104 protein-coding genes and 1 pseudogene (2 of these 105 cut by a window edge) are annotated in these 115343 nt (G+C 65.0%); 61 read left to right on the forward strand and 44 right to left on the reverse strand.

The features are described 5' to 3' along the window. Together J3A72_RS13520 and J3A72_RS13525 are read left to right on the forward strand one after the other, a co-directional pair. Positions 1 to 772 carry the final stretch of a CusA/CzcA family heavy metal efflux RND transporter gene (locus J3A72_RS13520; protein WP_049402758.1) on the forward strand. The gene continues 2420 nt to the left of window position 1, outside the view, so 772 of the gene's 3192 nt are visible here — the last part of the coding sequence; its start codon lies off the left edge, out of view; the stop codon is at positions 770 to 772. Continuing rightward, positions 769 to 1044: a hypothetical protein gene (locus tag J3A72_RS13525; protein WP_019184735.1), complete on the forward strand. Its 276-nt coding sequence runs from the start codon at positions 769 to 771 to the stop codon at positions 1042 to 1044. Before J3A72_RS13520 ends, J3A72_RS13525 begins: the two co-directional genes overlap by 4 nt. 15 nt (positions 1045 to 1059) lie before the next feature. On the opposite strand, the gene J3A72_RS13530 is transcribed toward J3A72_RS13525, so the two are convergent. Together J3A72_RS13530 and J3A72_RS13535 are read right to left on the reverse strand one after the other, a co-directional pair. After that, positions 1060 to 2157: a UvrD-helicase domain-containing protein gene (locus tag J3A72_RS13530; RefSeq protein ID WP_043033512.1), complete on the reverse strand. Its 1098-nt coding sequence runs from the start codon at positions 2155 to 2157 to the stop codon at positions 1060 to 1062. Continuing rightward, positions 2135 to 3715 (reverse strand): AAA family ATPase, encoded by a 1581-nt coding sequence (locus tag J3A72_RS13535; protein WP_026070029.1) that lies wholly within the window; start codon positions 3713 to 3715, stop codon positions 2135 to 2137. The genes J3A72_RS13530 and J3A72_RS13535 overlap by 23 nt, the downstream gene beginning before the upstream one ends. A gap of 274 nt (positions 3716 to 3989) precedes the next feature. Here J3A72_RS13535 and J3A72_RS13540 point away from each other — a divergent pair, with 274 nt between their 5' ends. Further along, complete coding sequence (locus J3A72_RS13540; RefSeq protein WP_021201903.1) at positions 3990 to 5042, forward strand: DNA-binding protein; 1053 nt, start codon at positions 3990 to 3992, stop codon at positions 5040 to 5042. Between the two features lie 20 nt (positions 5043 to 5062). Here the strand turns inward: J3A72_RS13540 and J3A72_RS13545 are convergent, their stop codons facing one another. Then, on the reverse strand, positions 5063 to 5821 hold the full coding sequence (locus J3A72_RS13545) for a hypothetical protein (protein WP_223224790.1): 759 nt from the start codon (positions 5819 to 5821) through the stop codon (positions 5063 to 5065). Between the two features lie 128 nt (positions 5822 to 5949). On the opposite strand from J3A72_RS13545, the gene J3A72_RS13550 reads away from it, so the two are divergent. From J3A72_RS13550 to J3A72_RS13610, 13 genes are all read left to right on the forward strand, one after another. Next, positions 5950 to 6300, forward strand: a complete 351-nt coding sequence (locus J3A72_RS13550; RefSeq protein ID WP_043033515.1) for a helix-turn-helix transcriptional regulator — start codon at positions 5950 to 5952, stop codon at positions 6298 to 6300. A gap of 174 nt (positions 6301 to 6474) precedes the next feature. Continuing rightward, positions 6475 to 6894 (forward strand): transcriptional regulator CopL, encoded by a 420-nt coding sequence (gene copL / locus J3A72_RS13555; protein ID WP_012480218.1) that lies wholly within the window; start codon positions 6475 to 6477, stop codon positions 6892 to 6894. Positions 6895 to 7007: 113 nt separating this feature from the next. Next, the gene (locus J3A72_RS13560) at positions 7008 to 8876 is read left to right on the forward strand and encodes a copper resistance system multicopper oxidase (protein WP_012480217.1); all 1869 of its coding nucleotides are present in this window, start codon (positions 7008 to 7010) and stop codon (positions 8874 to 8876) included. Continuing rightward, a complete protein-coding gene (locus J3A72_RS13565) occupies positions 8873 to 10141 on the forward strand; it encodes a copper-binding protein CopB (RefSeq protein ID WP_005413421.1) in 1269 nt (422 codons plus the stop codon). Before J3A72_RS13560 ends, J3A72_RS13565 begins: the two co-directional genes overlap by 4 nt. A 12-nt stretch (positions 10142 to 10153) precedes the next feature. Further along, on the forward strand, positions 10154 to 10837 hold the full coding sequence (locus J3A72_RS13570) for a cytochrome c (RefSeq protein WP_230374551.1): 684 nt from the start codon (positions 10154 to 10156) through the stop codon (positions 10835 to 10837). 69 nt (positions 10838 to 10906) lie between these two features. Further along, positions 10907 to 11452, forward strand: a complete 546-nt coding sequence (locus J3A72_RS13575) for a nuclear transport factor 2 family protein (protein ID WP_223224792.1) — start codon at positions 10907 to 10909, stop codon at positions 11450 to 11452. A 173-nt stretch (positions 11453 to 11625) separates the two neighbouring features. Continuing rightward, complete coding sequence (locus J3A72_RS13580) at positions 11626 to 11991, forward strand: DUF411 domain-containing protein (protein ID WP_019184727.1); 366 nt, start codon at positions 11626 to 11628, stop codon at positions 11989 to 11991. 70 nt (positions 11992 to 12061) lie between these two features. Beyond that, entirely contained in the window at positions 12062 to 12412 is a 351-nt protein-coding gene (locus J3A72_RS13585; RefSeq protein ID WP_012480213.1) for a four-helix bundle copper-binding protein, read from the forward strand. Positions 12413 to 12590: 178 nt separating this feature from the next. Further along, positions 12591 to 12974 carry a copper homeostasis periplasmic binding protein CopC gene (copC, locus tag J3A72_RS13590; protein WP_005413416.1) on the forward strand — a complete coding sequence of 128 codons (384 nt, stop codon included), beginning with the start codon at positions 12591 to 12593 and terminating at the stop codon, positions 12972 to 12974. A 10-nt stretch (positions 12975 to 12984) separates the two neighbouring features. Beyond that, positions 12985 to 13914 (forward strand): copper homeostasis membrane protein CopD, encoded by a 930-nt coding sequence (gene copD / locus J3A72_RS13595; protein WP_017354978.1) that lies wholly within the window; start codon positions 12985 to 12987, stop codon positions 13912 to 13914. Between the two features lie 61 nt (positions 13915 to 13975). Next, the gene (locus tag J3A72_RS13600; protein ID WP_219625521.1) at positions 13976 to 16297 is read left to right on the forward strand and encodes a copper-translocating P-type ATPase; all 2322 of its coding nucleotides are present in this window, start codon (positions 13976 to 13978) and stop codon (positions 16295 to 16297) included. Between the two features lie 28 nt (positions 16298 to 16325). Beyond that, positions 16326 to 16601: a hypothetical protein gene (locus J3A72_RS13605; RefSeq protein ID WP_005413412.1), complete on the forward strand. Its 276-nt coding sequence runs from the start codon at positions 16326 to 16328 to the stop codon at positions 16599 to 16601. A 74-nt stretch (positions 16602 to 16675) separates the two neighbouring features. Continuing rightward, on the forward strand, positions 16676 to 17227 hold the full coding sequence (locus J3A72_RS13610; protein ID WP_031269107.1) for a DUF305 domain-containing protein: 552 nt from the start codon (positions 16676 to 16678) through the stop codon (positions 17225 to 17227). 29 nt (positions 17228 to 17256) lie between these two features. Here J3A72_RS13610 and J3A72_RS13615 read toward each other — a convergent pair whose 3' ends face one another. After that, positions 17257 to 17445: an arginase family protein gene (locus J3A72_RS13615; RefSeq protein WP_187756563.1), complete on the reverse strand. Its 189-nt coding sequence runs from the start codon at positions 17443 to 17445 to the stop codon at positions 17257 to 17259. Positions 17446 to 17533: 88 nt separating this feature from the next. Between J3A72_RS13615 and J3A72_RS13620 the strand changes: the two genes are divergently transcribed. Both J3A72_RS13620 and J3A72_RS13625 read left to right on the forward strand, forming a co-directional pair. Further along, positions 17534 to 17821: a TonB-dependent receptor gene (locus J3A72_RS13620; RefSeq protein WP_005413409.1), complete on the forward strand. Its 288-nt coding sequence runs from the start codon at positions 17534 to 17536 to the stop codon at positions 17819 to 17821. A 26-nt stretch (positions 17822 to 17847) separates the two neighbouring features. After that, entirely contained in the window at positions 17848 to 18678 is an 831-nt protein-coding gene (locus J3A72_RS13625) for a DUF4198 domain-containing protein (RefSeq protein ID WP_005413408.1), read from the forward strand. Between the two features lie 104 nt (positions 18679 to 18782). On the opposite strand, the gene J3A72_RS13630 is transcribed toward J3A72_RS13625, so the two are convergent. The 5 genes from J3A72_RS13630 to J3A72_RS13650 form a co-directional block, all read right to left on the reverse strand. After that, complete coding sequence (locus J3A72_RS13630) at positions 18783 to 21923, reverse strand: CusA/CzcA family heavy metal efflux RND transporter (protein ID WP_209572029.1); 3141 nt, start codon at positions 21921 to 21923, stop codon at positions 18783 to 18785. Beyond that, complete coding sequence (locus J3A72_RS23070) at positions 21920 to 23434, reverse strand: efflux RND transporter periplasmic adaptor subunit (RefSeq protein ID WP_005413406.1); 1515 nt, start codon at positions 23432 to 23434, stop codon at positions 21920 to 21922. The genes J3A72_RS13630 and J3A72_RS23070 overlap by 4 nt, the downstream gene beginning before the upstream one ends. Next, entirely contained in the window at positions 23431 to 24735 is a 1305-nt protein-coding gene (locus J3A72_RS13640; RefSeq protein ID WP_170935783.1) for a TolC family protein, read from the reverse strand. Before J3A72_RS13640 ends, J3A72_RS23070 begins: the two co-directional genes overlap by 4 nt. A 73-nt stretch (positions 24736 to 24808) precedes the next feature. Next, positions 24809 to 25204 carry a hypothetical protein gene (locus tag J3A72_RS13645; RefSeq protein WP_005413404.1) on the reverse strand — a complete coding sequence of 132 codons (396 nt, stop codon included), beginning with the start codon at positions 25202 to 25204 and terminating at the stop codon, positions 24809 to 24811. A gap of 137 nt (positions 25205 to 25341) precedes the next feature. Beyond that, positions 25342 to 25605 carry a cation transporter gene (locus J3A72_RS13650; RefSeq protein ID WP_021201833.1) on the reverse strand — a complete coding sequence of 88 codons (264 nt, stop codon included), beginning with the start codon at positions 25603 to 25605 and terminating at the stop codon, positions 25342 to 25344. A 294-nt stretch (positions 25606 to 25899) separates the two neighbouring features. Here J3A72_RS13650 and J3A72_RS13655 point away from each other — a divergent pair, with 294 nt between their 5' ends. From J3A72_RS13655 to J3A72_RS13675, 5 genes are all read left to right on the forward strand, one after another. After that, positions 25900 to 26193 (forward strand): BPSL0761 family protein, encoded by a 294-nt coding sequence (locus J3A72_RS13655; protein WP_223224794.1) that lies wholly within the window; start codon positions 25900 to 25902, stop codon positions 26191 to 26193. A gap of 2 nt (positions 26194 to 26195) precedes the next feature. Then, positions 26196 to 27137 (forward strand): SseB family protein, encoded by a 942-nt coding sequence (locus tag J3A72_RS13660; RefSeq protein WP_049401588.1) that lies wholly within the window; start codon positions 26196 to 26198, stop codon positions 27135 to 27137. A gap of 175 nt (positions 27138 to 27312) precedes the next feature. After that, positions 27313 to 27942 carry a hypothetical protein gene (locus tag J3A72_RS13665; RefSeq protein ID WP_136191796.1) on the forward strand — a complete coding sequence of 210 codons (630 nt, stop codon included), beginning with the start codon at positions 27313 to 27315 and terminating at the stop codon, positions 27940 to 27942. 88 nt (positions 27943 to 28030) lie between these two features. After that, positions 28031 to 28462, forward strand: coding sequence for an NIF family HAD-type phosphatase (locus J3A72_RS13670; protein ID WP_031269101.1), 432 nt, complete (start codon positions 28031 to 28033; stop codon positions 28460 to 28462). A 1269-nt stretch (positions 28463 to 29731) separates the two neighbouring features. Then, the gene (locus J3A72_RS13675; RefSeq protein ID WP_021201830.1) at positions 29732 to 30190 is read left to right on the forward strand and encodes a cyclin-dependent kinase inhibitor 3 family protein; all 459 of its coding nucleotides are present in this window, start codon (positions 29732 to 29734) and stop codon (positions 30188 to 30190) included. A gap of 554 nt (positions 30191 to 30744) precedes the next feature. Here the strand turns inward: J3A72_RS13675 and J3A72_RS23075 are convergent. Together J3A72_RS23075 and J3A72_RS13685 are read right to left on the reverse strand one after the other, a co-directional pair. Next, positions 30745 to 31179, reverse strand: a complete 435-nt coding sequence (locus J3A72_RS23075; protein WP_223224795.1) for a helix-turn-helix transcriptional regulator — start codon at positions 31177 to 31179, stop codon at positions 30745 to 30747. Between the two features lie 1206 nt (positions 31180 to 32385). Next, positions 32386 to 32646 carry a hypothetical protein gene (locus tag J3A72_RS13685; protein ID WP_049401600.1) on the reverse strand — a complete coding sequence of 87 codons (261 nt, stop codon included), beginning with the start codon at positions 32644 to 32646 and terminating at the stop codon, positions 32386 to 32388. A gap of 61 nt (positions 32647 to 32707) precedes the next feature. On the opposite strand from J3A72_RS13685, the gene J3A72_RS13690 reads away from it, so the two are divergent. Next, complete coding sequence (locus tag J3A72_RS13690) at positions 32708 to 32908, forward strand: hypothetical protein (protein WP_032966765.1); 201 nt, start codon at positions 32708 to 32710, stop codon at positions 32906 to 32908. Here the strand turns inward: J3A72_RS13690 and J3A72_RS13695 are convergent. The 8 genes from J3A72_RS13695 to merT form a co-directional block, all read right to left on the reverse strand. Next, positions 32905 to 35871 (reverse strand): Tn3-like element TnAs1 family transposase, encoded by a 2967-nt coding sequence (locus J3A72_RS13695; RefSeq protein ID WP_005413400.1) that lies wholly within the window; start codon positions 35869 to 35871, stop codon positions 32905 to 32907. The two genes, J3A72_RS13690 and J3A72_RS13695, sit on opposite strands and share 4 nt — an antisense overlap. Before the next feature lie 3 nt (positions 35872 to 35874). Next, positions 35875 to 36435: a recombinase family protein gene (locus J3A72_RS13700; RefSeq protein ID WP_010921730.1), complete on the reverse strand. Its 561-nt coding sequence runs from the start codon at positions 36433 to 36435 to the stop codon at positions 35875 to 35877. Positions 36436 to 36610: 175 nt separating this feature from the next. Next, entirely contained in the window at positions 36611 to 37600 is a 990-nt protein-coding gene (locus J3A72_RS23085) for a DUF3330 domain-containing protein (RefSeq protein ID WP_003132006.1), read from the reverse strand. Continuing rightward, positions 37597 to 37833 (reverse strand): broad-spectrum mercury transporter MerE, encoded by a 237-nt coding sequence (gene merE, locus J3A72_RS13710; protein ID WP_003132004.1) that lies wholly within the window; start codon positions 37831 to 37833, stop codon positions 37597 to 37599. Before merE ends, J3A72_RS23085 begins: the two co-directional genes overlap by 4 nt. Further along, positions 37830 to 38195, reverse strand: coding sequence for a mercury resistance co-regulator MerD (merD, locus tag J3A72_RS13715; RefSeq protein ID WP_000995360.1), 366 nt, complete (start codon positions 38193 to 38195; stop codon positions 37830 to 37832). Before merD ends, merE begins: the two co-directional genes overlap by 4 nt. 17 nt (positions 38196 to 38212) lie before the next feature. Continuing rightward, positions 38213 to 39898: a mercury(II) reductase gene (gene merA / locus J3A72_RS13720; protein ID WP_064238529.1), complete on the reverse strand. Its 1686-nt coding sequence runs from the start codon at positions 39896 to 39898 to the stop codon at positions 38213 to 38215. Between the two features lie 71 nt (positions 39899 to 39969). After that, entirely contained in the window at positions 39970 to 40245 is a 276-nt protein-coding gene (gene merP, locus J3A72_RS13725) for a mercury resistance system periplasmic binding protein MerP (RefSeq protein ID WP_003131987.1), read from the reverse strand. Positions 40246 to 40257: 12 nt separating this feature from the next. Then, on the reverse strand, positions 40258 to 40608 hold the full coding sequence (gene merT / locus J3A72_RS13730; RefSeq protein WP_003131974.1) for a mercuric ion transporter MerT: 351 nt from the start codon (positions 40606 to 40608) through the stop codon (positions 40258 to 40260). A 71-nt stretch (positions 40609 to 40679) separates the two neighbouring features. Here merT and merR point away from each other — a divergent pair, with 71 nt between their 5' ends. Then, positions 40680 to 41114, forward strand: a complete 435-nt coding sequence (merR, locus tag J3A72_RS13735) for an Hg(II)-responsive transcriptional regulator (RefSeq protein WP_005413387.1) — start codon at positions 40680 to 40682, stop codon at positions 41112 to 41114. A 2453-nt stretch (positions 41115 to 43567) separates the two neighbouring features. Beyond that, positions 43568 to 44344, forward strand: a complete 777-nt coding sequence (locus J3A72_RS13740; protein WP_032966761.1) for a hypothetical protein — start codon at positions 43568 to 43570, stop codon at positions 44342 to 44344. Positions 44345 to 44920: 576 nt separating this feature from the next. Here the strand turns inward: J3A72_RS13740 and J3A72_RS23245 are convergent. Next, positions 44921 to 45103 (reverse strand): annotated as a pseudogene (locus J3A72_RS23245) (hypothetical protein); the annotation flags it as partial. A gap of 446 nt (positions 45104 to 45549) precedes the next feature. Between J3A72_RS23245 and J3A72_RS13745 the strand changes: the two are divergent. Next, positions 45550 to 46668 carry a sensor histidine kinase gene (locus tag J3A72_RS13745; RefSeq protein ID WP_075075962.1) on the forward strand — a complete coding sequence of 373 codons (1119 nt, stop codon included), beginning with the start codon at positions 45550 to 45552 and terminating at the stop codon, positions 46666 to 46668. 22 nt (positions 46669 to 46690) lie between these two features. On the opposite strand, the gene J3A72_RS13750 is transcribed toward J3A72_RS13745, so the two are convergent. Next, the gene (locus J3A72_RS13750; protein ID WP_075075963.1) at positions 46691 to 47170 is read right to left on the reverse strand and encodes a GNAT family N-acetyltransferase; all 480 of its coding nucleotides are present in this window, start codon (positions 47168 to 47170) and stop codon (positions 46691 to 46693) included. Between the two features lie 133 nt (positions 47171 to 47303). Between J3A72_RS13750 and J3A72_RS13755 the strand changes: the two genes are divergently transcribed. Next, a complete protein-coding gene (locus J3A72_RS13755) occupies positions 47304 to 49499 on the forward strand; it encodes a hypothetical protein (protein WP_075075964.1) in 2196 nt (731 codons plus the stop codon). A gap of 71 nt (positions 49500 to 49570) precedes the next feature. Continuing rightward, complete coding sequence (locus tag J3A72_RS13760) at positions 49571 to 50056, forward strand: TspO/MBR family protein (protein ID WP_075075965.1); 486 nt, start codon at positions 49571 to 49573, stop codon at positions 50054 to 50056. A gap of 16 nt (positions 50057 to 50072) precedes the next feature. On the opposite strand, the gene J3A72_RS13765 is transcribed toward J3A72_RS13760, so the two are convergent. Then, the gene (locus J3A72_RS13765; RefSeq protein ID WP_014647137.1) at positions 50073 to 50366 is read right to left on the reverse strand and encodes a hypothetical protein; all 294 of its coding nucleotides are present in this window, start codon (positions 50364 to 50366) and stop codon (positions 50073 to 50075) included. 263 nt (positions 50367 to 50629) lie between these two features. Between J3A72_RS13765 and J3A72_RS13770 the strand changes: the two genes are divergently transcribed. From J3A72_RS13770 to J3A72_RS13780, 3 genes are read left to right on the forward strand one after another with little or no spacing between them, the layout of a single operon-like run. Continuing rightward, complete coding sequence (locus J3A72_RS13770) at positions 50630 to 52867, forward strand: ATP-binding protein (protein WP_075075966.1); 2238 nt, start codon at positions 50630 to 50632, stop codon at positions 52865 to 52867. After that, positions 52864 to 53331 (forward strand): response regulator, encoded by a 468-nt coding sequence (locus J3A72_RS13775; protein WP_049467664.1) that lies wholly within the window; start codon positions 52864 to 52866, stop codon positions 53329 to 53331. Before J3A72_RS13770 ends, J3A72_RS13775 begins: the two co-directional genes overlap by 4 nt. After that, complete coding sequence (locus J3A72_RS13780; RefSeq protein WP_075075967.1) at positions 53324 to 55723, forward strand: hybrid sensor histidine kinase/response regulator; 2400 nt, start codon at positions 53324 to 53326, stop codon at positions 55721 to 55723. Before J3A72_RS13775 ends, J3A72_RS13780 begins: the two co-directional genes overlap by 8 nt. A gap of 2 nt (positions 55724 to 55725) precedes the next feature. Here J3A72_RS13780 and J3A72_RS13785 read toward each other — a convergent pair whose 3' ends face one another. From J3A72_RS13785 to J3A72_RS13795, 3 genes are read right to left on the reverse strand one after another with little or no spacing between them, the layout of a single operon-like run. Continuing rightward, positions 55726 to 56418, reverse strand: a complete 693-nt coding sequence (locus J3A72_RS13785; protein WP_032961090.1) for an oxidoreductase — start codon at positions 56416 to 56418, stop codon at positions 55726 to 55728. A gap of 13 nt (positions 56419 to 56431) precedes the next feature. Further along, on the reverse strand, positions 56432 to 57106 hold the full coding sequence (locus tag J3A72_RS13790; protein WP_075075968.1) for a ChrR family anti-sigma-E factor: 675 nt from the start codon (positions 57104 to 57106) through the stop codon (positions 56432 to 56434). Further along, positions 57103 to 57726: a sigma-70 family RNA polymerase sigma factor gene (locus J3A72_RS13795; protein ID WP_014647131.1), complete on the reverse strand. Its 624-nt coding sequence runs from the start codon at positions 57724 to 57726 to the stop codon at positions 57103 to 57105. Before J3A72_RS13795 ends, J3A72_RS13790 begins: the two co-directional genes overlap by 4 nt. Before the next feature lie 134 nt (positions 57727 to 57860). Here J3A72_RS13795 and J3A72_RS13800 point away from each other — a divergent pair, with 134 nt between their 5' ends. From J3A72_RS13800 to J3A72_RS13855, 12 genes are all read left to right on the forward strand, one after another. Further along, on the forward strand, positions 57861 to 58628 hold the full coding sequence (locus tag J3A72_RS13800; RefSeq protein WP_075075969.1) for a hypothetical protein: 768 nt from the start codon (positions 57861 to 57863) through the stop codon (positions 58626 to 58628). A gap of 81 nt (positions 58629 to 58709) precedes the next feature. Continuing rightward, positions 58710 to 59660 (forward strand): acyl-CoA desaturase, encoded by a 951-nt coding sequence (locus J3A72_RS13805; protein WP_075075970.1) that lies wholly within the window; start codon positions 58710 to 58712, stop codon positions 59658 to 59660. A gap of 1 nt (position 59661) precedes the next feature. Then, positions 59662 to 60939, forward strand: coding sequence for an FAD-dependent oxidoreductase (locus J3A72_RS13810; RefSeq protein ID WP_049439856.1), 1278 nt, complete (start codon positions 59662 to 59664; stop codon positions 60937 to 60939). Next, the gene (locus J3A72_RS13815; protein WP_014647127.1) at positions 60936 to 61703 is read left to right on the forward strand and encodes a DUF1365 domain-containing protein; all 768 of its coding nucleotides are present in this window, start codon (positions 60936 to 60938) and stop codon (positions 61701 to 61703) included. Before J3A72_RS13810 ends, J3A72_RS13815 begins: the two co-directional genes overlap by 4 nt. After that, positions 61700 to 62959, forward strand: a complete 1260-nt coding sequence (locus J3A72_RS13820; RefSeq protein ID WP_041863424.1) for a cyclopropane-fatty-acyl-phospholipid synthase family protein — start codon at positions 61700 to 61702, stop codon at positions 62957 to 62959. Before J3A72_RS13815 ends, J3A72_RS13820 begins: the two co-directional genes overlap by 4 nt. A 1-nt stretch (position 62960) precedes the next feature. Then, on the forward strand, positions 62961 to 63506 hold the full coding sequence (locus J3A72_RS13825; protein ID WP_075075971.1) for a DUF2878 domain-containing protein: 546 nt from the start codon (positions 62961 to 62963) through the stop codon (positions 63504 to 63506). Then, positions 63503 to 64288 (forward strand): DUF1295 domain-containing protein, encoded by a 786-nt coding sequence (locus J3A72_RS13830; RefSeq protein WP_075075972.1) that lies wholly within the window; start codon positions 63503 to 63505, stop codon positions 64286 to 64288. The genes J3A72_RS13825 and J3A72_RS13830 overlap by 4 nt, the downstream gene beginning before the upstream one ends. Next, entirely contained in the window at positions 64285 to 65358 is a 1074-nt protein-coding gene (locus J3A72_RS13835) for a class I SAM-dependent methyltransferase (protein ID WP_075075973.1), read from the forward strand. Before J3A72_RS13830 ends, J3A72_RS13835 begins: the two co-directional genes overlap by 4 nt. Positions 65359 to 65366: 8 nt before the next feature. Continuing rightward, on the forward strand, positions 65367 to 65900 hold the full coding sequence (locus J3A72_RS13840; RefSeq protein ID WP_049420343.1) for a lipocalin family protein: 534 nt from the start codon (positions 65367 to 65369) through the stop codon (positions 65898 to 65900). A gap of 88 nt (positions 65901 to 65988) precedes the next feature. Continuing rightward, positions 65989 to 69678, forward strand: coding sequence for an AAA domain-containing protein (locus tag J3A72_RS13845; protein ID WP_140222802.1), 3690 nt, complete (start codon positions 65989 to 65991; stop codon positions 69676 to 69678). Positions 69679 to 69915: 237 nt separating this feature from the next. Beyond that, positions 69916 to 70566, forward strand: coding sequence for a response regulator transcription factor (locus J3A72_RS13850; protein ID WP_230374552.1), 651 nt, complete (start codon positions 69916 to 69918; stop codon positions 70564 to 70566). Beyond that, a complete protein-coding gene (locus J3A72_RS13855) occupies positions 70563 to 72890 on the forward strand; it encodes an ATP-binding protein (protein ID WP_080469268.1) in 2328 nt (775 codons plus the stop codon). Before J3A72_RS13850 ends, J3A72_RS13855 begins: the two co-directional genes overlap by 4 nt. Here the strand turns inward: J3A72_RS13855 and J3A72_RS13860 are convergent, their stop codons facing one another. Further along, the gene (locus tag J3A72_RS13860) at positions 72891 to 73646 is read right to left on the reverse strand and encodes a SapC family protein (RefSeq protein WP_032961063.1); all 756 of its coding nucleotides are present in this window, start codon (positions 73644 to 73646) and stop codon (positions 72891 to 72893) included. Positions 73647 to 73756: 110 nt separating this feature from the next. Continuing rightward, positions 73757 to 74029, reverse strand: a complete 273-nt coding sequence (locus J3A72_RS13865; protein ID WP_005409616.1) for a hypothetical protein — start codon at positions 74027 to 74029, stop codon at positions 73757 to 73759. A gap of 381 nt (positions 74030 to 74410) precedes the next feature. Here J3A72_RS13865 and J3A72_RS13870 point away from each other — a divergent pair, with 381 nt between their 5' ends. Further along, positions 74411 to 75391 (forward strand): IS5 family transposase, encoded by a 981-nt coding sequence (locus J3A72_RS13870; protein WP_075076136.1) that lies wholly within the window; start codon positions 74411 to 74413, stop codon positions 75389 to 75391. A gap of 89 nt (positions 75392 to 75480) precedes the next feature. Here J3A72_RS13870 and fusA read toward each other — a convergent pair whose 3' ends face one another. The 7 genes from fusA to J3A72_RS13905 all read right to left on the reverse strand — a co-directional run bounded on the left by fusA (position 75481) and on the right by J3A72_RS13905 (position 84153). Further along, positions 75481 to 77481, reverse strand: a complete 2001-nt coding sequence (gene fusA / locus J3A72_RS13875; RefSeq protein ID WP_209572031.1) for an elongation factor G — start codon at positions 77479 to 77481, stop codon at positions 75481 to 75483. Positions 77482 to 77916: 435 nt separating this feature from the next. After that, on the reverse strand, positions 77917 to 78666 hold the full coding sequence (locus J3A72_RS13880) for a hypothetical protein (protein ID WP_075075975.1): 750 nt from the start codon (positions 78664 to 78666) through the stop codon (positions 77917 to 77919). A 63-nt stretch (positions 78667 to 78729) separates the two neighbouring features. Next, positions 78730 to 79491, reverse strand: a complete 762-nt coding sequence (locus J3A72_RS13885) for a heme ABC transporter ATP-binding protein (protein ID WP_075075976.1) — start codon at positions 79489 to 79491, stop codon at positions 78730 to 78732. Further along, positions 79488 to 80531 carry an iron ABC transporter permease gene (locus J3A72_RS13890; RefSeq protein ID WP_046430486.1) on the reverse strand — a complete coding sequence of 348 codons (1044 nt, stop codon included), beginning with the start codon at positions 80529 to 80531 and terminating at the stop codon, positions 79488 to 79490. Before J3A72_RS13890 ends, J3A72_RS13885 begins: the two co-directional genes overlap by 4 nt. Next, on the reverse strand, positions 80528 to 81574 hold the full coding sequence (locus tag J3A72_RS13895; RefSeq protein WP_075075977.1) for an ABC transporter substrate-binding protein: 1047 nt from the start codon (positions 81572 to 81574) through the stop codon (positions 80528 to 80530). The genes J3A72_RS13890 and J3A72_RS13895 overlap by 4 nt, the downstream gene beginning before the upstream one ends. A gap of 51 nt (positions 81575 to 81625) precedes the next feature. Further along, positions 81626 to 83002, reverse strand: a complete 1377-nt coding sequence (locus tag J3A72_RS13900) for an ATP-binding protein (RefSeq protein WP_209572033.1) — start codon at positions 83000 to 83002, stop codon at positions 81626 to 81628. Positions 83003 to 83124: 122 nt separating this feature from the next. Continuing rightward, on the reverse strand, positions 83125 to 84153 hold the full coding sequence (locus tag J3A72_RS13905; protein ID WP_075075978.1) for an alpha/beta hydrolase-fold protein: 1029 nt from the start codon (positions 84151 to 84153) through the stop codon (positions 83125 to 83127). Positions 84154 to 84434: 281 nt separating this feature from the next. On the opposite strand from J3A72_RS13905, the gene J3A72_RS13910 reads away from it, so the two are divergent. After that, entirely contained in the window at positions 84435 to 84809 is a 375-nt protein-coding gene (locus tag J3A72_RS13910) for a hypothetical protein (protein WP_014647092.1), read from the forward strand. A gap of 74 nt (positions 84810 to 84883) precedes the next feature. Here J3A72_RS13910 and J3A72_RS13915 read toward each other — a convergent pair whose 3' ends face one another. The 5 genes from J3A72_RS13915 to J3A72_RS13935 all read right to left on the reverse strand — a co-directional run bounded on the left by J3A72_RS13915 (position 84884) and on the right by J3A72_RS13935 (position 92377). Beyond that, positions 84884 to 85255 carry a DUF805 domain-containing protein gene (locus J3A72_RS13915; RefSeq protein ID WP_014647091.1) on the reverse strand — a complete coding sequence of 124 codons (372 nt, stop codon included), beginning with the start codon at positions 85253 to 85255 and terminating at the stop codon, positions 84884 to 84886. 261 nt (positions 85256 to 85516) lie between these two features. Then, positions 85517 to 86878 (reverse strand): replication-associated recombination protein A, encoded by a 1362-nt coding sequence (locus J3A72_RS13920; protein WP_209572036.1) that lies wholly within the window; start codon positions 86876 to 86878, stop codon positions 85517 to 85519. A 405-nt stretch (positions 86879 to 87283) separates the two neighbouring features. Then, the gene (gene lolA, locus J3A72_RS13925; RefSeq protein WP_005413289.1) at positions 87284 to 87922 is read right to left on the reverse strand and encodes an outer membrane lipoprotein chaperone LolA; all 639 of its coding nucleotides are present in this window, start codon (positions 87920 to 87922) and stop codon (positions 87284 to 87286) included. Between the two features lie 111 nt (positions 87923 to 88033). Beyond that, a complete protein-coding gene (locus tag J3A72_RS13930; RefSeq protein WP_014647089.1) occupies positions 88034 to 89977 on the reverse strand; it encodes a DUF3857 domain-containing protein in 1944 nt (647 codons plus the stop codon). A gap of 39 nt (positions 89978 to 90016) precedes the next feature. Beyond that, on the reverse strand, positions 90017 to 92377 hold the full coding sequence (locus J3A72_RS13935; RefSeq protein ID WP_209572037.1) for a DNA translocase FtsK: 2361 nt from the start codon (positions 92375 to 92377) through the stop codon (positions 90017 to 90019). 233 nt (positions 92378 to 92610) lie between these two features. Here J3A72_RS13935 and trxB point away from each other — a divergent pair, with 233 nt between their 5' ends. After that, positions 92611 to 93582, forward strand: a complete 972-nt coding sequence (trxB, locus tag J3A72_RS13940) for a thioredoxin-disulfide reductase (protein ID WP_140222803.1) — start codon at positions 92611 to 92613, stop codon at positions 93580 to 93582. A gap of 78 nt (positions 93583 to 93660) precedes the next feature. On the opposite strand, the gene J3A72_RS13945 is transcribed toward trxB, so the two are convergent. Beyond that, entirely contained in the window at positions 93661 to 95223 is a 1563-nt protein-coding gene (locus J3A72_RS13945) for an N-acetylmuramoyl-L-alanine amidase (RefSeq protein ID WP_209572039.1), read from the reverse strand. A 191-nt stretch (positions 95224 to 95414) separates the two neighbouring features. Here J3A72_RS13945 and J3A72_RS13950 point away from each other — a divergent pair, with 191 nt between their 5' ends. From J3A72_RS13950 to J3A72_RS13965, 4 genes are all read left to right on the forward strand, one after another. Next, positions 95415 to 96539 carry a GNAT family N-acetyltransferase gene (locus tag J3A72_RS13950; RefSeq protein WP_140222805.1) on the forward strand — a complete coding sequence of 375 codons (1125 nt, stop codon included), beginning with the start codon at positions 95415 to 95417 and terminating at the stop codon, positions 96537 to 96539. A 65-nt stretch (positions 96540 to 96604) separates the two neighbouring features. Next, entirely contained in the window at positions 96605 to 97345 is a 741-nt protein-coding gene (gene aat / locus J3A72_RS13955; protein WP_014647084.1) for a leucyl/phenylalanyl-tRNA--protein transferase, read from the forward strand. 86 nt (positions 97346 to 97431) lie between these two features. Further along, positions 97432 to 97650, forward strand: coding sequence for a translation initiation factor IF-1 (gene infA, locus J3A72_RS13960; RefSeq protein WP_005409596.1), 219 nt, complete (start codon positions 97432 to 97434; stop codon positions 97648 to 97650). Positions 97651 to 97853: 203 nt separating this feature from the next. Beyond that, entirely contained in the window at positions 97854 to 98234 is a 381-nt protein-coding gene (locus J3A72_RS13965; RefSeq protein ID WP_140222806.1) for a hypothetical protein, read from the forward strand. 72 nt (positions 98235 to 98306) lie between these two features. On the opposite strand, the gene clpA is transcribed toward J3A72_RS13965, so the two are convergent. Beyond that, on the reverse strand, positions 98307 to 100592 hold the full coding sequence (clpA, locus tag J3A72_RS13970; protein WP_140222807.1) for an ATP-dependent Clp protease ATP-binding subunit ClpA: 2286 nt from the start codon (positions 100590 to 100592) through the stop codon (positions 98307 to 98309). Between the two features lie 138 nt (positions 100593 to 100730). On the opposite strand from clpA, the gene J3A72_RS13975 reads away from it, so the two are divergent. Then, positions 100731 to 101543 carry an APH(6) family putative aminoglycoside O-phosphotransferase gene (locus J3A72_RS13975; protein WP_140222808.1) on the forward strand — a complete coding sequence of 271 codons (813 nt, stop codon included), beginning with the start codon at positions 100731 to 100733 and terminating at the stop codon, positions 101541 to 101543. Positions 101544 to 101703: 160 nt separating this feature from the next. Here the strand turns inward: J3A72_RS13975 and clpS are convergent, their stop codons facing one another. Beyond that, positions 101704 to 102030, reverse strand: a complete 327-nt coding sequence (gene clpS, locus J3A72_RS13980) for an ATP-dependent Clp protease adapter ClpS (protein WP_006444529.1) — start codon at positions 102028 to 102030, stop codon at positions 101704 to 101706. A 112-nt stretch (positions 102031 to 102142) separates the two neighbouring features. Between clpS and J3A72_RS13985 the strand changes: the two genes are divergently transcribed. The 7 genes from J3A72_RS13985 to J3A72_RS14015 all read left to right on the forward strand — a co-directional run bounded on the left by J3A72_RS13985 (position 102143) and on the right by J3A72_RS14015 (position 107126). After that, positions 102143 to 102616 carry a hypothetical protein gene (locus J3A72_RS13985; RefSeq protein ID WP_014647079.1) on the forward strand — a complete coding sequence of 158 codons (474 nt, stop codon included), beginning with the start codon at positions 102143 to 102145 and terminating at the stop codon, positions 102614 to 102616. 1 nt (position 102617) lies between these two features. Next, positions 102618 to 103079, forward strand: a complete 462-nt coding sequence (locus J3A72_RS13990) for an NUDIX hydrolase (RefSeq protein WP_014647078.1) — start codon at positions 102618 to 102620, stop codon at positions 103077 to 103079. Then, complete coding sequence (mnmA, locus tag J3A72_RS13995; RefSeq protein ID WP_032961890.1) at positions 103076 to 104218, forward strand: tRNA 2-thiouridine(34) synthase MnmA; 1143 nt, start codon at positions 103076 to 103078, stop codon at positions 104216 to 104218. The genes J3A72_RS13990 and mnmA overlap by 4 nt, the downstream gene beginning before the upstream one ends. Then, complete coding sequence (gene hflD, locus J3A72_RS14000; RefSeq protein ID WP_032961893.1) at positions 104215 to 104829, forward strand: high frequency lysogenization protein HflD; 615 nt, start codon at positions 104215 to 104217, stop codon at positions 104827 to 104829. The genes mnmA and hflD overlap by 4 nt, the downstream gene beginning before the upstream one ends. Positions 104830 to 105047: 218 nt before the next feature. Further along, positions 105048 to 106238: a methyl-accepting chemotaxis protein gene (locus J3A72_RS14005; protein WP_014647075.1), complete on the forward strand. Its 1191-nt coding sequence runs from the start codon at positions 105048 to 105050 to the stop codon at positions 106236 to 106238. Between the two features lie 98 nt (positions 106239 to 106336). Next, positions 106337 to 106552, forward strand: a complete 216-nt coding sequence (locus J3A72_RS14010) for a hypothetical protein (RefSeq protein ID WP_014647074.1) — start codon at positions 106337 to 106339, stop codon at positions 106550 to 106552. Positions 106553 to 106619: 67 nt separating this feature from the next. Further along, entirely contained in the window at positions 106620 to 107126 is a 507-nt protein-coding gene (locus J3A72_RS14015) for a hypothetical protein (RefSeq protein WP_140222809.1), read from the forward strand. Between the two features lie 124 nt (positions 107127 to 107250). On the opposite strand, the gene J3A72_RS14020 is transcribed toward J3A72_RS14015, so the two are convergent. Beyond that, positions 107251 to 110010 carry a GGDEF domain-containing phosphodiesterase gene (locus J3A72_RS14020; RefSeq protein ID WP_209572041.1) on the reverse strand — a complete coding sequence of 920 codons (2760 nt, stop codon included), beginning with the start codon at positions 110008 to 110010 and terminating at the stop codon, positions 107251 to 107253. A gap of 130 nt (positions 110011 to 110140) precedes the next feature. On the opposite strand from J3A72_RS14020, the gene J3A72_RS14025 reads away from it, so the two are divergent. Next, on the forward strand, positions 110141 to 112243 hold the full coding sequence (locus tag J3A72_RS14025) for a PAS domain-containing sensor histidine kinase (protein ID WP_032961901.1): 2103 nt from the start codon (positions 110141 to 110143) through the stop codon (positions 112241 to 112243). A 4-nt stretch (positions 112244 to 112247) separates the two neighbouring features. Further along, complete coding sequence (locus J3A72_RS14030; protein ID WP_140222811.1) at positions 112248 to 114020, forward strand: EAL domain-containing protein; 1773 nt, start codon at positions 112248 to 112250, stop codon at positions 114018 to 114020. A gap of 502 nt (positions 114021 to 114522) precedes the next feature. Here the strand turns inward: J3A72_RS14030 and J3A72_RS14035 are convergent. Beyond that, a protein-coding gene (locus tag J3A72_RS14035; RefSeq protein ID WP_014647069.1) for an ATP-binding protein crosses the window boundary here: on the reverse strand, positions 114523 to 115343 show its 3' portion. It continues 400 nt past the right edge of the window; the window shows 821 of its 1221 coding nt (coding positions 401-1221); its start codon lies beyond the right edge, outside the window — the gene reads right to left on this strand; its stop codon occupies positions 114523 to 114525.

Genomic DNA, 115343 nt, shown 5'->3' on the forward strand with positions numbered 1-115343 from the left:
CGGCGCCAATGGGGGGCCTCGCACGGTGCCGCTGCGGGAAGTGGCGAAGATCCAGGTAGAGCGCGGGCCCAATCAGATCAACCGCGAGAACGGCAAGCGCCGCGTGGTGATCACCGCCAACGTGCGCGAGCGCGATCTGGGCGGGTTCGTCGGCGAGTTGCGCACACGCATCGGCCAGGATGTCGCGCTTCCAGAGGGCTACTGGATCGATTACGGCGGCACCTTCGAGCAGCTGATCTCGGCCACCCAACGCCTGGGCGTGGTCGTTCCGGTGACACTGGCGTTGATCTTCGCTCTGCTATTCATGGCCTTCGGCTCGGCCAAGGATGCGGCCATTGTGTTCAGTGGCGTGCCGCTGGCGCTGACCGGCGGTGTGCTGGCACTGGCTCTGCGCGGGATTCCGTTGTCGATCTCTGCCGGCGTGGGCTTCATCGCGCTGTCGGGCGTGGCCGTACTCAACGGGCTGGTCATGATCGCCTTCATCCGCCGTCTGCGCGAACAGGGCGATCCGCTAGACGACGCTGTGCGCGACGGCGCCCTTGGACGCCTGCGACCGGTGTTGATGACCGCCCTGGTAGCCTCGCTGGGCTTCCTACCCATGGCCTTGAATGTCGGTGCTGGCTCGGAAGTGCAGCGGCCGCTGGCCACTGTCGTCATCGGCGGCATCGTCTCATCCACCGCATTGACCTTGTTGGTGCTGCCGGTGCTCTATCGTTGGCTGCATCGCGACCGAGCTCCCCGCGCCGGTAGCACTGCTTTGGAGTCCCCATGAACGAGCTCAACCTGGAACAGGTCCGTGCGGCGATGTTTACCGACCCGGGCGTGAAAGCGGTGGACGACCTGCGCCTGGTCGCCGGTGAGCATGGCCGTGCGATCGCGGCCACCATCACGGTCGCGGCGCCCTCGGTCGACCTGGACCTGGTGCATGCTGTGATTGCCCAGGTCCTGGCCGATCAATTCGGCATCGATCAGATCATGCTGTGTTTCAACGACCCGGGCCCGGTACCGCCGCCGCCCACCGCGGCGCCGTTAAAGAAGATGTGATCGCAGCCCCTGGCTCTATGCGTCTGCGCTGGCAGGCGCATAGAGCTGATGACCCGGCAACGCGCACGCGCCGGCATACACAAAGGCCACGCTTTGCCGCGCCCGGGTGAAGGCCACGTAGTATTTCGGCGGCGCGGTGATACGCGCTGCATCGGCCGTGCGCAGGTACTGCGTCAACGGCCCGTTCGGAAAGATGAGGACCCGACTGTAGGTGCGGCCCTTGCACTGCCCAAAGTTCACCGCCGGCAGTCCGTCGCACGCCTGCCGCCGGTCATGCCGGAGCACGGTGGGGGCGAACTCCTGCATGTACGCGGCCACATCCCCTGGAGCGACGAGGTAGATGCCATCGTGTCCGGTGACCTCGCCATTGCCTGATTGGGTCCGCGGCATCTGCGGATAGAGCGTGTCAGCCATATCGCACAGGGCCTGGACGCAGCGCAGACTGGTGAGGCGGTGATCCAGCCGGCATAAGCCGTCGGCCTCCCAAATCTGAAACAGCGCTGCCAGATTCGGACCACGGTATTGGCTGTACCTTTGCGCATAGTTGGTCGCATACGTGGCTTGGCGCGTATCGCCTACCAACGTGATGGCAATCTCGCTCTTCAACAGCCGTTCGACCAGATCCAGATCAAAGCCGGCCAGATCCTGGACTTCGTCGATGTAGAGCTCGTCGTACATCGCCGCCAATCGCGCCACGACCTGGCCTTGGGTCAGCTCATCGCAGCGCACAGCGAAATCGGCCGCTCGGTCCGAATACATCCGGTTGCCCGCCAGGTAGTGGCGCGCCACCTGGGTGCGTGGGGCGCGGTTGTTGGTGACACCTTCTACGAACAGGATGGTCTCGATGCGAGGCTCAGGGCAAAGCGCAGCCTGGTACGGGCGAATGCACTGGCGCAGCAGAAAGCCATACCAGCTGTGCAAGGTGACATGCGCGGGGACCGCGCCTGCGTGGGCCTCAAACGAGCGCCGGATCTCTTCCAGGTTTTCCAGCGTGTAGGTGACAATCGCGATGCGGCGCTCAGGTCGCTCCAAGGCCTGCCGGACCAGCAACGTGGTCTTGCCCGAGCCGGCTGCCGAGAGCAGGACCCGGTTAGGTGATGGCACGCTGGACATAGTCCGGGAACCTGATCGAGTGCGGGCTATTGAAAATCGCCAAGGCCGTATCGGTCTTATGGCCCTTCATGTACTTGAGCAGCGCCACCTCATCGGCAAAGGCCTTGCCCAGCACGGTATTGAGTTCGGCCAGCGAGTTGGCTTTGATCAGCTGCTCTTCCAGCGAAGGGGCGCTCTCGTCGGAATCGTAATAGATCGCGTTGATGTGCTCGGCATAGCGCTCTTGCACAACTGCGATATCACCGTCGTTGTCGGTGATCACCTTGGCCTGAATCCTCAGTCGATCGGCAATCTGCAAGAAGCGTTTGAATGCCAACGACTTGACCGAAATGATGTCTACGCCGTGAGCCATCGGCGCCACGCCGTGATGGTCACTGTAGGCACGCTGCACGATCAGTTCGTCGGAAGGGCCTTCCACCAGGATCGCCTGCTTGGCCAGGATCAACCGCAGCGTGTCGTGGCCCGGCAGCTTCATGAAATAGTCGTGGGTATCGCTGGGCAGCTGGTCCAGCTTCATCTGGCCTTGCGCGCTGAACAGGATCACGTTGTCCACGCCCAGCTTGTTCAACACGAAGCTGCTGTGGGTGGCGATGATCACCTGCTGGGCGGTGGAGAGGGCCGCAATCTTGTCGATCAGCTGGGTCATGCTGGAATAGGACAGATGGTTCTCCGGCTCCTCGATCAGCAGCACGTGAGCCGCGCCGGCCGCGTGCATCGCCAGCTTCATCTTCACCGCGCTTTGCTCGCCCTTGCCGGCCTGGGTGAACGGGAGCTCATCCAGGTAGGGTGACAGGCTGGTTTCCCACGTTGAGCGCGGCGATGTGTCCACGCCTACCGTCAATGCCCTGTGGCTGATGTCCCCGGTGTGCTCGGTCAAGTAGGCATTGATCGCTGCCACATCCGCTTCTTCGGAAAAGCTCTGCCGCATGCGGCGGAAGCTCAGCGACAGCGAGACGCGCTGCGCAGGCGTCAGTGCCTGCTCGATGATGCCGGCGATATAGCGATCGGCACCGGACAAGGTCTTGATGCCGTGCGTGTCGATGATGGTCGAGTCGAACGGAATACTACGGGCGGTGACGCCATTGTTGGCGAAGGAGTACCAGCGCACCGTGTAGTACTCCACCGGCAGGCTGACCGCGCCCTGGTGCTGCTGCAGGTAGGCGTTGAACTCCTCGCGGTAGTCGTCGTTGAGCTCGACCAGCAGCCGGATGCCGGCGGTATCCAGACGCAGGGAGTTGTTGGTGCCGCGTAACGACGCCAGCGCGGCGTCGGCGCCCAGATAGGCTTCGATGGAGATCCGTGGCGGCGAGGCCGGCGTGCCCGTGGCAAGCGCTCCCAAGTACTCCTGCACCGTGGGCTGGTGGAACAGGTAGGGCGTGAGCTCGTAGGCAAGATTGCGCCCATGCAGCTGGCCGGTGACCACCGCGTGGATGGCCTCCAGCAGGGTGGATTTACCGACCTCGTTGTCGCCCACCACCAGGTTCATGTGGGCATTGAGGGGCAGGTCCAGATGGCGAAACGACTTGAAGTTGTCGATGACGATACGTTCGATCGGCATGCACAGTCCTATGATGGCCAACGGGCTCGGTGGCGGAGCCTGCCTGCACCCTGGCTGGCCTCCTTTCCGCTCTGGGCCATACTACCCAGCGATCGCCGGCCCTGGGCGGTTTCGTACTGCTTGGGACGCCGGGAAGGGTCAGAATCCGCCTTACGCGGGATAATTCAATATTATCCCGTATAACTATTTTCGCCGACGAGCGGTCGTCTACCTGCTTTAATAGTATGTAATTACATGGTATGTAATACATTACGAAATAAAGTGAGGTGGCACGATGGCGCGCGCAGGACTCTATAAGAGTGACGTCCAGAAGGCGCGCGACGCGCTGCTGGCCCAACGCAAGAAGCCGTCAGTCGACGCGGTGCGAGTGGCCTTGGGCAACACGGGCTCCAAGACCACGATCCACCGCTACTTGCGTGAACTGGAAGGAGAGGAAGGCGGCGGTCCGGCGAGGACGGTAGCCGTTAGTGATGCTTTGCAGGACTTGGTTGCGCGCTTGGCCTCGCGGCTCCAGGAGGAAGCAGAGGCCATCCTCACCCAGGAGCGTGAGCGCCATCAGGCTGAGCTCCACAGTCGGCAACAGGCGCTTTCCGGTGCCCAAGAGGAGGCTGCCGCCTTGAGCAGTCGGCTGCAGCGCACCGAAGCAAGCCTGCACCAAGAGCAAGCTGCTCACGCCCTCCTTCAACAGAATCTAGGTGACAGGATCGCGGAAATCGCCCAGTTGAACGAGCGCATCGCTGGCATGACGGTGCGGCTGGCTGATCATGAGGCGCATACGCGTTCTCTGGAGGACAAGCATGCCCATGCCCGGGAAGCGCTTGAGCACTACCGCACTTCAACCAAAGAGCAGCGTGAGCAAGAGCTTCGCCGTCACGAGCATCAGGTCCAAGAGCTGCAAGTAGCCTTACGTCAGGCCAATGAAGCCTTGGGCGCGAAGAATCAGGAGCTGTTGGTGCTGAACCGCGACAATGGTCAATGGCTGGAGCGCCACGGGCGGATTGAGCGTGAGCTTGCCCAGCTACGACAGGCCCACGAAGGCCAACACAGCGAGGTCGTGGCGTTGCGCCAGACCGCGACGGACTATTTGGCACTGCAGGAGCGCTGGAAGACTGACGCCAAGACCTTGGATACCATGCGCAACGAGCTAGCTCAAGTTCAAGACACCCTTGCGCGGGAGCGTGAGCGCCGCGAGAGCGCTGAAGCCGATGCGTTGCGTGCCAATGCACGTCTTGAAGCGCTAGAGCCTCTACTGAATCAACTGACGCCAGCACAAAATGCGGTGAAGAAAACTCGGCGCGGCCATGCGCAAGATGGGGGAGCCGACTGACGAGGCTGCTCGTTTGTCTGCTAGCGGCTGGGGTGGCGCTCACCTGTCCAGTACGCCCATTCCATAGGGACGACCCAATCTACAAACAGTTTGGCTACTGAGGACTCCGGTGCCAAATGATAGGGCTTGAACATGCCTTGCTCGGGCGAACTGGTCATCAGGTAGCGCAGGCGCTTCTGGACCTCCTGAAAGATGGCTTCCCGCACATGGGCGCTGTCGTGCACGCCAAGACGCATCGCCACCGAGGCACCTTGGCGTACCGCCGCCCAGCAGCAGTAACGCCACCGCGCGATCGGCAAGCCCCGCGGTCCGGATTGAAAGACGAACCCCACATCACGTGCCCAGCCTGGGTCGAAGTGATGTTTGAGCAATTGCTGCTCCAGAAACTGCTCGGTCTCCCAGAGTGCAAGTTCATCCCACAGCTCCAGTTTCGCGTCCGCCAAGTCTACATCGTGTGCCATATCGCCGAGTTGGTCTTCCAGCACCGGGAGCAGGTGCCTGCGCTCGTGGGTAGACCAGGCGAAAGCCCATTGCAGATCTTCGATGGGCGTGACCTCGGCATCGGGGCGGATCTGCCATCGATCCGCTGGCCAGGGAACTTGGATCAAGGCCAAGTCTCGCAGCGTGTCCAGCACCAGCAAGGTGGAGCGGCGTGTGGGCGCCACCGGTAGGCGTCGTAGCTGCGCGGCTAACAGTGCGGCTAGGAAAAGGGTGCCACGAAGGCCCAACTCCTCGATGCTGGCGACCCCAGATGGCGTCATTGACGAGGTTCCGGGCATGCGGTTTCCGGGGATGAGGGAGCGGCGTGGCTCCTGGGGGGGGGGGGGGGGCGGCGCTACCGGTGTCGCCGGTTGCCTCAAAGCTAAGAATATCTTAGTATGCAAGGCTGGGTACATCCGCCATCCTTATGGGGTCTCCATGGGGTGCGCGCGTGACTTTGTCCGTCGACTCAACACCGACCTTCGCTCGACGCCTCAAACAAGCCCGCCTGCACACGGGTTTGTCGCAGAAGGAGTTGGGCATCCGGGCCGGTCTGGATCCTCACGTGGCCAGCCCCCGAATCAACCAGTACGAGCGTGGCAAGCACGAGCCCATGCTGGAGATTGCTGAGCGGTTGGCCCAAGCGTTGGGGATCCCCGCCGCCTTCCTTTACACCGACGATGATCTGCTGGCCAAGTTGCTCCTGCGCTGGGGCTCGCTAAGCAAGCAGCAGAAGCGCGAGTTGGTGAAGCTGATCGAGGCCACGCCCGAGAAGTAAACCGAACAAGCGCTCGCCCTATGGGCAACTCTTCGCCTCAACCCGCCCTTTGGGCGCTTCTGGAGGGAGCTGCAGTGTCCGCGGCTAGTGCGACTGACAAGTCGCGACATCTCAGGCTTACTTGAGATTTTGTTCACGACCGATACACACGCGCCTTGTCTAAAGTGATATACCATGTCGCCCGTGTCAGCCTCCTCACTTCTACTGCGACTGTTCCTGATCGCCATGCTCGTGCTTAACGGCGCGTGGTCGGCGTTTGCGTCCGTCAGTATGAACCCGGTCATGGAAGAGCAGGCCAGCGAAGTGGCTGCCGCGGTGCAAGTCGACGAAGACTGCTTCGCCCATCACAGTGCTGAGCATCATCCCGATGCCACATCGATTGAAAAGGCTGGCACTGGGCATGGCGACCATGCCGGTCCCGACTGTTGCAAGTCTTCTGCGTGCCGGTGCGCCTGCGTACACGCTTGCGCGAGCGCACTTCCTGCGCGCCTGCATGTTTCGGTGCAACTGGCCTTGGGCCTGGATGTCATGCCGCTGCCCCTAGGGCATGCGGCACCTGCCTTGCCTCATCTGATCCGACCACCGATCGGCTAAGCGTCCCTAGGCGCCGCAATGGCGCCGTTGGTGTGGCTTGCATGCCTGTTTAGGCCAGCCGCCCGCTCTGTACCACCGCCCGCCGGTGGCAACACGACGCTTGGAGCATTTTCATGTCGCATGATGATTTTCGTGGTCCACGCGGTGGACCGCTGCTGCCTTCGCGGCGGCGATTTGTCCAAGGCTTGGCCTTGGGAGGCGCAGTCGCAGGATTAGGTTTCTGGCCCAAAGCCAGTTGGGCGCTCAAGGGGCCGGGACAACCCAACGTACTATCGGGCACTGAGTTTGACCTGACCATTGGCGAGACGCCGATGAACTTCACCGGCAAGACCCGCACCGCGATCACGGTCAACGGGTCCGTTCCGGCGCCGTTGCTGCGGTGGCGGGAAGGCACCACGGTCAACTTGCGCGTCTCTAATGCATTGCCCGCTAACTCCATCCATGGCGCGGACACCTCCATCCATTGGCACGGCATCATTTTGCCGGCCAACATGGACGGCGTGCCGGGTCTGAGCTTTGACGGTATCGGACGTGGTGAGACCTACCACTACCGGTTCACCCTGCATCAGGGCGGAACCTACTGGTACCACAGCCACTCAGGGTTCCAGGAACAAGCCGGGCTCTATGGCCCGATCGTCATCGACCCATTGGAGCCGGAGCCCTTCAGTTTCGATCGCGACTACGTCGTGATGCTGAGCGATTGGACAGACCTGGACCCGACGGCCCTGTTCGATCGTTTGAAGAAGATGCCGGGCCATGACAATTACTACAAGCGCACGGTCGGCGATTTTGCGCGCGATGTGAAGCGCAACGGCCTGTCGGCCACGTTGGAAGATCGCAAGATGTGGGGCGTGATGCGGATGACGCCCACGGACCTGTCCGACGTCAACGCCAACACCTACACCTACCTGATGAACGGCACGACCTCACTGGGCAACTGGACCGGTTTGTTCCGCAGTGGCGAGAAGGTGCGCCTGCGTTTCATCAATGGCTCTGCCATGACGTACTTCGATGTGCGTATTCCGGGGCTGAAGATGACCGTGGTGGCGGCAGATGGCTTGTATGTCCATCCGGTTTCCGTCGACGAGTTCCGCATCGCGGTAGCAGAAACCTTCGATGTGATCGTGGAGCCCTCCGGGCAGGACGCATTCACCATCTTTGCCCAAGACTCCGGTCGCACCGGCTACATCAGCGGCACGCTCGCTGTGCGCGAAGGATTACGCGCGCCCGTTCCGTCTGTGGATCCCCGGCCGCTGCTGACGATGGCAGACATGGGCATGGATCATGGGTCGATGGATATGTCTGGCGGCAGCAAGGGCATGGAAGGCGGCTGTGGTGCGGCCATGGGCATGCCTGGCATGACCCCACCTGTCAGCGGTAACGCGACCTCGGCCCATGCAGGCCATGCGATGCCCGCCGCCGGCGATGGTGCCATGGCAGGCATGCAGCACGGGGGCATGCAATCACACCCTGCTAGCGAGACCAACAATCCCCTGTTGGACAACCAAGCCATGAGCGTGAGTTCGCGCTTGGATGATCCGGGCAATGGCCTGCGCGATAACGGCCGTCATGTGCTGACGTATTCCATGCTCAAGAGCACCTTTGAAGACCCTGACGGACGCGACCCCGGTCGCGAGATCGAGCTGCATCTGACCGGACACATGGAGAAATTCTCCTGGGGCTTCAACGGTCAGAAGTTTTCCGATGTCGAGCCGCTGCGGCTGAACTACGGCGAGCGTATGCGCATCGTATTGGTTAACGACACGATGATGACCCATCCCATCCATTTGCACGGCATGTGGAGTGACGTGGAGGACGACAACGGCAACTTCATGGTGCGCAAGCACACGGTGGATATGCCGCCAGGTAGCCGACGCACGTATCGCGTGCGTGCCGATGCGTTGGGCAGCTGGGCGTTCCATTGCCACCTGCTTTATCACATGGAAGCCGGAATGATGCGCACGGTGAGGGTCGACGAATGAACATCAATAGACGCGATACCACCCTGACTGCGCTGACGGCTATCTCGCTGGCCCTGGCCAATGCGGCCAGCGCCCAATCTATGCAGCACGGCTCCATGCAGATGGAGCAGGGCGCGCAGACCCAGACTCAGGATCACTCTGCACATCAGGCACCGACATCAAAACCTGCGCCAGCCCAAAAGCCTGCAACACCGGCCAAGACGAGCGAAGCGACGATCGATCATGCGGCGATGGGCCACGCCGAGCCGCAGGCTAACGCAGCCGAGCCTGCCATGCAGGGCATGGACCATTCGCAGATGGGGCACGGCTCGCCCGCGAGCACACCTGCGGCGCCCACAGCGCAGGCGCAGTCGATGCAGGGCATGGATCACAGTCAGATGGCACAGCCCGCTGCAGCCGACACCTCCGGCACGGCCACGCCTGCGATGCAGGGGATGGACCATTCGCAGATGGGCCATGATTCGCCCGCGCCCGCTACACCAGAAGCGGGAATGCAATCGATGGAGGGCATGGACCACAGTCAGATGGGACACGGGCCTGCAGCGCCAACGCAGCCGCGCACCCCGATTCCCGCGGTGACGGACGCGGATCGCAAGGCGGCCATCGCGCCGGAACACGCGCATCCGGTGCATGACAACTCGATCAAGAGCTACGTGCTGCTCAATCGCCTGGAAACCTGGGATGCCGATCCGGGCACCGGGCTGGGCTGGGAGGGCCAGGGCTGGATCGGTACGGACCTCAATCGCGTCTGGCTCCGCAGTGAAGGCGAACGCACGGATGGTCAGACCGAGTCGGCTGATCTGGAAGTGCTTTACGGCCGCAGTATCTCCACGTGGTGGGATGTGGTGGCCGGTGTGCGTCATGACTTCAAGCCTGGGGCATCGCAGAACTTCGCCGCTATCGGTGTACAGGGCTTGGCGCCGATGAAGTTCGAAGTGTCCGCCACAGCCTATCTCGGCGAAGGGGGCCAGACTGCCGCCAATGTCGAGGCCGAGTACGAATTGCTGCTAACCAACCGGCTGATCTTGCAGCCGCTGGTGGAAGTCACCGCCTATGGCAAGAACGATCCATTGCGCGGGATAGGTTCGGGTCTGAGTGCCGCTGAGGCGGGGCTACGACTTCGCTATGAGTTCACCCGAAAGTTCGCTCCCTACATCGGCGTGGTGTACGAGCGCGCGTTTGGCAATACCGCAGACATGCGACGCGAGCATGGCGAGTCCTTTGAAGACACGCGCTTGGTCATCGGCCTTCGTACCTGGTTCTAAGGGGAACTGACAATGAAATCCAACAAAAAGATGTGGGTATGGCTCGGTGCCGGCGTGGCATTGGTTGCGGTGGTCGCAACCGCCACGCTCTCTCTGGGCGTGTACAACGTGGCCGCCGACGATCCGCATAGTCGCCCGGTGTATGCGCTACTTGAAACGGCGCGCGAGCGTTCCATTGAGGTGCGCGCCGCCAAGCTTCAGCTACCCACGAACCTTGATGATCCTGAGCGTATCCGCCAGGGTGCGGGCAACTACAACGCCATGTGCGTGACCTGCCATCTTTCACCAGACGCGGCGGCCACCGAGATGAGCAAGGGCCTGTACCCCGCGCCACCGAACCTAAGCAAACAGCCGGTCGCTCCAGCTGAGGCGTTCTGGGTGATCAAGCACGGCATCAAGGCCAGCGGCATGCCCGCTTGGGGCGGCAGCATGGACGATGAGTTCATATGGAACATGTCGGCCTTCCTGCAGAAGTTGCCCACGCTGGACGCGACTGCGTACAAGGAACTTGTCGACAGCAGCGAGGGCCATTCGCATGGCGGCGGCGAGACGCAAGGCCACCATGACGACGAAAAGGCCGAGGATCACCCTGCCTTATTCGAGCCGGGCAACACTCCATGCCGCATGCGCACCCGCCGGGCGTGGACGACGATCACCACGGCCCGACACCCAGCGACACGGAAGTCGGGTTGGTGAGCCACGGCCATCCCGACGGCAAGGTGGAGTCGCACCCTGCACCACACACGCCCGTGGCCGATGACGGCCATGCGCACCCCCATTGATCTTCTTGGAGCCCACGCAATGAACGCAACAGCAATCTCGTTCACCCTCGCACTGGCACTGGCCGTCGTGTCCCCCGCAATGGCGCAGGCGACACAGCCGCACGCACATCACCCCGCTGCCGCGGCATCTGCGGACGTCGACGTCCCAGTCACTGCAGAGGCCGCGGTCGCCGTAGCGGAGCGTTTCAACAGGGCCCTGTCTAGCGGCGATCTGGCCACGGTCGAAGCCCTGCTCGCTGCCGACGTTCTCATCCTCGAGTCCGGGGGCGCCGAACGCAGCCGCGAGGAATACATGGGCCATCACGCAGTCAGCGATGCGGCGTTCCTCAAGGGCGCCCATCGCCAGCTGCTCCGTCAGCGCGCACGAGCCGCTGGCGAGTTCGCGTGGGTCGGAACCGAAAGCGAGTTGCATGCCCAGAAGGACGGCCAGCCACTGACCGTCCAGAGCGACGAGACGATGGTGCTGAAGGAGACCGCGGACGGCTGGCGGATCGTCCACATCCACTGGTCCTCGCGGACCAAGCGCTGAGTCGAGAGATTGAAATGACTACGCTCACATTGCACCGTCTGACTTTTGTGGTCCTTGCCGTGGCTGGTCTGGGTGCTTGCACCCAGGATGCTTCATCCGCGCAACCCACAACCTCGCCCTCCGCACAGGTTGTCGTCCAATCAGCCGACGCGACTCCAGCAGCCCTGCCACGCATGACCGTCCACAAGACCCCGACCTGCGGGTGCTGCGGTGTCTGGATCGACCACGTGCAGAAGGCGGGATTCACCGTGGATGTGCACGACATGGATGACCTGGGTCTGGTCAAGGAGCGGTTGGGTGTCCCCTATGCAAAGGGCTCCTGCCACACGGCCGAGATCGGCGGATACGTCATCGAAGGCCACGTTCCGGCCGCGGACATCAAGCGTCTCCTCGAAGAAAAGCCGAACGCACGCGGCCTGGTCCTCCCAGGGATGCCGCTTGGTTCTCCGGGCATGGAGGTCCCGGAGGGACGCCAGCAGCCGTTCACGGTCGAGCTGATACATCGCGACGGAACCACTGAACCGTTCGCACAGCACTGATCCGTCGCAGCAACAGGGGACGGTGTTGCGGGCGCGCCGATTCTCGCCCGCGAGGAAGAAGGAGAACTACATGACTCACCATTCCGCAGCACACCGGCCCCAGGCCATGAACGAGTGCATCGACAACTGCACGCAATGCCATGCGATCTGCCTGGAGACCATCAACTACTGCCTGACCAAAGGAGGTGTTCACGCGGCCCCGGAGCACATCGCCCTGTTGGCGACGTGTGCCGATACCTGCGCAACCAGTGCCGACGCGATGCTGCGCGGTGCCAGCGTTCACGACGTGGTTTGCGGTGCCTGCGCGGAGATCTGCCGCCAGTGCGCCGATGCATGCGACGCCATGAACGACCCTGAGATGACGCGCTGCGCCGAAGTTTGTCGCCGCTGCGCGGAAAGCTGCAGCGCCATGGCAGCGTAATGCGTCGAGGATCCCGCCTGAGCCGGTGGGATCCTCGTCTCGCGAAAGCGGAAGTATCAAGAAAATCCGACAAATCGTGGTTTCAGTGACAGTCCGACATCTAACGCTTGTCGCATCGAACACAGCGCGGCCCCTCCCGAACGGGCTTTGCATCACATTCCAATGAGGATTTATCCATATGAAGTCGTCCAACGTCATTCGCTCCTTCGCGCTCGTCCTCGCAATCGCGGCCGGGCAGTTTTCGCTGCAGGTCGCGCACGCCCACGCCGCGCTGCAGCAGTCCACACCGGCGGCAAATGCGGTGGTGGCCTCGCCAGGCCAGATCGATCTCGTGTTCAACGAGACATTGATTCCGCGGGCGTCGCGTCTCAAGTTGCTCATGAAGCACGGCAGTTCCACCATGCCGATCGAGAATTTCACGACCGAGATCGTCAACAACGGCAAGACCCTGCGTGCCAAGTTGCCTGGACCGCTGGCTCCGGGCGTCTATACCGTGGAATACCGCGCCGTCGGTGGTGACAACCACCCCATGCCGGGCAGCTTCAGCTTCACGGTGCGCTGAGGAGTCGCGAATGTTCGACCTGTCGGCTTATGCACTGAGATTCTTGGAATACCTTGTCATCATGGTTCTTTTCGGGGTTCCACTCTTCGGTTGGTACGGGTCGCGTCGATCGGCACTCGCCGACGCCTTGGCCGGGTGGTCACTCATGGGCGTTCTATTGGCGGGTGCCGTAGCCGGTCTCGTGCTCACCGGGCTCGATGTCGTCTTCAAGACCGCGGGCATCATGGGAATGCCGCTTGCCGAGGTTGATCGCGCATCGCTTGGCTGGTATCTGCTCGAGACGTCCGCGGGCCGGGCAGCCATGGCGAGAGGCGCGCTGCTGGTCGCCCTGATGTTCGTGCTCGGATGGCATCGTCGCCGCGGGAAGGTGGAGACCGCCTTCCCGCTGGGGGCGATGCTGGCGGGCGGCGCACTCGCTTCGCTGGCATGGAACGGCCACGCCGCCGCTGGCGAGGGCTTGGCAGGCGCGGTCCGGCTTGCTGCAGGCATCGTCCATCTTCTCGCGGCAGGCGGCTGGATCGCAGCGGTCCTGATGTTCCTTGCCATGCTGCTGCGCGGCAAAGAGACGAACGGCAGCGGGCGTCTGCGATCAACGCATGACTTTCTGCATGGTTTTTCGACGCTGGGAACGATCTTCGTTGGTGCGCTCATCGTGTCCGGCATCGCGCACTACGGGGATCTCACCGCGTGGTCGTTTTCGGCCCTGTTCCAGAGCACCTACGGGAAGTTGCTGCTTTTCAAACTGGCCCTGTTCGCTGGAATGCTGGGTTTGGGAGCGCTGCACCGATGGACGCTGGTGCCGCGCTTGGAACGAGCGCTGACCAGCGGAGATCCCGCGCAGGAGGTGCGGGCTTTGCGGCAGAGTGTTACGGCTGAGGCCGCGCTGGCCATCTTGATCCTGATTGTTGTTTCAGTGCTCGGGACGCTCAGCCCCGAATAGCTGTGTAACCCGCAATGGCACACTGCCTTGGCAGTCCATCCCCACTAAAGCGAGCATCGGCATGAACTCACCGTCGTCCCATGACCATCACCATTCTGCAGGCGCAGCCCCTGTCGAGGCTGCGGATGGACGGGTCATCACCAATCCCGTCCGCTATACGGACGATGCTCCCCAGCAAGTTGAAGTGACCGCCCCAGCAGCGGTGGCCCAACCCAGCGGTACCCACGCCACGGTCTACACCTGCCCGATGCATCCGCAGATTCGTCAGCCAGGTCCCGGCACCTGTCCGATCTGCGGCATGGCGCTGGAGCCGGAGATGCCCTCGCTGGAGGAGGACGACAATCCAGAGTTACGCGATTTCACCCGAAGGTTCTGGTGGACGTTGCCTTTGACGTTGATCGTCCTGGTCTTGGCCATGCTGGGACACCGTCTGCCCGGCTTGTCCACGCAGGCGCGCACCTGGATTGAGCTCGTGCTGAGCGCCCCGGTGGTGCTCTGGGCGGGGTGGCCTTTCTTTGAGCGCTGCCTACAGTCCATCGGCAATCGCAGCCCCAACATGTGGACGCTGATCGGCATCGGCGTGGCCGCCGCGTTTGGCTACAGCGTGGTGGCCACCGTGGCACCGGACCTGTTTCCGGACTCTTTCCGCGAGCATGGACGGGTAGGGGTCTACTTCGAGGCGGCAGCGGTCATCGTCTCGCTCACCCTGCTCGGACAGCTGCTGGAACTGCGGGCGCGTTCCAAAACCTCGGCGGCCATCAAGTCCCTGCTGGGATTGGCGCCCAAGACGGCTCGCCGCGTCAAACCCGATGGGGGCGAAGAGGACGTTGCGCTGGATCACGTGCACGTGGGTGATCTGCTTCGCGTACGACCGGGCGAGAAGGTGCCGGTCGATGGGGAAGTCATCGAAGGCCGCGCCAGTGTCGATGAGTCGATGCTGACCGGTGAACCCATTCCGGTGGAGAAGGCTGTCGGTGATCACGTTATAGGCGCCACGCTCAACGGGACGGGCGCCTTAGTCATCCGGGCGGACAAAGTCGGATCCGGGACGGTACTGGCGCAGATTGTGCAGTTGGTAGCCCAAGCCCAGCGCTCCCGCGCGCCGATGCAGCGTATGGCGGACAAGGTGGCGTACTGGTTTGTCCTGGCCGTGCTGGCCACGGCGGTGCTCACGTTCTTCGGATGGGGTCTGTTTGGACCCGAACCGTCCTGGACCTTTGCCGTCCTCAATGCCGTATCGGTTCTGATCATTGCTTGCCCGTGTGCCTTGGGTTTGGCTACCCCCATGTCGATCATGGTCGCCACTGGCCGCGCTGCGCAGGTCGGGGTCCTGTTCCGCGATGCTCAGGCGATCGAGCAGCTACGTCTGATCGACACGTTGATCGTGGACAAGACCGGTACGTTGACCGAGGGGCGTCCAGCCTTTCGCGACACGCTCTCCAACGCCGGCTTCGACGCCGATCAGATCCTTTGTTTGGCCGGCAGCTTGGAGCAGGGCAGTGAGCACCCCTTGGCCGAGGCCATCGTGGCTGAAGCCCAGCGACGTGGCTTGAACCTGGTGGCCGCCCAAGATTTTGATTCGCTCACCGGCCAAGGCGTCCGCGGGCGCGTGTCCGATCAGGATGTCGTGCTCGGCAACCAAAGCCTGATGGCGTCGGTTGGCGCCGATGTAGCACCTTTGCAAAGCAGCGCCGAGCGTCTTCGGAAAGAAGGCGCTAGCGTGATGTTCCTGGCGGTCAATGGTCGGTTGGCCGGCGCCATTGCGGTGGCTGATCCCATCAAAGCCACGACCTTGCCTGCCTTGAACCTGCTACGTGCCGATGGCCTGCACGTGGTGATGGCCTCCGGTGACGCACAGGCGACGGCCGAGGCCGTGGGGCGCACGCTGGGCATCGAGGATGTGCGTGGTGGCGTCAAGCCGCAGGACAAGGCCGACCTGGTCCAGCAACTCAAAGCCCAGGGTCGTCGCGTGGCCATGGCTGGCGATGGCATCAACGATGCGCCGGCCCTGGCGGCAGCCGATGTGGGCATCGCGATGGGGACGGGCACGGATGTGGCCATGTCCAGCGCCCAGCTCACCCTGGTCAAGGGTGATTTGAGGCGCATCGTGCAAGCCCGTGCCATCTCGTCTTTGACGGTGGCCAATATGAAGCAGAACCTGGGCTTCGCCTTCGTCTACAACGCCATCGGCGTGCCTATCGCCGCCGGCTTGCTGTATCCCAGCTTCGGCCTTTTGCTCAGTCCGATGATGGCGGCCCTGGCCATGAGCCTGAGCTCGGTTTCGGTGGTCACCAATGCCCTGCGTTTGTCCGGCTCCACCGTTGTTGCCACCCCCCACCCTGACCGCGCCGATGAGCCTGCGCGCGGCCATTCCTGTCACTGATGGCTCATATCCCACAAGGAGTACTGCAATGAAGCGTTATGCCTCCCTCTCGATGATGGCCTTGTTCCTGATGGCGGGCGCGGCCTTCGCCGGCGGCCAGACCACCACGCCCACCACCGACCACGGTCAGCACAAGCCGGCGGCGGCCGATGCCGATTTCACCAAGCTCGATGCCAACAAGGACGGCTCGCTGTCCAAGGAAGAACTGGCCAAGCACAAGCTGGCGCCGCACTTTGGCATGCTCGATAGCAACAAAGATGGCAAGCTGAGCCCGCAGGAATTCGCTGCCGGCAAGGGTATGTAAGTGTTCTCAGCCCGGGAGCTGTTCCAACAGTTCGCGGGTTCTTCCGCCGTTCTGCCATTCCCACGGAGATTGTTATGTCCTCTTCGCACGGTACGCACGAAAACGCGCAAGACCCGCAGTCCCAGCACGCAAAACCGCACGCCTCACACCAACCTGCCCACCAGGCACAACAAGGGCATCAAGGCCATTACGGCCGCCTGTTGTTGATGATGGGCCTGTCTTTCGTGGCCATGTACGCATTGATGTACGCAATGGTCGATCAGTGGGCTAACGTCTATAACAACGTGAACCAGTTCTACATGGCGGGCCTGATGGCCGCTCCCATGCTGCTGATCGAGCTGTGGCTAATGTCCAGCATGTACCCCGATCGCCGACGCAATCTGATTCTGGCTGGTCTGACGGTGGCGTTCATGCTGTTCTGCTGGTGGGGCATTCGCACTCAAGCAGCGGTCACTGACAAACAGTTCATCCGTTCGATGATTCCCCACCACGCTGGCGCCATCCTGATGTGTGAGGAGAATCGTCTGAAGGATCCTGAGTTGGTGAAGCTCTGCCAGGACATTATTACCTCGCAGACACAGGAGATCGCGCAAATGAAGCAGTTGCTGGCTGAGCGTTCCCATTAGCTCACTGCCTTTTGCCAGCCGATATCACTTCACTGAGCCTGCGCACTGACCATTCGGTGGATCAAACGCGCGGCCACACGTGCGGTGGCTTGATCCGGATCCAGGGGCGGACACAGTTCCGCCACGTCGACCACACGTACCTTGCCCGAGGCCATGACCAGATCCAGCAGGGCTTCCAGGACCTCCAGACTCACCCCGCGTGGGTTGGGGGCGCTCACGCCCGGGGCCACCACCATTGAGTACGCCGGCAAGATCACCAGCGGCTTGGGTAGCTACACCCAGTGGCGTGGCTTGGGCTCACTGCGTATGGGCAAGAACCGTTGGACCGGCGTCTATTCGGCGCAGTACATCGGCAGCGCGGACGACATCATCGCCGTGCCCGACACGATCGGCTCGCATGTGTCCAGCGTGGTGTACCACAGCCTGCAACTGAGCTACGGCATCAAGAAGAAGTGGGATATCTCCGCCGGCGTTGAAAAAGTGCTCGATAAGAAGGCGCCGTTCGTGAAGAACAACCCCAACACCGACACCGACACCATGACGTACGACTTGCTGGGTCGTCGCTGGAATGTCCGCTTTGGTTACCACTGGTAAGCCACGATCACGAGGAGCTACACATCATGAGAAACACGCAACTATCCGCCACACTACTGCTGTTCGCTGTGGCCGGCAGTGCCGGTGCGCACGACCTGTTTGTCGCTTTCTCCAAGCCTGGCACCGCAGCGGGCGAGGCGAACACAGCGTTGGTGAACAATGGCACCTTCGATGAAAGTGCAGGTGCAGTCACCCGAGCGCGTCTACAGGACGTTTCGCTGAGTCAGGGCGGCGCTAAGGCTGCACCGGACTTGGCCAGTTGGAAAGAGGTCGGCAAGCAGAGCCAGCTCACCGTGCATCCGGCGGGCGAGGGCACCTATCTGCTGGGGGTCTCGACGATGGCCTCCACCAGCACGCGTACGGCCAGCGAGTTCGGCAAGTACCTGGAGTTGGAAGACTTGCCCGATACCCTGGCCACCTATGATGCGAGCAAGTTTCCCAAAGGGGTCACCTATAGCTATACCAAGCATGCTCGTACCATTGGACAGGTGGGCACAAAACTGACCGACGATTTCGCTGCCTCGCTGGGCTATCCGCTGGAGATCCGCTTGGCCCGCAATCCTGGAAGCGTGAAGGTCGGCGAACAGCTGTCGTTCCAGGTGCTGCAGCAGGGCACGCCAGTGCCCAACCTACGCGTGTACGTCGGTCATCGTGCTGACGCACCGGTCAAGGGTGGGCACGGTAGCGCTACGCTCCTGCGCACCGATGCCCAAGGCCAAGCCAGTTTCCAGGTGACCACCGCCAAGACCTGGTACATCCACACCAATCACATTGTGCCCTCTACACAAAAGGGTTTGGATTTTGTGTCGGATCGGGCGTCGCTGAGCTTTGAGATTTCCCCGCACGCCGGGCACTGATAAGTAAGCATGTAGGCGGTACTCTCCCCTTTGACGCCAGTCATGACTTCTTCCATGACTGGCGTCTTTTTGTGGGGACTTACCTCAAGTGCTCAGTCTGTCTCTCATTGGTCGCCCCGCGCCGCGCGCAATCCACGTCGCCGCACTAGATAGAACGCTGCGGGAATCACCACCATAGAGAGCACCGGTGCGGTGAGCATGCCACCCAGCATCGGCGCGGCGATACGTTGCATGACCTCCGAGCCGGCACCGGCACCGACGAAAAGCGGAAACAACCCGGCCAGGATGACGGCTACCGTCATCGCCTTCGGGCGCACCCGTTGCACGGCGCCTTCGTAGATAGCCTCTTGCAGGGTAGACACATCTTCCGGCGCACCGCTGGCCAAGCGCTGCTCCCAGGCATGACGCAGGTACAGCAGCATGATGACGCCGAACTCAGCCGCAACGCCGCCCAGGGCGATGAATCCGATCATGCTGGCCACCGAAATCGCATGGCCCAGCCCCCAGATCAACCAGAAACCGCCCACCAACGCCAAGGGCAAGCTGAGCAGGATGATGGATACATCGCTAAGCCGGCGAAACACCATCCAGATGACCAGGAAGATGATCGCCAACGCCGCGGGCACCACCCATTGCAGGCGTGCCAAAGCCCGTTGCAGATACTCGTACTGCCCCGACCACGCCAGACCATAGCCGGCAGGCAAACTCACCTGGGTCTGCACCGCGGCTTGCAGGTCCTGGACCACCGATCCCAAGTCGCGATCGGCCACATCCACGTAGATGTAGCCCACCAACCGGCCGTTATCGCTCTTGAGCATCGGCGGGCCTGGGCTGATTGACAGCTCCGCCACCTGGCTCAAGGTCAGTTGCACACCGCCTGGCGCGATCAGCGGCAGATCCTGCAAGGCCTGCAACGAGTCACGCTGGCCACGGGGGTAGCGCAAGACGATGGGATAGCGTTCGCGCCCCTCGATCGTTTCCCCGATTGGATCACCGCCAACGACCGTGGCAATCAGTTGCTGGAGTTGGCCTTGAGTGAATCCGTAACGTGCAGCGATTTCCGGGCGCACCTGTACATCGACATAGCGCCCACCCGTGACGCGTTCGGCCAGTGCCGAACTCACGCCGGGCACAGTCTTGGCCACCTGCTCGATCTGCTGGCTCAGGCGCTCGATCTGCTCCACATCGGGTCCGGAGACCTTGATCCCAATCGGGCTCTTGATGCCGGTGGCCAACATATCGATGCGATTGCGAATGGGCGGGACCCATAGGTTGGTCAGACCGGGAATCTTGACCGCTGCGTCCAACTCCTGGCGTAGCTTCTGGGGGGTCATGCCCGGGCGCCATTGATCCCGCGGCTTGAAGGTCACGGTGGTCTCAAACATTTCGATCGGTGCCGGATCGGTCGCACTTTCGGCACGGCCCGCCTTGCCGAACACGTGCTCAACCTCCGGTACGGTCTTGACCATCCGGCCCGAGAGCTGGAGCAACTGACGGGCCTTGTCGGCGGACAGGCCGGGCAGGGCCGTGGGCATGTACAACAGGCTGCCTTCTTCCAAGGGCGGCATGAACTCACTGCCCAACCGGCTAAAGGGGATCAAGGTGAGCACTAGCAGCAGGCCGCTGAGCAGCAAGGTGACACCGGGATGTTTGAGGACCCACAGCAGGATGGGCCGATAGCCAGCGATCAGGATGCGATTGATGGGGTTCTGCTGTTCCGGGCGGATGCGGCCGCGGATCAGGTAGCCCATCAAGACGGGGATCAAGGTCACCGACAACCCTGCTGCGGCGGCCATCGCGTAGGTCTTGGTGTAGGCCAGAGGCGAGAACAATCGCCCTTCCTGCGCCTGCAGGGCAAAAACCGGCACGAAAGACAGGGTGATGACCAGCAAGCTGGCGAACAGGGCCGGTCCGACCTCGGCCGCCGAGCGGGCCATCAGCTGCCAGCGCTCCTCACCCTGAGGTTCCCGGCCGTGCGCCTCCCGCCAGTGCTCCAGATGCTTGTGTGCATTTTCGATCATCACCACCGCTGCATCGACCATCGCACCAATGGCGATGGCGATGCCGCCTAATGACAGCAAGTTGGCGGAGATCCCCTGGGCGTGCATCACGATGAAGGCCGCCAGGATACCCAAAGGCAGGGTGATGACGGCCACCAACGCCGAGCGTAGGTGCCACAGGAACAGCAGGCATACCAGCGCTACGACCAGAAACTCTTCGCCAAGCTTGTGGGTGAGGTTGCGTACCGCATCCTGGATCAGCTCGGAGCGGTCGTACACCGGCACCACTTCCACGCCCTCGGGCAAGCTGGATTGCAACGCCTGCAGTCGCGCTTTGACGTTCCGAATGGCCCCCAAGGCATCCTTGCCGGTCCGCAGGACGATCACGCCGCCGGCCACCTCACCTTGACCATCCAACTCTGCGATACCACGACGGAAGACCGGCCCGCGACTGATCGTGGCCACCTCGCCGAGCAGGACGGGGATGCCGTCGTTGCCGGTTACCGGCACCTGTTCGAACGCCTCCTGTGTGCGCAGGTAGCCTTCGCTGCGCACCATCAGTTCGGCTTCGCCTTGTTCGATCACCGAGCCCCCGGTAGCGCCGTTGGCCGCATCCACCGCCTCGATGAGCTCGGCCACCGTCAGTCCACGGGCCGCCAACGCCTGCGGATCGGGCTGGATCTGCCAGGCGCGCACCGCACCGCCCACACTGGCTACTTCAGCCACGTCCGGCACGGTTTTTAGCTCATAACGAAGAAACCAGTCCTGCAACGCACGCAGCTGCCCCACATCACGTTGACCTGTCCGATCCACCAAGGCGTACTGGTAGATCCAGCCCAGTCCTGTCGCATCAGGACCCAGCGCCGGATTCACATTCGGCGGAAGTCGATCGCGTACCTGGCTCAAGTACTCGAGCACTCGAGAGCGCGCCCAGTAAAGATCAGTGGCATCGTCAAACAGGATGTAGACGAATGAATCACCGAAGAAGGAGAAGCCGCGTACCGCCTTCACGCCCGGCACGGACAACATCGTGGTGGCCAACGGGTAGGTGACCTGGTCTTCGATGATGCGCGGGGTTTGCCCCGCCCATTGCGTGCGGATGATGACCTGGGTATCGGACAGGTCCGGCAGCGCATCCAGCGGCGTGTTCTTTACCGACCAGATACCGACCACCGCCAGCAGCGCGGCGGCAACCAGCACCAGCACGCGATTGGCGATGCAAGCATGGATCAGGCGCGCGATCATGGTGTGCCCTCCATCGCTTCGGACATGACCTCGCTTGCCTGGCAATCAGCGGCTGCGGCGGGGCCGAACTTGGGTACCAACTGCATATCCATGAACGGTGACTTGCCCGGCTTGTCGAAATGCTTCTCCGGCACCATCGGGTCATACCAGTACTGCACCGGGCAGCGCGGCGGCGTAGAGGTGGAGGTGTCTGGCGCGACAGGCGCCGGCTGTCTGGACGGTGACGGCACGACAGTGCGTGGTTCGTGCCCGGCGTCATGGCGCTCGTGCACACCTGATGCGCTGGCAGGGCGTGTCGGTTGTGCAGCACCCAGGCGCTCCAACGCACCGGAGAGACTGGCTTCGGAGTCGAGCAAGAACTGACCCGAGACGACCACGCGTTCACCACCGGCCAAGCCTGCCACGATCTGCGTGCGCCCTTGCACGCTACGTCCCACACTCACCCGCACTGGCCGGAAGCTCCCGTCCGGATCCTGCACGATGACCCGGCTGTCCCGCCCGGTGGCGATCAGCGCCTCCGTGGGAACGACTGGCAGGGCCTGCTCGGCGTCGGGCTGCACCAGAACCTCGGCGAACATGCCCGGCACCAGCCGACGCTGCGGGTTGCGCAGCACAATTCGCGCCCGCTGCGTGCGACTAGCCATGTCGACCTGGGGAAGCAACGCCTGGATCTGTCCGGCAAAGCGCTCTGCCGGCCAGGCACTGACCGTGGCCTGCACTGAGGTCCCCGGCCGCAAGGTGCCCAGCGCTGCCTGGGGTACCGAGGCCTCCAGCCACAACGTGTCCAGCCCATTGATCTTGAACAGTGGCGTACCGGGCATCACCGTCTGTCCCTCGCGTGCCAGGATCTCGGTCACGACACCACTGTGGTCTGCGCTAAGCACGACGCCACTTCTGGCCGAGGCGCCAGAAGGAACACCCAACGAACGCAACCGTTGTTGCGCCGCACCCTGCAGCTCACGCGCGCCCGCGGACTGAGCTTGGCTCAGGGCATGTGCTTCGGCGATGGCCGCGTTCCATGCCGGGGCCTGCACGGTGGCCAGCGTTTGACCACGACGAACCTCGGTAAACGGCGCCTTTACCTGCACGTGGGTGATCAAGCCTTCCATGCGCGCACTGATCACGCTTTCCTGGGTCAGATCCCACGTCAGTGTGCCCGGCACGCGTACGGCAGTCCCTAGTAACTCTACCGTCACTTCCTGAGTGCGTATGCCCACGTTCTGCTGCAGGCGCGGATCGATCTGCGTTCCGCCCCCTATGGCCTCATCTGCGTATTTGGGCAGCAACTCCATATCCATGAACGGAGATTTGCCCGGCTTGTCGAATCGCTGCTCCGGCGCCATGGGGTCGTACCAGTACAGCACCTTGCGTGCTTGATCTGCGACGCTCGTGCCGGGGGGCGGGGTGGTATCAGAGGTTCGAGTCATCCAGGCGTAGCCGCCGGCAAAGCCGAGCGCCAGCAACCCGAGGGCCACGGCGAGCTGTGTGAGACGCGTCTTGGTCGGGCTCATGGCGTGTTCTCCTCATGGGGTAGCAGATAGGCCAGTGCCGCCCAGGCACGGCCCTGTTCGCCCAGCAGACGGGCGTTCTCCAGGTGCAATTCGATCTCATCGCGCCGCGCTTCCAGCCACGGCTGCAGGTCGGCACCGGCGCCGTAGGCGGCCAACGCCGTGCGTGCACGATCGCGCGCCAAAGGCAGGCTCTGCGTGTTCTGGCGCTCCAACTGGCCGGTTAACCCGCGCCATCGCGCTATCGCGCGTTGCACCGACTCGGCTTGGATGCGCCGGGCCTCATCGCGCTCTGCGGACACCGCCTCCAGCTCGGCCCGCCGTGCCGCGATGCCTCGTGCTTGGCGGTTCTTCTGGAACAGCGGCAGGCCCACACCCACTTCCACCATGAGCATGTCGCTGCGCGCCATGCCGTCGGGTGCGCGCTCGCGACGTCCGTAGGTGAGCTCCACACTCCAATCCGGGCGGGTTTCGGCCACGGCCGCATCCACCTGGGCCTGGGCTAAGCTCTCGCGTGCCTCCCAGCCCAGTAGTGGCGTGTGTTGGTCCAGTTTGGCCAGCAGTTGGGTGGGCTCCAATGGCAACTGCGAAAAATCCGGTGCCGCACCACTGGCCAAGATCGCCTCTGGTGCAATACCCAACCACCGCGCCAGGCCGGCCTGCGCGGCGGCGTGCTCCGCATGTACCTGCTCCAGGCGATTGTCCAACTGCAGTAGGGCGGCCTGGGCGGCAAGCACATCACTGGCCCCGGCCGTGCCGCCTGCCAAGCGAGCACGCGCCGCACGCTCGGCTATACGGGCCGGCTCGCGCAGACCTTCCAACGCATCTACGGCTTGCTGCGTACTCCACAGCTCGATCCAGGCCAGCGCGGCCGCTTGGGCCACCATCTGCTGTTCGGCCATCGACAGTGAGCGCGCTTGCGCCAGCGTCGCTTGCGCCAACGCGTGCTCGGCACGTCGTTTCGCACGCGCAGGAAACTCCTGCATCAGACCGATTTGCTGGGTGGTCATCTCATCGGCCCGCAAGCTGAAGGCATCGGGTCCGCTGACGGGCCAGTTCGCCAGCCCCACGATCAAACGTGGGTCGGGAAGCGCGCCAGCACGCGCGGCTTCTTCGGTACTGGCATCGATCTGCGATCGGCGCACCTGCAGGGTTGGGGCGTTAGCAAGCGCCCGTTGTAGGGCTTCTGTGTAGCTGATCGGGATAGCGGGCGATGCCGCCAGCACAGGACCACTGAGCGCCAGGGCAAACACGAACCCACACGCCATCTTGCGCCTTGCACGCAAGAAGAAAGACATCTCCATAAGACCTCCGGGAAACGACAACGAGCGCGCTGCAACGCATGCAGCACGAGCACGGGTCAATCCAGGAGGGGGCTTAAATCAGCAGGCTACAGAAGCGCTGCAGGGGAGGCGGATCGGACACGCACACCGGAACATCCCGATACAACTGCGCGTGTACCGGTGGCAACAGAGCCTGCACCAGCGCGAAGGCGGCCAGCGCGGGCTGGTAAGGCACTTGAGGGGCCTTCGCATCGGCCGTGGCGATGTGATCGCGCTGGCAATGCTGGTCGCACAACGCCGGAGCATCGGGATCCGGCGTGGACATCTCTTCGCAACCGACCATCAGGGTCGCTTGTCCAGCTTCCACCGATTCCAGCGGACAGGCGTAAGCCACCAGCGCGAGTTGCTGCAGCAGCAGCGCCCACAGTCCCAGCCATGCCAGTCGGGCACGAGAACGGGGTCGCCGCCATCGCCTCAGCAGCCTCACCATGACAGCTCCCGCACGCCCGAAGCAGCGCCTGCGGACGCTGGGCAGATCAGGGCAGGGGACGTGCGAGCTCTCATGATGGCCAGTCTAGCCCTCTTGGGGCCGACTGTCATTGATCAGGATCAAGCCCTCGCGCGGACTCAGCGGTGGCATCCGCCGCAGCAGGAGGATGCGACGGCCGGGGCGGCCGGCGTACCAGCCTCAGAAGGGAGCACCGCAGCGATCACATAGCCTTGCCGCTGGATAGCCTCAACCGCCTGTTCTACGGCAAGCAGGCCCTCGATCTTGACCACGCCACTGCCCAGATCGACGTCCACCTGGGCGTGGGGGTCAAGGGCCTGAATGGCTTGGGTGACCGTTCGGACACAGTGACCACAGGTCATACCTTCAACAACGAGATTCATGGACAACCATCCAAAAGCATCGGCGGTTTGCCGACGGCGTGACGATGAGCCTTCCCACGGTGGGAAGGTCAAACGACAGGCAAGTTGAGTGGTAATCCGTCCCGCGTTGTTGACCTTCCCATCATGGGAAGGCTCAGGCTACCTGCTCGTTCCTATTGGCCCTCACTCCATGGACATAACGCTCACTTATGCGAATTAAGTTATTGATTATATTACATTAATACAGGAATCGCAAGGTCTGTAGTTGCACCGTGCCCTGGCCGGCCACAAACGCGATAAGCTAAGCATTCCTTAGTGCTAGTCATTCTTGATGTCATGACGATGCCATCTGAGCGCACCCGCAATGTGCTGCAGGCGGGCGCGTTCCTCAGGCAGCTAGCGGCCAGCCAAGCCGTGCCTAAAGAGGTGCGGCAAGAGGCATATCGACTGCTGCGGCACTATCCAACCGTCAGCGACATCGAGGCGATTGCTGAGCACGAAGAGCGGCTGCGAGCGCTGACCCAGTCGGCCTTCGTACGACCCTACCTGAGCAGCGAGATCGAGGCGGATTGGTTCTCCGGGTACCCGCTCGGCCCTCATCGCATCTGACCATGAAGCAACCGAGCAGGCCGCGTGGAAGAGGGACTACGTCTGCGGAGACAGCGCTGGAGGCTTCCTTTGAACGGGCCCGCGACAGTGCGGCCGAGGAACGCGCATTCTTCAAGCGACTGATGGATGCGATCGTGTACGTGCATGCGCCCATCTCGGACGACGCGCAGACACTGCGGCTGGTCCAGTTCCGCCATCCTGACGGTTTCGATGCGATCCCTTTCTTTACCTCGCTCGACAAGGCGCAGGCGGCCAGCTCGTCTGCTGTCAGAATTCTGGGAGTTTCAGGCCGTGAGCTGCTAACCGGTACTCGCGGCGCGACGTTGATGCTCAATCCCAACTACGGCGGCGTTGTCCTGTACCCGGAAGAGGTTGCGACATTGTTGGATACGGGCTTTCTGGCCAGGGTGGAACGTCTGGCGCCGGCGGAGTTCGCGGTGAGACCTGCCCAGGCCGCGCCGGCTTGGCTCGCTCCGGCCATCAGCGGCAGCCTTGAGCACGCCGACTTCGTCTCGTCGGCCTATCTCCTGGAAACTCACTCGTCAGGGGGCGTCGAACAGCCTCCCGGTCTGTTGATCTGGCTGGTGGTGGACCTGGCTTTCGCCGAGCGGGCGGCTCGTCTGGTGACCACCGCCATACAGCCCTTATGCTCAGATTTGGACGTCATCATCGACTTGGCGGTCCACGACGTATCGCTGCCTTTGCCGGCGGGCTTGGATGATCCCCAGATCCTGCCCATATTTTTTCACGAGAATCAAGCCAACTTGAGCACAGCTCATCGGCCTATGAGCCCTGAAGATAAGCTACTAGCACTCCTTCCGGGATTGACCGAGGAAGAGAAGGAACGGCGGACCCGCGAGGGTATGGCCGACGTCGACGCTGGACGTACGATCCCGCACGAGGAACTACTGCAATGGATCAGGCGACGGTCAGAGCCTTCTTGAAGGTTTCCGTTGGGTCAGGAGCGTGGAAACTCTTGAATCCAATATTCAAGAAGGGCACGCGTGCCTGAGCAGTACTCCAGGAATGCCTGTGTCACGCGGCTTCTGGTTCAATCAAGCCTAGGTCTGTAATCCACGAACTGCCTGACGTCGAGGGGTGTTTCCTCGTTGAATCATGGTGTTAGAGACGATTCGGCTGTTTTTCTCACGAATCCCTGCCGACCTTCTTGAAAAACTGAACCAGACCTACCCAAACGCTTCCGTAAGGCAGGTGGTGAGAGGGCAGGTTAAGCACATCAGGGATAGCAATCCCAAGGAGATAGAAGCGCTACGACAGGAGGCCAACGATCAACTTCCTACTATCGCCGAGCTAAAGAGGGTCAGTGCGGTTGATCCAGAGTTCCGGATGGAAAACAGCTTCTTTGGGCCCAAGCCAGTCATCACCGCCCGCATCATCAACCGCTCAACACTGCCATTGAGCGAAGCGAGCTGGAATGCGGCGCTGTACATCAATGGCGATGTACAGCCTGTAGCCACGTCGAAGGTGCGCAGCGATTTCCGTTCCATCGAAGGCCTCAAGCCCGAACACCATGTTACGGCTCGATTCACTGTCGGATTCGTCAAGGGCGATAAGGCCTGGACCACCTTGGCAATTCGTCAAGCTACATCCACACGCGTCGAGCTGGAGATGATCCCTGAGACAGCAATGGACTTTACGGACAAAGCCTATCTAAGTGCCGATCTTCAGAAGCGCATTGATTTCCTTGAGAACCAACTCAAGCAAGCGAGCGAGTTCGAAGATGTCTGATGCTACCAAGCCCCGCCGGCGGATCACCCTCCGGCGGGGCTTGGTAGCGGTACCGACGTTCACCCCCGCCAAAGAGGACCATTACACAATGCGCCCGTCCATCCTCGCCTTGGACTTAGAAGGAACGCTGATTTCCAACGCTGTAAGCCAGATCCCGCGCCCGGGCCTCTACGAATTTCTGGAGTCGGCAAAGTCGCTCTTTGAGGGTCTAGTCATCTTCACCACAGTTCCGGAGCCTAGATTTCGCGAGATTGCCGACCTATTGGCTTGCGAAGGAGCGGCCCCGGGTTGGTTTGCCCGCTTGCCATACATAGACTGGACTGGGCCGACGAAGGATCTTGCCAACGTTTCCCAGCCCATCGGCTCTGCATGGCTACTAGATGATTACGCCCCCTATGTACAACCGGGACAGGAACATTGCTGGGTCCCGGTTCAACTGTTTTGTTCTCCTTACCCCGAGGACGACGCGGGACTGGACGATGCCATCGAGGCAATCCGTAAGCGACTGAACGAGTACTAGAGGGCCATCTCTTGGCCAGCGTCCAATGGGCCACAGGCTCGCCGGTCAACCAAGGTCCAGCGCTTCGTTGGAGAACCGTCGATATAGACCTGGGGGGGCGTTTACCGCGATAGAGTCCTGAGCCCCCTCAAACCATCTCATGGACCCGTGGCAGCTGGTCGGTCTACTCAGACTAGAAGCTAAAGCTGCCAACTGCCGCTAGGTTCCAGCCAGTACGCCATGCCCAGCGGCAGGAAAGTCTCCATTGCAACGTCCAGGATCAACGGCTGACGCCAACCCTGACCAGGCAAGAAGCAAAAATCCTTCCGGGCGAGGGTTCCAGCTTGCTCGCGTCCAGCTAACCAGATGCATCTGCGTTTTATCTCGCGATCAAGTGCTCGCCTCGCGGCATGCTCATCCAAACCGCTTTGTATGAACTCCGAGGCAGAATTTCGCATGCTCGCCCACAGCACGTAGCGCTTACGCCCCAAGCTGAGCGCATTCCATTCAGGCGATCCAATCGACTGAAGCCCGTCGCCTAGCTTCGGGTCCAACCGATGCTTCCGCAGAAGGTTTGCCAAGTACGCTCGAGCTTCGGTGGATGCCAGTGAAATTCCGAGATTCCGCCTCGCACTGGGCGTGCACTCAGCCGCCCACTGGGTGAGCGACCGGGTCAATGCCGACTCAAGGTTCAAGTCACTGCGAGACCACGGAGATTTGTAGGACCAAGCCAGGGGCTCATACAGAGATCTTGCGGCAAGCCGAGAACATTCGACTGGTTCGCGATGGAGGACGCGCAGCGTCGCAAGCGTGTCAAGTGCCTGCGAGGCCAACCCCTCAGCAGCTACCGGCGAACTAGCCGTTCTTGAGCGCTCTAGCGCGCACCACGCGCACGCAAGAAAGGGACCTATTGAACGAACGAAATTGTCCAGTTCTGGCCAGGGCGCGATGAGGGTCGGTTGGCTAACGACATAGGCCACACAGCCCTCAAATCGCGATACCAGTTGTCAGGATATCAACCTGCCCACAGACTGTCTATCTGACTTTCCGATATTGACCCTTAGGTGTTCTCTCCAGTTCAACGATATCTGAACATCCGATATCCTAGCCGTGCAGCGAATGAGCGGGGAGCGCCCCGGCGCACGACGCAGAACGTTACCGCATGTTGGGAGAGCCGAAATGATGCGCACCAGCGCTAGCCACCCGTTACTGATTGCAGAGTTGCCTGTTGGAGCCCATGGAGGCGGCATAGGGGTGACATTTGCGCCAGGCAAGTACCAGGAAGTCGCCATGACTGGAGCATGGGCGAGAGACCTAGATGTGGACGTCTCGGCTATTCAGGACTGGGGTGCCACTCACCTAGTCACCTTGCTTGAGCCTTGGGAGCTCAAGGACCTTCGAATCGAGAGCTTACCGGCGATAGTGGCGGGGAAGGGCATCTCTTGGCATGGACTGCCAATCACTGATGGAGCCGCACCAGACGACAGACTCCTCAAAGATTGGCTACAGCTAAGTGCTGAGCTCGTCGCTGACATGCTGAGCGGTCAAAGGATCGTGGTCCACTGCAAGGGGGGGTTGGGACGCGCGGGAACGGTCGCTGCCATGCTTTTGCTGCAGTCTGGCGAGGCCAAGCGGGCATCGGATGCCATCCACATGGTGCGGCATGCCAGGCCAGGCGCAATCGAAACGATTGCTCAAGAGGAGTTCCTAGAGTACTGGGCGCAGAGCCTTCACCCGGGCGGAGCTTGACCACTCAGGTGCGCAGTCAGGAACTCAAGGACGAGTTGCCTGTGGATCCAGAACTCGAGGGCTTCTTAGGTCTGGATCCAGAAATCGACGGCGTCTCCATAGTGGATCTTCGCGAGGGTTCAGGGCACATCAAAAATTCGCTGCCTCGAAAGCTAAGAACCTTGCTGTCGCACGAATCAGGGTCTTGTGCTGGGGCCGGACCAGCGCTATCGCTGACTAAGGCAGGGCAACCTCCAGGGACTGTACTGCGACGGCGCGATCAATAGACATCTGTCAGATGTATCGCCACCACTATCGATCTAATGAATGCTGACTCAGCCGATGCGTGCTGCCTTAGGAGTTACGATCTGACTGCACTCGTGGCCGAGGCGAAACGCCACGACGTACAGGACCGTGGCATCCATCGGCATACCTGAGCCCATCCGAATGACGACCTTACGCTGACCGTGCGACAGTGATACTCCCAGTTCCCGCAGGACCTCAATGCGCTGCTGCAGCCCGTCGTAGATGTCTAGCTTGTCGACTTCTGAATACAGGTCTTGGCAGTCGCGATACTAACGGTAGTAGTCGACCAGTGCAGCAAACTCGCTCGCCGCCTCGCGCGACAGCTCGAAAGCCGGTTCGGACAGATCCATGTCGCACGAAACGATCAGGCTGGCCAGCTCGCGCCCAGCAGCAAGCGGGGACACCGCCAGGGGGATGTAGTCGCGCTCAAACTGCGCTTGCGCCGCCTGCAGTTCCTCGTCTGTCGGCAGCGAGAAAGGCTTGTTGAGTGCATCGATGTCATTGAAATCGAAGGCGCGCGCCAGTGCGCGACGGGTGTCGAAACTGGCCGAGTCACCCTGCTCAACCCGCTGAACTGTTCGCACGTTCAGGCCCGAGATCTCGGCCAATTGTTCTTGCGACCAATGACGCAACTGGCGGAACTGGCGAATGCAGGCGCCAACCTCAGCAGCGGTAAGCAGGCGAGGCGGGGTCTTGGTGGTCATAGAAGATAACTCCGGAGGGGTAGGGAGCCCAGATTAGGAGGGTGCCGAACTTGGAAACATGACAGTCGCCCGACAGGCCCCCGACACAGATCAACTGCCAGGACTTGCCCCAACGAGAAATCCGGGGCAACTGCTTATGCGCCCGTGATGTTCTCCCCGTGCCCCCAGAGGGGGGCGAGGCCCAACTGCCTAGTCACTCACCACAGACCCCACCCTAGACGCGCAGGCGATCCGGGACAGCTCTATGGCGAGGGCTGATGGGGGGTCAATGGCTCCAACTCTGGCAAAACACCCCCAAATTGATGATGCAGTGCATTCATCCATGCCAGAACTGGTTCGCCTGGCCACAGGTGCGCCAGATTCAGAAGGGTTAGCATGGCAAGCGCATTGCTGTTCATGGCCACCCCCGCCAGAAGCGCGCCCGGGTAGCCATTTAACTGCCTTGCCAAGGGGTGAATCCCGGCATGGAGATAGGAGTTCAAGCCGACATAAAGGCATTGTCTGGCTCTGCCCAACAACTGTGATGCTCCTCGGGGCCCAGAGGACTCAAGCTTTACGAGCATGTCCTGAACGCCAGGGAGCCTCTTTGCCGCTTGCTGACTCTCCAGAGTCAGGGGCGCAAGAAGCTTCTCGATGTCGGTGTCGGTAGCTGCATAACATGCCCAGGTTGCACGCACGAGGGCCTCATACTGGGGCCGGACCAGCGAGATTGCTGACTGGGGCAGAGTAGCGATCAGGGACTGTACTGCCACGGCGTGATCAAGGGACATCTGGCAAAGTGCCGCCACCGCCGTCGATCTTCGGTCACGTCCATGCTCTATCTCCATCCAAGCGGCTCGAATTTCACCCAAGAGCTCTAAGGAGCCCTCCAGCACAGACGCCCGATCCTGGTCAGCCGATTGAGGCACAAGTCATCCTAGAATCGTGATCTGCAGGCAAGAGTAACGGCTCGTCCATCGGGCAAAGCCCTCAGTTGGCCGGCTGGGCTGCAGCATCTGTTAGCCGGTAATCTCTGCATTGCATCATCCGTGCATCAGCAATTTCTGCGTTGCGTCAGTCGCAAGTCAAATTTTTCTGCAATGGACCGTCTTGCACTGAAATTTTATTCCTCAAAAGCTGAAATCTCTGCAATGGCACCCTAAGAATGTCTGCGATGAACAGCGTTCTGGTCCGCGCGCGATTGCTTCCTATATTGCAACCATACGCTCAGCCAGCCAACCGCCGGGATCCATGATCGCGCGAGCGGACGATCCCGGTCGCAAATGGCTGGCTGCCGTCACTCTCGTGGCTTTGAGCGATCAAGGGGAGCAGTCTGGCCCACGTGTCGAACAGAAGCCTTGGATCTTGGTGGATCAGAAGCGAAACCCGCAGCGCATCTTCCATCGCCTTGAGGTAGCCGCGGCGTATCTCAAGTGCGTTCTCGCAAGCATTGGGGCGACCAAGAATTTGTGTGATCGCGGAGGCCATAGCAGTCTGGACAGGAGGGGAGGGGAAGGCGATAGTCTGCAAACGTCTAGACGATCCCGCAATGAGCATCCTCAACGTTCTCCTCACTCGTGACCACCTCGTCGTCGCAGCGGATACCCTGGCAGAGGATGCTCTCACAGGGGCGTATTCCGCGGGGGCAAAGCTGCTGCTGATCCCTCAGCACAACGTAGTGCTTGCTGCGCGCGGGTCTACGCAATTCTTCCTGGGGGGCTCGCAGAATTCGGAAAAAATCGTACGCTAAGGTTTTCCGGGCATCCGTAGGGGCCGAAACTTCCCGTCTTCCAGTCTGCGGCTCTGCCGCCAGACGTAATCGCCGGTGAGGTTGATGTGCTCCCAGCCCAGCGGCGACAGGAATTGCAGCAGCTCGCCGTCCACCGGCTTGCCGGCCTCGACCAACCCCTGGGTGGCGCGCTCCAGGTACACCGTGTTCCACAGCACGATAGCCGCCGTCACCAGGTTGAGGCCGCTGGCCCGGTAGCGCTGCTGCTCGAAGCTCCGATCCCTGATTTCCCCAAGGCGGTTGAAGAACACCGCCCTGGCCAGCGAGTTGCGCGCCTCACCTTTGTTCAGGCCGGCATGCACGCGGCGGCGCAGCTCAACACTTTGCAGCCAGTCTAGGATGAACAGCGTGCGTTCGATCCGGCCCAGCTCGCGCAGGGCCACGGCCAGGCCGTTCTGGCGCGGATAGCTGCCGAGCTTGCGCAGCATCAGCGAGGCAGTGACGGTGCCCTGTTTGATCGAGCTGGCCAGGCGCAGGATGTCGTCCCAATGGGCGCGGACGTGCTTGATGTTCAGGGTGCCGCCGATCAGCGGCCGCAGCGTCGGGTAGGTCTGCACGCCCTGCGGCACGTACAGCTTGGTTTCGCCGAGGTCGCGGATGCGCGGCGCGAAACGGAAGCCCAGCAGGTGCATCAGGGCGAAGACGTGATCGGTGAAGCCGGCCGTGTCGGTGTAGTGCTCCTCGATCCGCAGGTCGGACTCGTGGTACAGCAGGCCGTCGAGCACATAGGTGGAATCGCGCACGCCGACATTCACCACGCGGGTGCTGAACGGCGCGTACTGGTCGGAGATATGGGTGTAGAACAGCCGTCCCGGCTCACTGCCGTACTTCGGGTTGACGTGTCTGGTGCTCTCGCCCCGGCCGCCAGCCCGGAAACGCTGGCCATCGGAGGATGAGGTGGTGCCGTCGCCCCAGTGGGCGGCGAAGGCATGCTGGTACTGGTGGTTGACCAGCTCGGCCAGGGCCGCCGAATAGGTCTCGTCGCGGATGTGCCAGGCTTGCAGCCAGGACAGCTTGGCGTAGGTCAGACCGGGGCTCGACTCGGCCATCTTGGTCAGCCCGAGGTTGATCGCATCACCGAGGATCGCGGACAGCAGCAACGTCCGGTCTTTGGCCTCGGCCCCGTCCTTCAGGTGGGTGAAGTGGCGGCTGAAGCCCGTCCAGTCGTCCACGTCCATCAGCAGTTCGGTGATCTTGATGCGCGGCAGTAACTGACTGGTCTGGTCGATCAGCGCCTGCGCCCGATCCGGCACCGCCGCATCCAGCGGGGTGATCTTCAACCCGGACTCGGTGAGGATGGCATCGGGCAGCTCGTTGTCCTTGGCCAGGCGGGCGACAGTGGCCAACTGCTCGTCCAGCAGCTGCAAGCGCTCTTCCAGATACTGGTCGCTGTTCGGGTTGATCGCCAGCGGCAGGGCCTGTTCCCGCTTGAGCGCGGCGAACTTCTCGGCCGGCAGCAGGTAGTCGTCGAAGTCGCGGAACTGCCGCGAGCCCTTGACCCAGATGTCGCCGGAGCGCAGGGCGTTCTTCAGCTCGGACAGGGCGCAGATTTCGTAGAAGCGCCGGTCGAGGCCTTCCGGGGTGATCACCAGTGGCTTCCAGCGCGGCTTGATGAAGGCGGTGGGAGCATCGGCCGGCACCTTGCGCAGGTTGTCGGCGTTCATCTCGCGCAGCGTCTGCACGGCTGCCAGCACGCCCTGCGCGGCCGGGGCGGCGCGCAGCTCCAATACCTCCAGCAGAGCCGGCGTGTAGCGGCGCAGGGTGGCGAAGTTCTCGCCGACCAGGTGCAGGTGGTCGAAGCCCTCCGGCCGGGCCAGCAGCTCGGCTTCGCTGACGCTCTCGGTGAACTCGTCCCAGGGGATCACCGCCTCGATGGCGGCATAGGGGTCGCTGCCGGCTTCCTTGGCCTCCAGCAGCGCCTGGCCGATCTTGGAGTACAGGCGCACCTTGTCGTTGATCGCCTTGCCCTGCTTCTGGAACTGCTGCTGATGCTTGTGCTTCGCGCCGCTGAACAGCTTGACTAGGATGCGGTCGTGCAGATCCACCAGCTCATCAATCACGGTTGCAGTGCTCTCCAGCACCACGGCGGCCAGGGTCGCATAGCGCCGCTGCGGCTCGAACTTGCCGAGGTCTTTGGGCGTCATCTGCCCACCCTCGCGGGCCAGCTTGAGCAGGCGGTTCTGGTGGATGTGCCGGCCCAGGACTTCGGGCAAGTCCACCAGCTGAAATGTCTTCAGCCGCTCGATGTGCTCAAGCATGTGCCGAGAGTTGGGTTTCAGCGGTGCCTGGCGCAGCCAGGTCAACCAGGTGATGCTGCTGCCGGCCTTGAGCTTCAACAGCTCGTCCAGCTTGGCCCGATGCGAGTCCGTGAGCGGTTCAACCAGGGCGCGGTAGACCCGCCGATTGGCCCGTGCAATGGCCTCCGAGCAAGCCCGGTCGATCACGCTCAACGCCGGCAGGATGCGTCGCTTCTGCCGCAGGCTCTCCAGCGCCTGGCCGGCCAGCAGCAAGCCCTTGTCGGTCTGCTGGGCCAGTTCGGTCAGCTCGCGCACCAGGGCGCGGAAGTCGGACAGGCCGAACGGGGCCAGTTGAAGGTAGGTGCGCAGTTCCTGGGCGTGCTCGCGACGGGTCACATCGCGCTCGCCGTACTTCGTCCAACTCGCCGGATCGGTCTGGACTTGCTTGGCCACCCACAGGATGACCGGTTCGGGCAGCTCGCTGTCAGTGCCCAACGCATAGCCGGGGTAGCGCAGCAGGCAGAGTTGCACGGCGAAGCCGAGGCGGTTGGCGTCGCCGCGCCGCTGACGGATCAGCGACAGGTCGGAGTCGTTGAAGGTGTAGTAGCGGATCAGGTCATCCTGGCTTTCTGGCAACGCGAGCAGGGTGCCCCGCTCCGTGGCCGAGAGGATCAAGCGACGCGGCATGTGTCAGTCGTCCGTGCGGAGGTACTGGTAGAGGGTTTCCCGGCTGATGTTGAACTCGCGGGCAAGCTGCGCCTTGGGCTCGCCGGCCGTCGCTCGCTGCCGCAGGGTAGCAGCCTGCTCATCGGACAGGGCTTTCTTGCGGCCCCGGTACGCGCCACGCTGCTTGGCCAAGGTGATGCCCTCACGCTGCCGCTCGCGGATCAGGGCGCGCTCGAACTCAGCGAAGGCCCCCATCACCGACAGCATCAGGTTGGCCATCGGCGAGTCCTCGCCAGTGAACACCAGGCCCTCCTTCAGGAACTCGATGCGCACGCCGCGTTGAGTCAGCTTCTGTACCAAGCGACGCAGGTCATCGAGGTTGCGGGCCAGCCGGTCCATGCTGTGCACCACCACTGTATCGCCTTCGCGGACGAAGCTCAGCAGCGCTTCGAGCTGGGGGCGCTGGGTGTCCTTGCCCGATGCCTTGTCGGTGAACACCTTGCTCACCTGTGTCTGTTCCAGCTGGCGTTCCGGGTTCTGGTCGAAGCTGCTGACCCGGACGTAGCCGATGCGGTGCCCCTGCACGATGTCTCCTTGGTTGAAGGCGGCTTAAGTGCTCCTTCTGTTCCGTTGTGCCTCAAACCCCGTTTCTGTCAGGCTGAAATCTATGACCTTCGCAGGCATGTGTCAAAAAATGCGAAAGATGACTCTATTCTGACTAAGCGGCGCGGCCCTGCCTGACATCCAGTTAGGGTATGCCTCAATCTGACGGTAGCGAGTCGCAGGCGTTCGGATCGGCATCGGTTTCGTTCCCTGTCTTGGCACGCGCTTCGAAGCGTTGATAACACTCCAACCCGCAGAAGTGCTCGACGTATTCCGCGCCTTCCGGGGTGAAGGCGGCATCGAGCGGGATTTCCTTGCAGCACACGCAGCAACTGGTGGTGGTCGAGTCACTTGCATTCATGGTGGCACCCCTCCATTGACTGACGAAGACGGCGAATGCCGCCGCCGGCATTGGCTTCGCGAACAGGAAGCCTTGTCCTGTGTCGCAGTCCGCTTGTCGCAATAGATCAAGACTCGCCGATGTTTCCACGCCTTCAGCCACCACATCCATGCCCAGCCCGTGCGCAAGCTGAATCACGGTGTGCACGATGGTTTGGTCGCGGCGGTCGTTGGCGAGCCCGGCGACAAACGATTGGTCGATCTTGAGCGTGCTGATTGGGCAGCACTTCAGATGTTGCAGACAGGAATACCCCGTCCCGAAGTCATCGGCGGCGAAGCGCACACCGATCTGCCGCAAGGCGTCCAGGGCGGGGAAGATCGCCGGATCACCAAACGCGACCGATTCGGTCAGCTCGATTTCGAGATACTCGGCGGGCAACTCGGCATCAGCCAGCACGCCCTTTACCCACCCGTCGAAGTCCGGTCCCACTTGGCTCGCCGAAACATTGACGGCCAGCCGGAACGGTCGCCATGCCAGCATTCGCCAGTCACGCATCTGGCGGCAGGCTTCGCCCAGCACCCAAGCGCCGATTTCAGGCATCAGGCCGGACGATTCGACCACGGGCAGGAACTGGCCCGGTGGCAATAGTCCAAGCGTCGGATGACGCCAGCGCAACAGGGCTTCCGCGCCGACAATCCCACCACTGCGCAGATCGACGACGGGCTGGTAGTGCAGTTCAAGCTGCCCGCGCTCGACCGCTTGGGCCAGTTCCGGCGTCGTCCATCCATCCGGCCGGAAAGCGCTCATTCTCTTTCCCTGAATGCCCGCAACGCCCGCGACAGGGACAGAAGGAACAGGCCGGTCAAACCGAGCGCCGCGATGACCCAATGCTCGCCGAGGAAAGCACCGGCGGTTGTGCCGGCCAGCACGACAGCGAGGATGGGCAGGTGGCAGGGGCAAGTCAGCACAGCCAGTCCGCCCCACAGGTAGCCGGTGATCGGTTTGTGCGTCTCGGACGGCAAGCGCTCGGGGTTGTTCATGGCAGACTCTCCGCGTGCTGTGCCGGCTCGGTCGGCAGGGTGGCCAACTGCACTTCCAGATCGGCCAACGCTTCGCGCCGACGCTCGACGAACTGACGCAGCAGGGCAAGCTGCGCGGCCGCTTCGTCGCCGTCCGCCGCATCCAGCGCCCGGCACAGCCGCGCCAGCGCGTCGAGGCCGATGCCCGCCTCGAAGGCCGCCCGCACGAAGCACAGCCGTTGCAAGGCGGCGTCATCGAACAAGCCGTAGCCGCCTGGTGTGCACGCCACCGGGCGCAGCAATCCGCGCAGCAGGTAGTCGCGCACGATATGCACGCTCACCCCGGCATCAAGAGCCAGCCGGGACACCGTGTAGGCGTTCATTGAACACCTCCTTTTTCTCACCCGGCGCAGCAGGAAAGCTGCTTCACATCCTTGTTGAAGGTCTGCGCCGCGAGCTTCAACCCCTCGACCATCGTCAGGTAGGGGAACAACTGGTCGGCCAGTTCCTGCACCGTCATGCGGTTGCGAATGGCCAGAGCCGCCGTCTGGATCAGTTCACCCGCTTCCGGCGCGACCGCCTGTACGCCGATCAGCCGATGGCTGCCTTCCTCGATAACCAACTTGATGAAGCCGCGTGTGTCGAAGTTGGCGAGCGCACGCGGCACGTTGTCCAAGGTCAAGGTGCGGCTGTCGGTCTCGATCCCGTCGTGGTGGGCTTCCGCCTCGCTGTAGCCCACGGTCGCCACTTGCGGATCGGTGAACACCACGGCCGGCATTGCGGTCAGGTCGAGCGCCGCATCGCCGCCGGTCATGTTGATCGCGGCACGGGTGCCGGCCGCTGCCGCCACATAGACGAACTGCGGCTGGTCGGTGCAGTCGCCGGCCGCGTAGATGTTCGGGTTGCTCGTGCGCATGCCTTGGTCGATGACGATGGCACCTTGCGCATTGACAGTGACCCCCGCTGCGTCCAGCGCGAGGCTGCGCGTGTTCGGTGTCCGACCGGTGGCACCCAGCAGTTTGTCGGCGCGCAATTCACCGTGCGTGGTGGTCAGCACGAATTCACCGTCCATATGGGCGACCTGGCTGGCTTGCGTGTGCTCCAGCACCTCGATGCCCTCGGCACGGAAAGCGGCTGTCACCGCCTCGCCGATGGCCGGGTCTTCACGGAAGAACAAGGTATTGCGCGCCAGGACCGTGACCTTGCTGCCCAGCCGGGCAAAGGCTTGCGCCAGCTCCAGCGCCACCACCGACGAGCCGATTACGGCAAGGCGTTCGGGAATGGTGTCGCTCGCCAGGGCCTCGGTGGAAGTCCAGTAGGGTGACTCTTTCAAGCCCGGAATCGGCGGGACCGCCGGGCTGGCACCCGTGGCGACCAGGCAGCGGTCGAACATCACGACGCGCTCGCCACCCTCGTTCAAACGGACGGTAAGGCTCTGGTCGTCCTTGAAGCGCGCCTCACCGTGCACAACGGTGATGGCCGGATTACCGCCCAGGATGCCTTCGTACTTGGCGTGCCGCAGTTCGTCGACGCGGGCCTGCTGCTGGGCCAGCAGCTTACTGCGGTCAATCGTAGGCACAGTTGCCGCAATACCGCCATCGAACGGGCTTTCCCGGCGCAGATGGGCGATGTGGGCGGCGCGGATCATGATCTTGGACGGCACACAGCCGACATTGACGCAGGTGCCGCCGATGGTGCCGCGCTCGATCAGCGTGACCTGCGCGCCTTGCTCGACGGCCTTCAGCGCCGCCGCCATCGCGGCTCCACCGCTGCCAATGACCGCTACCTGCACCGGGGGCTCGTTGCCACTGTGCTTTTCGGCGGCGGCCATCCATCCCCGCACCTTGTCGAGCAGTCCGACGCGGTTGTCCGCCAGTGGCGCATCGGCTAGCGTTGCCTTGTAGCCCAGTCCGGCCACGGCGGCAGTCAGCGCGTCCGGCGATGTGCCCGGCACGATGGCGAGTTGCGCTGTGCCCTTCGGATAGGACACCAGCGCCGACTGCACGCCTGGCACTTTTTCCAGCGCTTCCTTGACGTGCGCCGCGCACGAGTCGCAAGTCATGCCGGTGATTTTTAGATGGGTCATGCAACAGATCCTTTATCGTTTGTGGCGCCAGACAATGACGTCCGTTGTGCTGCGGTGCCGTTTTCAGTGACTCACTGCTTGACGCTGGACGGATAGCCCGCGTCTGCGGTTGCCTTGGTCAGCTTCTGCACGCTGGTCTTGGCATCGTCGAAGGTGACGACCGCTTGGCGTGTCTCGAAAGTCACGTCAACTTTGCTGACGCCTTCGACCTTGGAAATCGCCTTCTTGACAGTGATCGGGCAGGCGGAGCAGGTCATGCCCGGTACGGACAGCGTGACGGTCTGGGTGGCGGCCCAGACGGGGGCAACAACGGCGGCGAGGGCGAGGGAGGCAAACAGTTTCTTCATGGTGAACTCCGATCAGTAGAAAAATGGCATGACGTAGGGAAATCCGAGCGCGACCAGAACCAGCGCGGCCACGATCCAGAAAATGAGCTTGTAAGTAGCTCGCACTTGGGGAATCGCGCAGACCTCACCCGGTTTGCAGGCCGCTGCCTGCCGGTAGATGCGCCGCCAGGCGAAGAACAACGCCACCAGCGCCACGCCGATAAAGATGGGGCGATAGGGTTCCAACACCGCCAAGTTGCCGATCCAAGCGCCGCTGAACCCCAAGGCGATCAGAACCAACGGCCCGAGGCAGCAAGCCGAGGCGAGGATGGCGGCAAGCCCTCCAGTGAAGAGCGCGCCGCGCCCGGTTTTTGGTTCAGACATGCGCTTGTCCTTTCGAATTGAAATTGGATAGCGTAACCTTACTTCCGTACTCATGTACGGAGTCAAGCGATATGGAAAACAATTTGGAGAACCTGACCATTGGCGTTTTCGCCAAGGCGGCCGGGGTCAATGTGGAGACCATCCGTTTCTATCAGCGCAAGGGCTTGTTGCTGGAGCCTGACAAGCCCTATGGCAGCATCCGCCGCTATGGCGAGGCGAATGTAACGCGGGTGCGCTTCGTGAAATCAGCCCAGCGGCTGGGCTTCAGCCTGGATGAGATCGCCGAGCTGCTGCGGCTGGAGGATGGCACCCATTGCGAGGAAGCCAGCAGTCTGGCCGAGCACAAGCTCAAGGACGTGCGCGAGAAAATGGCTGACCTGGCGCGCATGGAGGCCGTGCTGTCTGAGTTGGTGCGCGCCTGCCATGCGCGAAGGGGGAACGTTTCCTGCCCGCTGATCGCGTCACTACAGGGTGGAGCAAGCTTGGCAGGTTCGGCTATGCCTTAGCGTGCTTTATTTTCCGTTTTCTGAGACGACCCCTTAGAAAGCCTAGTCAAAGAGCTGTCACGAGAACACCGTTAGCTTAGCGTACGATTTTTTCCGAATTCTGCGGTTCCCCCTTCCTCCGCATCTACGAGCTTGCACTGCAGGCCAGCTTCCGCGCAGATTTCACAATAGAACAGCTATCTGCCGAGCTAGGGCTGGTGGTGGACCAACTCTGGCCGAACTTTGAGAAAGCGGTTAGCGAAGCGGGATTGCCGATCGAGCAACTCGGGACCGAGTTGGTGCTTGGTGGATGGTCGTTGAAGAACGGCCGGATGATGGCCACGGCGTATGCGAAGAGTGACAGCCGGCGCCCTTGCGTTGTCCAGCCGATCGGGGGGCAGATGGCGTCGCCGGGCGAACCGCTCCAGGCCGCGACCCCTAGCATGGCCCAGGTGGATCTGCTGGCCCATGCGCGTCTCCAGGTCAGCTACCTCAATGGGCAATTGGGCCGGAAAGTAGCAGGAGGTCGACTGCTAGTTGGGTTTCTGCAGAAGGGGCAAGCCCTGCTCAAGGATCTAGGAGAGATCTAGGTCGCGGGAGTCAAATACGCTAGGGGCTGAAATCGAAGTTCAGGTCTGGCCCTAAGGCAGAAGGCCAAAGCAGACCAAGGTCGTCCGTGGATTTGGGATGTTTATCGAGGGCAGGGTGGATGTCCGCTTCTGGCCGGAAGCGGACATTGGGCGGCGACCGGCCCGGTGATGGCATCCGCCTTCGACCCAAAGCGGGCATCGTTCTCGACACACCTGAGTTGATCCGTACTCCAAAGCCTGTTTCCGCTACCCCTTGTAGTGCTCGACGTAGAGCCCCAAAGCTGCCAACGACGCATACACGGCGGACCCAGCGTTGGTCGCGTACAAGGCAAAGGGAACCGGAGGATCGCAGGGAACTGTTGCGATGAACCACGGAGCTGAGCTCGTCAAGCTCGTCCTAGGTGATGTGAGGAATCCTAGCTCCCTACGCATACCTAGCGCCTCGCGGACGTACGCCTTGTTCCAGCCGCCAGTCTTGCACGAGACCCCAAGAAGTAACTCCGTAAATGCGGGATAGCGACGGGTCTTAATCGGACGATATACACCGACGTCAATCTCGTGACGGTCAGCCGCTTTGACCACCGTCGTGCCTTTCCAGCTATGGCTTAGTGTGGTGACCTGCACTGAAATCCTAATCTCGAGCTTCTCAGTAGACGTAGATCCACTGATGTAATCGTGATCCGGATGGTTTGCTTTGCATGGAGATCCTCCAAACGTCAGGACGCCTGCCATCTTGGGGGTACACGTGAGCTTGTAGCCCGCACTATCGATGATTCGCAGAAGCCTAAGCAGCACCCGAAGTTCGTAAGCCTTTCCTTGCGCGTAGGGAGACCCGCTCGCCTTAGCACGCGAAATGGCTGCTTTCACAGCGTTGAGGATTGCTAACTTACTGATCGTCACAGTCGCGGTCCTCGTGGCGCGTGTTCCTCGCGAGGGTCGTCCGGTGGCAGATATCGAGCGATATAGGCCTCAAGATCTGCCTGCTCGTGATCCGTCAAACGCTGGGGTGATACAGTTGGTAGATGTGACCGGATTGAGCGAACTCGGCGACCTTCTGGTGTCTCAACAGTGTAATGAACGTCCTCCAGTCCGGTGAGACCTTGGACCAGCTTCCCGATCTCACCCAAGGTTTGCGAGAGGGCGTCTTGGGTCGTCACAGGTCTAAAATCGAGAACCGCCGCAAGTGCGGCTGCAGCTTGTGCATTCGTGTCGTCCTCGTAATCAGACATCGCCTGAACAATCGCGGAGCGAAGCGATCTAACAATTTGTGGATCAAGCTCAGACGCAAGGGCTAGCGCCTTCCCTATCTCCCTAATTACCTCTTCACCACCTTGATCTTCTGCCATTCACAACTCCACAGCTGTAGACATTAACGGGCCGCGCGGGATGAACCGCCCGGATTCTCTAAATTCAATTGCCGAAGGTTGCCGTTGGCAATGTTCCTTAAGAGTAAGGCACAGTGCGGTTTGGTTCCATAAGCGGATCGCGCTGGCTGTATCCCGAAGTGTGCGATGACGCCGAAGCTGGATAGTGTCGCTGAATTGGACCATCAGGCACTTAGGTCTGAGCCCTGATACAGATTGATGATATGACTCCAAGTCGCGTACGGGCTGCGAAGAGCACCGGCTACTTTGGTCCGCTTCTGACCGAAAGCGGACATTCGTTTAACCAAGGGTGAAGGAAACTTTTAGGGCCAGGATGGACTTCAACTCTCTCGTTCGCTCGCTTCTATCCGATGCGAAGATGCGCCGTAACAAGCCTCTGCGAGACTAGTGCGCGAGCCAGGTCGCTGACATTGCTCCATGGCCTATGACGTGCCCCGCACCCGCTGGTCAAATGGAACCGCCCTCGGCACCATGGGCACGACCATCTAAGGAGTTCTTCATGCTCTACCAAGATAAGTACGTCGCCTTCATCGACATGCTCGGGTTCTCCGCACTTGTCCAAGAGTCGGCAGCCGACATGAGCAAGCTTGATGAAATAGCAGAGGCCATCGACAGACTAAAGAACACAGCGTGCTGCAACCCAGCAACAGGACTTTTGTTCACTTACTTCAGCGACTGCATCGTCATATCAAGCAGCCGCTCTCCTGCTGGCCTTGCCGACATCCTGAGCTGCATCAGAATGTTGGCCGAGAACCTGCTAGTGGTTGATATATTGATACGTGGAGGGCTCACAGTTGGAAGCATTCATCATGATTCTCAGATGATCTTCGGACCGGCGATGCTGGACGCCTATCGCATGGAATGTAAGGAAGCACGCAATCCCATGGTGCTCGTGAGCGAAGAGGTGCGATCGGATGCTCGCGCTGCGGGGTTAAGCAACCTGTTGACGTGGGATGACGAAGAGCCAGACCGCCACTATGTCCACTATCTGATCTCGTACAGCGCTTATGACTCTAATCCAAGGGCGGGCGTCGTGATTCTCGATAGCCAGGCCGCTCTCATCCGGCATTTCATCGCCAAGAGGCTGCTAGGCGCTCCGGGTAAGATCCTGGATAAAGCCGAGTGGATGGAACGATATTGGAACGAGAAGGTGGCGACAGGTGGAATTCTCGGACGTGTTGACAGGGTCGCAGACCTTGTTAGGCCCAATGCGCGACCATTTCGCAGCAGACTCGCCGTTCTAGCACCGCAACCGGGCGCCACTAGTGTGGACTAGCGAATCAGGCAAGCAGCTGCCGATTCCTTGCAAAGATTCAATTCAATTGGCCATACGGAAGCACGTGCAATCCCTGATGGCAGTCGGGACCACCATCTCCCCATTGCCAGCCGCGTCTGAACCAGCGCCCGGAACGCTTCAGCGGAAGGGGCTGGTCCCTTCCGCTGGTGCCTGCCCTGGTTGCACCGGCTATGCGCGGCCACCACGTTCCCGGACACGTCTCTGCCCCCGTCCTGTTGGGCCACCAGGTGCTCGGCGGTGCATTGAAAGGCTCGGGCCTTACTGGCCTTCAGCCCGAGCTCTGAGGGTGCAGTGAGCCACATCGGCAGGCCGCAATAGAAGCAACGGCCCGATTGGGCGTAGAAGGCAGAAGTGCGAAGGGATCTGCGGCGTTTGGCGGTCATGGATGGCTCCGGAATCGAAGGATTCCCGTGCCCCCATTGGGTGGACCTCGGGCACCCGGAGCCTATTGGCTATGCGGGCACAACACCGGCGCTTTATAGCGACTGGCTAAGGCGTTATAGCTCAGCGCTTGAGCCGCTACAAGGCCCAGATGCCGACCAGAACGGGAGGGAGTCACCGACGCCCAGTTAAGGTCAAAGCTTGGTCAGGGGGCGAGCGACGCGCTTGAGCAGGTGGAGCGGGGCGTGGCGCGTCACCCAGGGAAGTCGCGGTGTTGTAGTCCTGCTCAACCCGCTGAACTGTTCGCACGTTCAGGCCCGAGATCTCGTCTAATTGTTCTTGCGACCAATGTCGCGACTGGCGGAACTGGGAAGTGCAGGCGACAAGCTCTGACCGATCAGGTGCGCAGTTGGGAACTCAAGGGCGAGCTGGATGTGGAGCCAGAAATCGAGGGCGTCTTAGGTGCGGATCCAGGAATCAAGGGCATCTTTGGGGGAGATCTGGAAATCGCGGGCGTCCTTGTGGGGAAATACGGGCGGACAGCTGTGGGATCTGGGGCGTTTCCGTTGTGGCAGTCAACGAACGCCGCCACAGCCCGATACATCATTTCGCATAATGTATATTATGTTCTAGCCAGACTGGCCCGGGCGACCGCCGCCCGGGCCCAACCCGCGCTGCAGGCTCCCCCTTCAAATGGCCGCCCCAACACCGGCGGAACCGCGCCCCACAGGCCGAGCCTTTCTCACCCCGTATCCAAACGCCCTCGTGTAGGCTCGGCGCACCACTTAAGGACGGGTTTGGCGATGCGCCTGGCTGATTTTATCGAACGGAATGCGCGGGAAATCCTCGACGACGCGGTGGCATTCGCCGAAACGCAGGCACCCGATACCGTCGAGTTCAGCGCAAAGCAACTTCGGAATCATCTTCCCCAGATTCTTCAGGCGGTCATAGACGATCTCAGATCGCCGCAGACAGACTCCCAGCAGCTCGCAAAGTCCCACGGGCTTGCACCGTTGAAACCCGGCCCCGAGTCCGCCGCGTCCTATCATGGCCGAACCCGCGCCATCGCCGGCTTTGGCCTCAACCAGATGGTGGCTGAGTATCGAGCGCTTCGGGCTTCGGTACTTCGGCGATGGGCATCCGACCAGCGGCTGGTCACTTCATCGATCGATGACATCCTTCGTTTCAATGAGGCCATCGACCAGGCGGTGGCCGAATCCCTTGCTCAGTTCTCTGCCGTGGTCGAATCCTGGCGGCAGATCTTCCTCGCGGCGCTCGGGCATGATCTCCGAGGCCCCTTGGCAGCGATCATCTTCTCGGCAGACACCCTGGCCAGTGGGCTGCAGGACCCAGCTTTGGCCAAGCAGGCCGAGCGGATCATCAACGGCAGCATGCGCATGAAAAAGCTGCTGGACGACCTGCTGGCTTACAGCCGCAGAAAGCTGGGCGATGGGATGGCCATTCATCCGGTGGACTGCGATCTTGCCCAATCGCTTGGCGAGGAAGTCGAATTGCTTCGCGCTGCCCTGCCCCACGTCCCTATCACGTATGAGGTTGAAGGCGATGCCCGCGGTTGCTTCGATGCCTCTTCGTTGCGCGAGGCGGTTCACAACCTCACGACCAACGCCGCAAAGTACGGCGAACACGGCACCGATGTGCGGATCAGCGTTGAGGGCCTCGCCGACCAGATCCTGATCACGGTGAGCAACACGGGGGCCGAACTGTCGGACGAAGCGTTCAACAGCCTGTTCGATCCCTTGCGCCGAGGCTCGCACAACGCGTCACAGGGAGAACACGCGAGCCTTGGCCTCGGCCTGTTCCTGGTGCGGGAAATCTGCCACGCGCACCGCGGCACTGTTCGTGGACGATGGCGTGATGGCCGCACCTCATTCGTCATCACACTCCCGAAGAATGCTGATTGATGCGGCCGACCTGGCGACGGCACTACAGGAACCTGTGCATTACGAAGAAATCGACCAACCCGCGCCTGCCATGCCGGAAGGCCTCTGGCAGCGTTCCAACCACCGCAAACCCCAGCTTCCGGTACAGCGCCACCGCCGGGCCGTTGGTGCTGACCACGTAATTGAACTGCATGGCCAGGAACCCTTCCGCCCTCGCCCGCTCCAGGCTGTGTTCCACCAGGGCTCGGCCCACGCCCCGCCCCTGTGTCGCGGCGTCGACCACATACGTGGCGCTGGCCACATGCGTCCCAAGGTCAGGGAAATTCGGGCCCATCTTGTACATGCCCACAACCCGGCCCTCCAGCACAGCTACATGAGGTGCCTGGGCCTGGAACCAATGCGCGCGAAACGTCTCGACGGCGAAAGAGCCAGCAAAGGGCAGCGCATTCTGCGTCGCAATGGCTTGCTTGAACATGCCCCACATCACGTCGAAATCGCCTGCACGGGCGGGCCGGATATCCATGCGACTCCTGCAGATCTGTGGTGGTGACCAGGCCGGACACTACCAGAATCCAACGCCTGCTCCGTAGCTGCTTCACGCGCCACCGCCATCGGCTCGGCAATAGTTGCAGATATTCCGGCCTTCAGAGCAGTAGATGCCCCCTGTTTCCGCGCACATCCCGCACCGGCTTCGACGGTGGCGTGTTCCTGCCTGCGTCCTGCTGGGCATCTACCTGCTGTACCTGCTGGCCGGCAACATCTTCCTCAACACACCGCTGTTCGACCAGGTCACCAACCGCAAGCCGCACAAGTTCGTGATGACCACTGGGCCGGCCATTACCGTGCTGCCAGGCCATGTCATCGCCTGGAACGTGCACATGCGCGGCCATGTGAACCACACGGTCTACGTGCTGCACGCCGACCGCGCCAGCGCTCGTCTGGCGGTACTGCCCCTGTTCCAGCGCGAGGTGCGGGTGCCCCGGCTGCAGGCCACAGGGGTTTCGGCCGAGATCAGCCGCGTGGAAGAGGCCATCCCGCCACCGCCGCGCAGCGACCGCGGCTGGACCCTGCGCTTCGATGCCATCCACAGCGACAGTATCCGCAGCGCACGTTTCGGCAAGCTGCTGATCATCGGCCAGGGCCAGGGCACGGTGGGCTTCCTCAAGCAGCTGCGCGGCGGGCCGTCGGAACTGTTCGAATCCGAGGTTGCATTCAGCGATGCGGACACCAGTTTTGACGGCGTGCAGCTGTTGGGCGACATGGATCTCACCGCGCGCTTCAGCTATCCGCGCCATTATCGGGACCAGGCGCCCGGCCTGGCCAAGTTGAAGCTGCTGCATGCCCAGCTCGAGGTCGATGCCCGCAGCCAGGGCCTGCGCATGGACACCAATGCCACAACGCCGAAGATCTCCAGCGCACCAGTGCCCGGACGGCTGCAGGCCGCACTCCGCCTGATCGATGGCCAACTGCAGCCCGGAGACCACGCGCTGTGGCAGGTGCCGCTCTACCTGGGCGACGGCGCCCCCGATCGCGGCATGCTGGCGCTGCAACTCAATGTGGCCAGGGACCTGCGCCTGCAGGCCCGCTTGCCGCCAAAGTCCGGTTCAGGCACCGAGGTGGATGCCGATCTGCATATCAGTGGCCGGGACATTCCCTTCCAACAGCCCGCACAGCTGCTGGAACGCAGCTCTGGCACAGTGCGCGGCGAATGGACGTTCACCTCGCTCAACTGGATCCCTGCCCTGTTCCTGCGCAAGCCGTGGCTGCAGCTGGATGGCGGCGGCACGCTGAAGGCGGACCTGCGCCTTCGCAACGGCGAGCTGACCGAAGGCAGCACCGTGGACATTCCTGCGGCCGAAGCCGTGGCCGAGGTGGCGGGTGTGCGCTTGGCAGGCACGGCCAGTGCCCACGGCGAACTGAAGGCCGGCACGCCCAGCCAGGCGCGGCTGGCCGTCCGGTTGCCCCGCTTCACCGCGCGGCCAAGCGATGCCAAGGACGTACGCCTGTTCGACGGCCGGGATCTGGCCCTGGACCTGACCGGCGATGGCCGCCTGCAGGAACTGCGCAAAGGCGTCCGCGCGCAGCTGCGCTTCAGTGAAGCCACCATCCCTGATCTGACCGCCTACAACCGCTACCTGGGTTCGCCCCAGGTGCGACTGCTCCGTGGCACCGGCACCGTGAGTGGTGATGCGACCCTCGATACCGACGGGCGCGTTGGCCATGGCACGGCCCGGCTGTTGGGGCGCAACGCCAGTGCAAAGGTGGCAGGGCTGGACATGGGCGGCGATATCGACGTGAACGCAACACTGCGCCGGGGAGACTTCAACCAGCGTCATTTCGATCTGTCCGGCACCAAGGTCGAGCTGCGCAACGTGCAGGTGGCGGGCACGCAGGGCTCGACGGCATGGAAAGGCCGCGTGGACTTCAGGCGTGGGCGCATCGATGCGCAGTCGCCGTTCCAGGTGGATGCCACCACGGACCTCGATCTCAGCGATGCGCGACCGTTGCTGGCGCTGTTCGCAGAGCGCACCGACTACCCGCGCTGGACCTTGTCCCTGCTGGATTCCGGACAGGTACAGGCGCAGGCGACGCTGCGCTGGCGCCCTGGCCATCTGGTCATCGATGGCCTGCGGGCCGAGAACGACCGCCTGTCGGTACGCGCGCGGCTGGATCTGCTGGAACAGCGCAAGCGTGGTGATCTCTATCTACGGTGGGGGCTGCTGGGTGCGGGCATCGAGCTGGACGGCGACCAGCGCCAATGGCATCTGGCCAGGGCACGCGAGTGGTTTGACCAGCAGCCTTCGCTGCTGCCAGCGGGCCAGGGCACGGGTGCTGCAGGCTCGTCGCCCTGAAGGCAACCGTCTGCATCCATTGGCGGCCCCGGTGCGTATACACCGACGCCCCAATTGACGAGTTGCACGCAATGAACAAGCGCACACAGGCCTATGGCCTTCTGGGATGGGTGGCGATCACCTTCGCCGCCGCCGCACTGGGCGCGTGGGCCTCGACGTCCGCCGCCAGCTTCTATGCCACCCTCGTCCTGCCTGCATGGGCGCCGCCTGCCGGTGTGTTTGGCCCGGCATGGACCCTGCTGTACGCCATGATGGCGATTGCGGCGTGGCTGGTCTGGCGGGAGCGCGGCTGGCGCGGCGCGCGGCCTGCGCTGTGGCTCTATCTGGTGCAGCTGGCCATCAATGCACTGTGGAGCTGGCTGTTCTTCGGCTGGAAGCTGGGCGCCCTGGCCTTCGTCGACATCCTGGTGCTGGTGGCGCTGGTGTGCGCGACGATGCTCGCGTTCGTGCGCGTCCGCACGATGGCAGCCGTACTGCTGCTGCCCTATCTGGCCTGGATTTGCTTCGCCTCGGCGCTCAACTTCGCAATCTGGCGTGCCAACCCCGGGCTGCTGTGACAGCGCGCCGCATCACTTACGCCTGGGCCACGACCTGGGGGCGCCAGTTCCTCAGCAGCGCCGGCTTGAACGCCTGCTGCCCGCAGCCGGTGGGGCAACGCACCACGCGCGCCGACGAATGGCTGACCAGGCCTTGTCCTTCTTCGGCCTTGAACACCGTCTCGCAGGACAGGCAGCGGGCCACCAGCGAATACAGGTGCAGCAACCGGCCACTGGCGGGGTCCTGCAGTGCATCCACATCCAGCAGTTCGAACTGGCAGCTGTCAGCCAGCATGCGGTACGGCGTAGAAGGCAGGGTCTGCAGGTTCACGGGCGTGGTATCCGACGGAAGTCGAGCCACCCTAGGGCAGCCGCTGTCGAGCTGGCGTGCAGCGCAGATGCACTGGCCGCGAAGCCGGCAGAGACGCCTGCCGCATGCGCATCGCTGCTTGTATGAAGAATTCAGTTTCAGAGGGAGGACACGCCACATGCACAGGGAGGTAGGCGGATACGCTCTTTTGCTTCACCATCCATGGTTACCGGATACACCGCTGGGTCGTTCCTGCCCTTCACGAATCATGAGTCCCGCCCTTGATGCCTTCTGCTGAGCCCACGCACGACGCTGCCCTGTCGCGTTGCGCGCGCGAACCGATCCATACCCCCGGCGCGATCCAGCCGTACGGTGTGCTTCTGGTGGTGGAACCGCACTCGCTGCAGGTGCGTGAGCGCGCCATCAGCCACCCCGCCCTGCTGCAGCAGTTCGGCGAGCCGTTGACGCAACACGTCGCCGAGGTGATGGGTGGCGTGCTGGCGCCGTTCCAGGCGGTGTTGCAGCAGGCCACGGTTGGCAGCAGCGCACACGTAGGCGCGGTGCATCTGGATGGCCATGGCCGCCACCAGCTGCTCGTGCACCGGTCTGCAACCGACCTTCTGGTTGAACTGGAGGCGCCGGTTCCGGGCCAGCCCGGTTCGCTGGAAGAGCTGTACCCGGCGATCCGCGAGCTGATGTCCGGCATCGAGACCGCCACGACGGTGGAAGACCTGTGCAGGCTGGCCGCCGCGCATGTGCGACGCCTCACCGGCTTCGACCGCACCCTGGTCTACCAGTTCGATGCAGGCTGGAATGGCACGGTGGTGGCCGAGGACGGCAACGGCCTGCTGCCCTCCTATCTGGACCTGCGCTTCCCCGAATCGGACATCCCCGCCCAGGCGCGTGAGCTGTACCGCCGCAACCGGGTGCGCCTGATTGCGGACAGCGATTACACCCCTGCACCGTTGCTGCGCGCGGAAGCGCATCGCGACGCGCCGCCCACCGACCTGAGCCTGGCCGTGCTGCGCAGCGTCTCGCCCGTGCACCTGCAGTACATGCGCAACATGGGCACCGGGGCATCAATGTCGGTGTCGCTGGTGCACGAAGGGCAGCTGTGGGGCCTGGTGTCCTGCCACGCGGTGCAGCCGCGCCGCCTGCCGTACCACGTGCGTACGGCCTGTGAGTTCATGGGCCAGATCCTGTCGCTGCAGATCGCGCTGAAGGAGCGCGCGCGCGCGATCGAGGAACGCGTGGCCCGTCGCTCGGTGCTGGTCAAGCTGCTGGCACGCATGGCCGGGGACGAAGAGTTCATGGCGGCGCTGCGCCACGATGAGGCCAGCCTGCTGTCCCTGACCGGCGCGGCCGGCGCGGCCATCGTGCACAAGGGGGACTGCATGCGCGTGGGGCAGTGCCCGCCCCCCAGCGAGGTGCTGGCCCTGGCCGACTGGCTGGCCAACCAGCACGCCGGGCAGGAAATGTACTGCACCGATCATCTGGCCGCCGACTGGTCGCCTGCCGCGTGCCTGACCGACGTGGCCAGTGGCCTGCTGGCGGTGTCGATCTCGCAGCTCCATCACAGCTACCTGATGTGGTTCCGGCCGGAGGTCGTGCGCACCGTGCGCTGGGGGGGCGACCCGCGCAAGACCGAGGCACCCGGCGTGGCCCTGTCGCCGCGCAACTCGTTCGAGGCGTGGAAGGAGACCGTGCAGCAGCGCAGCCTGCCGTGGAGTGATGCCGACTGCGATGCCGCGCACGAAATGCGCACCGCCATTGTCGACATCGTGCTGCGCAAGGCCGAGGAAATGGCGGAGCTGAACGAACAGCTGGTGCGCAGCAACAAGGAACTGGAAGCGTTCTCCTATTCGGTCAGCCACGACCTGCGCGCTCCCTTCCGCCACATCGTCGGCTACTCGGAGCTGCTGGGCAGCTCTGCGGGCGAGCGCCTCAACGACACCGAACGCCGCTTCCTCGACACCATCGTGGAATCGGCGAAATCGGCCGGCACGTTGGTGGATGACCTGCTCAGCTTCTCGCAGATGGGCCGCTCGACGGTGGGCCGGGTGCGGCTGGACATGGCTGCACTGGCCGAGGACGTGCGCAGGACGTTGGCCCTGGACTATGCCGGCCGCGAGGTGCAATGGACGCTCGCGCCGCTGCCGGAAGTCGAGGCCGATCCGACCATGCTGCGCCTGGTCTGGCAGAACCTGCTGGGCAACGCGATCAAGTTCACCCGCGAGCGCGAGCAGGCGGTTATCGAGGTCGGCCACGAACGCAACAACGACGAAGATCATTTCTTCGTACGCGACAACGGCTGCGGCTTCGACATGCGCTACGTGGACAAGCTGTTCGGCGTGTTCCAGCGCCTGCATCACGTCGAGGAATTCGAAGGCACCGGCATCGGCCTGGCCAATGTGCGCCGCATCATCGGCCGCCACGGCGGCCGCACCTGGGCCGAGGGCGAACCCGGCAAGGGCGCCACGATCCATTTCACCCTACCCCGTTCCACAGGAGATCACCCATGAGGGACCTGCGGCCGATCCTCCTGGTCGAGGACAGCCCCAAAGACGCCGAGCTGACGATGGCCGCGTTGTCACGCTGCCAGCTGCTGAACGACGTCGTCCACGTGCGCGATGGCGCCGAGGCGCTGGACTACCTGCGCTGCGAAGGCAAGTTCGCCGGCGCCATGCACGGTGGCCCGGTCGTGGTGCTGCTGGACCTGAAGCTGCCCAAGGTCAATGGCCTGGAAGTGCTCGAACAGGTCCGTGGCGACGCGCAGCTGAGCAGCACCCCGATCGTGATGCTGACCTCCTCGCGCGAGGAACAGGACCTGGTGCGGAGCTACGAACTGGGCGTCAATGCATTCGTGGTCAAGCCGGTCGATTTCAAGGAATTCTTCGATGCCATCCAGGGGCTGGGCATGTTCTGGGGCATCACCAACCAGCCACCGCCGCACCGGCCCAACGGTTCGGGGCAGCACCATGCGTGATGGATCGCGCCGCAGTGAGCGCCTGCGCATCCTCATGCTGGAGGACAGCGCGCTTGACGCGGAGCTGATCAGCGCACAGCTGCAGCGCGCAGGCCTCGACTTCGAGGCCGAGCGGCTGTGGACCCGCAATGCGTTCATCGAGGCGATCGACAATCGCCCCTTCGACATCATCCTGGCCGACCACGTACTGCCCGGATTCGATGGCGATGCCGCCCTTGCGCTGGCGCGCGAGCGCATCCCGCACACGCCATTCATCTTCGTCTCCGGCACCCTGACCGAAGAGCTGGCCGTGCAGGCCTTGACCCGCGGCGCACGCGACTATGTGGTGAAGCAGCGCCTGCAGCGCTTGCCGGATGCCATCCGTCGCGCGCGGCAGGAAGCCCACGAGCGCAACCAGCTGGTGCAGGCGCAGGCTGCGCTCAATGAGAGCCAGGCGCAGCTGCAGCAGGTGACCGACGCCGTTCCGGCGCTGATCGCCCGGCTCGACAAGGACCACCGCTACCGCTTCGCGAACAAGGCGTTCCTGGATTGGCATGGCGTGAGCCAGGCCGAATTGCTGGGACGCCTTGCCCGCGATGTCAGCGGCATCAGCGCCTTCGAACGTGCCCTCCCCAGCCTGGAACGCGTGCTGCAGGGCGAGCGCACCAGCTTCCAGGTCGAGCTCGTGCATCGCAGCGGCCAGTCACGATTCGTGCAGATGGACTGCGTGCCGGAGCATGCCGCCGACGGCAGCGTGGTCGGCTACATCTGCATGGGTAGCGACGTATCGGTGTTGAAGCAGGCCGAACTGGCCCTGCGTGAGGACAACCAGGCCCTGGAGCAGCAGGTGCAGGCGCGCACCGCCGAACTCCGGGCCAGCAAGCGGCGGCTGCAGGCGATCTTCGAATCCAGCTTCCAGCATCAGGTGTTGCTGGATCTGTCCGGGCGCGTGGTCGATGCCAATGACGCCTCATTGGCCGCCGTGCTGGCGGACAAGAAGGACATTGTCGGCCAGCGCTTCGGCGAATCCCTGTGGTTCGCCAACACCGACGGCGTCGGCGCGGTGGTTGACCAGGCCGTCGCCGCGGCGGCACAGGGTCGCAGCTCGCTGCATTCCCTCGAGCTGGAACTGCCCACCGGCCGGCGCAGCTTCGACGTCTCGCTGCGCCCGCTGCTGGACGCCGACGGCGTGGTCACCGCCGTGGTATCGGAGGCGGTGGAAACCACTGCGCGGCGGCAGGCCGAGCATGCGCTTCGCCAGTCGCAGAAGATCGAGGCGGTCGGCCAGCTCACCGGCGGCATCGCGCATGATTTCAACAACATCCTGACCGTGATCTCGGGCAACATCGAGCACGCCATGCTGCTCAGTGAACGGGCCGGCGAGCCCGGCGCGATGGCCAGCCGCGCCCTGGACAATGCCCTGAAGGGGGTTGGCCGTGCCGCCAGCCTCACCCAGCGCCTGCTCGCCTTTGCCCGGCGCCAGCCGCTGCGCAGCCAGGCAGCCAACCTCAATGAGTGCCTGCTGGACATGCAGGACATGCTGCAGCGGGCACTGGGCGAACTGGTGCAACTGGACATCCGCACCGCCGAGGACATCTGGTGCGTGGAGATCGACATCAGCCAGCTGGAAGCCTCGGTGCTGAACCTGGCGGTCAATGCGCGCGACGCGATGCCGCACGGCGGCCGCCTGGTGATCGAAGTCGACAACAGCCACCTCGACCACGACTACGCCGCATTGTTCCCGGATGCGTCCCCCGGCGAGTATGTGATGCTGCGGGTGCGCGACAACGGCCACGGCATGGACGCGGCCACCCTGGCGCGCGTGTTCGAGCCGTTCTTCACCACCAAGCAGGTCGGCCGCGGCACCGGGCTCGGCCTGTCGATGGTGCACGGCTTCGTGAAGCAGTCCGGTGGCCACGTGCTGATCGATTCGGTGGAAGGCGGCGGTACCAGCATCACCATGATGTTCCCGCGCTCGCCTCTGGCGCTGCCTTGCGAGGCTCGCGTCCCGCAGACGGGCCTGGCCGGCTACTCGCCACGCGAGGAAACCGTGCTGGTGGCCGAGGACAACGACGATGTCCGTGCGCATACAGTCGATGCGCTGCGCCTGCTGGGCTACCGCGTGCTGGAAGCGCACGACGGCCCCTCGGCGTTGCGGCTGCTGGAACGGCCGGACACCAAGGTCGACCTGCTGTTCTCGGACGTGGTGATGCCGGGCATGTCCGGCTGGGAGCTGGTGCGTGAGGTGCGTGAACGCTGGCCGGCAATCGCGGTCCTGTTCACGTCAGGCTATCCACGCGACCACGATGCGGTTGGCGCGCAGGGACGTGCAGCCGCCCTGCTGCCAAAGCCATTTACCCGCAGTGACCTTGCGCTGGCAGTGCGCACCGCGCTGGAGGCTGCGCCGCGCTGAGGTCAGGCGGACGCATCGCGCATGCCTGCCGCGATCCGGTTGATATCCGCGCACTCGATCGTGGCCGGCGGGTTTTCTCTTCCGGCCAGGGCGATCATGGCCATGCCCAGCGCCAGGTTGCTGGTCATCAGCGAGGGCGCGAGCGCACCGGCCAGTTTCATCAACGGTGCGCCGCCCCAGTACAGGGGCTTCAACAGGGCATGCCGGGTACCTGTCCCCGGCACCGGCCGGACCCCGCCCGGACGCAGCATCACCGCGCGCAGCGGCAGCGCCTGCAACGCCCGCTCGGTCTCGCCCTTCACCCGCAGCGGCATCAGCCGGCTTTGCGGGTCCGCGCCTGCGCCGGAGACATACAGGAAGGACCCCTGCGGATTCACCGCAGCCCAGGCGCGGGCCACTGCCAGTGTGGTGTCCAGGGTCACGCGCCGGTATTCGGCCTCGGCAGTGCCGACCGGAGGCGCACCGGCACAGTAGAAGCAGGCGTCGTACCCGGCCAGTTCATCACGCTGCGCGTCGATGTGCAGGAAATCCGGGACCACCCGTTCGCTGCCGGGCCCGCGCAGGCTGCCCGGGCGCCGCACCAGCGCGGTCAGGCCGGCAACCTGCGGCGAGCGCTGGCAGGCCAGGGCAACGCCCTGCCCCACCAGGCCTGCAGCGCCGGTCAGGAGAATCCGCAATGTCCGTGCCTGAGCCATGGCCAGGGCCGCACTAGAGTTTCACGAACCGCTGGATCTTGCGCGCCAGCCACCCGCTGAACACCAGCGGTGCATCCAGCGCCGACACACAGATGCACGGCACCCCCGGCGCGGTCACCGGCTGATGCTCCACGTCTTCATCCAGGTCCGCCACGTCGCCGGGGGCGAACAGCCCCAGCGCATCGTTGTAGGAACCGCGCAGGATCTGGGTCAGCTCGCTGCGGCCATGGCTGTGCATGGGCAGGCATTTGCCCGGGGCGATCCTCAGCATGATCAGCGAAGGCATCTGCTCGGCACGGATGCAGTGCACGCCGGGTGCCATCCAGCGCCAACGCAACCCACTGAGCGATGCCCCGAAGTAGGGGTGCAGCGAGGCAGGCAGATGGTCCGGGTCGGCCTCGGGCCGCTCCTTCGGCACGGGACGCGCGGCCTGGTCCATGGCAATCGGCATTTCCGCAGCCAGCTGCATCAGCATGGCCTCGCGCAGCTGTTCGCGGCGTGGATCAGGCGCGGGCGGCTGGGTCTGCTCGAGCAGCACCGAGCCGATCGCCTCGGCCTCGCGCAGGCGCTGGCGGCAGTGCGGGCACTGCTCCAGATGCGTACCCGCGACCACGCTCAGTGGCGCGGGCAGCGCGCCTGCGGCATAGCTCATCAACGTCGATTCGTGCAGGTGGTGGCGCGGGTTCACAGCGCACCTCCCACTTTGGCCTGCAGCTGCAGGAACGCGCGCCGCAGATGCGACTTGACCGTGCCCAAGGGCATGCCGATCGCCTCGGCGATCTCGCTGTGGCTCTTGGCCTCGAAATAGGACATGCGCACCAGGCGCGCCTGCACGGCGGGCAGTTCGTTGATGCGCTGGCGCAGCCGGGCCTGGTCGGCAAACTGTTCGGCGCTGCTGCGTTCGATCACATCCAGGGTTGCTGCGTCCTCGACGGCTGCCTGCACCTGCATCCAGCTGCGCTCGCGGCGGATGCGGTCAATGTGCAGGTTACGGGCGATGCGATACAGCCACGTGCTCAGCGCACCCTGCGCGGGATCGAAGTCGGCCGCGCGCAGCCATAGCCGCAGCAGGCTCTCCTGCGCCAGTTCCTCGGCCACCGCGTCAGGCACGCCCAGGCCCCGCAGGTATACGCACAGCCGCGGCATGAAGTAATCATAGATCCGCATGAAACAGTCGCGGTCACGAAGCCGTGCCACGCCGTCCATGTCACCGGCCCAGTTCGTCGGCTCGCTGCTCGGCTGCTGGGAACTGGACACGATGCGTGCGGTATCGAAGTTGAGGGGGTTGCTGGCGGCGTCAGGGTACATCGGCGTTCGCGGCGGGCGGGTGAAGGTCTGTCCTCTGTACGCGCAGGGGCCGTGATTGGATGCAGCCGCTGCAGACGCATCCAACCGCCCATCACCGCCGTATGACCTCAGCCCTCCTTTCCCGGATGAACGCGATGCGTACCGCCTGGCTGCTGCTGTGCCTGCCCCATGTCGCGCTGGCCGCGCCCTGGCTGCGAAGCGAGGGGGTAGCAACGTCGTCGCGCGGCGACCTGCTCTACCGCGAGGTGCACTGGCGACGCGATGCGGCCGAGGGTGCCGAGCGCTGGGTGCAGTACCAATGCGCGGACGGGCGGCCTTTCGCCCGCAAGCACCTGCCGGCCAGCGCGGACCCACAGGCGCGCGGCTATACCCTGGAGGACCGGCGCAGCGGCCAGAAGGCCGACGTCGAGGCCGCCAGCGGCAGGGTCTCGATCGCGTGGAAGGAGGATGCCGGCAGCCCACCGGTGCAGCGCGAGCTCGACCTGCCGACCGGCGCGGTCATCGACGCAGGGTTCGACGCGGCGGTGCGCCTGCATTGGCAGGCGCTCATGCGCGGCGAGCGTGTGACCCTGCCCTTCCTGGTTCCAGCGCGGCAGCGCTACTTCCCGGTACAGGTAAGGCGCACCGGCCCGCAGCGCTGGCAGGGGATCGATGCGCAGTCGATCGAGGTCAGCCTGGACACCTGGTACGGCGGCATCGCGCCACGCCTTGCGCTGGTATATGCCAGCGCTGACCAGCGCCTGCTGGAGTTCCGTGGCACCAGCAACCTGCGCGATCAACGCGGTGCCTATCCACAGGTGACGGTGCGCTTCATCGCCGCAGCGGCTGGTCGCCCCGCCAGCGAATGGCAGCAGGCCTGGGCGCAGCCGCTGACAGATCGCTGCACCGTTACGGCCAGGTGAAATCCAAATTTCCTGCCGCGCTCCGCATCCAGTGGGCCTTCTGCCGCGTAGAGGAAGACACGAAACCCGCCGAGATCCGCCATGGCCTCTGTAGCGCCCCTCCCCCGTCGACGCTGGCGCCTGCTGCGCACGCTGCAGCGCTGGTTCGATACCGGCAACGCCGCAGAGGCCACCGGCGAGCGGCCGGGGCGGATCGACTGGGTGCGCGCCGTGCCCTTCGCGCTGATGCACCTGGCCTGCATCGCAGTGATCTGGGTGGGCATCTCGTGGACAGCGGTGATCGTGGCTGCAGCACTCTATGCGGTGCGCATGTTCGCCATCACGGCGTTCTACCACCGCTACTTCTCGCATCGCACCTTCCAGGCATCGCGGCCGGTGCAGTTCGTGTTCGCGGTGATAGGCGCCTCCAGCGTACAGCGCGGGCCGCTGTGGTGGGCCGCCCACCATCGCCACCACCACCGTCACGCCGACCAGCCGCTGGACCCGCACTCCCCCCGTGAGGGCGGCTTCTGGCGCAGCCACATGGGCTGGTTCCTGACCCGCGAGGCCTTTGCCACCGACCTGTCGCGGGTGCCCGACCTGGCGCGCTACCCGGAGCTGCGCTGGCTGGACCGCTTCGATACGGCTGTGCCGGTACTGCTGGCCGCAGCGCTGTATGCACTGGGCGCCGGGTTGGAGCGCTGGGCGCCAGGCTTGCATACCTCCGGCTCGCAATTGCTGGTGTGGGGCTTCTTCATCTCCACGATCGTGCTGTTCCACGCCACGGTCACCATCAATTCGCTGGCCCATCGCTTCGGTCGCCGCCGCTTCGAGACCCGCGATGACAGCCGCAACAATCTCTGGCTGGCGCTGCTCACCTTCGGCGAAGGCTGGCACAACAACCACCACTTCTTCCCGGGCACCGTCCGCCAGGGCTTCCGCTGGTGGGAAGTGGACCTGACCTGGTATGGACTGCGCGCGATGGCGGCGCTTGGGCTGGTCAAAGGGCTCAAGCCGATTCCCGAGTGGGTGCTGGCCAAGGCGAGGTACTGACATGCGCATCGCGATCATCGGTTCGGGCATTGCCGGACTGGCCAGCGCCTGGTGGCTGGACGGCGAACACGACGTCACGCTGTTCGAGGCCAACGACTATCTGGGCGGCCATACCCACACCCACGACGTGCAGGTGGATGGCGTCCGCATGGCGGTGGACACCGGCTTCATCGTGTTCAATCCCCAGCACTACCCGCTGCTGACCGCACTGTTCGACGAGCTGGGCGTAGCCTCGCAGCCGACCACGATGAGCTTCTCGATGCACAGCGAGCGCAGCGGCGTGGAGTACAACGCCACCTCGCTGGATGGCCTGTTCTGCCAGCGCCGCAACCTGGTGTCGCCGCGGTTCTGGGGCATGCTGGCCGACCTGCGCCGGTTCTACCGCGATGCCCCCCTGTTGCTGGCAGAAGACGAGGGCCCAACGTTGGGGCAGTACCTGCGCAGCCAGCGCTACGGCGATGCCTTCATCGACGAGCACCTGCTGCCGATGGCCTCCGCGCTGTGGTCGTCCCCGACGGCCACGGTGATGGACTTCCCGGCGCGCTATCTGGCCCAGTTCATGGCCAACCACCAGATGCTGCAGATGACCGGGCGTGCACCCTGGCGGGTGGTGAGCGGTGGATCGGCCCGCTATGTCGACGCCCTGCGCGCCCGCTGGCGGGTGCATGAGCGGCTGGAGTGCCCGGTACAGTCGGTCGAGCGCATGCCGTGGGGCGCTCGCGTGCACAGCGCGGCCGGCGTGGAAGGCTTCGATGAGGTCATCCTGGCCTGCCACAGCGACCAGGCCCTGGCGCTGCTGCGTGACGCCGACCCCATCGAACGCGACGTGCTCGGCGCCATCCGCTACCAGGCCAACGAAGCGGTGCTGCACACCGACGCGTCATTGCTGCCGCGCAACCGCAAGGCGTGGGCGGCATGGAATGCCCATGTGCCCCGCGACCCTGCTGCGCCCTGCACGGTCAGCTACTGCATGAACCAGCTGCAGGGCCTGCCCGGCAGCACGCCCCTGGTGGTAACGCTCAACCGCAGCGAGGCAATCGACCCGGGCAAGGTGCTGCGCACCCTGCATTATGCGCACCCGGTGCACGACCATGCCGCAGTGCGCGCGCAACAGCGCTGGGCCGAGCTGCAGGGCCGCCGCCACACCTGGTTCGCAGGCGCCTATTGGGGCTGGGGCTTCCATGAGGACGGCATCCGCAGCGCCCGCCGCGTGGTCGATGCACTGCGCACCTGTGAACCGCACCACGTCATGGCGGCTCCCGGCGAGGTGGCCGCATGAGCGCCAGTGCGCTCTACTTCGGGCAGGTGGCGCACCGCAGGCACCTGCCACACCCGCATGCGTTCCGCTATCCGATCGCACAGCTGCTGCTCGACCTGGATGAACTCGACAGCGTGTTCGCCGGGCGCTGGCTGTGGTCGATCAATCGCCGCAATCTGGCCGAGTTCCGTCGCAGCGACTACTTCGGCGATCCCGCGCGGCCCTTGGCCGATGCAGTGCGCGACCACGCTGCATCAACCCTGGGCTACCGGCCCACCGGCCCGGTCCGCCTGCTCACCCATCTGCGCTTCGCCGGTCACGTGTTCAACCCGGTCAGCTTCTACTACTGCTACCGGGCCGATGGCAGCACGCTGGACTGCATCGTCGCCGAGATCACCAACACACCCTGGAAGGAACGGCACGCCTACGTGCTGCCGGTCGCAACGGCCACGCAGGAAGGCACCTCGCTGCGCTGGCGGTTCGACAAGTGCTTCCATGTCTCGCCCTTCATGCCGATGGATTGTCATTACGACTGGCGGTTCAACTGCCCTGATGAGGACCTGCGCGTGCACATGCAGGTCTGGCGCGACGGCGCGCGCCAGTTTGATGCCACCCAGGTCATGCAACGACACCCCCTGGATGGCCGCGGGCTGGCCCGCGTCCTGGCCTGCTATCCACTGATGACCACCCAGGTGGTGGCCGCCATCCACTGGCATGCGTTGCGGCTGTGGCTGAAACGCAATCCCGTACACGACCACCCTACCCTTGCCGAGAAACCGCGATGAATTCGATGATTCCTTCGGTCGCGCTGCCGCGCCCCGGCGCATTGGATGCCTTCCTGCGCCGCCGCCTGCTGGCCCAGCTCGCCCCGATGCGCGACGGCCGCCTGTGCGTGCGCGACGCGCTGGGCGAAGTCTGGTTGGGCGATGCCCGCGGTGAGCTGCATGTCACCGTCACCATCGAGGACCCGGCGTTCTATCGCAAGGTGGCGGCCCAGGGCAGCGTCGGCGCCGGCGAAAGCTACATCCATGGCGAATGGCGCTGTGACGACCTGGTCGCCCTGATACGGCTGCTGGTGCGCAACCGCGATCTGCTCGACAGCATGGAACACGGCCCGGCGCGCGTGGGAGGCTGGCTGCTGCGCGGCTGGAACCGCCTGCGCCGCAACAGCCGCGAAGGCAGCCGCCGCAACATCGCCGCGCACTACGACCTCGGCAACGACTTCTTCGCCCTGTTCCTGTCACCGGACCTGATGTACTCCTCGGCCCTGTTCGCCGAAGAGGGCGAGTCGCTGGAATCCGCCTCGCGGCGCAAGCTGGACCGCATCTGCCAGCAGCTGCAGCTCAAGCCGGGCGACCGCGTGGTGGAGATCGGTACCGGCTGGGGTGGTTTTGCGCTGCACGCGGCGCAGCACTACGGCTGCCACGTCACCACAACCACGATCTCCGCCGAGCAGCATGCACTGGCCAGCGAGCGCGTCCGCGTCGCCGGGCTGCAGGACAAGGTCACGCTGTTGATGCAGGACTACCGCGACCTGCAGGGCCAGTTCGACAAGCTGGTATCGATCGAGATGATCGAAGCCATCGGCGCCGAATACCTGGACACCTACATGGCAACGCTGCAGCGCCTGCTCAAGCCCGATGGTGTCGCCCTGCTGCAGGCCATCACCATCGAAGATCACCGCTACGAGCAGGCACGGCGCAGCGTCGACTACATCAAGCGCTATGTGTTTCCGGGCAGCTTCATTCCGTCGATCAACGCGATCATGGCGGCCAAGACCCGATCCAGTGACCTGCAGCTGGTCGCCCAGCAGGATTTCGGTCACTCCTACGCACTGACCCTGCGCGCCTGGCGCCAACGCTTCCTTGCCCAGCTGCCCGCTGTGCAGGCACAGGGCTTTGATACGCGCTTCTGCCGGATGTGGGAGTTCTACCTGGCCTATTGCGAGGGCGGCTTCCTGGAGCGTTCGATCGGCGTTTCGCATCTGCTGCTGGCGCGCCCCGGGCATCGTCCCGCTGGCGCATCGGGTCAAGGCGGCTGAGGTGCGCCGGTTCTGGGCCAATCTGCTGGGCAACCAGCTGGTCTGGCTGTGCGCCGTGGCCGGCGCCGGGCGCGGCTGGCAATGGCCGGCGCTGCTGGCAGCGTCGCTCTACATCGGCAGCCAGCTGCTGACCTCGTCGCAACCTCGGCTGGATCTTCGGCTGATGCTGTTGGCGCTGGCCTGCGCGTGGCTGGTCGACGCCAGTGCCGCCGCCAGCGGCACCGTACGCTACGCCGCGGCCCCGCTGGGCTGGACGCCACCCCTTTGGATCATGGCGTTGTGGGCCGCGTTTGCGATGACGCTGACCACTTCGATGCGCTCCCTGCTTCGCCACCCTGCCCTGCCAGCCGCGTTCGGCCTGCTGCTGGCCCCGCTGGCCTATCTCTCCGCAGCGCGCGGTTTCGATGCGGTTCGATTCACTACGCCGCTGTGGCAGGGCCTGCTGGTACTGGGGGTGGGCTGGAGCATCGCGCTTTCGCTGCTGTGCATGGCCGCTCGTCGCGGCTCCCGCACCATCCCGCCGCCCTTGGCCGGAGCGCCGTCATGATCAATCTGGTGTGGGTACTGCTGTATGCCGTGCTGGTGATGAGCTGGGGCTGGGCCTGGCAGCGGCGCCACCGCAACATCGGCGTGGTCGATGTGCTCTGGGCCAAGGGCGTGGGTGCTTCGGCCCTGTTGCTGGCGTGGCTCGGCGATGGTGCGGCGGCGCCACGCATTGCACTGGGCGTGCTCGGTGGCCTGTGGGGCAGCCGACTGGCACTGCACCTGTGGCATCGGGTCCGCCATGAACAGGAAGACGGTCGCTACCGTTATCTGCGCGAGTACTGGCAAGGGCATCAAGCCAAGATCTTCGGCTTCTTCATCGCCCAGGCACTGCTGGTCGTGCTGTTCGCCCTGCCCTTCGTCGCGGTGGCTGCCAATCCACAGACCAGCATGACGTTGTGGGTCGTGGCCGCCGCACTCGTCTGGCTGCTGAGCGTCGGCGGCGAGAGCCTGGCCGACCATCAGCTGGCCCGGTTCCGCGCGGATCCTGCAAACCAGGGTCGCACCTGCCGCGACGGGCTCTGGCGTTACTCCCGCCACCCGAACTACTTCTTCGAGTGGCTGCACTGGTTCAGCTATGTCCTGCTCGCGGTCGGCTCGCCGCTGTGGTGGCTGGCGTGGTCCGGCCCGCTGCTGATGTATGTGTTCCTGCGCTACCTGAGCGGCATTCCATTCACCGAAAAGCAGGCGCTGCGCAGCCGCGGCGACGATTACCGCGCCTACCAGCGCAGCACGCCGATGTTCTTCCCCTGGTTCCCTCGTCCTTCCAAGGAGCATTCCGCATGAGCGCGATTCCGTCACTGACCCCGGCCGACGACGCGGAAACCGGGCTGATCGCCTGGGCCGAACGCGGCCTGGTTCCCGATGCCGCGCTGCGCGCCGGCATCCGTCGCCTGTGCGCGCAACGCCTGCACGAGGAAATGCTGGGCGGTATCGAAGCACAGTCCGCACGCTTCGGCCGTCGCATCGCCGAGCTGGCCGACAGCCCGCTCGCGCTGCATACCGACGCGGCCAACCGCCAGCACTATGAGGTTCCGGCGGCCTTCTTCCAGGCCTGCCTGGGCAGGCGCCTGAAGTACAGCAGCTGCTACTACGCCACCGGGCGCGAAACGCTGGACCAGGCGGAGGACGCCATGCTGGAGCTGTACGGCCAGCGCGCCGGACTGGCCGATGGCCAGCAGATCCTCGAACTGGGCTGCGGCTGGGGTTCGCTGACCCTGTGGATGGCCGAGCGCTATCCCACCGCCGCGATCACCGCCGTGTCCAATTCGCACAGCCAGCGCCAGCACATCATGGCGCAGTGCCAGGCCCGGGGGCTGCACAACGTCGAGGTGATCACCCGCGACGTCAACCAGCTCGAGCTGCCAACCGCACGCTTCGACCGCTGCGTCTCGGTGGAAATGTTCGAGCATGTGCGCAACTACGAGCGCCTGCTGGCGCGCATCAGCCAGTGGCTGAAGCCCGACGGCGCGCTGTTCGTGCACATCTTCGCCCACCGCACGCTGATGTACCCGTTCGAGACCGAGGGCGGCGACAACTGGATGGGCCGCCATTTCTTCACTGGTGGCCTGATGCCGGCGGCCGACACGCTGCTGCATTTCCAGCGCGACCTGCGGCTTGACCAGCGCTGGTTGCTGGACGGCACCCACTACCAGCGCACGGCCGACCACTGGCTGGCCAACCAGGATGCAGCACGCGAGGCGGTGATGCCGGTGCTGGTCGCGACCTACGGCCAGGCCGCCGCGAAGATCTGGTGGCAGCGCTGGCGCATGTTCTGGATGGCATGCGCCGAGCTGTTCGGCTACGACGACGGCCAGCAGTGGCTGGTCGCCCACTATCTGTTCCGCCCCCGTTGAGGTGTGACATGCGCATGCGCTCGCTGCTTCCCCTGCTGGCATTGAGCCTGTTTGGTTCCGGCTGCAGCTCCACCGATACCCGTCCCCTGCCCCGCCCGCCCTCAGTGGACGTGCCACGCTTCATGGGCGACTGGTATGTGATCGCCCACATCCCCTCATGGCCGGAGCGCAAAGCTTTCGATGCGGTGGAGAGCTACGCATTGAAGCCCGACGGGCGCATCCAGACCACCTTCACCTATCGCAAGGGCAGCTTCGACGCCCCCCAGAAGTCGATGCACCCTGTGGGACGGGTCGAGAAGGACGGCAACGGCGCCCTCTGGGGCATGCAGTTCATCTGGCCGATCCAGGCCGAGTATGTGATTGCCTGGCTGCGCGATGACTACGGCCAGACCATCGTCGCGCGCAGCAAGCGCGACTACGTGTGGTACATGGCACGCACGCCACAGGTGTCCGAGAGCGACTACCAGCAGGCCGTGCAGCGCATCGCGGCCATGGGTTACGACACCGCAAAGCTGAGGCGCGTGCCGCAGTCGGTGCGCTGAGCCATCGGTCATCCACGCAGCGCCTGCTGACGGCAGGGCGTGTCGACATCTGCTTGCGCCGGATGTCGCATTCATCACCGCTGCCGCATTGTTCATCCGGCACGCGCGCAGCCGCTGCCGGACCCGTGCGTACAGCGACGCCGCCCCTGCCCTGCCTGCAGTAGCTGGCGCCGGGGCCGCGAACACTCAAGACTCGACCGCGGCGGCCGCTAATGGCCAATACAGGGCTGTGCGCGCCGGTCACAATGGCCGACGAAGGGTGCATTCCGGTCGTGGCCGATTTCACAATGGAAGGAACAGGCAGTTGAAGGAAGAACGACGCAACGCGTTGCAGGCCAGTCATCGCGCGATCCTCAGCTTCTGGCACAGGGTTGAGTTCTTCATACCCTACGATCTGCAGGGCCAGGTCCTTGAGTCGAAGGACGCGGACTGGAGCGTACGGCAGCTGTCCAGGGATCAGCTCGAGCGATTGGACCCGAAGGATCTGTGGTCCCCACCCCTGCCATTCGGTCGCAGGCTGAGCGGATTCGATGTCTACCTCGGCATATTCGACAAAGCCCAGCTGGCCGATATCACCCAGCGGGTACTGCCTGAGACGCCAAGCGGAGACGAGTCGCTGGAACAGGACGAACGGGCCGAACTGGAAGGCCTGACCTGCGCGGCCAGCCTGCGGGCAAGCGCCGAGGGCGTGCTGCAGCTGGGTGAAATCTCGGTATCGACCGTTCCGTGGGCACTGGGCACGATCTCCAGGCGTGGCTTGCAGGGCCTGGACTTCGACGCCTTCCAGGCAAGCCTTGAAGCACTCAAGCGCGACGTAGCAACGTTCCGCAGCGCCGCTGCCACCCCCGCCGGACAGGGTGAGGGCCCAACGCCCTGCAGCCCCGACGACCTGTTGCGCCTGCTCGACATCCTGTGCAACTGGTCGGGTCATGACCCTTCCGCGGGCGACGCGTCCGCTCCGCTGCTGGTCATCCGGGCGAAAAGCGTTGAAGACAAGCCGAAGCCGGAACGGGCAGCAAAAGCCACACCCCCAGGGCCGGACAACGAGCCAACGGCGGAAGTGGACGACGCCGAGGACGACGAGGCCCAGCCCGAAGAGGACGCGGAGATCAGCATCCTCAACAGTTTCTTCGTCGAGGATATCGCGCGGGCCATCGGCGCACTCGACCAGGGCAAGGCCAGTGCACCGCTACGCGCCTATCTGAGCCCATTGCCTGAAAGCCGACGCGAAGACCTTTACACCCCAGAAGGCCATGCGCTGATTGCCGACCGGCTGCGCCCGCGCCACATCAATCGGGGCCACTGGCCCGGCGATCCTGCACACACGATGAGCCTGATGCAGCAGTTCGCTGTGAACAGCATCTTCGAGCAGGTGCGCGATTCAGGCATCTTCTCGGTCAATGGCCCGCCCGGAACCGGGAAGACCACGCTGTTGCGTGAGGTCTTCGCTGAGAACATCGTGCGGCGTGCACGTGCATTGTCACAGTACGCAACGCCAGCCGCTGCGCTCGGCCCAGCCCGCGAAGTGAACTTCGAAGGTGAGAAGCCGTGCAGGGTCTCGCCACTGAAGGCCGACCTGACCGGCTTCGAGATGGTGGTCGCATCGTCGAACAATGCCGCCGTGGAGAATATTTCGCGTGACCTGCCGAAGAGCCGGTCACTGGGCAAGCCCGGAGGGTCGCGCTGGCGCAACAGCACAGGGGACGTGACCTTCGACTACCTGCGGCCACTGGCCCGCAACCTGCTCGAATGGAACGGCAGGGGCGCCTATGAACGACCGGCGGCAGACAGCGATGCCTGGGGGTTGATCAGCTGCGCGCTGGGCAGGAAGGCCAACCGCGAGGCACTTGTGCGGGCCATCAGCAGGAGCGCCCCAAAAGATGGCAAAACCCCGAAGGGCTACGACCGCGCCCGCCACCAGTCGCTCTGGGAGTGGCGGGACAACCCAGCAGCCATGAGCTTCCAGCAGGCCAGGCAGGCGTTCGGCAAGGCCGATGCGATCGTCAATGGCCTGGTCGAAAAGCTGGATCGGCTTGCCTCGCTCAGCCGTGAAATCAGCGGCAACGATGAGGAGAGCTTCTGCCGGCAAACGACTTCTCAGCTTCGCGATGCACAGCGCGCGCATGAGGAAGCTGCACAGCAGTGCCGTGCACTCGAGAGCCAGCGCAGCAGATCCGATGAACAGCTCGCCCTGCTCAAGGCGCAACGCATCCTGCTCAGGGAAGAGAAGCCTGGCTGGTGGGCCCGCATCTTCGACCGGCAGCGCGCGCACAGCCATGCGGCCGCAATGGTGCAGAACGCAGATCATCAGCACCGATGGACCCAGCGCGGGCTCGAACTCGGCACGCAATGTGATACGGCGCAACAGCACCTGGGCCAAACCGCGAGCACCTTGGCCGAGGCATCGGCCGCCGCGCAGGCACGGGCGCAGCAATGGGCTGGAATGACGCAACAGCTCGAACAACTGAAAGCCGAATTCGGCACCGCGTCCCATCCCGCCAACGCGGCCGAACTGGAAGGTCAGGACTGGCAGATCAAGGGAGTCTGGAACAGCGAGCAGCTCAACGAGCAGCGCGCCAATCTCTTCGTGGCGGCACTGCAGCTTCACCAGGCCTGGCTGCACGAAGTGGTGCAGAAGGGCGGCGGCTTCGCCCAGAACGTCATTGCACTGTGCCACCTGCTGAGTGGCAAGCGGCTGCAGGAGCCACGCGATGCGCTGGCCATCTGGCAGAGCCTGTTCATGATCGTGCCGGTTGTCTCCAGCACGTTCGCCTCGGTCGCACGCCAGTTCCGACATCTGGGGCCGGACTCGATCGGCTGGCTGTTCATCGATGAAGCTGGCCAGGCCGTGCCGCAGGCGGCAGTCGGTGCACTGCTGCGCTCCAGGCGCGCGGTCGTGGTGGGTGATCCGCTGCAGATCGAGCCGGTGTTCACCGTGCCGGTCAAACTGCTTCAGGCGCTGGGCCGAACCAGCGCACTGCCCGCAGGCGTGAACGTCTCGCCCGACAAGACCTCCGTACAGGTACTGGCCGACGAGGCCAACCCGCTCGGTGCCCGCATGGAGTCCGGCGGCTCGCCGCTCTGGATCGGCAGTCCGCTGCGCGTGCATCGTCGCTGCGTCGAACCGATGTTCTCCATTGCCAACACGATTGCCTACGAGGGGAAGATGATCTTCTCCAACCCCTGGGAACCCAGTGCGGCGCGGCCACCCGCCGACAGCCTGGACATCGGCAGCAGCGCCTGGGTACACGCCCCCGGCCGCACCAGCGACAAGCAGGTCGTGCCGTGCCAGATCGACCTGGTGCAGCAGGCGTTGGCCGCGCTCTACCACAGCACCGGAAGCCTTCCCCCGGTCTACATCATTTCGCCCTTCAAGCGCATCAAGGATGCCCTGCTCGAGCGACTGCGGAGCCAGGACGCCTGGCTTGGCCCGGATGCCCCACCCGGCACGCAGGCGCCACGCACCACCGAACTGCGCACGTGGTGCAGGGAGCGCGTCGGCACCGTGCACACCTTCCAGGGCAAGGAGGAAAGCATTGTCTGGATGGTCCTGGGCTGCGACACGGACACGGTGGGCGCGGCGCACTGGGCCTCCAGCAAGCCCAATCTGCTCAACGTCGCCGTCACCCGTGCCCAGCACCGCTGCTTCCTGATCGGAGACACCGCACTCTGGGGCGGCCTGCGCCACTTCTCAGACGCCCATGCCAAACAGTTGCCCCGCATCACCCCGGCGCAGTTCCTGGGTCGCATGTCGATCCCCCGCGTGCAGACTCGATAGCCCTGCCCTGACGGCGTCAACGACTCAGGTCAGGGGCGCAGGGTCACGCCAGCGTGACGCGTCACATTAATGGTTCCGGCAGCCACGACGGGACGCCTGCAGCACCCCATCCATTTACGTCACGAATGCGTAAGCCCCGGCCGATCAACTGCATCCATCGATCTTTAGGAATAGTCGTAAAAACGCAACGAATTCGATGTTCGACGCGACAGCGGCGCCAGAATGGCGGCCACGCCCATGGGCGCCGACCACCTCCCGCGCATGAATGGATTTCCTGCACCGCGTCGGCTTCGCCTGGCGCTCCTGGACGATCACGAAGTCGTCCGTCGCGGCACCGCCCTGCACCTGTCAGGCGATCTCCGCTTCGACATCGTCGCCAGCCACGGTTGCAGCAACGAACTGCTCTGCAGCCTGCAACGCACACCGGTAGATGTGGCCATCATCGATCTCACGCTTGCCCGTGACGACCTGGGTAGCCTCGAGCTGGTTGCGCTGCTGCGCCGGGAATTTCCGCGCACGCAATTGCTGGCCTTCGCCACGCTCTGCCCCACCACCAACCTCAACAGCCTGATCGATGCCGGACTCCACGGATTCGTCAGCAAGGCCGAACCGCTTGCTGCATTGTCCGACGCCATCGTACGTGTTTCCCAGGGCCTGACCCGGGTTCCACCGGACGTCAGGCTGGCCGGCGACCGCGGCGAGCTCAGCCGCAACGAGCGCGAAGTACTCGGGCTGCTGTTGGAAGGCTTGACGGTCTCCGAGATCGCATTGCGGCGGCACCGCAGCATCAAGACTGTCAGCACGCAGAAGGTGGCTGTGCTGCGCAAGCTGGGATTGCGCAGCGACGTGGAAATCTACGCACTGCGCGAACGACTGGAGACACCGTGAGGCGCCAGCCGCCGTTGCGCCGCCGCTTCCTGTCCACGGGGCTGCTGGCGCTCCTTCTCCTGCCGGCTGCCTCGGCCGAAGATATCCGCTCGCCACGCTGGCTGCCGGGCAGCACTGTACGGGTCGCCACGACTCCCTCCCTGCGCCCCCTGCCCGCGGCCCTGGCCGATCCGTCATCACCGCCAACGCTCGCCCATGGCTATGCCAACCTGGTGGCGCGGCACGCCCAATTCCGTTTCCTGGAACACCCCTACCCGACAACCGCCGCATCGATCCTCGCTGTATGCCATCACGAGGCTGACCTGGTCATGGTGTTTGGCGGCGCAAGGCACCAGGCGCTGCCCTGCCCCGGCCTTGCCGCGTCCACCCCGTTCCGTGGCGGCGCCACCCTGTTGGCCGGACGCGCCGGCGAGTGGCTGCCACGGGAGATGCGCGAACTCGACGGCCGGGTCATCGCCGTCGTTGAAGGCGGGCCCTACGCCAGCTGGCTGCACGCGCATCACCCGCAGGTCCGGCTGCGGCAGCTGCCAGACCGGCATGCAGCACTGGCGGCAGTCGAAGCCGGCCTGGCGGACGTGGCGATTGGCCTGGAGCCCACGCTGCGCCCCCTGGTTCGACGCCATTTCAATGGCAGCCTGCGCTTGCAGCCGTTCGATAGCGGCTTCTCCACCGACCTTTACCTGCTGGTTCGCCGGGAAGACCAGCAACTGCTTGGGCGCATCGAACAGGCATTGCGGGAGATCACTCTGGAAGAGCACGCAGGCCTGCTCCACTTGTGGGCAGGCCAGACCCTGCCTGCCGCGGCCGGGAATGCACTGGACTGGATGCAGGCGTCGCCCCCGCGCGGATGGTTGCTGCTGGCCCCACTGCTGATTGCCCTGCCGCTGCTGTGGCTCGCAATGCGCCACCTGCGGGCGCGCGGTGACCGAAGCAGCGCGCATGCCATCGGCGTGATCAGCCACGAGATGCGCAACTCGGCGCAGGCCGTGCTGACCTCGATCGAGCTGCTGGGGCAATCGACATTGCCCAAGGGCGAGCGTGACCTGCTCGCCGCTGCCAGCAGCGCCAGCCAATCCCTGCGCAGCCTGTTGAATCGCGCACTGGATTTTTCGCGCCTTGCGAGCGGCGCTTTCAAGCCGCATGCGCAACCCTGCGATGCAACCCAGCTGTGCCGGCAGGCTCTGGAGGCGATCCGGCCACAGGCCCAGCGGAAAGGCCTGCAGCTGCATCTCGATGCCCAGGGCGCATCCCCGTCGAACATCCTGGTGGACGCCGATGCGCTACGCCAGATTGCCAGCAATCTGTTGGCGAACGCAGTGAAGTTCAGCGATTCCGGCCGCATCGAGCTGCGCCTGCAACTGATGCCGGCGGCGCATCCGCGGGCGCTGCTGCTGGAGGTGATCGACAGCGGCATCGGCATCGCGCCGGCGCAGGTAGCCACCCTGTTCCAGCCTTTCCAGCAAGGCAGCAGCGGACAGCGGCGTGGCGGCAGTGGCCTGGGGCTTTCCATCGCGCGCGAGCTGGCCCGCGCAATGGGCGGCGACCTCACCGTGCACAGCGTGCTGGGCCGTGGCAGTCGCTTCATCCTGCGCCTGCCGGTGTGCCCGGCTGGCACCGGCGTGGATGCCCAGGACATGCCCGTGGGCGATACGCCACTGGCCGGACTGCACCTGCTGCTGGTCGAGGACCACGAGCTCAATCGCCACGTGATCGCCGAACAGCTGCGGCGCTGGGGCGCAGAAGTGTGCGCCGTGAAAGATGCGGCCAGTGCCCTGGCCGAACAGGCACGACAGCCCCGCTCCGTTGCTCTGATCGACATTGGGTTGCCTGGCGCCGATGGTCACGTGCTGGCGCGCGAGCTGCGCGGGTCTGCCGGGCGCGGCGTTCGCCTGATCGCATTGTCTGCCCGCACCGGACGGCGTCATCGCGCACGCTGCCACCGCTCGGGCTTCGACGCAGTGCTGGCCAAGCCGCTGCGCGCCGCCCAGCTGCTGCCTGCGCTCGGCATTGCGCGACCAGAGGGCCAGGGCGCAGCCGCGCAGACGATTGACATGGACGCGGCCTACATCGCCGACATCCACGATGAGCTCGGCAACATGGAGCGGGTGATTGATCGAGCGGATGCATCGGCACTGGGCCATCACGCGCACCGATTGCAGGGCACGCTGCAGATGCTTGGCCAATGCGAGCATGCGGCCATCGCGGCGGAGCTGGTCGACCTGGCGCATGACGCCGCGCCGGACTGGGCCGATGCGCGGCGCCTGCTGGACGTACTGAAGGCCGGACAGGGCTCCCGCCCAGCGGGAACCCTGCCAATGCCTTGATCAGGCGGCCAGGCGCTCGACCTGGCGACGGGTCAGGTCATTGAAGCGACCCAGCGACATCAGGTGCTGGTGGATCAGTGCCAGCCAGCCGCTGCGGTGCCACTCGACCACGGTGGCTTCCGGCAGCGCAACGAACTTCTCGACGTCCACCACCAGGAAGCCATTGAGGTTGAACTCGCGGCCATCCGGGGTACGCACGGTGGCGTTGCGCTCGACCAGCAGGCCGTTGTCGGTCAGGGCCTTGGAGAAGGCCAGGGTCTGTTCGTGCTCGCGGGTGTACTGGCCGCAGAACTCCAGCGCCTGCTGCACCATTTCGGTGGCCTTGCCGTCAACGAACAGCGGCTGGCCTTCCTCGCCGCCCTTGACCACGCGCGGGCTTTCTTCGTCGATGCCCAGCAGGAAGTCATTCTCCGCGCCGGTGTCGATGAAGATGAAGGGGTGGCGGCGCAGGTAGGCCGGAATATAGGCCTCGTCTTCCCACAGGCCGTCCTTGATGAACAGGTTCTGGTCGGACACGCCGACGGCAGCCATCGGAACCGCACCGGGGCCGGCGAACAGGATCGGGAAATGATGCAGCGCCAGCGAGAACTCGCCCAGCACCAGCGGAATGGCGTTGTTGCCGGCGGCGAACTCGAGCTTGCCCGGCAGGATGCGCAGATCGGCGTGCACATCGGCCTGCAGCGGCACCGGACGGGTATAGAACAGGGGAGCGCCGCTCGGCGCCGCTTCGGTGGTGGTGTCGCTGGTGGTGGTCATCTTGGGAACCGTTCGATCATGCGCGCCTGCCATCCCGGGCACGCCAGCGGGAACAACCTGAATCCCGCATTATCAACAAGCTCGATGACAACGGCCACCCCGCCAGCGAACTATTTCAGCTGCAGGGGGTAGCGCTGCCAGAGCACGTGGACCAGGAACCCGGCCAGTTCGGTGTCGCGCGCGCTCACCGCTGCACGGATCTTGTCCAGCAGCACCATGTCGCTGCAGGAGCGCACATCGGCGTGGTTGGCCTGCCCTGCCCGGCGCGCACGATAGCGTGCGGCCCGCTGCGCATCGCTCATCGCATACCCGAACTTGGGCGGACGACCGCGCTTGCGCGGCAGGGTCAGCTCCAGGGTTCCGGGGTCTTTGTCATCACGCATGAGAGGGGTGCGGGCGGCGGCGAGCAACGGGGGGTGCGCAATTTATCGTGAGGCATCACTTTAATCCAGCTTTTTCTGCAGTTTTGTTGCATCGCAATGCAAAAGAACGCATCGCGAGGGCCCCATCCACGCATGGTCTGGATCTAGTGCAGCGCTCGCGACCCGATCACCCGGTAGATCCACGCCATGCATGGATGCGGAAACCCGAACCCACAAAAAAGGGAGCCCGCGAACGGGCTCCCCTCACCTTCTTCATGCAGCGCGCACCGGCTCGTAGCCATGCAGGTGCGCCTCGCTGCTGGCCCGCCCCTGGCTGAGGGAAGGTCTGAACAACTCCGCTGCTGCAGGCGACAATAGCGCACCAGATTGGGGTGACGATCGATGCAGCTGACGTTCGGTGATGCCGAGACCCTGGGCCAGCGCAAGCGCACGCGGCGGGAGATCTTCCTGGCCGAGATGGAGCAGGTGGTGCCGTGGCAGGCGCTGCTGGCGCTGATCGAGCCGCACTACCCGAAGCTGGGCCGTCCCGGCCGCCAGCCGTACCCGCTGGCGACGATGCTGCGCATCCATTTCCTGCAGCAGTGGTACGCGCTCAGCGACCCGGCGATGGAAGAGGCCTTGTACGACACGCCGGTGATGCGCCGGTTCGCGCGGTTGGGCGGCGTGGACGCGATTCCCGACGAGACCACGATCCTCCACTTCCGCCGGTTGCTGGAAACCCACGGCCTGGCCGGGCGGATCTTCGAGCGGGTGAATGCGCATCTGGCGCGCAAGGGCCTGAGCCTGCACGCGGGCACGATCGTGGACGCGACGATCATCGCCGCGCCGAGCTCGACGAAGAACGCCGAAGGCAAGCGCGATCCGGAAATGTGCCAGACGAAGAAGGGCAACCAGTGGCACTTCGGCATGAAGGCGCACATCGGCGTCGATGATGAATCCGGCCTGGTGCACCACGTCGAGTGCACGGCGGCGAACGTGGCCGACGTGACCCGGGTACACAGGCTGCTGCACGGCCGGGAAGACACGATCTGTGGCGACAGCGGCTATACCGGTGCCGACAAGCGTGAAGAGTTGAAGGATGTGGAGGCCGGCTTCCTGATCGCGGAGAAGCCGTCGAAGTTGCGGGCGATGAAGAACCCGCGCGAGCGGCGTTACACCGAGCGCTGGGAGCGGTACAAGGCGAGCCTGCGCGCGAAGGTCGAGCATCCGTTCCGGGTGATCAAGCGCCAGTTCGGCTACACGAAGGTGCGCTACCGCGGCCTGGCGAAGAACGCGGCGCAGGTGCTGACGCTGTTCGCGCTGTCGAACCTGTGGATGGCGCGCCGGCGCCTGTTGCCGGCGATGGGGGTGGTGCGCCTGTAAGGCGGGAAAACCCGCCAGAAACCGCCTGAAAGGGCGGGAAATTGATCAAATCGACGCTGGTCCGGCGCTCTGACGCTGAAATCCAAGTGTCAGAGTGCGTTGTTCAGACCCTCCCTGAGCGAACGCAGCGAGGTGGTATAGCCCACCAGCTGCGCCAGCGGTGCGAAGCCACTGACCTCGGCGCGACCATCCTGATCGTCGATGCGGGCAATGCGACCATGGCGGCGGTTGAGGTCGCCGACCACATCACCCACCGACGCTGACGGCGAATGCACCGTCACCGCCATCACCGGCTCCAGCAGCTGCGTGCCGCCTTCGGCCAGCGCCGCCTTGATCGCCTCGGCGCCTGCGCGATGGAACGCCATCTCCGAGGAGTCCTTGGCATGGGTCTGGCCATCGACAAGACTGACCTCGATGCCGACCACCGGATGGCCCTGGGGGCCTTCTGACAGCGCAGCACGCACACCTCTCTCCACCGCCGCGATGAAGCTGCGCGGCACCACGCCACCGACGATGCGGTCGTTGAATACGACCTGGTCGTCCTCGCGCGGCGATACATCCAGCACCACGTGCGCGAACTGGCCCTGGCCGCCGGTCTGCTTGACCAGCCGCCCGACGACGCCGGTCATCGCACGCATCGGCGTCTCCTGGTAGGCCACGCGCGGCGCACCTACGCCTACGTCGACCTTCCATTCGCTGCGCAGGCGCTCGACCATCACCTCCAGGTGCAGTTCGCCCATGCCCCAGACCAGGGTCTCCGCCGTGTCGCGATCGGTTTCGACGCGGAACGAGGGATCTTCCTGGGCCAGGCTGGCCAAACCCTGTGCCATCCGGATCAGGTCGGCCGCACGCGCCGGCTCCAACCGCCACGCCAGCACCGGTGCCTGTGCCTGGATGTTCTCCAGGCGCAGCGGCTGCGCACGACCGCTCAGCGTTTCACCACTGACCGCATCCTTCCAGCCCAGCACTGCAACGATGTCACCGGCCACGGCCTGTTCGATGTCGTGGGTCTGGTCGGCCTGCACCCGCACCAGGCGACTGACACGCCGCCCCTGCGGATGCTGCGAACTGGCCACCGCATCACCCACCTTCAAGGTGCCCGAGTACAGCCGCACGAAGCTCAACGCGCCGTGCTGCTGGTGGGTGATCTTGAACAGCAGGCCGGCCAGCGGACCGTCCGGGTCCGGCGGCAGCACGACCTCGCCCTCATCGCTTTCGGCGCTGACGGCAGGGCGATCCAGCGGCGACGGCAGGTAATCGACCACGGCGTCCAGCAGCGTCTCGATACCCTTGTCCTTGAACGCAGCACCGGCCAGCACGGGCACGCCCGCACCCGCCAGCGTCGCCCGGCGGATCGCCGCGCGCAGCTGCCCGGCATCGATCACGCGACCTTCCAGCCAGGCATCGGCCAGTTGCTCATCGTGATCGGCCACGGCCTCGACCAGCGCATCGCGTTGGGCTTGCCACTGGGCCCGCGCCGCTTGGTCCCACGGGGTCACCGTGGTTGCGGCACCATCCTGCCACTGCAGCACGCGCTCATCGACCAGATCGACCCAGCCGTTGAAGCCACTTTCGCTGCCCAACGGCACGCCCAGCGCCCACGGCCGCGCCCGCAGTTTGTCCTGCAGCTGCTCCAGCACGCGCTCGAACGAAGCGCCGACGCGGTCCATCTTGTTGACGAAAGCGATCAGCGGCACGCGGTGGCGACGCGCCTGGCGCCACACGGTTTCGGACTGCGGCTGCACGCCATCCACGGCCGAGAACACGGCCACGGCGCCGTCGAGCACGCGCAGTGAACGCTCGACCTCGATGGCGAAGTCGATGTGGCCGGGGGTGTCGATCAGGGTCAGCCGATGCGGCGGCAGGTCGCGCGGCGCCCACTGCGCCTGCACGGCGGCAGCGCCGATGGTGATGCCGCGTTCGCGTTCGATCGCCGAGAAATCGGTGGTCGCGTTGCCGTCGTGCACTTCACCGACGCGGTGGATCTCGCCGCTTTTCCACAGCAGGCGTTCGGTCAGCGTGGTCTTGCCGGCGTCGATGTGGGCAATGATGCCAAGGTTGCGACGACGGGAAAGGGTCTGGGTGTTCATAAAGAGGTTCCTGCAAGGCCAACTTCAGGGGCCGCGCACCCCGGTTGGCGACAGGGTGCGCGGCTAGCGTTCGGTCTCGGCGATCTGGTGCATGGCACGTTCTCCTTTGCAGTACTGGGTAGCGTCGACTGGGTAGAGTCGACTGTTAGTCGACTAACAAAAACAAAAAGAGCGCCCCGGGGGGCGCTCTGTCGAAGGTCCAGCGATGGCCGCTTCAACGGCCTCGTGGGGCTCCAGGCAGACACGCCCGTTCCGCGTTGGCGCGGGTCAGGGTGAAAAACTTCAGGAGCGGCATCCGGTTCATGGGGCGCATTCTAGACCTGCCAATCTGGCGCGCAAGTGAATATTGCAAACATAAATGGAACGATGAGGCCGACAATGATCGGGGTCAGATTCCTTTGCCCCTGGGCAAAGGGATCTGCCTCCTCTCAGCCCTTACTTGCAGCCGTGCAGCGTGCGCGCCTCGGCCACGGTCGCCGCCTGGTCATCCCCCATCGAAACCCAACCCTTCAGCGACGTCGCCGGGTCAATGTGCGGCAGCCGCGGGCCACCATGGATCAGCACCTCGGTCCAGCTCCCCACCGGCGCCAGTTCGGACAGGCGTGCCGCCTGGTCATCCTCGGTGCTGAACGTGTCGTCCGGGCTCGCCGGGGGCGTCGTGTTCACGGTCTCGGTCTTGCGGGAATGCACACGCAGCGCGCCGCCCGGCATGCGCTGGGTGGTGACGTCGTAGCGCTCGATACCGTACGCCCAATGGCTTTCGCCAATGCTGCGGGTCTCGCTTCCGTCATCCGCCACAGCCACCATCTCGCCCGCCGGCCCGACCACGCCCGCGACAGCACCCAGGCCGGACATCAGCGCCTGGTAGACGATCATCTGCCGCTGCTCGGTGCTCAACGCACCGGCCTTGAGCTTGGCAGGGGGAATCTGCAGGTATGCCGCCTCCTTGCAAAGCACCAGCACCTGCTGGTCATCCCAACTCACGGACATTTCCTCGCTGGCGAAGTACTGCGTCCGGATGGACGCAACAGGAGAACCCGCGCCAGCGGAATGCCGTATCTCGATCAGCGAGGCATTCTCCGCCGCATCGGTCAGCGAAACCGGAGAGGTGGAAGCCGCAGTCGCAGCGCCTGCGAAGCCAACCAACACGGCCAGCAGCGTGCCGCGCGAAATGCTACAGATCATTGCATCAGTCCATTGAGGGAATACCGGTCAGACATGATACGCGGCGACGGCAGCAGATCCGGACTACGTCACCACCACCAACGGCACCCCGCGCCGCGGATGCTCCAGCACCACCACATCCTGCTGATAGACCCGCTGCAGGTTGTCTTCGGTGAGCACCTGCAGCGGCGTGCCATCGGCGGCCACCCTGCCCTGTTTCAGCAACACGATGCGGTCGGCATAGCCGGCGGCCAGGTTCAGATCGTGCAGCACCACGATCACGCACGCACCGGCTTCGGCACAGGCACGCACACTGCGCAACGTACGCTCCTGGTGGCGCAGATCCAGCGCCGCGGTCGGTTCATCAAGCAACAGCAGCGGCGTGTCCTGCGCCAGCACGCGCGCGAACGTGGTCCGGGCGGACTCGCCACCGGACAGCTGCTGCACTTCGCGCAGGCGTAGCGCCTGCAGTTCGGCGGCATCGATGGCAGCTTCCACCCGTGCATCGTCCACACGCGGATCCGGCGGATGCGGCAACCGTCCCATCGCCACCACTTCTTCCACGCTGAAGGCGAAGCGCACGCCATGTTCCTGCGGCATCACCGCGCGCTCGCGTGCCAGCGGCCCGGCCTTGTAGCTGGCCAGCGGTTTGTCCAACAGGCTCACCTCGCCCGCATCGGCGCGCAGGTCACCGGCCGCCACCGCCAGCAACGTAGACTTGCCCGCGCCGTTCGGGCCAACCAGCGCGGTCACCGTGCCCGGTTCGAACGCCAGCGAGATGCCATGCAGGATCTCGCGCTGCTGGCGGCGCACCACCACCTGGTGCAGTTTCAGCAGCACGCTCATGGCGCCGCCTTGCGGCGCTGCTGCAGCACCAGCCAGAGGAAGAACGGAGCACCCAGCGCGGCCGAGAACAGGCCCAGCGGAATCTCCGCGGGTGGATCGAGCGTGCGCGCGGCGGTGTCGGCCACCACGATCAGCAGCGCACCGAGCAGCCCGGACAACGGCAGCAGCCAGCGATGACCCGGGCCGACCAGCAGTCGCGCCACGTGCGGCACCACCAGGCCGACGAAGCTGATCGAGCCCGCGAACGCCACCGCTGCGCCCACCAGCAGCGCACTGAACGCGACCAGGCGACGCCGCGTACGGGTCACGTCCAGCCCCAGGTGCTGCGCTTGGCGCTCACCCAGCGCCAGCATGTCCAGCGGCGTGGCCAGTCGCTGCAGCGCAAACACGCCGAGCGCAAACAGCGGCACCACCGCGGCCACGTCGGCCCAGTTGGCGCGCGCCAGCGAGCCCATCTGCCAGAACACCAGCGACTGCAGCTCGCTTTCGCTGGCGATGTAAGTAAGGAAACCAATCAGCGCCGAGCAGAACGCGGCCATCGCGATGCCGACCAGCAGCAGCGTGGCATTCCCACTGCCTTTGCCGGGCCGGGCCAGCGCATAGGTCAGGCCGATCGCCAGCGCGCCGCCGACGAAGGCTGCCACCGGCACCAGCCAGCCGGCCGCACCGGCAGCGCCGAGAACAATGGCAGCCACCGCACCCAGCGCAGCACCCTGGCTGACACCGACGATGCCGGGGTCGGCCAGCGGATTGCCAAACAGGCCCTGCAGGCTGGCACCGGCCATCGCCAGCGACGCACCGACCATCGCGCCCAACAGGGCGCGCGGAATGCGCAGCTGCCAGACCACGGCCAGATCACGGCTGCTGACTGCCCCTGGGTCAAGCAGGCCCAGCTTCACCGCAAGCGCCTGCATCACCTCCAGCGGCGGCAACCGCAACGGACCCACGGCGAACGACGCCAGCACTGCCCCCAGCAGCGCCAGCAACGCCACCATCAACATCGTCCGCCCGCGACGGCGGCGCCGATCCGCCGGACTCATGCCTTCGGCAAGGCTGCCAGGGCCTTGGCCAGCGCCAGCGCGCCCGCACCAGAACCCACGCTGGTGTACTTCAGCTGCACATCCGGCATCACCCAGACCCGATTGGACTGCCCGGCCGGCGTCTGCTTCAGCGTCGGGTACGCCTTCCACAGGCCTTCGGCACCGCCGAACAGCCGCAGGTCATGCTCGGTCACCAGGATCACCTCCGGTGCCGCGGCGACCACCCCCTCGTTGCTCAGCTGCGAGTAGTTCTTCACCCCGGCCTCGGTGCCGATGTTGATGCCGCCGGCCAGCGCGATCAGCTGCGCTGACGCGCTGTCGGCACCGGCGACAGTGGGCGAGCCGCCAGCGCCGGTGGCCGATACGTGGATCAGTCGTGGCGCATGGCCCAGGCCCTTGCCAATCGCTGCAGCCTCGTCGAGCTGGCGCTGCACCTGCGTGGCCAGTGTTTGCCCCGCTTCGGCCAGCCCTAGTGCGGCGGCGACCTTGCGCACCTTGTCCGGCGCCGGCTGCAGATCATCGATGACCACCGCCGGCTCACCGACTTCGCGCAGCTTTTTGGCCAGCTCGGTGTGGCGGCGCAGGCTGTTGCCGAGGAACAGCGAGCCCTGCAGGCTCAGCACGCCCTCCACGCCGGTGGTGCGGTTGAACAGGAACTGGTGCGGCGCGGCCAGGCCGGCCTGGGTGGTGGTGTTGGTCGGCGCGGCGAATACCTGCGTGCCCAGCCCCAGTGCTTCGATCACCGCGATGACGTCGTCGCCACCGGCAATGATCCGGCTGGTATCGGTCACCTCGATATCGGCGCCGTCATCGGAATGCACCTTGGCCGGCAGCATCGCCTTCTGGTCATGCATGGCCGGCAGCTCGGCACCGGCCACGCGCTGCCAGCCTGCCGGCAACGCGGTTTCGGCAGCGGCCGGTGCGGCGGGCGGCTCGGCGGCCTTCTGGCCATCAGGCGGTGTCGACGCGCCGCCACAGGCGGCCAGTACCAGCGAAACAGCCAACGGAAGCGCACACAGGCGCAGACGGGACGCGATGTTCATGCTCGTTCTCCTTGCTGGCAGGGCGGCGCGCACGCCGCCCCACCGTGTGACTTACTGCTTCGGGGTGATGCGGGTGATGCGGTCACCCTTCGGGTCCTCAGCGCCGCGCGACTTGTTCACCGCGAACACGTTGCCCTTGCCATCGGCGCGGACGTGGTTCGGCAGCGTGCCGCCATCAAGATTGGCGACCACCTTGCCGTCACCATTCACCACGGTGACCGTGCCAGCGCCACGGTTGCTGACATAGGCCAGGCCGGAAGCATCATCGAAGGCGACGTTCAGCGCACCGGCGCCGACCGGCACGTCATGCAGCACCTTGCCGGCAGCCACGTCGACGATCAGCAGGTTGTCGGTGCCCTGCGAGGCGACGTACAGGCGGTTGCGTGCCGCATCGAAGGCCACGCCCGAGGCACTGATCGAATTACCCAGATCGATGACCTTCTCGACCTTGCCGCTGGCCACATCGATCACCGCCGCTTCCGGGGTGCCGATGCTGACGGTGAACAGCTTGCCGCCCTTCTCGTCCAGCACCAGGCTCATCGGGGTGAACGTGCCGTCGTCCACGCCGGATTCCAGCGTCACTGCCGGCAGCTCCTTGAAGGTCCTGGCGTCGAACACCGACAGGTGGTCCTCGCCCGTGGCCGAGGCGAACACCTTGCCGCGGGTGCCATCGACCACCACGTCGCGCGTGTGCGGCACAGTGTCGGCCGGGAACTGGTGGACCAGCGACAGGTCCTTCTGCCGGTAGACCGCGATCGAGTTCTGGCGGGTGTTGGTCACCCAGACATTGCCGTTGGTGTCATCCACGCCCACGCCGTAGACCGCGTACACCGCACCATTGGTGCTGCCCGGCACCTGCGCCGGGGTGATCGCCCTGGTCACCTTCAGCGACGTCGGGTCCAGCTTCAGCAGCTGCGACTGGGTCACCGGCGGGCGACCCACCGCCGAGGTCACGAACACTGCGTTGCTGGCGGCACTGTAGGCGGACTGGTACAGGCCCGGCACCAGCTTGCTGGACCGGGTGGCGAACTGCGCCTGGCCGGACAGCGGCAACTGCGGCGACACGCGCAGCTTCAGCACCGTGGCCGCAGCCGGCTGGCTGGCGCGCACCACCACCGGGTGGGTGCCCGGCACCGCGTCGGCCGGAATGCTCAGCTGGGTCTTGAAGTTGCCATCGGCATCGACCACCACCGGCTGTGCGTTGAGCACGCTGTCGCCACGCAGCAGGCTGACCTTCTGGCCCGGCACGAAACCACGGCCGACCACGTCGGCGGTGCTGCCGGGAACCACGTTCTCACCGCGTGAGACGACCTCACCCTTGAAGGTGGCGTTGGCCGGCTGGTCGAACACCGGCTGCGCGGTGGCGGTCACTGCCAGCAGCAGGCCGGCAGCGAGAGAGGTAAGACGGAGAGACGGACGGAACGACATGGCAGGCTCCTTGCACACGTAGGCCGCGCCACGTGGCGCGGGGGTCATCGGTTGCCTGGGCCGCTGCACGTCGGCAGCCTCGCCTGGGTAGTGGGGTCGCACGGCAGCGCGTGCGAAGGGATTCATTCGGCGGCGTTGTCACCGCCATTGGGCGCGCCATCGCCGGCGCTGCGATCGGTCACGCCGTACAGCTCATGCAGCGCCGCATGGAAGGACGCCGGCAGCATCGGGCCGTGGCCAAGGCCGGGGAACTCGCGGTACTGCACGCTCAGGCCCGGCACCTTGCCCAAGCGCTCGGACAGCTGCATCGCCGCATCCGGGGTGGCGCCACCGATGCGGCGCAGGTGCGCGACCACGCGCGGATTGTTCATGTCGCGCTTGCCGCGATCACCGACACGCTCGGCACCGCCCAGCATCAGCCAGAGCCTTGCCGGTTGGCCGTGCACGTTCTGCACGAACTGTTGTTCCGGATCCCCCAGCGCCGCACCCTGGCTCCACCACAGCGACGGGCTGGCGGCCAGATAGGACTGGAAGGCGGCCGGACGCGTGTACAGCGCATTGAGCACGAACAATCCACCCAGCGAGTGGCCCCACAGCGCTTGCTGCTGCGTATCGATGCGTGCGCGACGCTCCACTTCCGGCTTGATGCGGCGTTCGATCACATCCAGGAAGGCCGCAGCACCACCGCCGACCGCCTGGGTCGTACCGCTCTCATCGTCGGCACGGTCGATCCATGCGGTGTAGTCGCGGGTGCGCGCCTTGGAATCGATGCGCAGGTCGTTGTCGTAGCCGATCAGCACCAGCACCGGTGGCGCCTTGCGCGCGGCCAGCTCGGCCAGTAACGGCTGATCCAGGACCATGGCGACGGCGTTGCCGTCCAGCGCGTAGAGCACCGGGGATGGCGTCTTGCCGGCCTTGGCCGGAATCGCCAGGTTCACCCGCCAGCGGCGTTGCTGGTCGGGACTGTCCACCACGAAATGCTCGAAGCGATAGCTGGCCGCCGGCTCGTCGAGTACGGTGTGGCCGATTTTCTGCAGCGGGTTGCGCTGCTGTGCATGGGCATATGGGGTGGCCAGGAGCAGACCCATCATCAAGGCGGCCAAGCCGCGGGCCAGCGGACCACGGCGCGAAGGCGGAACAAAGTGCTTCATCAGCGGCGGCAGAAGCGGCCCAGGGCCGCCGGTTCACAAGGGACCGCAGTCTACCTTAAACGCGAATGATTATCACATCGATCAAACGTCACGCTGTGTATCACGCGCGCGCATGCCCGGGTTGCGCAAGGGGCAGCAATTCCCCTATTTTGCCGCCCATCGGGGCATTGGATCGCCCCGCTTCCAGCGCAGCCATGGATGGCGGGCACTTGCCGCCATCCGGGTCGCGTTCATCTGCACACAACCGGCATGGGATTGGATCCCATGATTGTGAGACTCCCTTGAAGCACACCACCCTGATCGCCCTCTCCCTCGGCCTGCTTGCGCCGCTGGCCGCCCATGCCGCACAGGACCTGCCAACGCTCTACCAGGCCTTTGAAGAAGCCGGCAATTCGTCACTGGGCATGGACCAACTCAACCAGACGGTGACATTCACTGCCGTAGCCCTGAGCGTTTCCAGCAACCTGGCGGGCGAGCCGCTGATCGAGGCCGGCGACGACCAGGGCAATGTCCTGGCGCGGCTGACCAGCGACGACGAACAGCAGGCGGCCAAGCTGGGCGCACTGGAAGAAGGCGCGACGTTCACCGCCAGCTGCACGCTGCAGTTCAGTTCCGGCACGGACTACCTGTCCTTCGGCGACTGCACCATCAAGTAAAGACGAAGCCGGCGAAATGCCGGCTTCTTTTCTTTGCCTCTTGTGGAGTCGAGCCATGCCCGACTCGCGGAATGTCACGGCCCCGAAGGCACCGGACCATAAGCATTTTCCTGCGGCGTGCCCGGCAGCAGCGCGAATACGAAGATCACCAGGCCGCCGAACGGAACGAAGGCCAGCAGGTACATCCAGCCCGACTGGTTGCAGTCGTGCAGGCGGCGCACGGTGACGGCGATGACCGGCACGAACGTGGCCAGCCAGAACACGACAAACAGGATGATCGACGCGATGCCCAGGACGTCGGACTGCATCACCAGCCCGGCAACGAGCGGCACCATCAGGACGGCGGAGACGATCAGCATGAACAGCTGGAACATCCAGTACTCACGACGGTTGGCACGCCCCTCGAACTGGGCGTAGCGCTTCAACGGCAGAATCATTTCCTGCACGGCATCAATCCTTGAAAAAGTGGCCGCGCAGTGTGCCAAAGACCGCCGCCGGGAACAATGTGGAGCCGAGCCATGCTCGGCTGCCATTGGCCCTGTAGAGCCGAGCCCATGCTCGGCTGCCGTTGGCCCTGTAGAGCCGAGCCCATGCTCGGCTGCCATTGGCCCTGTAGAGCCGAGCCCATGCTCGGCTGCCGTTGCCGCAGGCGCTGCTGGCCCGGTCCAGAGCGGAGTCGAGCGCGGCTCGACGCTACATAAACCGGGTCAGCGACCCTTTGCCGCCCTCGCCGCTTCGCGCTCGGCACGCAGCCGGTCCAGCTTTTCCTTCAGCTTGATTTCCAGGCCACGCGGCACCGGGTTGTAGTACACCCGTTCGCCCATCGCATCCGGGAAACCCGTCTGGTCCAGCGCGATGCCACCCTCGGCGTCATGGTCGTACTGGTACTCGGCGCCGTAGCCGAGCTCCTTCATCAGCTTGGTCGGTGCATTGCGCAGGTGCAGCGGCACTTCTTCGGTACCACTCTCGCGCACGTCGGCCTTGGCCTGGTTGAAGGCGGCATAGCCGGCGTTCGACTTGGCGGTGCTGGCCAGGTAGAGCACCAGCTGGGCGAACGCCAGCTCGCCTTCCGGGCTGCCCAGCCGCTCGTAGATGTCCCAGGCTTCCAGCGCCATGCTCTGCGCGCGCGGATCGGCCAGGCCGATATCCTCGATGGCCATGCGGGTCAGCCGGCGCGCCAGGTAGGACGGGTCGCAGCCACCATCGAGCATGCGGGTCAGCCAGTACAGCGCGGCATCCGGGTTGGAGCTGCGTACCGACTTGTGCAGCGCCGAGATCTGGTCGTAGAACTGCTCGCCGCCATTGTCGAAGCGACGGGTGCGATCGGCCAGCACCTGGGCCAGGGTCTGCGGCGTGATGCGCCCCCCCTCCCCGCCCGCCAGTTCCGCGGCGATCTCCAACAGGGTCAGCGCACGGCGCACGTCGCCATCGGCGGCGGTGGCGATTTCCAGCAGCAGTTCGGGGGCGACCTCGATACCCTCTTCGCCCAGGCCGCGTTCGCGATCACCCAGCGCACGTTCCAGCGCCTCGACGATGTCGGTGGGCGAAACGCCTTCCAGCACATGCACGCGGCAACGCGACAGCAGCGCCGAGTTCAGCTCGAACGACGGATTCTCGGTGGTGGCGCCGACGAACAGGATCGTGCCGCGCTCGATGTGCGGCAGGAATGCGTCCTGCTGCGCCTTGTTGAAACGATGCACTTCGTCCACGAACAGCACGGTGCGCCGGCCCTCCGCGAAGCGTTGCGCGGCTTCGGCCAGCACCTGGCGCACCTCCGGCAGCCCGGACATCACGGCAGAGATGGCACGGAATTCCGCATCGGCGTACTCGGCCAGCAGCAGCGCCAGCGTGGTCTTGCCGCAGCCCGGCGGCCCCCACAGGATCATTGAATGCACGCGACCGGATTCAACCGCGCGACGCAGCGCGCTGTCCGGCGCCAGCAGGCGCTTCTGCCCAACCATTTCGTCGAGAGTGCGCGGACGCATGCGCTCGGCCAGCGGGCGCAGGTGTTCCCGATGGACGCTCAGCAGATCGGGACCAGGGAAGGAAGTTGAACGATGTCTTGCCACCCGGTCATTGTACCGCGCCGCCCAACGGTAGCGCCGGGCCGTGCCCGGCGGCGGGACGCGATGTCTGGTAGTGCCGGCCGCTGGCCGGCAGATCAAAAGCATGTCAACCAAGGTTGACACCCACCAAGGCGGTCCCGGTTGAAACCCACCAGAGCAGAAAGCGCCGGGCCATGCCGGCGATCAGGCCGCACGGGTGGTAGTGCCGGCCGCTGGCCGGCAGATCAAGAGCGTGTCAACCAAGGTTGACACCCACCATGACGGTGCCGGTTGACACCCGCCAGAGCAGACAGCACCGAACCCTGCCCGGCAGATCAGGCCACAGGATCGGTAGTGCCGGCCGCTGGCCGGCAGATCAAAAGCGTGTCAACCAAGGTTGACACCCACCAAAGCGCCTCCGCCCACAGGTCAATTACCGATGACGTCGGTACCCTTCGGCGGGGTGAAGCTGAAGGTGCCGGCCGCGAAGCCCGGGTTGCGCTTCCAGCCACTGAAGCTGATCACGGTGCGCTGGCCGACGGCGTCGGTGATTTCCATCTTGGCCAGGCCCTGGGCATTGAAGCCCAGCGCGGCATACTGGAAGCTGGCTTCGGTCTCGCGCTTCGGCGACAGCGACAGCCACTGCAGGCCGTCGCGCTGCGCAGCCTCTTCACTGACGTCGTACTGCTGTTCCAGCAGTGCCGGGTTGATCAGCGCGGTCAGCGGGCTGTTCTGCTCTTCCTTGCCCTGCTCGCGCACGGTGGCCTGCTCCAGGTCCGGTTCGTACATCCAGACCTTCTTGCCGTCGGCCACGATCAACTGCTCGTGCGGGCGCACGTATTCCCAGCGGAACAGGCGCGGCGCCGACAGGGCCACGCGGCCACTGGTCGATTCCTTCACCTTGCCGCGACTGTCGAACACCTGCTGGCTGAACTGGCCATCCAGGCCCTTCAGGCCACTGGTGAAGGTCTTCAGGTCATCGCGGGCGCCTGCCCAGGCGCTGCCGGCGGCGGCGCAGGCCACGGCCAGGGTGGTGGTGGCAAGGAAACGACGGAAGCGGAAGTTCATGCGGGAATCCTGTGGGCGCGGGCGCCAGGAAAGGTGGTTGCCAGTGTGCCCGGGGAAAGATGAATGGGCGATCAGGGCGACATTATGCCGCCCTGAACGTCCATCGGCGATTCAGCCGCCCGAGCCCGGCAGCTTGCCGTACAGCACCTGGCCACGGAAGCCACGCCGCACTTCGCGATACAACGCGCGGAACGCGGTGTAGTCCTGCGGCTGGCACAGCGCCTCCGGGCCACGCACCGCGTTCTGCTGCAAGCGATGGCGCACGATCACGTCCTGCCCCTCGCGGCTCCAGTCCACGCGGTACTCGCCAGCGGCGTTGGTGAAACGCTGGTTGGCCGGGATGGCGATGATCGGCGCATTGGCCGGGAACTGCAGGCGATAGGTTTCCTCGCGCAGGCTGGCATTGCAGTAGAACGGCGTCTCGTTGGCCGGCGCAGAAGCGGTGGCGTACAGGCCGCGCACCGACTCGCCGCCCGGCGGATCCGGCACGGCCATGCCGCCGGCCACGCTGAAGTCGGCGTAGTCCTCGGCCTGGAAGGCCATGCGATAGCCGAACGGCCGGGTCAGGTCGACCGGCACGCCCTGGATCTGCAGCTGCCCTCGCCCGTCGAAACCGGACGCGGCCATGATCTGCTCCTCGGCGCGCGCACGATTCTGCGCGTTGAGCTGGGAGAACTGGGCGCGCATGCCGATCTCGGCGTTCTCGCCAAGCTTCGGAATGGTCTCGCCGCGCAGGTTGCCGTTGGCGTCGAAGGTGAAACGCACCTCCATCGAGGTGGCGTTGCGCTCTGGCGTGTTGGCCGGGGTGCGCGCCAACGAGGCGTCGCGGGTACGCATCACCGGTGCGCCGAGGTCGCCTTCCGGCAGCTGCCCGAAGCGCGCCCACGCGGTGGTCGAATCCAGGTACAGATCGAACTCGGGGATGTAGGTGATGGCGTGGTTGAAGCGGCCCAGCACCGGAATCTTCGGCAGCGTCGGGCCGCCGCCGGCACCGATCAGCACCGGCGAACTGGCGATGCCCTTGGCCGCCAGCAGCGCCTCCAGGATCGTCACATGGTCCTTGCAGTCACCGTAGTGGTTGTCGAGGATGCTCTGCGCGCTGTTCGGCTCCAGGCCGCCATTGCCCAGGTAAACCGCCACATAGCGGATGTTCTGCGCCACCCAGCGGTACAGCGCATCGGCCTGCTCGCGCCGGTCGCTGATGCCAGCGGTGATCTCATCAGCCAGCGCCTGCAGCGCCGGGGTCACGTCGGCCGCCGGGCCGGCCTTGAGCTGGTAGGCGCGTCCCATCTGCGACCAGTCACGATACGTGCTGGCCATGATGTTCGGGCCGAACTCCCAGCCCGCCGCCGACCAGTTCTGTGCCGGCATGGCTTCGCGCCGCTGGTAGCGCCAGCGCCACTGCGCCTGGCCGTTCTTCACCGTCGGGCGATCGCTGCCCTGCACGCCGCGGCTGTCGACGAACATCGGCAGGTTGGCCGGCGCAGTCAGGGTGACCTCGGCGTCTTCGTACTCGGTGAAGACGTTGAAGGTCTCCCACAAGCCGAAATAGCCCGGGAAGTACGGCGTGGCCTGGGTGCGGCGCACCTGGTAGTACAGGCGCGTGCCCGGGGCCAGGTTCGGGAACACGATCACCCGCACCTTGCGGTCGGCATACATCGCCGCCGAGGCGCTGGAGTAACTCTCCTGGGTGTAGATGCGATCGGCCGGCACGTCGCGCCGCTGGCCATCGGCGGTGATGGTGTAGGCACCGAGCACTTCCAGCGTCTCCATCTTTTCGCTGTAGCTCAGCCGCACCTGGCTGAACTGCTCGACGGAAGCCTTGGTCTTGAGCAGGACTTCGTAGGTTTCGGTCTGCACATTGCCCGCATCCGGCCGCACCTGGTAGTCGGCGCGGTAACGGACAATGCTGAAATTATTGCTGGCTTCGGTATCGCCGCTGGTGGAAGGCGGCGCCGTGGCGGGCGCGGAGGTGGCGGTTTCTGCCAGTGCCGGGCCGGCAGCCAGGAAGGCTGCCAGCGCCAGCGCCAGCGCGCTTGGTACGGGGTGAAGCATGCGTCGGTTCCTTGGACGTCGTGGGGGATACGTCGGGCCTTACTTCGGCGGCGGCGGTGCCAGCACCGTGCGGTCGCCGTTGTGCTCGGGCGGGCTGACCACGCCGGCCGCTTCCATGGCCTCGATCAGTCGCGCTGCACGGTTGTAGCCGATCTTCAGCCGGCGCTGCACGCCGGAAATCGAGGCGCGGCGGGTCTCGGTGACCACCCGCAGCGCTTCGTCATACAGCGGGTCGGACTCGTCGCCGGCCGCACTGGTCTCGGGCAGGCCGGTGGCACCGACGACCACGCCGTCGCCCATCGTCTGCACCTCGTCCAACACCCCGTCGACATAGTCGGCCGGGCCCATCGCCTTGAGGTGCTCGACCACGCGGTGCACTTCGTCATCGGACACGAACGCACCATGCACGCGCTCGGGCAGCGCGGTGCCCGGCGGCAGGTACAGCATGTCGCCGTGGCCCAGCAGGGTTTCCGCGCCGGACTGGTCGAGGATGGTGCGCGAGTCGATCTTGGAGCTGACCTGGAAGGCGATACGGGTCGGGATGTTGGCCTTGATCAGGCCGGTGATCACGTCCACCGACGGGCGCTGCGTGGCCAGGATCAGGTGGATGCCGGCCGCACGCGCCTTCTGTGCCAGGCGCGCGATCAGCTCTTCCACCTTCTTGCCGACGATCATCATCATGTCGGCGAATTCGTCGATGAAGATGACGATGAACGGCAGCGTCTCCAATGGACGCGGCGCCTCGCCCAGCTCCGGGTTCGGCTTGAACAGCGGGTCCATCAGCGGCTGGCCGGCATCCTGCGCTTCCTTCACCTTCTTGTTGAAGCCGGCCAGGTTGCGCACGCCCACCGCGCTCATCAACTTGTAGCGGCGCTCCATCTCGGCCACGCACCAGCGCAGGCCGTTGGCAGCCTCCTTCATGTCGGTGACCACCGGCGCCAGCAGGTGCGGGATGCCCTGGTAGACGCTCAGCTCGAGCATCTTCGGGTCGATCATCAGCATCCGCAGGTCTTTCGGCGAGGCCTTGAACAGCAGGCTCAGCACCATCGCGTTGACCGCCACCGACTTGCCCGAACCGGTGGTACCGGCCACCAGCAGGTGCGGCATGCGCGCCAGATCGGCCACGGTCGAGCGCCCGGCAATGTCCTTGCCCAGCGCCAGGGTCAGCACGCTGGCCGACTTGTCGTATTCCTTCGAGCGCAACAGCTCGGACAGGTAGATCATCTCGCGGGTGACGTTGGGAATTTCCAGGCCGATCACCGACTTGCCCGGAATCACGTCGACCACGCGCACCGACTTCACCGACAGGCCGCGCGCGATGTCCTTGTCCAGCGAACTGATCTGGCTGACCTTGATGCCCGGCGCGGGCTCGATCTCGAAGCGGGTGATGACCGGGCCGGGATTGGCGCCGACCACCTGGGCGTCGATGCGGAAATCCTTCAGCTTGAACTCGATCTGCCGTGACAGCGCGTCCAGGGTTTCCTTGTCGTAGCCCACCGGCTGCGGCTTGGGGTCGTCCAGCAGGGCCAACGGCGGCAGGTCCGAGCCGTCGCCGTTGACGCCACGGAACATCGGGATCTGCGTGTCGCGCTTGGCCCGGTCACTCTTCTCGATCACCGGTTCCGGGCGCGGCTCGATCTTCACCGGCTCGCGCTTGGCGCGGACCTCGGCATCGGCCTTGCGCACTTCCTGGCGCTCCTCGCGCATCACCCGGGTCTGCTGCCACTCGGTGACTTCTTCCTTCTTGCGCGCCAGCAACGGTGCCAGCGACATCACGCCGCGGCCGATCTTTTCCATCACCGTGAACCAGGACAGCCCGGTGGCCAGGGTGATCGAGGCCAGCAGCAGCACCAGCACGAACAGGTTCGCGCCCAGCGCACCGAAGCCCACCGTGAGCGAATTGCCAACCAGCTTGCCGAGAATGCCGCCGGCGCTGGAGACATCGCAACTGAACAGGCGTACATGCAGGAAGCCGGTGCCGGCGATAAGGAATCCGACCAGGCCGACCAGGCGCAGCGCCGGGTCCAGGTCGTTCTCGCCCTTGCTCTCGCGCTTGAGGCCGAACATGGCAATCCACGACAGCGCACCGAGCACCACCGGCAGCAGGAAGGCGATGTAGCCGAACAACTGCAGCAGCACGTCGGCGATCCAGGCGCCCGCGCGACCACCGAGGTTGTGCACCGGCGCGACCACGCTGCCGGTATGCGACCAGCCCGGATCCGTCGCTGAATAGGTGAAAAGACTTGCCGCCAGATAGAGCAGGGCCGGCGCGATCGCGATCAGGCCCAGGTCGCGCCAGAGGCGCTGGCGGCGTGGATTGTCGGTCGTCGCCGCCGCGGCCGTGCGACGTGACGCCTTGCTGTCGTCCGACTTGGAGCGTTCAGGGACCTGCTTCGCCACCTTAGACCATACCTTTGGAATGCGCTGTTAGTGATTGATAATAAATGAGACGGCGTCAGTTTTCAGTTATGCGACTTCTGACCGGGCCCGGACAGGGCCGAAACCACCGCTGGATGACGGCGTTCTGTTCATCGGCTTGAATCGCCCTGCCCCAGCCGCCACTCTATGACCAGCCACGGATGCTGCGCAAACATCGCCAGCGCCTTGTCCCATCTACCTTTTCGCGAGTCTACATGAGCACCAGCCTGCCCTCCCGCCACCAGCGCCTCGTCATCCTCGGTTCCGGACCGGCCGGCTGGACCGCCGCCGTCTACGCCGCCCGTGCCAACCTGAAGCCGGTCGTCATCACCGGCCTGCAGCAGGGCGGCCAGCTGATGACCACCACCGAGGTGGACAACTGGCCGGGTGACGCCCACGGCCTGATGGGCCCGGACCTCATGGCGCGCATGCAGTCCCACGCCGAGCGCTTCGAGACCGAGGTCATCTTCGACCACATCCACACCGCCGACCTGTCGCAGCGCCCGTTCAAGCTGATCGGCGACAGTCACGAGTACACCTGCGACGCGCTGATCATCGCCACCGGCGCCACCGCCAAGTACCTGGGCATCCCGACCGAAGACGAGTTCAAGGGCCGCGGCGTGTCCGCCTGTGCCACCTGTGACGGCTTCTTCTACCGCGACCAGGACGTGGTCGTGGTCGGCGGCGGCAACACCGCCGTGGAAGAGGCCCTGTACCTGTCCAACATCGCCCGCAAGGTCTACCTGGTCCACCGCCGCGACACCCTGAAGGCGGAGAAGATCATGCAGGACAAGCTGTTCAGGAAGGTGGCCGAAGGCAAGATCGAGACCGTCTGGCACCACCAGGTGGAGGAAGTGCTGGGCAACGACGCCGGCGTGACCGGCGTGCGCGTGAAGTCCACCCTGGACGGCGGCACCCGCGACATCGATGCCCACGGCTTCTTCGTGGCCATCGGCCACCACCCGAACACCACCCTGTTCGACGGCCAGCTGGCGATGAACAACGGCTACCTGGAAATCCGTTCGGGCCTGGGCGGCAACGCTACCCAGACCTCGGTGGAAGGCGTGTTCGCCGCCGGCGACGTGGCCGACCAGCACTACCGCCAGGCGATCACCTCGGCCGGCTTCGGCTGCATGGCCGCTCTGGACGCCGAGCGCTATCTGGACGCGCAGGGCAAGGCCAGCTGAAGCGCTGATTATGCTCTGTAGAGTCGAGCCATGCTCGACTCAGGAGAAAGGCCGACGCGAAAGCGTCGGCCTTTCTCGTTACATCCCTGCGGCAGCCGTATTCTCAGGCAAGCCATTTCGATCAGGGCCGGCCGCATCGGGAACACAACGAACGGTGTGAGGCACGGGCTGCGACTTGACCCCATCCGCATCCAACACATGCGTCTCCCAGCCGAGCGTCCCCACGCTGTCGCGACCGCAGCTGAGTTGCATCCTGCTGGGCTGGTCAGGCGAATCGATGACCACCGTCCGTCCGCTGCAGTTCCACCCTGATGGGCACAGCGTATTGCGGGTGATCAGGCTGATCGGGAATTGCGGATGGCCCGCAAACGCCACGTCCACCTCGCGCGAGTCGCCGGATGGAACGTCGACATCTGCGATCGGCTGCCCGGACAGCGGCTCACACGTCTTTCCCGTTGCCCACAGGCGATAGCCCTTCTCCACCCCTTTCATCGACGCCGAGCGGAAGGCGGGGTCCTGCAGCGCCTTGGCATCATCCGGATTCGTGTGAAACGCCGTCTCTACGATGATCGATGGCATGTGCGCCTCTCGGTTCTCCCCCTTGTTCACCGCGTGCGGAGCGGGAGCCACGGTGAATGCCGCATACTCAGGTAGCGAGTGAATCAGCTCCTTCATCGAGCACAGGACACTCTCTGCAAGAGCAGCATCCATCGGCCTACCAGGTTGCACGATCACACGAGTACCGCGCGCGGCCCCCGAGGGTTCTCCATTGCTGTGCAGATGAATCGCTACCTCAGCTCCGTGGTGGTTTGCGAGAAGCGGCCGACTGTTGATGTCTTCACGCTCCTCCCGATCCCAAAGCGTACTGCCTGCGTACGTGTTCCATATCTTTGTCTCGGCCGGATACTGCTCGGCAATCGCGTAGCGCGCAGCTATGGTCCACCACTCCTCACCACTCGGAGGATGAGTCGTTCCCGTGATCTGAACGCGCGGACGGACGACAGGCATTTGGCTCCTTTGCTCGATCATCGCCTTCAGCTCCGCAGCGTACGACGGAGTCAACAACCCCTCGGAGACGCCATTCCATTCATCCCTTGAGGTCACCCACCGGTTGTCCTTGTAGCTGTAGAAATACCCATGGCCGGCTGCGACAAATGCCATCCCGGACCCAGGCGTTCCACGCATCCGCCTCAGCGCATCCCCCGCTTTCCGCGCCGCATCGTCCGCAGCCTTTATCTCAGGAAAGTAGTATTCGATCTCTTTCCCGTCATACAGAAAAACGACACGACTGAACGGCGCCACCTGCTCGGCCCAATGCAGTAGTCCAAAACTGATCTCGCTTCGCTGATCCTCGAACGACGGTCCGTAATCGGCAGGAACGAAGTCACGATCCAGCGCCACGGTCACTACACCGTTGGCGATATCTGCTGATACCTCAACCCGGCGACTACGTGCCTGGCCATCCACGAGACGAACGCGCTCCAGAATTTCGCGCGCCTTCTGGGTCAAGAGGATGTCGAGCCCAGTGTCCTGCTCCACCGCAGGAGGAGCGTCAACGGCCTGCGCGGGGCTTATCAACAGTCCGCCACCCAGAAGAGACAGCAGGACAGAAAGGGATCCAAGGCGAAATTTCTGGTTCATTTTGGCTACTCCATGCAAAGAGTGAATGCACCGCTCCAGCGGCGCAGCTCACTCTGCCCCTGTGCATTCAGGCATTCCGCAACCAAGCGCACACGGATGGACAATTCAAACTTTCCTCACCCCCAACCGGAACAAACCAACCCAGCTCCGCCAGCACCGTTCGCGATCCACCTGGCCTATCCTTGCCAACCATGCCCTCCCCCCGCTTCCTCGACTCCCTGCAGTCCATTCCCGCCACCGACTGGGATGCCCTGCACGACGGCCAGAATCCGTTCGTCAGCCACGCCTTCCTCTCAGGCCTGGAACAGCACGGCTGCCTGCGCGAGGACTGGGGCTGGCAGCCCCGGCACTTCACGCTGTGGGAGGGCGAGCGCCTGATCGGCGCAATTCCGGGCTACCTGAAGACCAACTCCCACGGTGAATTCGTGTTTGACCATGCCTGGGCGAACGCCTATGCCCGCCATGGCCGCGACTACTACCCGAAATGGCTGGGCGCGGTGCCGTACTCGCCGGTCACCGGGCCGCGCCTGCTGGCCCGTCACGATTCAGAGCGCACCACGCTGCTGTCGGCGTTGCGCAATGCACTGCCGGGACTGGCCGTGTCATCGGCCCATATCAACTTCCACGCCGCAGCGGACGAGGCGCTGTTCGGCGATGACTGGCTGCTGCGCGAGGACGTGCAGTTCCAGTGGCAGAACCCGGGTGACTGGGCGACATTCGACCAGTTCCTCGGCGCGATGAACCACAAGCACCGCAAGAACATCCGCCAGGAACGGGCCAAGGTCGCCCGCCAGGGCATCAGCTTCCGCGTGGTGCATGGCGACGACGCCAGCCGCGCCGACCTGCAGGCGATGTACCGCTTCTACCTGCAGACCTTCCTTGAGTACGGCAATGCCCCGGCCCTGACCGAGGCCTTCCTGCGCCATCTGGCCATTTCATTGGGGCGCGGGCTGGTACTGTTCCTGGCCGAGCAGGAAGGCCAGCCGATTGCCGGCGCGCTCTGCCTGCGCGGCGGTGACACGCTGTACGGCCGCTACTGGGGCGGCGCCACCCTGCCCGGCCTGCACTTCGAAGCCTGTTACTACCAGGGCATCGAGTACTGCCTGCGCGAAGGCCTGAGCCGTTTCGAACCCGGCGCACAGGGCGAGCACAAGCTGGCGCGCGGCTTCCTGCCTACACTGGTGCGCAGCCGGCACTGGGTGGCTGATGCGGATTTCGCCGAGGCGTTGCAGGAGTGGTGCCGGCAGGAGCGACGGGATGTGCGGCGCTACCAGCAGGAGCTGCAGGGGCACAGCCCATTTCGCGCGGACGGGTGACCTGCCAACCAAGGTTGGCATCTACCGCGGCATTCACGCGGGGCCGCGACGAATACAATGCCGGCATGACCCGCCAGCTGCCCTGGCGCCTGGCCGACGCGCCGGACGCCCCCTTCCCGCCGGCCGAGACCGCCCTGCGCCAGCCCGACGGCCTGCTCGCCGTGGGCGGCGACCTGCACCCGGCGCGCCTGCTCAACGCGTATGCGGGCGGCATCTTTCCATGGTTCAGCGAGGGCGAGCCGATCCTGTGGTGGTCGCCCGACCCGCGCATGGTGTTCCGTACCGATGGCGTGCATCTGTCCAGCCGCTTCCGGCGCCAGTTGCGCGGCAGCACATGGGAGGTCACCGCCGACACCGCCTTCAGCCGGGTGATGCGCGCCTGTGCGGCGGCACCGCGGCCCGGCCAGGACGGCACCTGGATCAGCCCCGACATGGTCGAGGCCTACAGCCAGCTGCATGACCTCGGCTTTGCCCACTCCTTCGAGGTCTGGGACCGGCAGACCCTGGTCGGCGGCATCTACGGGGTGGCGATCGGGACGATGTTCTTCGGCGAGAGCATGTTCAGTGGCGCCAGCGGCGGCTCCAAAATCGCCCTGGCCGCGCTGGCATCCACGCTTCACGGCTGGGGCTGGGCGCTGATCGATGCCCAGGTGGAGAATCCGCACCTGCTGCGGATGGGCGCCGAGCACCTGCCGCGCGCGGCGTTCCTGCAGCACGTCCGCCACGCGGTGCGCCATGACGGCCGTGAAGGCCCGTGGACGCAGGCGGTCGGACGCCTGCCGGCACAGCGTTTGGCCGGGGGTTAACACAAACTTTGCAAGCTGGGCCGGTCACGCGTAAAATACTGCGCCTTAGGCCCAGCGTGGCCGTTTTCTGAACCGCACAGGACTACATGTCGAAAGACGATTCCATCGAGTTCGAGGGCACCGTCAGCGAGACGCTGCCGAACACCACTTTCCGCGTTCGCCTGGAAAATGGGCACGAAATCATCGCCCACATTTCCGGCCGCATGCGCAAGAACTACATCCGCATCCTCACCGGTGACCGGGTCAAGGTTGAAATGACCCCGTACGACCTGACCAAGGGTCGTATCACCTACCGCATGAAGTAAGCGGTCGGCGCGTTGCGCCACTGCGACAAGGCCAGCCCTGGTTGCTGGCCTTTTGTCATGCCTGCAATCCGGCCCTGCCGGAGGTCATCGTGACCGAACGCACCGTGGCGTCGGTCAGCCCTGCTTGCGGCAGATTCGCATCTTCATCCGTGGCGGCATCGTGGGACCCGATCCAGTCCGGATCGCCATTCCCCTGCCCCGCCATGAACATGCTCCCGCTGACCGCCCTGCTCGTCGCCGTTGCCGCGTCCGCCAGCGCATCGCCTGTGCGCGCCGCCGAGCCCCCTTCCACGGCCAGTGACTGCATCCAGCTGGGCAGCGACCAGCAGATCGTGCGCGCCGGCGTTTCGCGGAACATCCTGCTGCGCAATGGCCAGGACCACTATGTCGTGCACTTCCAGAACGACTGCTCCACTGCCGGCTACTCGCGGAAACTGAGCTTCATCACCGAAGGCCAGCAGGGCCTGCTGTGCAGCGCCGGCCGCAGCCAGCTGCGCACCGATGCCGACCACTGCCGGGTGGCGCAGATCGAACCGATCGACGAAGCCACCTTCCAGAAGAAGGCCCGCCAGCGCGGCCGTTGATGGCGCATATGACAAGGGCGGCCGAAGCCGCCCTTGTCGTTTCAGGTCCGCCGGGCCAGGCCCGGCGTCAGCTCACTCCACCGTGACCGGCAGCAGGCGCTCCGGCTCGGCCTGGGTCTCTACGACCAGCTCGTCGTCGCGGACATCGATGTTCACCTTGCCGCCGTTGACCAGTTTGCCGAACAGCAGCTCGTCGGCCAGAGGACGCTTGATCTTGTCCTGGATCACGCGGGCCATCGGGCGCGCACCCATCAGCGGGTCGAAGCCGTGGTGGGCCAGCCAGTCGCGTGCGGTCGGCGTGGCCGACAGGCTGACGTGCTTGTCCTGCAGCAGCATCTCCAGCTCGATCAGGAACTTGTCGACCACGCGCAGGATGTGCTCGAAGCCTAGCGCCTGGAACTGCACCACCGCATCGAGTCGGTTGCGGAATTCCGGGGTGAAGCTGCGGCGGATGGTCTCCATCGCGTCGGTGGCATGGTCCTGCTTGGTGAAGCCGATCGAGCGCCGCGAGGCCTGCGCCGCGCCGGCATTGGTGGTCATCACCAGCACCACGTTCTTGAAGTTGGCCTCACGCCCGTTGGTATCGGTCAGCGCGCCGCGGTCCATCACCTGCAACAGGATGTTGAAGATGTCCGGGTGCGCCTTTTCGATTTCGTCCAGCAGCAGCACGCAGTGCGGCGTCTTGACGATCTTTTCGGTCAGCAGGCCGCCCTGGTCGAAGCCGACATAGCCCGGAGGGGCACCGATCAGGCGGCTGATCGAATGCGGCTCCATGTACTCGGACATGTCGAAGCGGACCAGCTCGATGCCCAGCTGCAGCGCCAGCTGCTTGGTCACCTCGGTCTTGCCAACACCGGTCGGGCCGGCGAACAGGAAGTTGCCGATCGGCTTTTCCGGATTGCCCAGGCCCGAGCGGGCCAGCTTGATCGCCGAGGACAGCGTCTCGATGGCCGGGTCCTGGCCGAAGATCACCATCTTCAGGTTGCGCTCCAGGTGCTGCAGCACATCCTTGTCGGTGGCACTGACCTGCTTGGTCGGGATGCGCGCCATCTTGGCCACGATCGCCTCCACTTCCTCGACGTCGATCAGCTCCTTGCGCTGGCCTTCCGGCAGCAGCCGCTGGCGGGCACCGGCCTCGTCGATCACGTCGATGGCCTTGTCCGGAAGCAGGCGGTCGCCGATGTGCTTCACCGACAGGTCCACCGCCGCCTGCAGCGCTTCGTCCGAATAGGTCACGCCGTGGTGCAGCTCGTACTTGGACTTCAGGCCCTGCAGGATCTCGTAGGTCTCGCCCACGGTCGGCTCGACGATGTCGATCTTCTGGAAGCGGCGGGCCAGCGCCCGGTCCTTCTCGAAGATGCCGCGGTACTCCTGGAAGGTGGTCGAGCCGATGCAGCGCAGCTCGCCGGAGGCCAGCGCCGGCTTGATCAGGTTGGACGCATCCATGGTGCCACCCGAGGCCGAACCGGCACCGATGATGGTATGGATCTCGTCGATGAACAGCACCGCATTGGGGACCTTCTTCAGTGCGGTCAGCACGCTCTTCAGGCGCTTCTCGAAGTCGCCGCGGTACTTGGTGCCGGCCACCAGCGCGCCCAGGTCGAGCGAGTAGATCACCGCGTCGGCCAGCACGTCGGGCACCGAGCCCTCGACGATGCGGCGGGCCAGGCCCTCGGCAATCGCGGTCTTGCCCACGCCGGCCTCGCCCACGTACAGCGGGTTGTTCTTGCGGCGGCGGCACAGGACCTGGATGGTGCGCTCGATCTCGTCGGCACGGCCGACCAGCGGATCGATGCGGCCCGACCGCGCCTGTTCGTTGAGGTTGCTGGCGAACTCGGTCAGGGCATCACCCTTCGGCTCGCCCTCCCCGCCTTCGATGCGGCCTTCGCCCTCGGAGGAGGAGGACGGCTGCTCGCCTTCCTCGCCCAGCTTGGCGATGCCGTGGGACAGGTAATTGACCACGTCCAGCCGGGTCACGTCCTGCTGGTTGAGGTAATAGACGGCATGGGAGTCCTTTTCGCCGAAGATGGCGACCAGCACGTTGGCGCCGGTGACCTCCTTCTTGCCCGAGGACTGCACGTGGTACACGGCCCGCTGCAGCACGCGCTGGAAGCCCAGGGTCGGCTGGGTATCACGGCCGTCATCTTCGGCCAGGCGGGACACGGAAGCCTCGATGGCCTGCTCCAGCTCCTGGCGCAGGCGTTCGGCGTCGGCACCACAGGCCTTCAGTACGGCCTGGGCGGACGGGTTGTCGAGCAGTGCCAACAGCAGGTGTTCGACCGTCATGAATTCATGCCGGGCCTCACGGGCGCGCTTGTAGCACTGGCCGATGGTGTGTTCGAGGTCTTTGCTGAACATGGATTACTCCGGCGGCAGATGGGGACAATATGCGGCCTGACTACGCGATTTCCATCACCCTAGCGGATTGCTGCGTTCAGATGGCGTTAGCAGTGCAGATCGCTTGATCTTCATTCACTCCAGGACAGCCCACCCAGCATGAGCGAACCCTACCTGAGCCGCTGGCGATTGCGGCGTGATGGCGCGGCCATCGAGACGCCCCACGCCCAGCTCTGGCCGGTGCTGACCGCCGACGGCGAACCGGCGATGCTGAAGGTCAGCAGCGAAACCGAGGAGCAGAACGGCCATCGCCTGCTGCGCTGGTGGGACGGCGATGGTGCCGCCCGCCTGCTGGCCCACGAGGGGCCGGCGATCCTGATCGAGCGTGCCGGCGGCGATTCGCTGCGGCAACGTTCGATCGAGGGCGACGATGACGCCTGTACCACGATCCTGTGCCAGGTCCTGCGGCAGCTGCACCGGCCACGGAGCGCGCCACCAGCGGAACTGGTCTGCCTGCGTACATGGTTCGCCGACCTGCTGCAGCCAAGGGCCGCGCTGCCGCCACTGCTGGAACAGTGCAGATCACTGGCGGAGCGGGTGTTGCAGGAAGAACGTGAGATCCGGCCGCTGCACGGCGACCTGCACCACGACAACGTGCTGGATTTCGGCGCGCGTGGCTGGCTGGCGATCGACCCGAAGCGGCTGCTGGGCGACCGCGCGTTCGACTACACGACAATGTTCAGCAACCCGGACCTCTGTGGCCCGGGCATCCATGTGGCCACCCGGCCCGAGCGGTTTGCCGCCCGGCTGCAACAGGTAAGCGCACTGGCCGGCCTGGAACGCACGCGCCTGCTGCGCTGGATCGCGGCCAGCGCGGGGCTGTCAGCGGTGTGGTTCCGGGGCGACGGCGACCCCGCCGAGGTCGACGAGGCAGTGGCACGCATGGCGCTGGAGGCGTTGGCGGAGGCGTGACCTCCGCGCGTGGTGGGCGCACTCCATCCGGGACATTGCGCCGGGACGAAAAGCAGCCGAGCATGGGCTCGGCTCTACAGGTTTCTGCCTTGGTAGGTGCCCACCTTGGTGGGCACGCCGTGTCCGGAGTCGATGTACCCGGACGAGGATCGGCAGCCGGTCAGGCCTTTTCCATCGTGCACAGCAGCGGGTGCTGGTTCATCCGCGAATACTCGTTGACCTGGGCAACCTTGGTCTCGGCGACCTCGCGGGTGAACACGCCGCAGACCCCGCGGCCGCGGGTATGGACGTGCAGCATCACCTGCGTGGCCTTGTCCAGGTCCATGCTGAAGAACTGCTGCAGTACATCCACCACGAAATCCATCGGGGTGTAGTCGTCGTTGAGCAGCATCACCTGGTAGAACGGCGGCGGCGCCACTTCCGGGCGCGCGGGCTCCACGGCAACGCCGTGCTCGTGATGGGAATCGGGGGAGGACTCATGGGGCATCCATCCATTATAGAGGTTGCACCGCGCCTGCGTCGGCCCGCCGCAGATTGGACGGCACGCACGCCCAACGTCACAATTGCAGCTTCTTTCAACACTGCTTCACAGGATCTTCATGAAAAGGACCCTTCTGCCCGCCCTGCTGATCACCCTGGCCGCTGCCGGTGCTGCCACCGCCGCGCCCCAGGCCGACAAGTCCGTGGCCCGCCACCTGGACAAGCTGGGTTACACCTACGAGGTCGACGAGGATGGCGACTACCGCATGGTCTTCGACGTCGAGGGTGACCGCACCCAGATGGTCTACGTGCGCTCGGCGGTGGAAGACTTCGGCAGCCACAACATCCGCGAGATCTGGTCGCCGGCCTACAGCGCCAAGACCAAGCAGTTCCCGGTGGCCGTGGCCAACCGCCTGCTGGAAGATTCGCAGGACGCCAAGATGGGCGGCTGGGTAAAGCAGGACACCACTGCCATGTTCGTGGTGAAGATCGACGCCGATGCCACCGCCGACCAGCTCAGCGACGCCATCGATGCGGCCATCCGCACCGCCGACGCGATGGAGCTGGAACTGACCAAGAAGGACGAGTTCTGAGTTGAACGCCACGCCGGACCCGCGCTGGGCACCGCACGCCACCGTTGCCACCGTGGTGATCGACGGCGGCCGCGTGCTGCTGGTCGAGGAGACCATTGACGGCCGCCAGGTGCTGAACCAGCCGGCCGGCCACCTCGAGCCGGGCGAAAGCCTGGCCGAGGCCGCCCTGCGCGAGACCCGCGAGGAAACCGGCTGGACGGTGCAGCTGACCCACTTCATTGGCTGCTACCAGTGGACTGCCGGCGACGGCACGGCCTTCCTGCGCTTCTGCTACGCGGCGCGCCCGGTTTCGCACGATCCGGCGCAGCCGCTGGACACCGGCATCGACCGCGCGCTGTGGCTGACCCCGGCCGAGCTGCAGGCCGCCGGCGAGCGCCAGCGCAGCCCGCTGGTGTGGCAGGTGGTGGCGGATTACCTGGGTGGCCAGCGCCACCCGCTTTCGCTGGTCCGGGAGGTCGCATGAGCACTCCGCGTGTGATGGTGGGCGTCTCCGGCGGCGTCGATTCCTCGGTCGCCGCCTGGCGCCTGGTACAGCAGGGCGAGGCCGTGGCCGGCCTGTTCATGCAGAACTGGGCCGACGATGGCAGCGGTGATTGCCGTGCCGAGGATGACCGTCGCGACGCGGTGGCCGTGTGCGGCCTGCTGGGCATCCCGTTCCACTTCCGGGACTTCTCCAGCGAGTACTGGCAGGGCGTGTTCGAGCACTTCCTGGCCGAGTACGCGGCCGGCCGCACCCCGAACCCGGACGTGCTGTGCAACCGTGAAGTGAAGTTCAAGCATTTCCTGGACGCCGCCCGCGAGCTGGGCGCCGAGCGCATCGCCACCGGCCATTACGCACGGGTGGCCCAGCGCGGCCACCAGTGGCTGCTGCTGCGCGGCGCCGATCGATCCAAGGACCAGAGCTACTTCCTGCATCAACTGGGCCAGGAACAGCTGGCAGCCACCCTGTTCCCGATCGGCGACCTGGAAAAGAGCGACCTGCGCCGGATCGCGCGCGACGTCGGCCTGCCGACCCACGCCAAGAAGGACTCCACCGGCATCTGTTTCATCGGCGAGCGCGACTTCCGCGAATTCCTCGGCCGCTACCTGCCGGCCAAGCCCGGCCAGATCCTCGACCCGGCCGACGGCAGCGTGATTGCCGAACACCCGGGCGTGTTTTATTTCACCCTGGGCCAGCGCGAGGGTCTGAACATCGGCGGCGTGCGTGGCCGCCCGGCCGCGCCGTGGTACGTGGTTGGCAAGGATGTGGCCAGCAACGTGCTGTACGTGGACCAGGACCGCGACAGCAAGTGGATGCTGTCCGACCGCCTGCGTTCGGAAACCGCGCACTGGATCGCCGGCTCACCGCCGGCACGGCGCTTCGAATGCACCGCCCAGACCCGCTACCGCCAGCCCGACGAGCCGTGTACGGTCCAGGTGCTGGACGATGGCAGCGTGCTGGTCACCTTTGCGCGCCCGCAGCGTGCCGTTACCCCCGGTCAATCGCTGGTGCTGTATGACGGTGATGTGTGCCTGGGCGGCGCGGTGATCGCCGCCACCGATGCGCCGCTGGAACAACGCCTGCGCACCACCCCCTCCCCTTTTGAGGTAATCGCTGCATGAGTTTCACTGTCGACGACCGCGTCCTGGCCTTGGCCGGCATTGCCCAGGCCCTGCAGCAGGTGCGCCGCATCGCCGATACCGGCCATTCCGACGCCGCCGCCGTGCGCACCGCCGTGGACAGCGTGTTCCGCGTCGATGCGTCCTCGCCGCAGGCGGTGTTCGGTGACCGTCATGCACTGAAGTCCGGCCTGCGCCTGCTGCACAACTACTTCCGCAGCCAGGGCCAGGACCCGATCCTGCCCAAGCTGGCCCTGTCGGTGCTGCAGCTGGAGCGCCGCTTCGTGCAGGATGGGGCGACCGTGAACAAGGTCGCCTCGGGCATCGAGCGCGCCCAGCGCCAGGCCACCGAACTGGGCGACAGTGGCCACCCGGACGTACTGGCCAACCTGGGCGGCCTGTATGCCGACACCATCAGCCACCTGAAACCGCGGGTGATGGTGCAGGGCAACCCGCACTACCTGGGCCAGGCCGGCGTGGTGGCGGAGATCCGTGCCCTGCTGCTGGCCGCGGTGCGTTCGGCGGTGTTGTGGCGCCAGCTGGGCGGCAGCTACTGGGACTTCCTGTTCAGCCGCAAGGCGATGATCGAGGCCGTGGACCGCCTGCTGGCCTGAGGGTGTGGGGTCAGAGCCCTTTTCCATGGAAAAGGGATCCGACCCCGTTGCGCCTGCCCAAGGGGTCGGATCCCTTTCCGGCACGGAAAGGGCTCTGACCCCGAGGCCGCCAAGGCGCCGGAAAACCGGCGCATTCAGAATGCACTTCGAGGCACATCGACGTTAAAGAGAAAGGGGGTACGGCCGATACATCCTCCGTGCACCTCCCGAGAACGTCCATGTACTCACGCATTTTCATCCGTCTGGCCGCCCCCCTGGCTCTGACCCTGCTGCTCCCCTTCGCCATCGGTTTCGAATGGCCGGCCGCCCTGCGCTGGGCGATCCTGACCACGATGACGCTGAGCTGGCTCGGCTTTGCGTGGTGGACCACCCGCGCACAGGCACATCGTTCCCCCGAGCACGCCCGTGTCCTGCGCGAACAGGACCAGCTGCTGACCGAGCTGCGCAACTTCGTCGGCAACGAGATCGACGGTTCGCGTGGCGAAGTGGAACGCGCCCGTGACCTGATCCGCCAGGCCGTCTCCAGCCTGGGCGGCAGCTTCGATGCCATGAACCGCAAGTCGCGCCAGCAGAGCCAGGCCCTGTCGCGCATCGTCGACCGCGCCGGTGATGAAGGCAATGCCGGCCTCGACGTTGCCCGTTTCGCCCAGCACGCCAGCCATCGCATGGAACAGCTGGTGGAAGCGCTGGAACAGGTGAGCGGCCAGAGCAGCACCACCGTGCAGCACATCGACCAGATGGCGCAGCACCTGGATGGCATCTTCGCGCTGCTGGAAGACGTCAAGTCGATCGCCGACCAGACCAACCTTCTGGCGCTGAACGCGGCCATCGAAGCGGCGCGCGCCGGTGAAGCCGGTCGTGGCTTCGCCGTGGTCGCCGACGAAGTGCGCAACCTGTCCGAGCGCTCGACCACCTTCAACGAGCAGATCCGCAAGCTGGCGCACAGCTCCAAGGACGCCATCGCCAAGGTGCGCGAGACGGTTTCGCACATGGCCTCGCGCGATATGGACCGCTCCCGCGAAGCCCGCCAGGAAGCAGCAGCGATGCTCGACAACGTCGCGCAGATCAACGCCTCGCTGGGCGACGGCATGCGCGAAGTGTCCGAGTGCGCCCGTGCGATCGATGGCAGCGTGGCCGAAGCCGTGCGTGCCCTGCAGTTCGAAGACATCGCCACCCAGGCGCTGGGCGGTGTGCACACCCACCTGGACCGCCTGACCGCGATCAACCGCGAAGCGGTGGCCCTGCAGGAACTGCTGCACCGCAATGGCGGCGTGTTCGACGAAGAGATCGCCAGCGCCCTGCAGCGCACCGGCAATCGCCTGCGCGAGCTGCGCAGCGAATGGGAACGCCCGCCGCACAAGCCCGTCGCCCAGCAGAGCATGGGCGCCGGCACCGTCGAGCTGTTCTGATCCTGATGTCCGCTGCCCTCGCCGGCAGCCCGCAAGGCCCCGGTTCGTCCGGGGCCTTTGCCTGTAACCTGCCATTGGATGCATCCTGTACGCGCACCATGACCCTGATCCGCGCCCTGCCCGCCCTCACCGACACCGAGCGCCCGCGCAACGCGAGCGTGCGTGAGCAGCTGCAGCGGCTGGAAGACGTGGCCCGCGAGGAACTGCTCGAACTGCAGCAGCTGGCCGATGCGCGCCCCACCCCCTCCCGAGCCGACGATGAACTGCTGGGCCTGGCATGGGACCTGGGCCTGGATGGCGAAGCCCTGAAGTAGATCCACGTCCTGCGTGGATGGGCCGTCCCGCATGGCATGATCCACCGGTCCCGTTCATGGAAGACCGATGGCCATCGCCCTGATCGCAATGCTCCTGATCGAAGCCGTCCTTCTGATGGCCTGGGTGGCCGGCTATTTCAGCTGGGGCATCACCCTGTTCAACGAACGCATCGCGGCGTCACCGGCCATGCAGGCCCGGCTCTCGCTGGGCAGCCTGGAACGTGACCTGCCGCAGGACAGATGGCTGCAACTGGCCTTCCATGCGCTGCCCGATGGCAGCATGGCGTTCCGCGAGAGCTTCGCACCGAGCTTCGGCCTGCGCTACTTCCCGGTGATGCGTGGACGCATCGTTCTCAACGCGCAACGGCACGAGGTGCGGGTGATCGGCCTGTGCAGCTGGTTCGTGGCAATCCTGTCACTGCTGCTGTTGCCACTGGTGGCGATGCGCCCGATGGTGGCACCGATGCTGCTGGTGCTGCCGCTGTTCCTGGCCAGCTACCTGGTCCAGAAGCGGCGCTATGCGGCCATCGTCGAGGCCCTGCGCATGCAGTTGAAGGCGGAGTTTCCCAGGTAGTTCCACGCCATGCGTGGATGATCGCGAGCGCCAGGGCATCCGTGCCGGCCAACGGTCGGCACCCACCAGAGCTGGGCGCACCAGAGTCAGGCCGCACCGCGCCGGCATCCGCCAGCGCAGACCCTCAGCGCACCAGCACCGCTTCGCCGCTGGCGTCGGTGCGCATTGGCGCCGGGCGCTGCTGGCGCAGCCACTGCGCCAGATCACGCGGGCTGAGCGGGCGCGAGTACAGGTAGCCCTGGATCTCGTCGCAGCCCTGGCGGCGCAGCATGTCTTCTTCCTGGTGGGTTTCCACGCCTTCGGCCACCACCTTCATGCCCAGCGCGTGGCCCAGGTGGACGATGGCCTGGGTGACTTCGGCCGTGCCCGAATCATGCAGCATGCCCTGCACGAAACTGCGGTCGATCTTCAGGCGCCCCACCGGGAAGCGATTGAGGTAATTGAGGTTGGAGAAGCCGGTGCCGAAGTCATCCACCGCCAGCGGCACGCCATGCCGTTCCAGCACGTCGAAGCAATGGCGCAGGATGTCGGTATCACGGATCAGCGCCGACTCGGTCAGCTCCAGTTCCAGCCGTTGCGGCGGCCAGCCATGGGCATGGCAGATCTCGATCACGCGCTCGGCGAAGCCGCGATCACGCAGCTGCACCGCCGACACGTTGACCGCGATGCGATCAAAGTGCAGTCCGGCACGGTCCCAGGCGGTCGCCTGGCGGCAGGCCTCGTTCAGCACCCAGTCGCCGATGCGCACGATCTCGCCGCACTTTTCGGCAATGGGAATGAACTCGGCCGGGCTGCAGTAGCCGATGCCGGGGCGGTGCCAGCGCAACAGTGCCTCGATCGCCGGTGGCTCGCCGTGGTGGGCGTGCAGCAGCGGCTGGTAGGCCAGGCTGAACTCGTCGCGCTCGATCGCCCCATGCAGGGCATGCTCGACGTCCAGCCGGCGCTGGATGCGGGCCAGGGCGTCCTGGCTGTAGTACTGGTAGGTGTTGCGCCCGGCTTCCTTGGCCGCATACATCGCGGCGTCGGCCGCGCGCAGCAGTGAGTCGCAATCGGTCTGCGCATCGCCCAGCATCGCGATGCCGACGCTGGCGCCGACTTTCAACGTGGTCTCGCCACGGCGCAGCGGCTCAGCCAGCGAGGCAATCAGCTTGCGGGCGACATGACCGGCATCTTCCGGCTCGGCCAGGTCGCGCAGCACCACGATGAACTCATCGCCACTGAAGCGGCCGAACAGGTCGTTGTTGCGCAGGTTCTGGTGCAGGCGGGTGGCTGCGGCCTTCAGCAGCGCATCGCCGGTGGCGTGGCCGAAGCTGTCGTTGATGGTCTTGAAGCCGTCCAGGTCGATGAACAGCATGGCCAGCGAGGTTCCGCGGTCGCGTGCTTCCTCGATGGCTTCGGCGGTCTGTTCGCCGAGCAGTACGCGATTGGGCAGGCCGGTCAGCAGGTCGTAGTGGGCCAGCAGTTCGATGCGTTCGTTGGCTTCGCGCTCGCGGGTGATGTCACGGAACAGGACAACGAACCGCGGCGGCAGGCCGTCACGGCGGTCCAGTTCGATCAGCACCTGCACCCAGACGCGCAGGCCGGACTGGCGGTAGAAGCACAGGTCCAGCTGCTCGGGCAGGCCGCCGTTGGCGATACGGGCGAGCGCCGCCTCGAACGCGTTGCGCGAGTCCTCCGTGTACAGCGCCAGCGCCTGGTCGAGGGTGATCGGTTCCTTGCGCAGGCCATGGATGCGGTAGCACTCCTCGGTCCATTGCATGCTGCGGGTCTGCACTTCGATCTCGCAGCCGCCGATGCGGCCCAGCGCGGAGACCCGGTTCAGCAGTTCGGTGCGCCAGCGGATCAACGCATCGGTCTGGTGCTGTTCGGTGATGTTCTGTACCTGGCCGAGCAGGCGCTTGGGTTGCCCGTCCATGTCCAGCAGCGGCTGCATCCATAGCCGCAGGTGCTGCGAAGGCTCATGGCCGCGGGTCAGCTCCAGCTCGAGGTTGGCAGCGCGGCCATCGCGCCACAACCGCCGCCATGCCGCGCGCAGCGCGCCGCGGGAGCGTGGATGCAGCTGCTTCAGCCAACGCCGCTGGCCTGGAACGGCGCCCTGCTCCAGGGCCAGCAGCGAACGCAGTTCCGGCGACCACCAGAAATGCCCGCTGTTGGGATCAAACGACCAGCTGCCCATGCTGGCGATGCGCTGGGCCTCGCTCAGGTGCAGCTGCTGTTCCTGCAGCAGCGATTCGAGCTGCTTCTGCTGCTCGATATCGGTATGCGTGCCGACCATGCGCAGGGGCTGGCCATCGGCGGTGCGGGCGACCACCCGGCCGCGATCGAGCACCCAACGCCACTGGCCGTCGGCCTGGCGAAAACGGAACTGTGCGCTGTACTGCTCGCTGTGCCCGCGCAGGTGCTCGTCGAGCGCGGCGCGCACCTGCACGATGTCCTCGCCGTGCACGCGAGACAGCAATTCAGTGGCGGTCTCGTCGCCCAGCGCCGGCGTGCGCGCCACCCGGTCACTGGGGATGTCCCAGTCCCACAGGCTGTGGCCGGCGCTGTCCAGTGCCAGTTCCCAGCGCCCGCCCGCATCGACCGGCACCGGCTCGGGAATGCTCAGGGTGAACGCCAGCAGGTTGCCGGCACCGTCGTGCACCGCACGCAGGTGCCCGTCGTAGTGCCCCCGCGGGCCGCCCGGCAGCGTGCAGGCGACGATGCCACCATCGGCGGCCATCAGGCGCAGATCTTCCAGCATCGGCGCATAGGCCGCCACGGTGGCCGGCAGGCCATGCTCGCGCGCGGCCGGATTGGCCGCCAGCGGGCGCCCGGCACGGTCGACGATGACCAGCGCCGACGCAAGCGGGTGCTGCAGCAGGCTGGCGATGATCCCTTGGTCCACGCGATCTTGCTCCGGATGACACGCCCGTCAGCGGGGCACGCAGTGGTTAACGGCGCCTGCGGCGGATAATTGAGTGGTCACGGCACGCTGCGGGGTAAGATGACCGGCGCCCCTGTCACCCGCCCCGTCCATGCCCGCAGAACCGACCGGCAACGCCCCAGTTCCCGACCCGCGGATGGCGCAGGCGCTGAGCCGTGACCGGCGCCGGGTGGTGCTGAGCTACCTGGTGATGGCGCTGGCCTGGATGATCTCCACCGACAGCGTGGTGCAGGCGCTGGTGCCCGATCCGCAGCAGGCGGCCCTGTGGCAGGGCCTGAAGGGCTCGTTCTTCGCGCTGGCCAGCGCGGGCCTGCTCTATCTGCTGCTGCGCCCGCTGGCCGAACACGTGCTGCATACCCATGCGCGCCAGCAGGCCTCCGAGCTGCGCCTGCGGCAGATGTTCGAGGGCAACCCCGGGCCGATCCTCGTCTACGACCTGGACACGCTGGCGATCCTCGATGCCAACCCCGCCGCCTGCAGCGCCTTCGGCTGGGACCGCGACGAGCTGCTGGAACAGACCATCGACGCCTTGTGGCCGCCGGGCCAGGACCAGGCCCTGCAGACCAAGCTGGAGGCGATCCGCGAGGCGCCCGAGGAGCTGTGCATCCTGCGCGCTCAGCTGCAGCTGCGCGATGGCGCGCTGCGGCAGATGGAGCTGCGCTCCAACGCCATCAGCTACGACGGCCACAACGCCCGCCTGCTGATCGCCATCGACCGCACCGCCGAGGATCTGGCCCAGCTGCGCCGCGACCAGGCATTGGCCCGGGTGGAGGAAGCCCATGAGCTGGCCCGCATCGGCGCCTGGGAACTGGACCCGTCCACCGGGCTGGGCCGCTATTCCAACCAGGTCTATCGCCTGCTCGGCCGCCGCCCGCCCGAGGCCCGGCGCTGGCACCGCTTCGATGAGCTGCTGGTGCCGGCCGACCCGGCCACCGCCACCCAGACCGAACAGCTGCTGGCCGAACTGTGCTCCGGCGAGCCGGTACAGGTGGACGTGCTGCTGCCGCTGCTGTCGATGGACGGCCGTGCATTGATGGTGCACCTGCGGGCGGCCAGCGGTATCGACGAAGCCGGCCGCAGCCGCGTGCTGGGCACGCTGCAGGACGTGACCGAGCGCGAGCAGTCGCGGCGCCTGCTGCGCGAGCGCGAGGAACAGTTCCGCGAGCTGGTGCGGGTACTGCCCGACGGCGTGGTGATCCTCTCCGACGAGCACGTGCTGTACGCCAACGCCTGGGCCGCCGGCCTGTTCGGCTACGGCAGCCACACCCTGCTGGGCGAGCCGCTGTCGGCACTGGTCGCTGCCGCCGACCTGCCACGGGTGCGCAGCCAGCTGCGCGCCGGCCAGCCACACCTGGGGCCGGGCCACAGCAGCGTGGTGGCCATGCAGCGTGCGGACGGCCGCAGCTTCCATGCCGGCCTGGCGGTGGGCGAAGTGCGCTACGGCGGTCGTGACTGCAAGCTGCTGATCGTACGCGACCTGAGCGATTCCGAACGCACCCGCAGGGCGCTGGAAACCAGCAATCGCGAGCTGCAGGCGATGGCCGGGCGGCTGTTCTCGCTGCAGGAGGACGAGCGTCGCGCGATCTCGCGCGACCTGCACGATGACATCGGCCAGGCCATTACCGCGATCAAGCTGTCGGCGCATGCGGCGCAGGATGAGGACGATCCGAAGCGTCGTGGCGAGGACCTGGCGCAGATCGTCAGCCTGGCCGACACCACCGTGGCCAAGCTGCGCGACATCTCCACCCTGCTGCGCCCGCCGCAGCTGGATGCACTGGGCCTGGAGGCGGCGCTGAGCTGGCAGGCGCGGGTGCTGTTCCGCTCTTCGCCGGTGGAGCTGCTGGCCGAGATCGAGCCGCTGCCGCACCGCCCCGACAACAGCATCGAACAGGCCTGCTTCCGCATCGCACAGGAAAGCCTGACCAATGCGCTGCGCCATGCGCGCGCCAGCCAGGTCCTGCTGCAGCTGCGCGACGTCAGCCAGCGTGGCCTGCACCTGCAGATCCGCGATGATGGTGAAGGCTTCGATCCGGACGGCCCGCGCGGCCTCGGCCTGATCGTGATGCGCGAGCGCGCGCAGAGCGTCGGTGGCCACGTGCGGATCGAATCCGCGCATGGCGAGGGCACCCTGATCGACGTCCACCTCCCCTACCAGGCGACCAGCATGGCCGCCGTCGATTCACCGGAATACTGAGCCTATGTGGAATCCCAACCTGCCCCCGGTCAGCATCGATGATGCCCCCGACCGCCTTGGCGCCGGCAACCCCGAGCTGCAGGCGATGGTTGCCGAGGCGGCCTCCGGCGGCATTGCGCTGATGCTGATGCACGTGGACATCGACCACTTCGCATCGGTCAACGAGAACATGAGTGCCGAAGTGGGCGATCAGGCGCTGGTACTGGTGGCGCAGCGCCTGCAGTCCTACCTGCGCGGGCGTGGCAAGCTGTGGCGGCATGGCAGCGACGAGTTCCTGATCGCGGTGCCCCGCACCGCGGACCTGCCGCTGCCGGAGGACTTCGCTGAAGAGATCCGCCAGCAGATGGAACTGCCGCTGTCGGTGCTTCCATACACGCTGTTCATGACCGGCAAGCTGGGCGTGAGCCTGTGCCCGGAACATGCCAGCAGCGCCTCGCGCCTGCTCGACCATGCCGAAGATGCGCTGTACCAGGCCGCCCGCGAAGGCGGCAATGCCGTGCGCATCCATGCCGTGGATACCCCGCCGAGCGCGCACAGCGAGAGCATCATCGCGCGCCAGATCGTCGATGCCATTCCCAATGGCGAGCTGAAGCTGCGTTACCAGCCGCTGGTGAGCGCCCGCGACGGCCACGTGGTCGGCATGGAAGCGCTGCTGCGCTGGCAGTCGCCGACCCTGGGCATGCTGGTGCCGGAGCGCTTCATGCGCACCGCCGAGCGCCTGGGCATCATCGTGCAGATCGGCACCTGGGTGCTGGAAGGCGCATTGAAGCAGGCGCGGTTGTGGCGCGACCAGGGCTTTGATGACTTCACCATCGCGGTGAACGTGTCCACCCTGCAGCTGCTGCGGCCGAACTTCTTCGCCGAGGTGATGTCCCTGCTGCAGGCCGCGGGCGTGCCGGCGCACATGCTGACGCTGGAGATCAACGAGAGCGCGCTGACCAACAACGTCAATTTCGTCCATGAAACGCTGGCCAACCTGCGCAACGAAGGCATCAGCCTGAGCCTGGACAACTTCGGCACCGGCGATTCCAGCCTCAGCGCGCTGGTGCGCTACCCGGTGGACAAGCTGAAGATCGACCGCAGCTTCATCAAGAGCGCACCGGCTGGCAATCGCGAAGCGGCCATTGCCCGCGCGATCATTGCCATGGGCCACCAGCTGGGCATGACCGTGATTGCCAACGGCGTGGAATCGCAGGCCCAACTGGGCTTCCTGCGCCGCAACGACTGCGATGTGTTCCAGGGCTACCTGTTCGGCGAGCCGATGTCGGCCGATGCCGCCGGCATGACCCTGCGCCGCCGCTACCTGCGCCCGGAAGCCTTCGCCGAAACGCGCCCGGACCGCACGTTGCTGCTGCTGGATGACGAGGAGAACGTGCTGCGCTCGCTGGTGCGCCTGTTCCGCCGCGACGGCTACCGCATCCTGGCCGCTGGCAACGTGCGCGACGCCTTTGATCTGCTGGCGATCAACGACGTGCAGGTGATCCTGTCCGACCAGCGCATGAGCGACATGAGCGGCACCGAGTTCCTGGGCCGGGTGAAGATGCTGTACCCGGATACGATCCGCCTGGTGCTGTCGGGCTACACCGATCTGAACACGGTGACCGATGCGATCAACCGCGGCGCGATCTATCGCTTCCTGACCAAGCCGTGGAACGACGACGAGCTGCGCAAGCACATCCACCAGGCATTCCGCACGTACGAAGAACAGCGCCGTAGCAATGCCGGCCCGGCACCGGTGGAAACCGGGGATGGTGGCGAGGATCGGCCGCCGCGGTGACGATCGGGTAGAGCCGGCCGCTGGCCGGCTGCCTTGGGTGTCCGGTTTCAATGAGGTTGCCGGCCAGCGGCCGGCACTACCATCGATAGGCCCCGGTAGAGCCGGCCGCTGGCCGGCTGCTCTGGGTGGCCGGGTTCAATGAAGCTGCCGGCCAGCGGCCCGCACTACCATCGATAGGCCCCGGTAGGGCCGGCCGCTGGCCGGCTGCCCTGGGTGTCCGGTTTCAATGAGGTTGCCGGCCAGCGGCCGGCACTACCATCGATGGGCCCCGGTAGAGCCGGCCGCTGGCCGGCTGCTCTGGGTGTCCGGTTCCAATGAGGTTGCCGGCCAGCGGCCGGCACTACCATCGATAGGCCCCGGTAGAGCCGGCCGCTGGCCGGCTGCCCTGGGTGTCCGGTTTCAATGAGGTTGCCGGCCAGCGGCCGGCACTACCATCGATAGGCCCCGGTAGAGCCGGCCGCTGGCCGGCTGCTCTGGGTGTCCGGTTCCACTTCGGAAGCGGTCAGCGCGGCTGCTTCACCGGCAGCACCACGCGGAAGCGCGAGCCCACGCCCGGGGTGCTGTCCAGGTCGATGCGGCCGTGATGCTTGTTGATGATGCTGTAGGAGATCGACAGGCCCAGACCGGTGCCACTGCCGACCGGCTTGGTGGTGAAGAACGGATCGAAGATGCGCTGGCGCAGTTCCGGCGAGATGCCGCCGCCGGTGTCTTCGAATTCAACCCACACGTGATCGCCATCAACGCCGGTGCGCACGGTGATCGTGCCGCGCTCGGCGATGGCATGGCCAGCGTTGAGCAGCAGGTTCATGTAGACCTGGTTCAACTCCGACGGCAGGCACTCCACCAGCGGCAACTGGCCGAATTCGCGTACCAGGGTGACCTTGTACTTGAGTTCGTTCCAGATGATGTTGATGGTCGATTCCAGGCCCGCGTGCAGGTCGACCAGCTTCCACGATTCGTCGCGACCGGAATACGAGAAGTCCTTCAGGTCGCGCACGATGCGGGTAACGCGCTCGATGCCTTCGCGCGATTCCGCCATCAGCTGCGGCAGGTCGCGGCTGATGAAGTCGATGTCCAGGCGGTCACGGATGTCATCGATTTCCGGAATCAGTGCCTTCGGGTCCGGCGCGCGCAGGGCGCGCTCGTAGGCTTCGATCACGGTGAACAGGCTGCGCAGGTACTCCTGCAGGCTGCCCAGGTTGGAGTGCACGTAACCGATCGGGTTGTTGATCTCGTGCGCGACGCCGGCGGCGAGCTGGCCGATCGAGGCCATCTTCTCCGACTGCAGCAGCTTTTCCTGGGTGCCATTGAGGCGCAGGTAGG

The sequence above is a fragment of the Stenotrophomonas sp. PvP093 genome, from assembly GCF_017876915.1.
GTDB lineage: Bacteria > Pseudomonadota > Gammaproteobacteria > Xanthomonadales > Xanthomonadaceae > Stenotrophomonas > Stenotrophomonas muris.

Bases quoted from the DNA above. Each gene is read 5' to 3' on its own strand.
- J3A72_RS13525 (WP_019184735.1), top strand. From the start codon at position 769: ATGAACGAGCTCAACCTGGAACAGGTCCGTGCGGCGATGTTTACCGAC.
- J3A72_RS13530 (WP_043033512.1), bottom strand. From the start codon at position 2,157: ATGTCCAGCGTGCCATCACCTAACCGGGTCCTGCTCTCGGCAGCCGGC.
- J3A72_RS13535 (WP_026070029.1), bottom strand. From the start codon at position 3,715: ATGCCGATCGAACGTATCGTCATCGACAACTTCAAGTCGTTTCGCCAT.
- J3A72_RS13540 (WP_021201903.1), top strand. From the start codon at position 3,990: ATGGCGCGCGCAGGACTCTATAAGAGTGACGTCCAGAAGGCGCGCGAC.
- J3A72_RS13545 (WP_223224790.1), bottom strand. From the start codon at position 5,821: ATGCCCGGAACCTCGTCAATGACGCCATCTGGGGTCGCCAGCATCGAG.
- J3A72_RS13550 (WP_043033515.1), top strand. From the start codon at position 5,950: ATGGGGTCTCCATGGGGTGCGCGCGTGACTTTGTCCGTCGACTCAACA.
- copL (WP_012480218.1), top strand. From the start codon at position 6,475: ATGTCGCCCGTGTCAGCCTCCTCACTTCTACTGCGACTGTTCCTGATC.
- J3A72_RS13560 (WP_012480217.1), top strand. From the start codon at position 7,008: ATGTCGCATGATGATTTTCGTGGTCCACGCGGTGGACCGCTGCTGCCT.
- J3A72_RS13565 (WP_005413421.1), top strand. From the start codon at position 8,873: ATGAACATCAATAGACGCGATACCACCCTGACTGCGCTGACGGCTATC.
- J3A72_RS13570 (WP_230374551.1), top strand. From the start codon at position 10,154: ATGAAATCCAACAAAAAGATGTGGGTATGGCTCGGTGCCGGCGTGGCA.
- J3A72_RS13575 (WP_223224792.1), top strand. From the start codon at position 10,907: ATGCGCACCCCCATTGATCTTCTTGGAGCCCACGCAATGAACGCAACA.
- J3A72_RS13580 (WP_019184727.1), top strand. From the start codon at position 11,626: ATGACCGTCCACAAGACCCCGACCTGCGGGTGCTGCGGTGTCTGGATC.
- J3A72_RS13585 (WP_012480213.1), top strand. From the start codon at position 12,062: ATGACTCACCATTCCGCAGCACACCGGCCCCAGGCCATGAACGAGTGC.
- copC (WP_005413416.1), top strand. From the start codon at position 12,591: ATGAAGTCGTCCAACGTCATTCGCTCCTTCGCGCTCGTCCTCGCAATC.
- copD (WP_017354978.1), top strand. From the start codon at position 12,985: ATGTTCGACCTGTCGGCTTATGCACTGAGATTCTTGGAATACCTTGTC.
- J3A72_RS13600 (WP_219625521.1), top strand. From the start codon at position 13,976: ATGAACTCACCGTCGTCCCATGACCATCACCATTCTGCAGGCGCAGCC.
- J3A72_RS13605 (WP_005413412.1), top strand. From the start codon at position 16,326: ATGAAGCGTTATGCCTCCCTCTCGATGATGGCCTTGTTCCTGATGGCG.
- J3A72_RS13610 (WP_031269107.1), top strand. From the start codon at position 16,676: ATGTCCTCTTCGCACGGTACGCACGAAAACGCGCAAGACCCGCAGTCC.
- J3A72_RS13620 (WP_005413409.1), top strand. From the start codon at position 17,534: ATGGGCAAGAACCGTTGGACCGGCGTCTATTCGGCGCAGTACATCGGC.
- J3A72_RS13625 (WP_005413408.1), top strand. From the start codon at position 17,848: ATGAGAAACACGCAACTATCCGCCACACTACTGCTGTTCGCTGTGGCC.
- J3A72_RS13630 (WP_209572029.1), bottom strand. From the start codon at position 21,923: ATGATCGCGCGCCTGATCCATGCTTGCATCGCCAATCGCGTGCTGGTG.
- J3A72_RS23070 (WP_005413406.1), bottom strand. From the start codon at position 23,434: ATGAGCCCGACCAAGACGCGTCTCACACAGCTCGCCGTGGCCCTCGGG.
- J3A72_RS13640 (WP_170935783.1), bottom strand. From the start codon at position 24,735: ATGGAGATGTCTTTCTTCTTGCGTGCAAGGCGCAAGATGGCGTGTGGG.
- J3A72_RS13645 (WP_005413404.1), bottom strand. From the start codon at position 25,204: ATGGTGAGGCTGCTGAGGCGATGGCGGCGACCCCGTTCTCGTGCCCGA.
- J3A72_RS13650 (WP_021201833.1), bottom strand. From the start codon at position 25,605: ATGAATCTCGTTGTTGAAGGTATGACCTGTGGTCACTGTGTCCGAACG.
- J3A72_RS13660 (WP_049401588.1), top strand. From the start codon at position 26,196: ATGAAGCAACCGAGCAGGCCGCGTGGAAGAGGGACTACGTCTGCGGAG.
- J3A72_RS13670 (WP_031269101.1), top strand. From the start codon at position 28,031: ATGCGCCCGTCCATCCTCGCCTTGGACTTAGAAGGAACGCTGATTTCC.
- J3A72_RS13675 (WP_021201830.1), top strand. From the start codon at position 29,732: ATGACTGGAGCATGGGCGAGAGACCTAGATGTGGACGTCTCGGCTATT.
- J3A72_RS23075 (WP_223224795.1), bottom strand. From the start codon at position 31,179: ATGACCACCAAGACCCCGCCTCGCCTGCTTACCGCTGCTGAGGTTGGC.
- J3A72_RS13685 (WP_049401600.1), bottom strand. From the start codon at position 32,646: ATGGCCTCCGCGATCACACAAATTCTTGGTCGCCCCAATGCTTGCGAG.
- J3A72_RS13690 (WP_032966765.1), top strand. From the start codon at position 32,708: ATGAGCATCCTCAACGTTCTCCTCACTCGTGACCACCTCGTCGTCGCA.
- J3A72_RS13695 (WP_005413400.1), bottom strand. From the start codon at position 35,871: ATGCCGCGTCGCTTGATCCTCTCGGCCACGGAGCGGGGCACCCTGCTC.
- J3A72_RS23085 (WP_003132006.1), bottom strand. From the start codon at position 37,600: ATGAGCGCTTTCCGGCCGGATGGATGGACGACGCCGGAACTGGCCCAA.
- merE (WP_003132004.1), bottom strand. From the start codon at position 37,833: ATGAACAACCCCGAGCGCTTGCCGTCCGAGACGCACAAACCGATCACC.
- merD (WP_000995360.1), bottom strand. From the start codon at position 38,195: ATGAACGCCTACACGGTGTCCCGGCTGGCTCTTGATGCCGGGGTGAGC.
- merA (WP_064238529.1), bottom strand. From the start codon at position 39,898: ATGACCCATCTAAAAATCACCGGCATGACTTGCGACTCGTGCGCGGCG.
- merP (WP_003131987.1), bottom strand. From the start codon at position 40,245: ATGAAGAAACTGTTTGCCTCCCTCGCCCTCGCCGCCGTTGTTGCCCCC.
- merT (WP_003131974.1), bottom strand. From the start codon at position 40,608: ATGTCTGAACCAAAAACCGGGCGCGGCGCGCTCTTCACTGGAGGGCTT.
- merR (WP_005413387.1), top strand. From the start codon at position 40,680: ATGGAAAACAATTTGGAGAACCTGACCATTGGCGTTTTCGCCAAGGCG.
- J3A72_RS13740 (WP_032966761.1), top strand. From the start codon at position 43,568: ATGCTCTACCAAGATAAGTACGTCGCCTTCATCGACATGCTCGGGTTC.
- J3A72_RS13745 (WP_075075962.1), top strand. From the start codon at position 45,550: ATGCGCCTGGCTGATTTTATCGAACGGAATGCGCGGGAAATCCTCGAC.
- J3A72_RS13750 (WP_075075963.1), bottom strand. From the start codon at position 47,170: ATGGATATCCGGCCCGCCCGTGCAGGCGATTTCGACGTGATGTGGGGC.
- J3A72_RS13755 (WP_075075964.1), top strand. From the start codon at position 47,304: ATGCCCCCTGTTTCCGCGCACATCCCGCACCGGCTTCGACGGTGGCGT.
- J3A72_RS13760 (WP_075075965.1), top strand. From the start codon at position 49,571: ATGAACAAGCGCACACAGGCCTATGGCCTTCTGGGATGGGTGGCGATC.
- J3A72_RS13770 (WP_075075966.1), top strand. From the start codon at position 50,630: ATGCCTTCTGCTGAGCCCACGCACGACGCTGCCCTGTCGCGTTGCGCG.
- J3A72_RS13775 (WP_049467664.1), top strand. From the start codon at position 52,864: ATGAGGGACCTGCGGCCGATCCTCCTGGTCGAGGACAGCCCCAAAGAC.
- J3A72_RS13780 (WP_075075967.1), top strand. From the start codon at position 53,324: ATGCGTGATGGATCGCGCCGCAGTGAGCGCCTGCGCATCCTCATGCTG.
- J3A72_RS13785 (WP_032961090.1), bottom strand. From the start codon at position 56,418: ATGGCTCAGGCACGGACATTGCGGATTCTCCTGACCGGCGCTGCAGGC.
- J3A72_RS13795 (WP_014647131.1), bottom strand. From the start codon at position 57,726: ATGTACCCTGACGCCGCCAGCAACCCCCTCAACTTCGATACCGCACGC.
- J3A72_RS13800 (WP_075075969.1), top strand. From the start codon at position 57,861: ATGCGTACCGCCTGGCTGCTGCTGTGCCTGCCCCATGTCGCGCTGGCC.
- J3A72_RS13805 (WP_075075970.1), top strand. From the start codon at position 58,710: ATGGCCTCTGTAGCGCCCCTCCCCCGTCGACGCTGGCGCCTGCTGCGC.
- J3A72_RS13810 (WP_049439856.1), top strand. From the start codon at position 59,662: ATGCGCATCGCGATCATCGGTTCGGGCATTGCCGGACTGGCCAGCGCC.
- J3A72_RS13815 (WP_014647127.1), top strand. From the start codon at position 60,936: ATGAGCGCCAGTGCGCTCTACTTCGGGCAGGTGGCGCACCGCAGGCAC.
- J3A72_RS13820 (WP_041863424.1), top strand. From the start codon at position 61,700: ATGAATTCGATGATTCCTTCGGTCGCGCTGCCGCGCCCCGGCGCATTG.
- J3A72_RS13830 (WP_075075972.1), top strand. From the start codon at position 63,503: ATGATCAATCTGGTGTGGGTACTGCTGTATGCCGTGCTGGTGATGAGC.
- J3A72_RS13835 (WP_075075973.1), top strand. From the start codon at position 64,285: ATGAGCGCGATTCCGTCACTGACCCCGGCCGACGACGCGGAAACCGGG.
- J3A72_RS13840 (WP_049420343.1), top strand. From the start codon at position 65,367: ATGCGCATGCGCTCGCTGCTTCCCCTGCTGGCATTGAGCCTGTTTGGT.
- J3A72_RS13850 (WP_230374552.1), top strand. From the start codon at position 69,916: ATGGGCGCCGACCACCTCCCGCGCATGAATGGATTTCCTGCACCGCGT.
- J3A72_RS13860 (WP_032961063.1), bottom strand. From the start codon at position 73,646: ATGACCACCACCAGCGACACCACCACCGAAGCGGCGCCGAGCGGCGCT.
- J3A72_RS13865 (WP_005409616.1), bottom strand. From the start codon at position 74,029: ATGCGTGATGACAAAGACCCCGGAACCCTGGAGCTGACCCTGCCGCGC.
- J3A72_RS13870 (WP_075076136.1), top strand. From the start codon at position 74,411: ATGCAGCTGACGTTCGGTGATGCCGAGACCCTGGGCCAGCGCAAGCGC.
- fusA (WP_209572031.1), bottom strand. From the start codon at position 77,481: ATGAACACCCAGACCCTTTCCCGTCGTCGCAACCTTGGCATCATTGCC.
- J3A72_RS13880 (WP_075075975.1), bottom strand. From the start codon at position 78,666: ATGATCTGTAGCATTTCGCGCGGCACGCTGCTGGCCGTGTTGGTTGGC.
- J3A72_RS13885 (WP_075075976.1), bottom strand. From the start codon at position 79,491: ATGAGCGTGCTGCTGAAACTGCACCAGGTGGTGGTGCGCCGCCAGCAG.
- J3A72_RS13890 (WP_046430486.1), bottom strand. From the start codon at position 80,531: ATGAGTCCGGCGGATCGGCGCCGCCGTCGCGGGCGGACGATGTTGATG.
- J3A72_RS13895 (WP_075075977.1), bottom strand. From the start codon at position 81,574: ATGAACATCGCGTCCCGTCTGCGCCTGTGTGCGCTTCCGTTGGCTGTT.
- J3A72_RS13900 (WP_209572033.1), bottom strand. From the start codon at position 83,002: ATGTCGTTCCGTCCGTCTCTCCGTCTTACCTCTCTCGCTGCCGGCCTG.
- J3A72_RS13905 (WP_075075978.1), bottom strand. From the start codon at position 84,153: ATGAAGCACTTTGTTCCGCCTTCGCGCCGTGGTCCGCTGGCCCGCGGC.
- lolA (WP_005413289.1), bottom strand. From the start codon at position 87,922: ATGAACTTCCGCTTCCGTCGTTTCCTTGCCACCACCACCCTGGCCGTG.
- J3A72_RS13930 (WP_014647089.1), bottom strand. From the start codon at position 89,977: ATGCTTCACCCCGTACCAAGCGCGCTGGCGCTGGCGCTGGCAGCCTTC.
- trxB (WP_140222803.1), top strand. From the start codon at position 92,611: ATGAGCACCAGCCTGCCCTCCCGCCACCAGCGCCTCGTCATCCTCGGT.
- J3A72_RS13945 (WP_209572039.1), bottom strand. From the start codon at position 95,223: ATGAACCAGAAATTTCGCCTTGGATCCCTTTCTGTCCTGCTGTCTCTT.
- J3A72_RS13950 (WP_140222805.1), top strand. From the start codon at position 95,415: ATGCCCTCCCCCCGCTTCCTCGACTCCCTGCAGTCCATTCCCGCCACC.
- aat (WP_014647084.1), top strand. From the start codon at position 96,605: ATGACCCGCCAGCTGCCCTGGCGCCTGGCCGACGCGCCGGACGCCCCC.
- infA (WP_005409596.1), top strand. From the start codon at position 97,432: ATGTCGAAAGACGATTCCATCGAGTTCGAGGGCACCGTCAGCGAGACG.
- J3A72_RS13965 (WP_140222806.1), top strand. From the start codon at position 97,854: ATGAACATGCTCCCGCTGACCGCCCTGCTCGTCGCCGTTGCCGCGTCC.
- clpA (WP_140222807.1), bottom strand. From the start codon at position 100,592: ATGTTCAGCAAAGACCTCGAACACACCATCGGCCAGTGCTACAAGCGC.
- J3A72_RS13975 (WP_140222808.1), top strand. From the start codon at position 100,731: ATGAGCGAACCCTACCTGAGCCGCTGGCGATTGCGGCGTGATGGCGCG.
- clpS (WP_006444529.1), bottom strand. From the start codon at position 102,030: ATGCCCCATGAGTCCTCCCCCGATTCCCATCACGAGCACGGCGTTGCC.
- J3A72_RS13985 (WP_014647079.1), top strand. From the start codon at position 102,143: ATGAAAAGGACCCTTCTGCCCGCCCTGCTGATCACCCTGGCCGCTGCC.
- mnmA (WP_032961890.1), top strand. From the start codon at position 103,076: ATGAGCACTCCGCGTGTGATGGTGGGCGTCTCCGGCGGCGTCGATTCC.
- hflD (WP_032961893.1), top strand. From the start codon at position 104,215: ATGAGTTTCACTGTCGACGACCGCGTCCTGGCCTTGGCCGGCATTGCC.
- J3A72_RS14005 (WP_014647075.1), top strand. From the start codon at position 105,048: ATGTACTCACGCATTTTCATCCGTCTGGCCGCCCCCCTGGCTCTGACC.
- J3A72_RS14010 (WP_014647074.1), top strand. From the start codon at position 106,337: ATGACCCTGATCCGCGCCCTGCCCGCCCTCACCGACACCGAGCGCCCG.
- J3A72_RS14015 (WP_140222809.1), top strand. From the start codon at position 106,620: ATGGCCATCGCCCTGATCGCAATGCTCCTGATCGAAGCCGTCCTTCTG.
- J3A72_RS14025 (WP_032961901.1), top strand. From the start codon at position 110,141: ATGCCCGCAGAACCGACCGGCAACGCCCCAGTTCCCGACCCGCGGATG.
- J3A72_RS14030 (WP_140222811.1), top strand. From the start codon at position 112,248: ATGTGGAATCCCAACCTGCCCCCGGTCAGCATCGATGATGCCCCCGAC.